The organism is Streptomyces sp. NRRL S-118 (assembly GCF_000716335.1).
GTDB lineage: Bacteria > Actinomycetota > Actinomycetes > Streptomycetales > Streptomycetaceae > Streptomyces.
On sequence record NZ_JOBL01000099.1, the window covers coordinates 1 to 114444 of the forward strand.

Consider the following 114444-nt stretch of genomic DNA (forward strand, 5'->3'; position numbering starts at 1 on the left):
CATCCGGTCCGTACACCGGCTCGATGGGCAGTCCCGACTCCGACTCGCGCGCCATGTGCTGTGCCTTCCGATAGACCCTACTCGCAGGTACCGACCCTCGCGACGGACTGTAGCGGTGGGCGTGCGGCCGGTGGAGAGGCGCACGCTGGGACCTTCCTCACAGCATCCTCCGCGGTGCGCAACCAAGCACGCCCGTGATGCATCCCCTAGGGAGTCGAAGTCGATTCGGGGGGCTCTCCATGCACCGTACGTCCGTCATACGCAGAGTGGTGCCGGCCATGGCCGTCGTCGCGCTGGCCGCCACCGGCTGCACGGCCCAGGCCGTGGGCGCCGACGCGCCGTCCGCACCGCCGGCCACCACCGGGACCCCGTCGCCCGCGGCGGACGGCACGAAGCCCTCCGCGACGCCGTCGTCACGGCCGTCGCCGTCGGGGTCCCCGGCCGCCTCCGCCTCCCCGCGGAAGAAGGTGCTGATGGCCGAAGGCACCGAGAACGAGCAGGTCCGCGAGCTCCAGGCGCGACTGCGCCAGGCCGGCCACTTCCACCGCAGCCCCACCTCGTTCTACGGCTCGATGACCGCGAAGGCCGTCTCGTCCTTCCAGCGCAAGCAGAACCTGCCGGTCACCGGCACGGTCGACGAGGCCACCTGGCGATCGCTGGCCGGCGCCACGCGCACGCCGACCGCCGACGAGCTGCGCCCGCCGACCACCAACGAGCTGGACGCGCCGGACGCGCGCTGCATGACCGGACGGGTGCTCTGCATCAGCAAGGAGAGCCGGACCCTGGCGTGGATGATCGACGGCAAGGTCGTCTCGGCCATGGACGTGCGCTTCGGCTCGGTCAACACCCCGACGCGCGAGGGCATCTTCAAGGTCGACCGCAAGGAGCGGACCTGGAAGTCGACCCTGTACCACTCGGACATGCCGTACTCGATGTTCTTCAGCCGGGGCCAGGCGGTGCACTACTCCTCGGACTTCGCGGCGCGCGGCTACAACGGCGGCTCGCACGGCTGCGTCAACGTCCGGGACAGGGAGAAGCTCGCGGCGCTCTTCGACCAGGTGAAGGTCGGCGACAAGGTCGTCGTCCACTGGTAGGCGCTCGCCGGTGGAGAGAGGGCGCGGGCGGGACCGGGGGAACGTGCCCCGCCCGCGCCATATGCGCTGAGCCGTAGGTACGGGGGGAACCCCGGCTCTTGCAGCGCTGCCGATGACCAGTCGGCTCACTCAGTACTGCGTCACGGGGCCGAAAAACGTCACACCCTGCGGGAAGTTTTTTGCAGCGGCAGCAAAAGCGCAGGTCAGACGGCCTGTGCGGGCTGCGGGGCGGCGGTGTCGGCCGGGGCCTCGGCGGCGGCCGGGGCGGGAGTGACGGGCGCGACCGGGCTCCCGGGCCGGGGCATGGCGGCGGGCGAGACGTGCGTACGGCCCTTGCCGCCCTTGCCCCCGCCCGTGCCGCCCTTGCCGGCGCCCGGGTCGGTCCTGCCGGTGCCCGTGCCGCCCTTGCCGCCGGTGCCGCCCGGCTTGCTGCCGGTCTTGCTGCCGTCGGGGCCTCGGTCGCTGTCGTCCCCGGCACCGCCCGAGGCGTCGCCGTCCTCACCGCCGGAGCCGCCCGAACCACCGGAGCCGCCCGTACGGCCCGTACTGCCGCCGGAGAGCGTGCCCCCGCTGCGCGTACCGGCGCCGAGCAGCTTGTCGCAGAACGTGGTGACGGTGTCCCCCTTGGCCGACAGCTCCAGGTGGCGGCGCCCGTCGGTGCCGAGCCGGCCCTCGCGATGGTCGCGGCATGCCTGCACGGTACGGGTGTACCAGCTCCCGGTGCCGGATCCGGCGTCCGGGCCGCCGGTGCCGGAGTCACCGGTGCCGGTGCCGCCGGTTCCCCCGGAAACGTTGTCGTCGCCCTGCCCGGGGCCGCCCGGCACCGTCGCGCCCGGGGCCGACGGCGTGGGCGACACGGGGCCGGTGGGCGGCAGGCTCCCCGGGCCGGACGGTGCGTCGGGGCCGGCCGACCCCGTGCCGTCCGCAGGCTCTCCGGAGCGCAGCGGACCCGGCGTGGCGGCGGAGGACGACGCGGGCAGCGGCCGCCGGTCGTCGCCCAGGACGGGCAGGACGCCGGTGCTGGCGGCGACCGCCACACCGCCGGCGGCGAGCCCGGCGACCGACGCGGCAAGGCCCCAGCGGACGGGCCGCGCCCAGCGGCCGCGCAGCTGCTTGCGGGGCCGCCCGGACCGGAGCCGCACGGCCCCGAGGTCCGCGCCCGAGGACGCGGAGGAGGCGCCGGCGGCTCGCGCCTCCGAGGTCTCCCTGGCCTCACGGGCCGCACGGAAGGCGGCGAGCGCCGCCTCCTCCCCGGGCACCGGCGAGGTGGCCGGCAGCCCGGCCCGTACCGCTTCCAGCGCTTCGGTCAGTCTGCGGGCCTGTTCGCGCGCGCGAACGTCGACAGGGTCGACCGGTTCGCCACGCAGCAGTCGCTCCGCCGCATCCTGGTCGAGCCACTCGTCCCGCTCGTCGGCCATCACATGTCCTTCTGCGTCCGCGAGCGCCAATGCGTCACACCCGTTCGCGCCACGGAACCCCTGCGGGGCCCGGGTTGTGGCGGTACGGCACCCAGGGGTGCCCCGGGTTCTCCGGCGCCGGGCGGGGAGACTTCCGGACCCAGCAGCTCCGCGAGCCGCTTCAGTCCCCGGTGCGCCGCGGTGCGTACGGCGCCGGGGCGTTTGCCGAGCGTCTTCGCGGCGGTCTTGGCGTCCAGGCCGACGACGACGCGCAGGATGACGGCTTCGGCCTGGTCCTGGGGGAGCTGCGAGATCAGATCCATGGTGCGGCCGGTGGCCAGGGCTTCCATCGCCTCGACCGCGGTGTCGGACTCGGCCGGCTTGTCGGTGAGCTCCGTCTCGTCCCCGCCGACGGCGGGGCGCCTGCCCCGCATGCGGAGGTGGTCGAGCGCGCGGTTGCGGGCGATGCGTGCCGCCCAGCCGCGGAAGCGGTCGGCGTCCCCGCCGAACCGGTCGAGGTCGCGCGCTATCTGCAGCCAGGACTCGGACGCCACATCCTCCGCGTCCGCGTCACCGACCAGCGTGCGTATGTAGCCGAGCAACCGCGGATGCACGGCGCGGTACACAGTCCGGAAGGCGTCTTCGTCCCCGTCCTGTGCCGCGAGCACCGCGGCGGTCAGCTCCGCGTCGTCCCCCAGCACTCCCACAACCTGTTCGTCATCGCGGCTGGTCACCCTTGCCGCTCCGCCCAGCGCGCAGCAGCACGCTACGTGGTCCTGCGGCTTCACGTCCATGTCTTGTACAACTTGCAACGTTCCGCTGACGAACCGGGGTGTGACAGAAAACGCACGCGCGGCGCTGATAGGAGTACGGGGCCGTACCGCGGACCCGTGGACGGCGACCGGGGCCTCTCCTGTGGGGGGTGGCGGCCCCGGTCGTCCTCCTGAGATCACGGTCGTCCCTCCCCGCCGGCCGGCTGTCCGCCGGTGTCGTCGCGGCCGCTGTCGCCGCCCTTCCCGCCTCCGCCGTCCCGTCCGGCGCCTCCGGCGTCCTCCCCGGTCCTCCCGGTCGCGGCCCCGGTCCCGGTACCGCTGTCTCCCGTGCCGGTTCCGCCGTCCGCGCCGCCGTCCCCGGCCTTCCTGGCGGGCCTGGGCGGGGTGCCCTGGCCCCCGTCGTCCCCGGACCCGTCCCCGTCCCCGGCCCGTTCCCGGCGGGTGTCGCCGGGCCCCGGCTTCCCCGGCCTTGCGGTGGGTGCCGGCCCGGACGGCCGCCGCTCGCCCTCCGCGTGCGGAGTGCCGGGGGTCGTGTGCGCCGGGGTGGACGCCGGTGCCGTCCCGGGCACCGCGCCGCCGCCGTCACCACCGCCGAACGGCGAGTCGATCGCCCCGGTCTGCCCGGCCACCGCGACCCCGCCCAGCAGCACCGTCGCCGCCAGCCCCAGGGCGGTCGCCCGCGCCGACCGGCGGCGCCGCTGCTCGCGGCCGGGCCGCCAGTCGTCGCGCCGCCGGGTCCTGCGTCCCGCGTGCGCGCCCTCGTCGCGCGCCGCGCGGAAGGCGGCCAGCACGCGCTCCTCGCCTCGCGGGTCGACGGCGCCGTCGCCCCGCACGGCGGCCGCCAGCAGTGCCGCCGCCGGCCCGCGCGGTCCGTCCGTGTCCCGTCTCATGGTGTTGCTCCGCCCTGCGCCAGTCGCCCGGCGAGTTTCTTCAGACCTCGGTACGCGGCGGTGCGCACCGCTCCCTGCCGCTTGCCCAGGACCCGCGCGGTCGCGGGTCCGTCCAGCCCCACGACGACCCGCAGCAGCACCGCCTCGGCCTGCTCGCGCGGCAGCCCGCGGATCAGTTCGAGCGCCTGCCCGGTCGACAGGGACTCCAGCGCCGCGGCGGCCGTGTCCTGACCGCCGGGCACCTCCAGTACGTCCTGCTCGATGAGGGTGGTGGGCGGACTGCGCCTCTGCTTGCGCAGGTGATCCAGTGCCCGGTGCCGGGCGATGGTCGCCGTCCAGCCGCGGAAGCCGGCCCCGTCGCCCCGGAACCGCCCGAGGTCGCGGGCGATCTCCAGCCAGGCGTCGGCGGCCACGTCCTCGGCGTCGTCGCCGACGAGCCCGCGCACGTACCCGAGCAGCCCGGGATGGACCAGGCGGTACGCGCGCGCGAACGCCTGCTCGTCGCCCTGCTGGGCGCGCTCGACGGCAGCGCCGAGTTCCGCGTCGTACGCCCCCACACTTCCCTCTTCGTGCCGGTTGCTTCCCCCCTTCCTAGCTCTGCGTCCGGCCGCCCGGAAGTGTCACAGCGGCCACCCTGCGCCCTGCGCGGCCGTGCAGCAGCAGGTAGAACCGCTGCACGGATTCCTCGGGGCCGGCCTCGAAGCGGTTCGCCACCTTGCCCAGCGGGTTCCAGGCCCGCCCGTCGGGCATCCGGATGCCGACCGGCTGCCCGAACCAGGCGCGCTGCTCCTCGTCGAAGTCGATCCAGCGCGCCCCCGCGCGCCGCACGACGACTTCGCCGGTGTACGCGCCGAGCCCTCGCAGAATCGTTTCGACCCGTGCTCTGTCCGGCTGTTCGCGGCGCAGCCCGTCGACCACGAGGTCGACCAGCCGCAGACTGGCCACCGTGTAGTCGAGCGGCAGCCGGTTCCGCTCGGTGAGCGTCGCCACGAAGCGGGTCACCCAGGGGCGCAGGTCCCGCGCCTCGGGCAGTGTGCTGAAGTCCCCATCCATGTGAAACCAAGCGACGCGCGAGCCGGCAGTGTCACGCGGGACGGGCGTGGCGGTTGTCATAGCGCGACGTCCCGGATCCCGTACAACCCTGCGGCGGTCCGGGTGTCAGCCCCGCATGACGCCACCGGATCCGGCCGGACGAGGACCCGCTGGACCACATCGGGTTCGCACCGGCCGGCGCGGCGTCCGCCGCCGGCGCCGGGGACCGAGCCGCCCGCGACAGGCCGCCGACGACGGCGCCCGTGGGCTGCGGTCAGGCGCCGGCGCCCGGCCGGTCGTCGTCCCGTACGGGTTCCGCCCACGCGGCGTAGCCCAGCACCGGCGCGCCCTCCGCCAGGTCCAGACGGGCTCTGGGGCCGTAGTGGACGCGGTACGCCAGGCCCTCGACGGTGACGAGCCCGCACTCCGTACCGCCGTCGCGGGGCTCCCGGAAGCCGGTGCTCTCCGCCACCTCCCACCCGGCCGCGCGGGCGAGGTAGAGCCACTCCTGGTACGCCTCTTCGTTCCCGCCCGCGTCCGGCTCGGTGTCGCCGACCCTGGCGAGGATCTGCACCGGATCCACACGCCGCCCCGCAGTCATCGCCGACCTCCTTGCGCGCCGTCACCGACCGGTGGGGAGTCCCCCTACCAGCATGGCCCGGCGCGGCACCGTCACGCGCTGCGGGCGCGGCGGGAGACGACGGCCCGCAGGACCCGCCGCCCCTCGGCGGTGATGTCCCGGGTCAGCCGCAGGCCGCCCGCACCGCCGGCCGCCAGCACCTCCAGGATCCGGATCTGGCGGCGCAGTTCGCCGTCGACCAGGGGCCCGGCGCCGTCCGGATCACCCGCGCGGCAGCGCTCCGGGGTCCCCGAGGAGCCGGGCTCCAGCCGCTGGTGGAGCGCGAGCGCGGTGAGCGAGCAGGCGTCGGCCCACCGGGCGAGCGGTTCCCGCGCCCAGACCCGCGGCGCGTCGCCGAGCATCCTCCGGACGAGCGCCCCCTCGTCGTCCGCCGGCTCCCCGTCCCGTGCCACGGTGTCCTGCGCCTCGGCGAGCCGCCCGGCCCAGCCGTCCTCGCCGCGGGCGACCGCCGCCCACAGGGCGCGCAGGACCTCGTCGGCGGGCGCGGGGTCGAGGAGGGGCAGGCAGCGGTCGAGACAGGCCAGCGCGGAGGCGGCCAGTCCGCGTTCATCGGCGTGCTCGATCAGTTCCACCAGGCTCTGGCTCATGGGGGTCTCCCGTCGCGGACGCGCTCCTTCTCCCTTACTGCGCCGACCAGCGGGAATTCGTCACCCCGGTGTCCGGAGACATCACCTCGGCGACGGGCGCACACCTCGCCACGACTCCATGACCCCTGAGCCGCGGCGCGGGGCCCGCATGCCCCCCGGGCTCACGCCCCGGCCGGCACGGCCGGGGCCGGCCCCCTGAGGGCCTTGGCGTCCTGCATCGCCGTCAGACGGCGTACGAAGAGGGCGGCGAAGAGCGCGGCCACCATGTCGAGGACCGCCGCGACCATCAGCGCCACGCAGGCCGCCCGCACGGACGCGGGGTCCACACCGTCCAGGAACTTCCGGGTCACGGCGTCGTCGTACGCGGACCACGCCAGGTAGTCCGTCACCGAGGCCGCGAGCCACAGCAGCCACCACACCTTCACCACGGTGGGCCGCTCCCCCTTCCCGGCCCGGCGGTCGGGGTCGCGCCTGCTCGCGTGCCAGCTCTGGTGCGCGATCCGGCACGGGATGACGGCGTTGGCGACGGGTATGAACCACGCCCCGATCGCCCAGCCCGGCCCGCTGCCGAAGTGCTCGGGCGCGAAGACGCCCGCGTTCACGCGGACCCGGTGGAACCAGACGATGAAGACCACGGCTGTGGCGAGGAAGAGGCACGCCCCGAGGACGGCGACCGCGCTCGTCAGCGGATCGTCGGCCACATCGCTCCCGGACGCCGGCGCACCCTTCCGTTCCCGCTCGCCCATCAGGCGGTACAAGGAGTAGTGGCCGTAGATCATGGCGCAGTCGACGGCCGCCACCGCGGCGAGCAGCACGACCACCGCCTTGCTCAGGCCGACGGGTGAACGGAGCACGGACACGAGGACCCCCCGGGGTGACGGATCGCGGACGGCCCGTCCCACAGGCCGTCATGTACACGGCCAGGTTCGGCCGTCCGCGCACCGTACCCCAGGGGCCTCAGCCCAGCTTGCCCGCCAGGTTCCTGAACGCGTCCCAGGTCAGGGGCGGGCGGTCGGCGTCCCAGAGCTTCTGGGCCGTCGCGCGCAGCGGCATGCGGATGCCGGACGCCACCTGCTCCTGGGTCTGGGCGTTGGCGCGGTCGCACCACACCGCGAAGCTGCCGCCGAGGATCTGCCCCGAGTACCGCTGCGGGACCGGCGACGTGCCGCGGACGACGAGCGGCGTCCACTCCTGGTAGATGCGGCGCCCCGTGGGATACGTGAACCGGTTCGGCTCACCGAGCACGTAATAGAGGTACTCGTCGTTGTAGTTGATCAGCCGGCGGCCCTCGCGGAGGTACTCGACCGGCGGCCGCGCGCCGATCTCCCGGCCCGTCCAGTACGCCACGTCGATGTCCTTGGCGGGGGTGACCACACCGCCGCGGAAGAAGCCGTCGTTCCACGCGCGCATCCGCTTGCCGGTCGGCCGCACCACCGCCGCCCGGGCGTTGAGCCAGCCGGTGGCGAGGTCCTGCACCCGCGCCCGGGGGCCGTACGCGCGGCGCGCCGCCGCCGCCAGGCCCGGGTAGGTCGCCTCCGGGTCGCGCGACATCAGCGCCACGTACTCGTCGGCGCCCAGATGCCAGTACGCGCCCGGGAAGAGCGCCACGTACTCGCGCAGCAGGTCGTCGACGATCCGCGCGGCGGCCGGGTTCGCGATGTCGATCGCACCGCGCGGGGCGGAGCCGCCGGCGCTGCGCAGCTGGAGGCCGGGGTGCGCGGCGATCACCGCGCCCAGGTGCCCGGGCGAGTCGATCTCGGGGACGACCTGGATGTGGAGGCTGCGGGCCAGCGCCACGATGCGCCGCACCTCGGCCTTGGTGAGGTGCTCGCGCGCCACCACCTCGGGGTGCGAGGTGGACTCGATGCGGAAGGCCTGGTCGTCGGAGAAGTGCAGCCCCAGCTGGTTCAGCTTGAGGTCGGCCATCTCGCGCAGCCGTGCCTCGATCCACCCGGCGGTGAAGTGCTTGCGGGCGATGTCGACCATGAGTCCGCGCTGCGGCCGGGCCGGCCGGTCGCGGATCACCCCTTCGGGCACGATGCCGCCGGAACGCAGTGCCTGCTTCAGGGTCCGGGTGCCGTAGAAGACCCCCGCCTCGTCGGGCCCGGATATCCGTACCCGGCCGTCGCGGGCGACCAGGGTGTACGACTCGGCGCCGCCGCTCTGCCCGGTCCGCAGCGCCAGCTCGACGTCGCCGGGGCGGGCGGCGCTCTCCCCGCGGTAGCCGGCCTTGAGCTCGCGGGCCAGGAGACGGGCCTCGTCGGCCAGGACACCGCTGCCCTTGGCGAGGACGACCGCGCTGCCGGTGCCGGGCTTCCAGCCGGGGCCGCGTCCGGGTTCGTGCTCGCGTACGGAGGGGATGGTGCGCGGCTCGGAGGAGAGCGGGTAGCTCCGGGTCGGGGTGGGCGTCGGGGACGGGGCCCGGGGCTGCGTGGGGACGGTGGTGCCGGGCTGGGCCCGGGTCGCGCCCGCGGTGGCGGAACCGCGTCCGTCACCGTCCGTGCACCCCGACGCGGCGAGGGACAGCGCCACCACCGCGACCAGACCCGCTGTCGAACGCCTTGCATGCCGTATCACGCCGCTCACGCGACCACCTCCGTCGCATTTCCGTCCAGGACCTGTACTGAAACTCTCCCGTCCGGGTGAAGTTCCCGCATCTCACGAACAGCTCACGCTCACCCTGTGTAACCTTGTGTCGCTTCCCTCACAGGTTTCCCACACTTTCCCGCTGTCTGTTCGAGGAGCCCACGATGGCCGGCGAACCCACCGCAGGCGCCCCGGAACGACCGTCCGCCATACCCGGCACCCGCCTCCTGACGCACGTCCCCGGGGGGCCGGCCCCCGACGTACGCGGCGTGCGGGACGTCCGTCCCCGCGACCTGCGGCTGCGCGAGGCCCGCGCCCCGGAAGGGCGCACCCCCGCGGGGCTCGCCCGGTTCAACACCGCCCCGCGCGACGCGGCCGAGACCGCGCTGCTCGCCTGCTGCGGCAGCCGCCGCTGGGGACGCCGCATCGCCGCCCACCGCCCCTACCCCACGCTGGACGCCCTGCTCGCGGCCGCCGACGAAGCGGGCTACGACCTCTCCGCCGCCGACCTTGCCGAGGCGCTGGCCGACGAAGCCCCGCCCGTGCTGCCGCCCGGCACGCCCGCCGCCGCGCGCACCGCCCTGGAGGCCGCGCACGCGGCGTACCGGGGCCGCTTCGGACACGCCTTCGTGATCTGCCTCGACGGATACCGGCGCGAGGAGCACGTCGACCAGGTGCTGTCCGGGATCCGCTGCCGCCTGAACCACGAGCCGGACGAGGAGCGGGCGGTCTCCGCCGATGAACTGAGGCGCCTCGTCCGGGCGAGATTGTCCCGCCTCGTCATGGATTCCGGGCACCCGGATAGCCCATTCGTGCTCGTTTGATTGCCTGTTTGATCACACTGGCGTACCCCGGGCGAGCGAACCGACAAGTCGTCGCTACGATGACCAGGGCCGGTGGACCGTACCCGGCCGGGCCAGACCGACACTGAAGCCGGCCGGCCCCAATCCCGCTCCCGGAGGGTTTTTCCGTGCCGGCTGGAACGCTGTACCGCGGCCGGGAAGGCATGTGGTCGTGGGTGGCTCATCGAGTCACCGGCGTCCTCATCTTCTTCTTCCTGTTCGTACACGTACTGGACACCGCTCTCGTCCGCGTCTCGCCCGAGGCCTACGACGACGTCGTCGCCACGTACAAGACGCCGCTCGTCGCGCTGCTGGAGTACGGCCTCGTCGCGGCCATCCTCTTCCACGCGCTCAATGGTCTCCGTGTGATCGCCGTGGACTTCTGGTCCAAGGGACCCCGCTACCAGAAGCAGATGCTCTGGACCGTGATGGCCCTCTGGATCGTGCTGATGGCGGGCGCCATCTACCCCGTCCTCGGCCACGCCGCACGTGAACTGTTCGGGAGCTGACGCCAGACATGTCCACTGACACCACTTCCGCGGTCGGTCCCGTCGAGGGCGTGAGCCTCTACGACGTGGACAACCCCGCCCCGCTCATCGAACCGCCGCGCAAGCGGACCGCGAAGACCCCGAAGTCGACCCGCGGCAACTTCGAGATGGCCGCGTGGCTCTTCATGCGCCTGTCCGGCGTCGTCCTCGTCGTCCTGGTCATCGGCCACCTGCTGATCCAGCTCGTGCTGGACGGCGGCGTCTCCAAGATCGGCTTCGCCTTCGTGGCCGGCCGCTGGGCGTCCCCGTTCTGGCAGGTCTGGGACCTGCTGATGCTGTGGCTGGCCATGCTGCACGGCGCGAACGGCCTGCGTACCGTCATCAACGACTACGCCGAACGCCCGAACACGCGCCTGTGGCTCAAGGGCCTGCTGTACACCGCCACGGTGTTCACCATCCTTCTGGGCACGCTGGTGATCTTCACCTTCGACCCGAACATCCGCTAGGCACGGGGCTGAGGAAATCCGCATGAAGATCCACAAGTACGACACCGTCATCGTCGGCGCCGGCGGCGCGGGCATGCGCGCCGCCATCGAGGCGACGAAGCGCAGCCGTACCGCCGTGCTGACCAAGCTCTACCCCACCCGCTCCCACACGGGCGCCGCGCAGGGCGGCATGGCCGCCGCGCTGGCGAACGTGGAGGAGGACAACTGGGAGTGGCACACCTTCGACACGGTCAAGGGCGGTGACTACCTGGTCGACCAGGACGCCGCCGAGATCCTGGCGAAGGAGGCCATCGACGCCGTCCTCGACCTGGAGAAGATGGGCCTGCCGTTCAACCGGACCCCGGACGGCACCATCGACCAGCGCCGCTTCGGCGGCCACTCCCGCAACCACGGCGAGGCGCCGGTCCGCCGGTCCTGCTACGCCGCGGACCGCACCGGTCACATGATCCTCCAGACGCTGTACCAGAACTGCGTCAAGGAGGGCGTGGAGTTCTTCAACGAGTTCTACGTCCTGGACCAGCTGATCACCGAGGTCGACGGCGTCAAGAAGTCCGCCGGTGTGGTCGCCTACGAGCTGGCCACCGGCGAGATCCACGTCTTCCAGGCGAAGGCCGTGATCTACGCGTCCGGCGGCACCGGCAAGTTCTTCAAGGTGACCTCCAACGCGCACACCCTGACCGGTGACGGCCAGGCCGCCTGCTACCGGCGCGGTCTGCCGCTGGAGGACATGGAGTTCTTCCAGTTCCACCCGACGGGCATCTGGCGCATGGGCATCCTGCTCACGGAGGGCGCCCGCGGTGAGGGCGGCATCCTGCGCAACAAGGACGGCGAGCGCTTCATGGAGAAGTACGCGCCCGTCATGAAGGACCTGGCGTCGCGTGACGTCGTCTCGCGCTCCATCTACACGGAGATCCGCGAGGGCCGCGGCTGCGGCCCCGAGGGCGACCACGTCTACCTGGACCTGACCCACCTGCCGCCGGAGCAGCTGGACGCCAAGCTCCCGGACATCACCGAGTTCGCCCGTACGTACCTCGGCATCGAGCCGTACACGGACCCGATCCCGATCCAGCCGACCGCGCACTACGCCATGGGCGGCATCCCGACCAATGTCGAGGGTGAGGTCCTGGCGGACAACACCACCGTCGTGCCGGGCCTGTACGCCGCCGGCGAGGTGGCCTGCGTGTCGGTGCACGGCGCCAACCGCCTGGGCACCAACTCGCTGCTGGACATCAACGTCTTCGGCAAGCGCGCCGGTATCGCGGCCGCCGAGTACTCGGCGAAGGCCGACTACGTCGAGCTGCCCGAGAACCCGGCCTCCTTCGTCCAGGAGCAGGTCGAGCGCCTGCGCAACTCCACCGGCAGCGAGCGGGTCTCCGTGCTGCGCAAGGAGCTGCAGGAGACGATGGACGCCAACGTGATGGTGTTCCGCACCGAGCAGACGATCAAGACGGCGGTCGAGAAGATCGCGGAGCTGCGCGAGCGGTACAAGAACGTCGCCATCCAGGACAAGGGCAAGCGGTTCAACACGGACCTGCTGGAAGCCATCGAGCTGGGCAACCTGCTCGACCTCGCCGAGGTCATGGCCGTCTCCGCCCTGGCCCGCAAGGAGTCCCGCGGCGGTCACTACCGCGAGGACTACCCCAACCGCGACGACGTCAACTTCATGCGCCACACCATGGCGTACCGCGAGGTCGGCGACGACGGCACCGAGACCGTCCGCCTCGACTACAAGCCGGTCGTCCAGACCCGCTACCAGCCGATGGAGCGTAAGTACTGATGGCTACCCCCGTCATGGACAAGGCCGAGGCGGTGGCCAAGGCCGCCTCGCCGTACATCACGGTCACCTTCCGGATCCGCCGCTTCAACCCCGAGGTCTCCGACGAGGCCCAGTGGCAGGACTTCCGGATCGAGATCGACCCGAAGGAGCGCGTGCTCGACGGTCTCCACAAGATCAAGTGGGACCTCGACGGCTCGCTCACCTTCCGGCGCTCCTGCGCGCACGGCATCTGCGGCTCCGACGCGATGCGGATCAACGGCAAGAACAGGCTCGCCTGCAAGACGCTGATCAAGGACATCAACCCGGAGAAGCCCATCACGATCGAGGCCATCAAGGGCCTGACCGTCCTCAAGGACCTGGTCGTGGACATGGAGCCGTTCTTCCAGGCGTACCGCGACGTGATGCCCTTCCTCATCACCAAGGGCAACGAGCCGACGCGTGAGCGGATCCAGTCCGCGGAGGACCGCGAGCGGTTCGACGACACCACCAAGTGCATCCTGTGCGCCGCGTGCACGTCGTCCTGCCCGGTGTTCTGGAACGACGGCCAGTACTTCGGTCCGGCCGCCATCGTCAACGCGCACCGCTTCATCTTCGACTCGCGCGACGAGGCCGGGGAGCAGCGGCTGGAGATCCTCAACGACAAGGACGGCGTGTGGCGCTGCCGCACCACGTTCAACTGCACGGAGGCGTGCCCGCGCGGCATCGAGATCACCAAGGCGATCCAGGAAGTGAAGCGCGCGCTGATCACGCGTCGCTACTGATCGTCCGACACGCTCCGGGGAAGGCCCGTTTCTGTACGCTCAGCCGTACAGGAACGGGCCTTCGCCGATGCCGGCAGGCGGCAACCGAGGACGGGTGGAGATGAGCGAGCCGAATCCGTACGCGGACGGGGAGTACACGTGGGGTCCGCCGCCTCCGGGGACCGGGTACGGCTTCCCGGGGAACGGGTACGGGCAGCCGGGCGCCGGGTACGGGCAGCCGGGCGCGGTGCCGGGTCACGGCCAGCCGCAGCGGTTCCCGGTCGTGCCGGCGGGGGGTGCCCCGGGGGTCCCACTGCTCTCCCTGGGTGACATCACCGTGTTGTCGGACTCCATCGTGACGCCGGCCGGTCCCCTGCCGCTCAAGGGTGCGGTGTGGAACGCCACCGACATGTCGCGCACGGAGGAGAGGATCCCGCAGCACGCGATCGTGCTGGCGGTCGTCTTCGCGGTCTTCTGCCTGCTGGGCCTGCTGTTCCTGCTGATGAAGGAGCGTCACACCGTCGGCTTCATCCAGGTGACGGTGACCAGCGGCGGCCGCCACCACTCCACGCTGATCCCGGCCACGGGGCCCGAGTCCTTCCACGTGGTGATGGGGCAGATCAACTACGCGCGGTCGCTGAGCCTGTGACGGCGTCCTTCGTACCGGTGGTTTGGCCGAACTCCGCATAGACCGATTAGGTGCCTCGGGCATGTAGTGGAGATCGGCGATTCCCTTCGCGGACCGATCCCCAGCTTGCGAGGCCACCATGACGGAAGCCGTCGCGTTCCCCCAGGACCGCGCCTGCCCCTACCATCCCCCCACCGGCTACGAGCCGCTGCGCGAGCAGCGGCCGCTCTCCCGCGTCACGCTGTACGACGGCCGCTCGGCATGGGTCGTCACCGGACACGCCGTCGCCCGGCAGCTCCTGACCGACCAGAGGCTGTCCACCGACTTCACCCATGAGGCTTTCCCCTTCCCCTCCCAGCGGTTCGCCACCGTGCGCCAGCGCCGCAAGCCCGCCCTGCTCGGCTACGACGACCCGGAGCACAACGTCCAGCGGCGGATGCTGATCCCGAGCTTCTCCCTCAAGCGCACGGTCGACCTGCGGCCGCGCATCCAGCAGACCGTGGATGAACTGCTCGACGCGATGGTCGAGCAGGGGCCGCCGGCCGAACTGGTCTCCGCGTTCGCGCTGCCGGTGCCGTCCATAGTGATCTGCGAGCTCCTCGGCGTGCCGTACGCGGACCACGACTTCTTCGAGGCGCAGTCGCGCCGGATCCTGCGGGGCCCGACGGGCGAGGACGCCGACGACGCCCGCCGCCAGCTGGAGGGCTACCTCGGCGATCTGGTCGACCGGAAACGCGACAAGCCCGGGACGGGCGTGCTCGACGACCTGGTCGCCCAGCAGCTCGCGCAGGGGCACCTGGACCGGGACGGACTGGTGCAGCTCGCCACCGTCCTGCTCGTCGCCGGCCACGAGACCACGGCGAACATGATCTCGCTGGGCACCTTCACGCTGCTCCGGCACCCGGAGCGGCTGGCAGAACTGAAGGCCGATCCGTCGCTGATGCCGGCCGCCGTGGAGGAGCTGCTGCGGTTCCTGTCGATCGCGGACGGGATGCTGCGCCTGGCGACGGACGACATCGAGATCGCGGGCGTCACCATCCGGGCGAACGAGGGCGTGGTCTTCTCGACCTCCGTCATCAACCGGGACACGGCCGCGTACGCCGAACCGGACACGCTCGACTGGCACCGCCCGGCCCGGCACCACGTGGCGTTCGGGTTCGGCATCCACCAGTGCCTGGGGCAGAACCTGGCCCGGGCGGAGATGGAGATCGCGCTGCGGACGCTGTTCGGGCGGCTGCCGGGGCTGCGGCTGGCGGTTCCGGCCGAGGAGATCCCCTTCAAGCCGGGCGACACGATCCAGGGGATGCTGGAACTCCCCGTGACGTGGTGAGTTGATGTCCGGTATGCGAATCTCCATCGACCATGACGTCTGCATCGGTGCGGGGCAGTGCGCCCTGACGGCGCCGGGCGTCTTCACCCAGGACGACGACGGCTTCGGGGCGCTGGTGCCCGGACGGGAGGACGGCGGCGGCGAGCCGCTGGTACGGGAGGCCGCGCGCGGCTGTCCGGTGCGGGCGATCGAAGTCGCCGACTGACGGAGCGCGCCCGCCGGGGCGGTCCGGGACCTCGGTCCCGGACCGCCCTTTCGCATGCCGTCGCGGACACCCACCCCGACTTGAACGCGTTCAGACAGAGGTCTAGAGTCATGACCAACAGCTTTTGAACGCGTTCAAGGGAGGGTGGGGCATGGACCTCACTGTCATCGCGTATGTCGTCTACCTGCTGATCAGCGTGGCGCTCACGGTCTGGGTAGCCCGCACGCTGAGCCGGAACGGACGGATCTTCCTCGCCGACGTACTGCACGGCAACGAGAAGCTCGCCGAGGCCGTCAACCACCTGCTGGTGGTCGGCTTCTACCTGGTCAACTTCGGCTTCGTCGCCCTGTACCTGAGCCAGGACGAGGCCGTGCGCGACGCCCGGCAGCTCTTCGAGGCGCTGTCGGTGAAGCTCGGGGTCGTCCTGCTCGTGCTGGGTGCGATGCACCTGGCCAACGTCTACGTGCTCAACAAGATCCGGCGGCGCGGGACCATGGAGCGCGAGCAGGTGCCGCCGGTGCCGCCGCAGGGGTGGACCGGCCAGGGCGGCAACGGCCCCTGGGCCGCGCCCGTGCGGGGGGCGTGAGCGAGCCATGGGCACCCCGGGGGTGCGAACGCCCGTGAAGCGGCTGACCGTGCTGTACGACGCGCAGTGCCCGCTCTGCGTCCACCTGCGGCACTGGCTGCTGCGCCAGCCCCAGCTGGTCCCGCTGGACCTGGTGCCCGCGGGCTCGGAGGAGGCCCGGCGCAGGTTCCCCGGGCTGGACCACCGGGCGACGCTGGAGGAGATCACCGTCATCGGTGACGCCGGCCAGATCTACCGCTCCACCGCGGCCTGGATCGTCTGCCTGTGGGCGCTCGCCGAGCACCGGCCCAAGGCCCACTGGCTCGCCACCCCGGCCGGCCTGCCGTTCGCCCGGGTCACGGTCCTCGCGGCCGCCAAGTGGCGGGCGGCGACGGGAACGGGGGCACCGGACCCGGGCTGCCGGGACGGCGGGTGCGAGGTACCGGCCGGGACGCCCCGAACGCCCGGCTAGGCTCGGACACCGTGACGGAAGAGAAGGACCAGAGGGACGAGACCGACGTGACGGCAAGGACGCCGAGGAAGGCGAAGGCGGCCGGGGCGGCCGGGACCGCGCCGGCCGCCGGGGGCGCGAAGGGCTCCAAGGCCCCCCGCAGCGAGCAGACCCGCACCCTCATCCTCGAGACCGCGCTCCGGCTGTTCCAGGAGCGCGGCTTCGACCGGACGACGATGCGCGCCATCGCCCAGGAGGCGGGCGTCTCCGTCGGCAACGCGTACTACTACTTCTCTTCCAAGGAACACCTCGTCCAGGGCTTCTACGACCGGCTGGCCGCCGAGCACGAGGTGGCCGTGCAGCCGGTCCTCACCGGCGACAAGGACCTCGCCGTCCGCATCCGCGACTCCCTGCTGACCTGGCTGGACGTCGCGGAGCCGTACCACCGCTTCGCGACCCAGTTCTTCAAGAACGCCGCCGACCCCGAGAGCCCGCTCAGCCCCTTCTCGGCGGAGTCCGTCGCCGCGCGCGAGGCCGCGATCTCGATCCACCGGCGGGTCCTGTCCGGCTCGGACACCAGGACCGCGCCGGAACTGGCCGACATGCTGCCCCATCTGATGTGGCTGATGCAGATGGGCCTGGTGCTGTTCTGGGTGTACGACCGGACGGAGGGCACCGAGCGCAGCCGCCGCCTCGTCGAGCGCACCGCCCCCATCGCCGCGCGCGCCATCGCCCTCTCCCGCTTCCGGGTGCTGCGGCCGATGGTGCGCCAGGTGCACGAGGTCCTGGAGGAGTTCCTCCCCGGCCGCCTCTGAGGGTCGCCTCCCCGTGCCCTGTGCGCTCTACGCGCTCTTCGCCGCGAGCTCGACGACCGTGATGTCCGAGGGCGCGCCCACCCGGACGGGCGGGCCCCAGGCGCCGGCTCCGCGCGACACGTAGAGCTGGGTGTCCCCGTACCGCTCCAGACCGGCGACGGTGGGGTTGGCGAGGTCGGCGAGGAAGTTCCCGGGCCAGAGCTGTCCGCCGTGGGTGTGGCCGGACAGCTGGAGGTCCACCCCGTGGCGAACGGCGTCGTGGATGACGACCGGCTGGTGGGCGAGGAGCACGGCGGCCCGGGTGCGGTCCCGGTCCCCGAGGGCGGCGGCGAAGTCGGGGCCGTCGCCGTGGGCGGCGCCCGCGACGTCGTTGACCCCGGCGAGATCGAAGCCGGACAGCTCGACCCGCTCGTTGGGCAGCGGGCGCAGGCCCAGCTCGCGGACATGGTCCACCCACTGCTCGGCGCCGGAGAAGTACTCGTGGTTGCCGGTGACGAAGAAGGCGCCGTCGCGGGCGCGCAGCCGGGCCAGCGGCTCGGCGGCCGGGCCCAGGTCCTCGACGCTGCCGTCGACCATGTCCCCGACGACCGCGACGAGGTCGGGCTGGGTGGCGTTGATCGTGTCGACGATCCGCTGCGTGTGGGCGCGTCCGAGGATGGGGCCGAGGTGGATGTCGCTCACCACCGCGATGCGGTAGCCGTGGACGCGCCGTCCCAGCTTGGCGAGCGGCACCGTCACCCGCTTGACGCGCGGGCCGCGCAGGACGCCGTACGTGCCGTACCCGACGGTGGCGAGGGCGGCACCGGCCGCCGCGCCGCCGACGACCCGCGCGACGAAGAGCCGTCTGCCGAGCTCCCCGCCCCGCTCCCCCGGCACCGGAGCCGGACCGGCGGTCGGCGCCGCAGCGTCGGCCCCGTCGGCCGGAGCGGCAGCGGCGTGGCCCGCGGGCGGCGCCGGAGCCGCGGGCGCGGGCGGCACGGTCGCCGGGTGCGGCTCCTCCACGGCGGCCCGGTCCCGCGGCGGCGCGGCCACCGGGGTCCCGGCGGCGGCGCGCCGCTCCAGCCGGCGCAGCAGCAGCGGGCGTACGGCCTCCCCCACCAGCAGCGCCAGCACCACGTACAGCAGCACCGCCAGCCACAGGAACCCCGGCCAGGCCAGCGCGCTCTGGAGCCAGAAGGGCGCGCCCGCCCGGCCCGCGGTCAGCGCGCCCAGCGAGAGCAGCGGCAGCACGACGGCGGCCGCCGTGCCCGCCCGTCGCGCCGGGCTTCCGGGCACGGTCACATCGCGCACCAGGCGCCGCCACACGTACCGGTGGACGACGCCCAGCAGCCCGAGGACCAGGACGAGCAGCAGCAGGACGAGCACGGCAAACCCCCTATGCGTCGCGTGAGCCGCGCCGCACCGCGCGCACGCCACGCAACCCGATGACCCCGACGACCGTCCCCAGAACAAAGGACGTCAGGGCGAGCAACAGATGGACCCAGAAGTACGCCGTCGGGTCACCCGCGTCGTCGAAGGCGAGACCGCTCGCGTCGTTCCAGAGATTCTTGATGAAAGTGACCCAGATGACCCAGCTCCACACCCCGAAGGCGAGCAGGAACCAGGAGGCGGAGCGGCTGAGCTTCATGGAGCAAGTATCACCGCCGTCGGCGGCGTGTCGTGCCCCGGGTCGGGTGTGGGTGGTGACACCAAACATGGGCGGTCCCTGTACGTTCTCGATCGTGTCTGCTCTGAAAAAGACCGCATTGACGGTCACAGCCGCCGCGCTGCTGCCTGCCCTCACCGCCGCCCCCGCGTCCGCGGCCCCGAAGGACGACACGCAGCCGAAACCGCCCGCCCTGATGTCCACGGTCGGCGGCAAGGCACTCGGACGGCCCGGCACCCAGGTGAACCTGGCGCCCGGTGTGCCGGTCCTGCCGAAGGAGGTGACGGGCCGCTCGTGGATCGTCGCGGACGCCGAGACCGGGGACGTGCTGGCCTCGCACAACGCGCACTGGCGGCTGCCGCCGGCCTCCACCCTGAAGATGCTCTTCGCGGACACGCTGCTGCCCAGGCTCCCCCGGACGCAGACCCACCTGGTCACCCAGAAGGACCTGGCGAAGGTCGGGGAGGGCTCCAGTCTGGTCGGGGTGAAGGAGAAGCAGAGCTACACCGTCCACGACCTGTGGCTGGGCGTCTTCCTGCGCTCCGGCAACGACGCCGTGCACGTACTGTCCGAGATCAACGGCGGCATCAAGAAGACCGTCAAGGAGATGAACGACCGGGCCGACGAGCTGCAGGCGCTGGACACCCACGTCGTCTCGCCCGACGGCTACGACGCCGAGGGCCAGGTCTCCTCCGCGTACGACCTCACGCTCATCGCCCGCAGCGGCATGCAGAACAAGGACTTCCGGGAATACTGCTCGACGCCCCGGGCCAAGTTCCCCGGCGAGCTGAAGCCCGGCAAGAAGCGCGAGGTGTTCGAGATCCAGAACACCAACCGGCTGCTGACCGGTGACTACGGCATCACACCGTACAAGGGCATCGCGGGCGTGAAGAACGGCAGTACGACGCACGCCGGTGCGACCTTCACGGGTGTCGCCGAACGCAACGGCAAGGTGCTCCTGGTGACGGTGATGAACCCGTCGGCGAAGGAGAGCCACGCCGTCTACAAGGAGGCCGCGCGGCTGCTGGACTGGGGCTTCTCCGCGGCGGGGAAGGTCCGGCCGGTCGGTGAGCTGGTGCCGCCGAAGTCCGCGCGCACGGGCACGGACACGACGAAGCAGATCGAGACGGGCAACGGCGAGGCGACCAAGGCGCCCGTCGCCGCCTCGCAGGCCGGCGGCGGCGACGGCGTGGGGATCGCGCTGGCGGTGGCCGGCGGGGTGCTGGTGCTGCTGGCGGGCGCGGTGTACCTGGTCAACCGGCGCTGGCCGCTGCCCGATCTGGTACGCCGCCGCCGTCCGGGGCCGGAGGACGCCTAGAGCTCGTCGCCGTCCACGCGGCGCAGAACAGCAGCAGCTTGGCGGTGAAGTTGATCCACAGCAGCAGCGCGACCGGCACGCCGAAGGCGCCGTACATCGACTTCGTCGCCACGCTGCTCATGTAGCCGCCGAGCAGCAGCTTCAGCGCCTCGAAGCCGACCGCGCCGATCAGCCCCGCGACGACGAGGCGGCGGCGCGGCGGCTGGACGCCCGGCAGCAGCGACAGCAGGTACAGCAGGATCAGGAAGTCGGCGAGGACGGCGACCGCGAGGGCGCCGGTCTGCAGGAGCACCCCACCGGCGCCGGTCCCGTGGATGCCGAGCCGCTCGGCGGTCCAGCCGACGGCGGTGGAGCCGAGGGCCGAGGCGGCGAGCGAGGCCAGCCCGGTCAGGCCGAGGCCGCCGAGGACGACGGCGTCCTTGCCCTTGCGGACGAAGGGGTTCTCCTCCTCGGTGTCGTCGCAGCTCCAGACGGCGCGCAGGCAGTCGCGCATGGAGCCGACCCAGTTGATGCCGGTGAACAGCAGGACGGCGCCGGCGACCAGCCCGACCGTGCCGGCGTTGGCGATCAGGGAGTCGAGGTCGAGCTGGTCGGAGATGCCGGGCACCTGCTCGGCCAGGCGCTGCTCGATGCTGCGCAGTTGCGCGTCGCTGAGGAGCGCGGCGCCGACGGCGGCGGCGACGGCGATCAGCGGGAAGAGCGCGACGAAGCTCGTGAAGGTGATCGCGGCGGCCAGCCGCGTCCAGTGGACGTGGTCGAGGGTCTCGTACGAACGCCAGGCGTGCGTGCGCATCAGCCGCGCGGCCCAGGGGCCGATGAGGGGGAGCTTGGTCAGCCAGTCCATGGGGCCCGTCTACCCCCTGGCGGCGAAGACCAGGGTCCTCGTCCCCCAGAAACGCAGGCAGGTGGCGAGGACCATGCCGACGCCCAGCCCGGAGACGGTGTCCGCGAGCGGGGACGTGAGCCCGAGGCCGTAGTGCGACACACCGAGGCAGGCCGCCTGGACGGCGGCGCCGGCGAGGTTCACGCCGAAGAAGACCCCGTATTCGCGCAGGCGGACGCGCCGGCGGCGGTAGGTGCCGAGGGCGTTGCCGAGGTAGGCGACGGTGCAGCCGGCGAGGAAGGACAGGCCCTTGGCGGGAAGCGGGTCGAGACCCGGTCTCAGGAGCAGGAACAGGGCGAGGTCCGCGGCGTACGCGACACCTCCCACGCCCAGGAAGCCCAGGAGTTCGCGCTTCCTCACAGGCCGGCGACCGCCATCCCGTACATCGCCGTCCACACGGCCCCGATGACCGCGAGGGGCCGGTCGCGCAGCACCACGTCCTCGGGGGCGCCCGCGGCGCCGCGGTCGGCGAAGACGGCGTAGCGCAGGACGGCGAGGATGAAGGCGATCATGGAGAGCTGCCGCCAGGTGCCGGTGTGCTCCAGGGCCCAGAGGCAGTAGCCGAGGACGGCGACGCCGGCGGCGAGCTGCCAGACGAAGCGGAGGTAGCCGGTCGTGTACTCGGTCAGCAGAAGGCGGGTCTCGCCCTTGCGGCCCGCCATCTGCACGGCCTCCGAGTAGCGCTTGGCGGAGACCATGAAGAGCGCGCCGAAGCCGGTGGTGATGAGGAACCAGCGGGAGAGCGGGATGCCGAGCGCCACTCCGCCGATCATCGCGCGCATCACGAAACCGGTCGTGACCACCGCGAGGTCGACGACGAGGACGTGCTTGAGGCGCAGGCAGTACGCCAGTTGCATGGCGAGGTACGCGGCGAGGAGCGCGGCCGTCATGGGCGTGCACAGCACGGCGCCCGCCACGACCGCGCCGGACGCCAGGACGGCCCCCGTCCCGTACGCGACCGGCACCGGCACCTCGCCGGCGGCGACGGGCCGGCGGCACTTGACCGGGTGCGCGCGGTCGGCGTCGGCGTCGCGGGCGTCGTTGATCAGGTAGACGGCCGAGGCGGCGGCCGTGAACAGCAGGAACACGACACCGAGCTGGAGCGCCGTGTGCCGCGACACGAGTTCCCCGGCGGCGGCCGGCGCGGCGACCACGAGCACGTTCTTGACCCACTGCCGCGGACGGGCGGCCCGCAGCACCCCGAAGCCCACGCCCCGCCCCGCCCCGCGCGGCGGGGCCTCCACCACCGCGACCCCGCGCTCACCCACGTGACCACACCCCGGGGGCCCGGCCGCGCAGGAGCGGGCGGGCGGGAACGTCACGCATCGCCCATCGCGCGCCGGTCGTCGCCGTCGCCGCGCCCAGCAGCGCGCCGGCGACGACGTCCGTCGGGTAGTGGACACCCACCACCAGACGGGAGACGCACATCGCGGCCGCCACGGGAGCGGCCAGCCGGCGGGCACCGGGGCTCAGGGCGCCGAAGAGCAGGGCCGCGGCGGTCGCCGAGGTGGCGTGGGAGCTGGGGAAGGAGTGGCGCCCCGCGGTCCGCACGAGCGCGGCGCCGCCGTCCGGCCGGGGCCGGCGCACCAGCCGCTTCACCCCCATGCTCACCGCGTGCGCCGCACCGGTCAGCGCGGTGGCCCGCAGCCACGCCCGGCGCCGCTCCCGGTCGGCCGCGGCGCCCGCGAGGCCCGCCACGAGCCAGAGCGCGCCGTGCTCGCCGCTCAACGACAGCGCCCGCGCGGCCGCCGCCGTCGCCGGACTGCGGTGTCCGCAGTCGCGTGCGGCGGCCAGCAGGCGGTGGTCGACGTGTCGCATCCGCCACCCCTTCCCTCGACGCACCTCCGGGTGCGTCCACCGACCGCGACTCTCGCCCGCCGCCCGCCGTGCCGCACGGCAATCTTTCATGACACTCGTTTAATCACCCATTTCGGCGAGTCAGCCCAGAAAACCGCCAAAGGCGACTTTTACGGCTATACCGTCACCCCCATGCCCACCGAGCCCCTCACCGGCTGGGGCCGCACCGCCCCCACCGTCGCCCGTGTCGTCCGCCCCCGCACCCACGAGGAGGCGGCCGCCGCCGTCCGGGCCTGCGGCGCCCGCGGGAGCATCGCCCGCGGCCTCGGCCGGGCCTACGGCGACGCGGCGCAGAACGCCGGCGGCGCCGTCCTCGACATGACCGCCCTCGACCGCATCCGCTCCGTCGACGCCGAGGCGGGCGTCGTGGTCTGCGACGCCGGCGTCAGCCTGCACCGCCTGATGGAGGTCCTGCTCCCGCTGGGCTGGTTCGTCCCGGTCACCCCCGGCACCCGGTACGTCACCGTCGGCGGAGCCGTCGCCGCCGACATCCACGGCAAGAACCACCACGTCTCCGGTTCCTTCAGCCGCCACGTCCGCGGCCTGGAACTCCTCACCGCCGACGGCACGGTCCGCACCGTCCCGCCCGGCACCGACCTCTTCGACGCCACCGCGGGCGGCATGGGCCTCACCGGCGTGATCCTCTCCGCCACGGTCCGGCTCCTGCCCGTCGAGACGTCCCTGATGTCCGTCGACACCGAACGCGCCCGCGACCTCGACGACCTGATGGCGCGTCTGACCGCCACCGACCACCGCTACCGCTACTCCGTCGCCTGGATCGACCTGCTCGCGCGCGGCGCCGCGACCGGCCGCGCCGTCCTCACCCGCGGCGACCACGCCCCGTACGACGCCCTCCCGGCCGCCGCCCGGCGCCGTCCGCCGGGCTTCCGCACCGGCCGGCTGCCCCCGGCTCCCGGCCTCGTACCGGACGGCCTGCTCAACCGCTCCACCGTCCGCGCCTTCAACGAGCTCTGGTACCGCAAGGCCCCCCGCCGCCGCAGCACCGGCCGCCTGCAGCGGATCCCGGCGTTCTTCCACCCCCTGGACGGCGTCCCGCACTGGAACCGCGTCTACGGCCGCGCCGGCTTCGTCCAGTACCAGTTCGTCGTCCCGTACGGGCAGGAGGACGCGCTGCGCCGCGTCGTGCGGCGCATCTCGCGACGCGGCTGCCCCTCCTTCCTCGCCGTGCTCAAGCGCTTCGGCGCGGCCGACCCGGGCTGGCTGTCGTTCCCCATGCCGGGCTGGACGCTGGCGCTGGACATCCCGGCCGGGCTGCCGGGCCTCGGGCCCTTCCTGGACGAGCTCGACGACGAGGTGGCGGCGGCGGGCGGCCGGGTCTACCTCGCCAAGGACTCCCGGCTCCGCCCGGACACCCTGCGGACCATGTACCCCCGCCTCCCCGACTTCCTGGCCCTGCGCGCGCAGCTGGACCCGCGCGCGGTCTTCACCTCGGACCTCGCCCGCCGCCTCGCGTTGTAGGAGCACACCGTCATGAAGGACGCCTTCGGCAGCCCGCAGTCCCTCCTCGTCCTGGGCGGCACGTCCGCCATCGGGCTGGCCACCGCCCGCCGCCTGATCGCCCGCCGCACCCGTACGGTGTGGCTCGCCGGGCGCCCCTCGCCCGCCCTGGACGCGGCCGCCGCGTCCCTGCGGGAGCTCGGCGCCGACGCCCGCACCGTGGCGTTCGACGCGCTCGACACCGCCGCGCACGAGGAGGTCCTCGGCAAGGTGTTCGCCGAGGGCGACCTCGACATGGTGCTGCTGGCGTTCGGCGTGCTGGGCGACCAGGTCCACGACGAAGCCACCCCGCCCGCCGCCGTCCAGGTCGCCCGGACGAACTACACCGGGGCCGTCTCGGCGGGCCTGACCTGCGCGAACGCACTGCGCGCGCAGGGCCACGGCTCCCTGGTGGTGCTGTCCTCCGTGGCCGCCGAGCGGGCCCGTCGCGCCAATTTCGTGTATGGCTCCAGCAAGGCCGGGCTCGACGCCTTCGCCCAGGGCCTGGGTGACGCCCTGCACGGCACGGGCGTGCACGTCATGGTGGTCAGGCCCGGCTTCGTCCGGACGAGGATGACGGCGGGACGCGAGGAGCCTCCGCTCGCCACGACCCCCGAGGCCGTGGCGCACGCGATCGAGCACGGCCTGCGGCGCCGGTCGGAGACCATCTGGGTGCCGGGCGCCCTGCGTCCGGTGATGTCCGTCCTGCGGCACCTGCCGCGCCCGCTGTTCCGCCGCCTGCCGCTGTGACGCCCCGCGGCGCGGCGGGCCCGTGCGCGCCCGGCGGCCTACGTGCGCGTGGCGGCCGGCTCGTCCACCGGTGAGCCCTGCGCGGGCACCCCCTTGGACGTCCGGCCGGCGCCGAACTCGTACTCGTACAGCTCGCGCCACACACCGTCCGAGCCCTGCTCGTAGAGCGCGAAGGAGCCGACCGTCCACGCCGCCTCGAAGCCGGCGAGTTCCTCGTACGCCCGGTCCATCGCCTCGTCGGGGATGCCGTGCGCCACCGTCACGTGCGGGTGGTACGGGAAGGCCAGCTCGCGCGCCAATGGACCGGAGGCGTCACGGACCTGCCGCTGCAGCCAGGAGCACGCCGACGCACCCTCCACGACCTGGACGAACACGACCGGCGACAGCGGCCGGAACGTGCCCGTGCCGCTCAGCCGCATCGGGAACGAGCGGCCGGCCGCCGCGACGGCCGCCAGGTGCGCGCGGACCGCGGGCAGCCGCCCCGCGTCGACCACGGTCGGCGGCAGGAGGGTGACGTGCGTGGGGATGCCGTGCGCGGCGGGATCCCCGAAGCCCGCGCGCCGCTCCTGGAGCAGGCTGCCGTAGGGCTCCGGGACCGCGATCGAAACGCCGAGCGTTACGGTCCCCACGTCGTTCTCCGTTCTCCTCGGTACGGTCGTCCGTCCGGTCGGTGCCGTCGCGGCGCGACCGGTGCGCCGCCAGTGTGGCGGGTGCACCCGCCCCATGACCAGAGTGGTCCGGACTCAGTGCTTGGCGGGCAGGAAGCCCACCTTCTCGTACGTCCGCGCGAGTGTCTCGCCGGCGACGGTGCGCGCCTTCTCAGCGCCCTTGGCCAGGATCGAGTCCAGCGTCTCGGGGTCGTCCAAGTATTCCTGGGTGCGGGTCCGGAACGGGGTGACGAAGTCCACCATCACCTCGGCGAGGTCCGTCTTCAGCGCCCCGTACATCTTGCCCTCGTAGGCCCGCTCCAGGTCGGGGACGGAGGTGCCCGTGAGGGTCGACATGATCGTCAGCAGATTGCTGACGCCCGGCTTGTTCTCCAGGTCGAAGCGGATCACGGTGTCGGTGTCCGTGACCGCGCTCTTGACCTTCTTCGCGGTGGTCTTCGGTTCGTCCAACAGGTTGATCAGGCCCTTCGGCGTGGACGCCGACTTGCTCATCTTCACCGTCGGGTCCTGCAGGTCGTAGATCTTCGCCGTTTCCTTCAGGATGTACGGCGCCGGGACGGTGAACGTCTCACCGAAGCGGGCGTTGAACCGCTCGGCGAGGTCCCGGGTGAGCTCGATGTGCTGGCGCTGGTCCTCGCCGACCGGCACCTCGTGCGCCTGGTAGAGCAGGATGTCGGCGACCTGGAGGATCGGGTACGTGAACAGGCCGACGGTGGCGCGGTCGGCGCCCTGCTTGGCGGCCTTGTCCTTGAACTGCGTCATGCGGCTCGCCTCGCCGAAGCCGGTCAGGCAGTTCATGACCCAGCCGAGCTGGGCGTGCTCGGGGACGTGGCTCTGGACGAAGAGCGTGCAGCGCTCGGGATCGAGGCCCGCCGCGAGGAGCTGGGCGGCGGCGAGCCGGGTGTTGGCGCGCAGCTCGGCCGGGTCCTGCGGGACGGTGATCGCGTGCAGGTCGACGACCATGTAGAAGGCGTCGTGGGTCTCCTGGAGCGCCACCCACTGACGGACCGCACCGAGGTAGTTGCCGAGGTGGAACGAGCCTGCGGTGGGCTGGATTCCGGAGAGCACACGAGGACGATCAAAGGCCATGTTCCTCATTCTCTCAGGTGCGGCCGACAGCTCGGGAACGCGTCCGGCGGAGGGGGGAACCGCGGGACGCGCCGGGGATGCGGAGGCCGTACGCGGAGCTGGTCCGCGCCTTCCGGGCCGGTCGCGCCGCGGGCGGCCGCGGGGCCGTCCGGGCGGGTGCGGAGGCGGAGGACGGGGTGCGGCAGGCCCCCTTCGGGGCGTACCGCCCGCCGGGGCGGTTCCGGGACGGGGGGGCGTTCCTGCCGTGGCTGCCGCGGATCGTGCTCGATGAGACGAGGAACACAGTGCGTTCGGCGGTCCGGCAGCGGGCCGCGGCCGGGAGGCGGGAGCCGCTGATTCCGGAGTCGGCCGGCCCGGAAGGGCCGGCCGTCGCGGCGGGGCGGCCGTCGCGGTGGAGCAGCGCGCGCAGCGAGCCGGCGGGCGCCGGTACCGGCGCCCTCACCCTGCGCCCGAAGTCCCCGTGCCGGGCCTCGCCGGGGAGGCCGGCACGGGAGTCCCGGCATGGGTGCGGCTGGACCGGGAGGCCGCCGGGCCCCGCCCGGGAGCCCGCCGCCGGGGTGGCTAGACCGGGAGGCCGGGGGCCCCGCCCGGGAGCCCGCCGCCGGGGTGGCTAGACCGGGAGGCCGGGGGCCCCGCCCGGGAGCCCGCCGCCGGGGTGGCTAGACCGGGAGGCCGGGGGCCCCGCCCGGGAGCCCGCCGCCGGGGTGGCTAGACCGGGAGGCCGGGGGCCGGGTGGGCGGCCATCAGGTCGGCGACCTCGGCGCGGATCTTGGCCAGGGTGTCCTCGTCGCCCGTGCGCGCCGCGGTGACGCCCCGGTCGATCCACTCGGCGACGGCCGCCATGTGGTCCGTGCCGAGGCCGCGCGAGGTCAGGGAGGGGGTGCCGATGCGGATGCCGGAGGGGTCGAAGGGCTTGCGCGGGTCGTACGGGACGGTGTTGTAGTTGACGACGATCCCGGCCCGGTCGAGGGCCTTCGCGGCGACCTTGCCCGGGACGTCCTTCGGGGTGAGGTCCATCAGGATCAGGTGGTTGTCCGTCCCGCCGGACACGAGGTCGAAGCCGCGGGCGAGCAGCTCGGCGGCGAGGGCCCTGGCGTTGGCGACGACCGCGTGGGCGTAGTCGCGGAAGGCCGGCTGGGCGGCCTCGTGGAGGGCGACGGCGATGGCGGCCGTCGTCTGGTTGTGGGGACCGCCCTGGAGGCCCGGGAAGACCGCCTTGTCGATGGCCTTGGCGTGCTCCTCGCGCGACATCAGCATCGCGCCCCGCGGCCCGCGCAGCGTCTTGTGCGTGGTCGTGGAGACCACGTCCACGTGCGGTACGGGTGAGGGGTGGGCGCCGCCGGCGACGAGCCCCGCGATGTGCGCGATGTCGGCGACCAGCACGGAGCCGGCCTCCCGGGCGATCTCCGCGAAGGCGGCGAAGTCGATGGTCCGCGGCAGGGCGGTGCCACCACAGAAGATGATCTTCGGCCGCTCCCTGAGGGCGAGGTCGCGGACCTGGTCGAAGTCGATGAGGCCCGTGTCCTGGCGTACGCCGTACTGGACGCCGCGGAACCACGTGCCGGTGGCGGAGACGCCCCAGCCGTGGGTGAGGTGACCGCCCATCGGGAGGGCCATGCCCATCACGGTGTCACCGGGCTCGGCGAAGGCCAGGTAGACGGCGAGGTTCGCCGGGGAACCGGAGTACGGCTGCACATTGGCGTGGTCGGCGCCGAACAGGGCCCTGGCCCGGCCGGTGGCGAGCAGCTCGACCCGGTCGATGTTCTGCTGGCCCTCGTAGTAGCGGCGCCCGGCGTAGCCCTCGCTGTACTTGTTCTGCAGGACGGTGCCGGAGGCTTCCAGCACGGCGCCGGAGACGTAGTTCTCGCTGGGGATCAGGCGCAGGGTCTCGGCCTGCAGCCGCTCCTCGGCACCGACGAGCGCGGCGAGTTCGGGATCGGCCGCGGAGAGGGCCGGGTGGTGCTGGGGAAGGGAAAGGTCGGTCATGGCGTCCTCCAGGGGGGCCGGCAGCAGTCACGATCGACGAGGTCCCCAGGCGGGCGGCACCTCGCGCGGTCTGCCGCGCACGGCTCCCCCGGGGTCGCTTCCCCGTACGCCAGTCGCCGTGCGTAGGGCCACCTTAACGGTCGGGTCGATCGAAGGTTTCCCCGTCCGCATGGCGAGCGACGATAGATACGGGTGCACCCCCGGCCCACGGCCGCAGGACGAACGGAGACCCCGTGTCGAGAACGCAAGAGGCGATCGCTTCCGCGGAAGCGCGCAGTGCGCACAACTACCACCCGTTGCCCGTCGTCGTCGCCACCGCGGAGGGCGCGTGGATGACGGATGTCGAGGGGCGCCGCTACCTCGACATGCTCGCCGGATACTCCGCGCTCAATTTCGGGCACGGCAACCGGCGGCTGATCGAGGCCGCCAAGGCCCAGCTGGAGCGGGTGACGCTGACCTCCCGCGCCTTCTACCACGACCGGTTCGCGGACTTCTGCGCGCAGCTGGCCGACCTGTGCGGCATGGAGATGGTGCTGCCGATGAACACGGGCGCGGAGGCGGTGGAGACCGCCGTGAAGACCGCCCGCAAGTGGGGCTACCGCGTCAAGGGCGTCCCGGACGGCATGGCGAAGATCGTCGTGGCGGCGGACAACTTCCACGGCCGGACGACCACGATCGTCAGCTTCTCGACCGACCCGGAGGCGCGCGCCGACTACGGGCCGTACACGCCGGGCTTCGAGATCGTGCCGTACGGGGACGCGGCCGCCCTCGAGGAGGCGATGACGGAGAACACCGTGGCCGTGCTGCTGGAGCCGATCCAGGGCGAGGCCGGGGTGCTGGTGCCGCCACCGGGCTACCTCGCCCGGGTCCGGGAGCTGACCCGGGAGCGGAACGTGCTGTTCGTCGCGGACGAGATCCAGTCGGGCCTGGGCCGCACCGGGCGGACGTTCGCGTGCGAGCACGAGGGCGTGGTGCCGGACATGTACGTGCTCGGCAAGGCGCTGGGCGGCGGTGTGGTCCCGGTGTCGGCGGTGGTGTCGAGCGAGGCGGTCCTCGGGGTGTACCGGCCGGGTGAGCACGGCTCGACGTTCGGCGGGAACCCGCTGGCCTGCGCGGTGGCGCTGGAGGTGATCGCGATGCTGCGCACCGGCGAGTACCAGCAGCGGGCGGCCGAGCTGGGCGACCACCTCCACCACGAGCTGGGGCTGCTGGCCGGCGGCGGCGCGGTGGAGGCGGTCCGCGGGCGCGGCCTGTGGGCGGGCGTCGACATCGTGCCGGCCCTGGGCACCGGCCGGCAGATCTCGGAGCGGCTGATGGAGCGCGGGGTCCTGGTGAAGGACACCCACGGGTCGACGATCCGGATCGCCCCTCCGCTGGTGATCGGCAAGGAGGACCTGGACTGGGGGCTGGAGCAGCTGCGCGCCGTGCTGGGGGACCGCGTCAGAGGATGACGTGGGGCAGGAAGCGGGCGTACTCGTCCGTGACCGGCCCCGAGGACTCGCGGATGCCGAGCCCCGCCGCCTCGCCCTCGACGACCCACGCGCCGAGCACGACGCGGTTGCCGTCGAAGTCGGGCAGCGGGGCCAGCTCCTGGTAGCAGCAGCGTTCCTCGCGCGGCGCGGGGTCCGCGCCCGGCTCGTGGAGGGTGACCCCGGCGCCCTCCCGGCCGAGGAGCGGCTTGGCGACCCAGCCGGGGCCGGAGGGGGCGGCCAGCTCGCGCGGCCCGTCCAGATAGGCCGGCAGCAGGTTCGGGTGGCCGGGGTACAGCTCCCACAGGATCGCCAGGAGTGCCTTGTTGGACAGGAGCATCTTCCAGGCGGGCTCGATCCAGCAGGTGGTGCCGGTGCCGCCGCCGTTGTCGAGGGTGTCCAGGACGTGCGGGGCGAAGGGGTCCGTGGTCAGCCACTCCCACGGGTAGAGCTTGAAGCAGCTGCGGATGAAGCGCAGCCGGTCGTCGACGAAGCGGCCGGAGAGCCGGTCCCAGCCGATCTGCTCGACCGACAGCGCCTCGGTGGCGAGTCCGGCCTGCTCCGCGGTCTCCCGCAGGTAGGCGACGGTCATCAGGTCCTCGCCGAGCTCGTCGCCGTCGGAGTGGACGAAGTGCACCGGGCCCGGCGGCAGGAGCGCGGCCTGCCGCTCCCACGCGGCGACGAGCCGCTCGTGGAGGGAGTTCCACTGGTCGGCACCGGGGAACCGTTCCTCCATCCAGAACCACTGCGGGCTGGCGGCCTCCACCAGGGAGGTGGGCGTGTCGGCGTTGTACTCCAGCATCCTGGCCGGGCCCGTACCGTCGTAGCGCAGGTCGAAGCGCCCGTAGACGGAGGGCAGTTCGGCGCGGCGGCGCCACGACTCGGCCACCAGTCCGGCGAGGCGGGGGTCGGTGATGCCGAGGTCGGCGAACCGGTCCCGTTCCACGATGTGGGCGGCCGCCGCGAGGCACATGGCGTGCAGTTCCTCGACGACCTCCTCCAGCGCCTCCACCTCGGGCAGCGAGAAGACGTAGTAGGCGCTCTCGTCCCAGTAGGGGCGCAAGGAGCCGTCGGGGTACCGGGTGAGGGGGTAGACGAGCCCCTGCTCCTCCACGGTCCGCTGCCATCCGGGGCGCGGCTCGATGGTGTGACGCTTCATGGCCGTTCCGCCGCCCGGCTCAGCCGCCGCCGGAGCCGGAGCAGCCGAAGCCGCCGCGCTCGACGGCCGACTTGTCGAAGCTGCCGCCGGAGACCTTGCCGTCGCTGACGCTGCCGCCGTAGTAGTACTGGCCGCGGGCGGTGCCGCTGCTCCCGCTGCCGCTGTCGCACTCGTAGCTGGGGAGCTTGTCGCGCGTGACCGGGTCGACGCAGCGCTTGTCCGGCTCCGAGCCGCAGGACGTGATCGTCGCCGCGAGCACCCCCATGCCGCCGAGCACGACCGTGCTCGACCTCAGCCTGCGCATCCGCCCACCTTCCGTCGCTCTCCCGGTCCCTCGCGGACCACGGACCGCACAGACTAAAGGGCCGCCCGGGCCGGTGGTGAGGCCGGTCCGCCAACCCGCCCCCGCCACTGCCGCTTTGCGCCCCTTCGGGCCACTATGGAAGGACGCGGCACAGGGCGTCCAGCGCGCCCGCCCAGGCGCTGTCGGTCGGCGTCCCGTAGCCGACGACGAGCCCGTCGTGCCCGCGCGCGGCGTCCGGGTGGCGGAAGCGGTCCAGGCCCTGGAGGGCGAGGCCCTGCCAGGCGGCGGCCTGGATGACCGACTGCTCGGTGCCGGGCGGGAGTTCGAGCACGGCGTGCAGCCCGGCGGCGATGCCGCTGACCCGGATGTGCGGGGCCCGCTCGGCGAGCGCCGCCACGAGCTGGTCGCGCCGTCTGCGGTACCGCAGCCGCATGCCGCGGACGTGACGGTCGTACGCCCCCGAGGCGATGAACTCGGCGAGCGTGAGCTGGTCCAGGGCGCTGGAGACCCAGTCGGTGTCGCCCTTGGCGGCCAGTACCTCCCCCACCAGGGACTCGGGCAGCACCATCCACGCCAGGCGCAGACCGGGGGTGAGGGACTTGCTCGCCGTCCCGAGGTGGACCACGCGGTCCGGGTCGAGGCCCTGCAGCGCCCCCACCGGCTGCCGGTCGTAGCGGAACTCGCCGTCGTAGTCGTCCTCCAGGATCAGTCCGCCCGTGCGCCGCGCCCAGTCGACGGCGGCGGCGCGCCGCTCGGGAGGCAGCGCGCCGCCCAGCGGGAACTGGTGGGCGGGCGTGATCAGCACGGCGCCTTCACGGTCGAGCGCGGCGGTGCGGGTGCCCTGGTCGTCCAGGGGCAGCGCGGGGGTGCGCAGCCCCGCTTCGAGGAGCAGGTTCCAGTGGACGTCGAGGCCGTACGACTCGACGGCGACGTCCCGGACGCGGCGGGCCCGCAGCACCTTGCCCAGCAGCATCAGCCCGTGCACGAAGCCGGAGCAGACCACGATCCGGCCGGGGTCGGCGTGGACGCCGCGCGCCCGGGCGAGGTAGTCGGCGAGGACCGTGCGCAGTTCGACGCGGCCGCGCGGGTCGCCGTACCCGAACGCCTCGTGCGGGGCGGCCGTCAGCGCCCGGCGGGCCGCCTTGAGCCACTCGCCGCGGGGGAACGAACCGAGATCGGGGGTGCCGGGGTGCAGGCTGTGCGTGGGGGTGACGGGCCGCCGCGGGCGCGCGGCCGGGAGGGCGGCGCCCGCGCGGGCGGGGCTCGCGCCGCGGGCCGCGGAGCCGACGCGGGCCGGGGCGGCGGCGCGGGCCGGGGGCACCCCGGGCGGTGCGGGCGGCCTGCGCGGCACCGCCCGGCGGGCGACGCGCGTGCCGGAGCCCTGGCGGGCCGTCAGCCAGCCCTCGGCGACGAGCTCCGCGTACGCATCGGCGACGGTGTTGCGCGCGATGCCCAGGTCGGCGGCGAGCGAACGGGACGAGGGCAGCCGTGCGCCGGGGGCGAGCCGCCCCGTGCGCACGGCCTCGCGCAGCGCCTCCATGAGACCGGCGCGCAGCCGGGGGCCGCGGATCTCCAGATGCAGGTCCGTGCCGGAAGTGGCCCACGAATCCGTCATGGAAATGGACCATACCCCTGCGCCACCCGCCCCGTACGGTCGACGTCATGACGACGAACGCCACCACCACGGCCCCGGACACGGCCCCGGACACGGCCCCGCAGAAGCAGTCCCCCGCCCACCCGCGGTACGCACCGGAGCAACCGCCGCGGCTCGCCTGGGCGACGCACGCCCCCGAGGTCTACAAGGCCATGGTCAAACTGGACGCGGCGGCCCGGAAGGGCCTGGACCCGGTCCTGCTCGAACTGGTCAAGATCCGCGCCTCGCAGATCAACCACTGCGCCTTCTGCCTGGACATGCACACCAAGGACGCGCTGGCGGCCGGCGAGTCGGTGGAGCGGATCGTCCAGCTCGGCGCGTGGGAGGAGTCGCGGCACTTCTACACCGAGAAGGAGCTGGCGGCGCTCGAACTGACCGAGGCCGTGACGGTGCTGACGGACGGTTTCGTACCCGACGAGGTGTACGAGAAGGCGGCGCGGCACTTCGAGGAGGCCGAACTGGCCCAGCTGCTGGCCGCGATCACGGTCATCAACGCCTGGAACCGCTTCGGCGTGACCACCCGCCTGGCCCCGGGCCACTACACGCCCGGCCAGTTCAAGCACTGAGAGCCGGCTTCCGCCGATCCCGGGGGGTCGGCCCGCCCGCCGTCCCGGATCCGCCGCCCCGGGAAGCCGCCGCCCGGGAACTCCGCCGCCCCGGGAAGCCGCCGCCCGGGAACCTGTCCACGCCCGAGACCCGTCGATCGCCCGTGAGGCCCCGCATGACGCCGCCACCACGCCCCCCGTCCCCCGTCGCCGCCTTCCGTGCCCTGCACCACGGCCGCGCGCCCGGCGACCCCCTCGTCCTGCCGGGACCATGGGACGCGGCGAGCGCCCGGGCCTTCGAGGCGGCCGGCTTCCCGGCCCTGGCGACGCCGAGCGCGGGGGTCTCGGCCTCGCTCGGGTACGAGGACGGCGCGACGCCCCCGGCCGAGATGTTCGCCGCCGTCGCCCGGATCGTCCGGTCCGTGTCCGTGCCGGTCTCGGCGGATGTGGAGAGCGGCTACGGACTGCCCGCGAAGGAGCTGGTGGCGCGCGTCCTGGAGACCGGCGCCGTGGGCGTGAACCTGGAGGACACCGAGGCGGGTGCGCTCAGGGACCCCCGGCACCACGCCGACCGGCTCGCGGAGGTACGGGCGGAAGCGGGCGGCGCGCTGTTCGTCAACGCCCGCGTGGACTCGTACCTGCACGGGGTCACGGACGTGTCCGAGGTGATCGACCGCTGCCGCCGGTACGTCGAGGCGGGCGCCGACTGCGTCTACCCGATCGGCATCCCGCCGGAGCACCTTCCGCCGCTGCGCGCCGTGATCGCCGCTCCGGTCAACGCGGTGTCGCCGCCCGGGGCGCCGGACGTGGCGGAACTCGGCCGCCTCGGCGCGACCCGCGTCACCTTCGGCCCGGGGCTGCTGCACCGCACCCTGGCGGAGCTGCGGACCGTCGCGGGCGAGCTGCGCGGACCGGGCCCGGAGTCCCGATAACCGCTGGGCAGGCGACACGCGCGTGTTCCATCCTGGGATGCCGTGTCCCCGCCCCCGAAGGGAGCTCGCCGTGCCCACCGAACGCATCGGCCCGCCATTGGTCGGTGACGAACGCACCATGCTGCGCGCCTTCCTGGACTACCACCGCGCGACCCTCGCGATGAAGTGCGACGGCCTGACCGACGAGGACCTGCGCCGCCGGTCCATGCCGCCGTCGGAGCTCTCCCTCCTCGGCCTGGTCCGCCACATGGCCGAGGTCGAACGGGCGTGGTTCCGGCGCACGATCGACGGCGAGGAGGACCTGCCCCTCGTCTGGTCGCCGGACGGGGACTACCAGACGGCGTACGACGCGGCGGACTCGACGCGTTCGGAGGCGTTCGCCGCCTGGGAGGCGGAGGTCGAGCACTCCCGCCGCATCGAGCGGGAGGCCGCCTCCCTCGACGTCACCGGACACAATGCCCGCTGGGACATCGACGTCTCGCTGCGCCACGTGATGCTGCACCTGATCCACGAGTACGCCCGCCACAACGGCCACGCCGACTTCCTCCGCGAGGGCATCGACGGCACGGTCGGCGCGTAGGGCCACCGCCCTGCAACCGAAGGCGCCACCGGAGGCCGGGAGGCGGGGAGGGCCGGGCGGGCAGCGGAGGCCGGGGCGGGGAGCCGGACACGTGAATGCACCATTTGTCCGATTACCCTGTTTCTGTGGACATCTATCCGGTACGCACCGGGGCCGAACGGGGTGGACAGCCGCCCGCTGCCGGGGTGCGTGCGGAGATCCTCGCCTCCTGGGAGCGTTCGCAGTCCCTCGGCATCGACAGCGAGGGACCCGCGCCGCTCCCCGTCGAGAGCGATCTGGACCCGGACTCGCGGTTGCTCAGGGCCGCCGCGCCCGTCCTGGAGCGGCTGTGGCGCCGGTTCGCCGGCCTGCCCGTCACCGTGACGCTGGCCGACTCCCGGGCGAACATCGTTGACCGGCGCGGCGACACGATGGGTCTTGAGCTGATGGACGCCGCCTCGCTGGTGCCGGGCGCCAACGTCGACGAGCGGTTCATGGGCACCAGCAGCGTCAGCATGGTGCTGAGCACCCGGGCGCCCTTCGTGGTCGTCGGCCACGAGCACTTCCTGCACAACCTCAAGGCCCTGACCTGCATGGCCGCTCCGGTACGCGATCCCGTGGGCGGCACCGTGCAGGGCGCGGTCAACCTCTCCGTCCCCGAGGAGCTGGCCGAGCCGGGCATGGCCCTGCTGCTCCAGGACGCCACCGAGCGGATCGCGGACCGCCTGCTGGAGCTCAGCACGGCCAGGGAGCGCAGTCTGGTGCACTCCTTCCTCCAGGACCGCGACCGCGGCGCGCACGCCCGGATCGACCTGCACTCCGGCGAGCTCGCCGGCCCCGGCGCGGCCGCTCCCCCGCTGGCCCGCCAGGAGCGGCGGGCGCTGCTGGAGGCCGCCGTCCAGCTGATCTCCTCGACGGAGGAGGCGTTCGCCGAGGTCACCCTGGCGGGGGGCCGGGTGGCCGCCCTGCGCCGCAGGCAGCTGCGCCACGGCGACGCGGAGGGCGCGGCGGTCGAGGTCACCTTCCCGGACGTGCGGCACTCCGCCCCGGTGGGGACGGCCGCGCCCGGTACCGCGGCGTCCGGCGCCGCCGCGTCCGGCGCCGCCGCGTCCGGTGCGTCCCACGCCGCACCGGGCAGCGCGGCCGCCGGTTCCGCCGCCACGGCGACCGCACCCGACGGGCGCCAGGTGCCGCTGCTGCATCCGCCCGGGCCCGCCGGGCCGCCGCGGGAGGAGCCCCCCGGCCCTCCGGTCCCCGCGACGACGAACGCCCCGGTCCCGCCCCTCACGGAGCGGCCGGAGACCGAGGCCGCGGCGACCCCCGCGACCGGTCCGGGCGAGCCGGGCAGCCGCCCGGACGCCTGGCTCCTGCTGGTGGGCGAACCGGGCGTGGGCCGTCTGGCCGCCGAGGCCCGCGCGCGGCTGTCCCTCCTGAACGAGGCCGGCGTGCGCATCGGCACCACGCTGGACATGCGGCGCACGGCCGAGGAGCTGGCCGCGATCGCGGTACCGCGCTTCGCCGACCTGGTCGTGGTGGACCTGGTCGAGGGGGTGCTCGCGGGGGAGGAGCCGCCGCCGGGCCCGCCGGCCCCCGGCACGACACTGCGCCGGACCGCCACCGCCGGAACCGGAACCGCCAGAACCGGAACCACGACCGCGCCCACGGCCACGGCCACGACCGCCCACGGAACGATCGGACCCACCGAATCCGCCGGGTCCGCCGGGGCCGGAACCGGGGCCGGAGCCGGAGCCACCACCGAACCCGCCGGGGACTCCCCCGCCTCCTCCGCCCGCGGCCCCGGCGAGCCCGTGAGCTACCCGCCCGGCACGCCCCAGGCCCGCTGCCTCGCCACCGGACGTCCCGTCGCGGACTCCGTCGCGACCGCGGCCCTCGCACCGGCGCACTCCGCGGGCGGCGCCCACCCGGTCGGGCTGCTGGGCGAGGGCGTGCACGCGTATCTGGCCGCACCGCTCTGCGCCCGGGGCGCCGTCCTCGGGCTGGCGGGGTTCTACCGCCGCGGCGAGGACCGGCCGTACGAGGAGGACGACCTCACCCTCGCGGCCGAGCTCGCGGCCCGTGCCGCGATGAGCGTGGAGAACGCCCGCCGCTTCGGCCGCGAACGCAACGCCTCCCTCACCCTCCAGCGCAGCCTCCTGCCGCGGGAGCTGCCCCGGCTGACCGGGGTGGACCTGGCCTCCCGCTACCTGCCCGCCGGCGAGGGCGCCGGGGTCGGGGTGGGCGGGGACTGGTTCGACGCGATCCCGCTGTCGGGCCTGCGGGTGGCACTGGTCGTCGGGGACGTGGCCGGGCACGGTCTCCAGGCGGCCGCCACCATGGGCCGGCTGCGGACCGCGGTGCGCACCCTGGCCGGCCTGGACCTGCTGCCGGAGGAGGTTCTCGCCCACCTGGACGACCTGGTCGGCCGGGCGCCCGAGGTCACCGGTGACACCCTGCCCGGCACTCCCCCGGACGCCACCGCGCCCGGCGTCCCGCCCGACGACATGGACGTGGACCCGGCCACGGCGGCGACCTGCCTGTACGCGGTGTACGACCCGGTTTCCGGCTGCTGCACGGCCGCGCGCGCCGGGCACCCGCCGCCCGCGGTGGTGGCCCCGGAAGGCACGGCGCGGCTGATCGACCTGCCCGCCGGACCACCGCTGGGTCTCGGCGGCCTGCAGCCGTACGAATCGGCCACCGTGGAGCTGGAGCCGGGCAGCCTGCTCGCGCTCTACACCGACGGCCTGCTGAAGGAGGACCGCGGCTACGGGATCTCCGACACGCGGCTGGATCAGCTGATGGCCGCGCTCGGCGCGTGCGGGGACGGTTCACCGGCCGGACGCCGTGACGGCTCGCCGGCCGGGCGCGGGGACGCCGCCGCGCCGCTGGAGCCGATCTGCGACCGGATCACCGGCACCCTGCTCCCGGACGGCCCGCGGGACGACGTGGCCCTGCTGCTGGCCCGCGTGCACGCGCTGCCCGGGGACCGCGTCGCGGCCTGGGAGCTCCCCGCCGAACCGTCCGTCGTCGCCACGGCGAGGTCGCTGGTGCGGCGGCAGCTGGAGGAGTGGGACCTGGAGCACCTGGAGTTCACCACCGGGCTGGTGGTCAGCGAGCTGGTCACCAACGCCGTGCGCTACGGCGGCCGGGGCCCGGTGTCGCTGCGGCTGCTGCGGAACGGATCGCTGATCTGCGAGGTGTCCGACCACAGCAACTCCTCGCCCCGCATCCGGCGCGCCGCCACGACCGAGGAGGGCGGGCGCGGCCTGTTCCTGGTCGCGCAGTTCACCAGGACCTGGGGCGCCCGCTACATGCAGCAGGGCAAGACCGTGTGGGCGGAGCAGGTGGCGCACGCCGGGCGCCGCACGCCGGAGGCGGACGAGGATGCGCTGCTGGACATGTTCGACGACCTGGGCTGAGCCGGCCGGCGTCCGCGCGGGGTGCCCCGCGGCGCACCGCCCGCCGGCATGCGACCGCCGCCGCGCGGGCGTAACGTCCCTGTATGGGTGAGGTGTGGGCGTGAGGCGACGCAGGAGCACGGCCCGGGGAACCGGTGCCGGGGCCGCCGGACCGCGCGGGGAGTCCGACGGTGACCGGCGTTGACCCACCGTCGCAGGACGCCGCCCTGGACGCGGCGCTCGGTGAGACGATGCGCCGCACCGGGGCGTCCATCGGTGCCTTCTACCTGCTGGACCGGGAGCACCAGCTCCTCCGTCTCGTCGTGGTGGGCGGGGTGCCCGCCGACCTCGTCACGCCGTGGTCGCGGATCCCGCTGGCCTCCCCCGCGCCCGTGACCGACGCCGTGCGCGGCAACCGGCTGGTCTGGGTCGGCGACCAGGCGGAGATGGCCCGGGCCTATCCGCGCTCCGCGGTGGCGCTGCCCTACCGGATCGCGCTGGCCGCCGTACCGGTCGACGGCGAGCGCCGCTGGGGCTCCCTGCTGCTGATGTGGCCCGGCAGCCATCCGCCGCGGGCCACCCGGCGCGAGCGCGGCAACATCATGTCCAGCAGCCGGCGGCTGGGCCGGGTGCTGGACGACGCGGCGCGCGGGGGCCACCCGGTGACGGCGCCGGACGAGCCGCGCGTGCTGCCCGGCCCCGCCGTCCGCGTGCCGAGCACGCCGCAACCCGCCCTCGCAGCCGCTGACTTCGCCGAGCGGCTGCCGGAGGGGTGCTGCGCGCTGGACCTGGAGGGCCGCATCACCTTCGTCAGCTCGCGGGGCGCCGGCCTCCTCGGCCGCGGCGCCGACGCGCTGCTGGGCCTGCTGCCCTGGCAGGCGCTGCCCTGGCTCGACGACCCGGTGTACGAGGACCGCTACCGCGCGGCGGTCATCAGCCGCCAGCCGGTTGCGTTCACCGCCTGTCGGCCGCCCGACCGGTGGCTGGACTTCCGGCTCTACCCCGACGCGAGCGGCATCAGCGTCCGCATCACCCCCTCGAACGCCGGGCCGGCGCGCGCCCAGGACGACCGGTCCCCCATCACCGGCGAGCCGCGGCCGACCGCACCGACCCGGGCGGGCCAGCTCTACCAGATGATGCACCTGGCGGCCGCGCTCACCGAGGCCGTGGGCGTGCAGGACGTGGTGGACCTGGTCGCCGACCAGATCATGCCGGCCTTCGGCGCCCACGGGCTGGTGCTGTCCAGCGCCGAGTCGGGCCGCCTGCGCATCACCGGTTCGCGCGGTTACCCGGCCCACGTCATCGAACGCCTCGACGGGCTGCCGGTGAACACCCGGTTCACCCCCGCGGGGCAGGCGCTGACCACAGGGGTGCCGTCCTTCTTCAGCCATCCCCAGGAGATGGCGCGGATCTACCCGGAGGCCCCGCTCGTCAGCGGCAAGCAGGCGTGGGCGTTCCTGCCCCTGGTCATCTCCGGCCGCCCGGTGGGCATCTGCGTCCTCACGTACGACCGCCCGCGCGCCTTCCCCGCCGAGGAGCGCGCCGTCCTCACCTCACTGGCGGGTCTCATCGCGCAGGCGCTGGACCGGGCGCGGCTGTACGACGCCAAGCACCAGCTCGCCCACGGCCTCCAGGAAGCGCTGCTGCCGCACCGCCTCCCGACCGTCGACGGCCTGCGGGTCGCGGCGCGCTACCTGCCCGCCACGCTCGGCATGGACATCGGCGGCGACTTCTACGACCTGCTGCGGATCGACGCCACGACGGCCGCCGCCGTGATCGGTGACGTGCAGGGCCACAGCGTCGCGGCGGCCGCGCTGATGGGGCAGGTCCGGACCGCCGTCCACACGCACGCGACGGCGGGCGCGGCGCCCGGCGAGATCCTGGCCCGCACCAACCGCCTGCTCCTGGACCTCGATCCGGGCCTCTTCACCACCTGCCTGTACGCCCACCTCGACCTGCGCCGGGGCCGGGCGCGGCTGGTCAGCGCGGGCCACCCGCCGCCCCTGCTGCGCGGCTCCGACGGCCGGGCGCGGGCCCTGGACGTGCCGCCGGGCCCCGCGCTGGGCATCGTCCCCGACGCGTCGTACCCCGTGACGGAGGTCCCGCTGCCACCGGGCACGCTGCTCGCCCTGTACACCGACGGTCTGGTGGAAACCGCCGGGTCGGACATCGAGGAGGCCATCGCGGAGCTCGCCGCGCGCCTCACCGACGCCGGCGACGAGGACCTCGACCGGCTCATGGACACGGTCCTCGGCCGTGCGGGGCCCGCGGACCAGCGCACCGACGACATCGCGCTGATGCTGCTGCGGGCGACCGGGATGTGACGGAAGCGGAGGACGGGTCCGCGGGGCCGGGAACGCGCTGTCCGATTGCCGCCGGTGCCAGGAGGTGCGGGCCGCCGATGCTGACGGCATGAGCAGCCTGAACGTGAACAGCCCGAGCATGAACGGCCCGGCGGCAGCCACGACCGGCGCCGGGTACGAAGTCCGCGCCATCGAGCCCGCGGTCCTGCGGGAGTTGCGGGCGCGGGACGACGCCGGGGTCGCCCGGGAGGCCGTCGTCGACGCGGAGGGCGGGGCGCCGCTGCGCTGCTGCCTGCGGCACAGCGAGGCGGGCGAGCGGCTCCTGCTCGTCTCGTACGCGCCGCTGCGCCGCTGGGCGGCCGCGACGGGGGCCGACCCGGGAGCGTACGACGAGTGCGGACCCGTCTTCGTCCATGCCGAGGAGTGCGCCGGACCGGCCCCGGGCCCCGGCTACCCGGCCGCGATGCACGGCCCGCTGCGGGTGCTCCGCGCCTACGACGCGCGGGGGCACATCCTCGGTGGCACGCTCCTGGAGGTTCCCCGGGAGCGGGCCACCGAGGTGGACCGCGCGCTGCGCGAGGTGTTCGCCGACCCGGCGGTGGCGGTGGTGCACGTCAGGGCCGTGCTGTTCGGCTGCTTCATGGCCGAGGTGCGCCGCCGCTGAAGGCTGCCGGGGAGTGTCCCGGGGGGGCCTGGGGCACTCCCAGGACCTGTCCTGGGGCACTCTCCGGACCTGTGGCGGAAGTGGCCGGAGACGCCTGCCGGTTGTACGCCGGCACCCTCCGCGCGCACTCCCCGAGCCGCTGCCCCCGCGCGCCGCATCGGCACCCCGCCTCACATTCCGCCGGGCCGTCTCGTCGTACCCACAACGGAACGCGACGGAAGCAGACGGAGGTACACCGGCATGGAGCCCGTGAACGTCGCAGTCATCTACTACAGCACCAGCGGCAACGTGCACGCCCTGGCGCGAGCCGCCGTCGAGGGCGCCGAGAAGGCCGGCGCGTACGTCCGGCTCCGCAAGGTGGCCGAGACGGCCCCGCCCGAGGTGATCGACGCCCATCCGGCCTGGGCCCGGCATCACCGGGACACCGCCGATGTCACCGAGGCCGGGCACGGTGACCTGGAGTGGGCGGACGCCGTGCTGTTCGGCACCCCGACCCGCTTCGGCAACCCTGCCGCCCAGTTGCGGCAGTTCATCGACACCACAGGACCCCTGTGGTTCGAGGGCAAGCTCGCGGACAAGGTGTACTCGGCCTTCACCGCCTCCAACAGCGCCCACGGAGGCCAGGAATCGACCCTCCTGGCGCTCGGCAACACCTTCCACCACTGGGGCGGCGTCATCGTGCCCCCCGGCTACACCGACCCGATCCAGTTCACGTCGGGCAATCCCTACGGAACCTCACTCGTGGTCGGTGACAAGGAGCGTGGCGAGGTGAGCCTGGAGGCAGCCCGCCACCAGGCCCGCCGTGTCGTGGAGGTCGCCGCCGCGCTGAAGGCCGGCCGCGCCGCCTGATCCCGTCCCGCAGCACCCCACAACCGAAGGAGTACGCGATGACCACGCACGAGTCCGGGATCCGGGCGCTTCTGGCGAGCCGCGCCGACGCCCAGCAGACCAAGGACATCGACCGGCTCATGTCGTTCTACGCCCCCGACGCCGTCTACTACGACGTCGTCCCCCCGCTGCGGTTCACGGGAACCGACGAGATCCGGCGCAACTTCCTGCGCTGGTTCGACGGATACGTCGGCCCCATCAGCCTGGAGACGCACGACCTCACCCTCGCGACCAGCGGCGACACCGCGTTCGCGCACATGCTCCACCTGGACTCGGGAGAGCGCAAGGGCGGGCTCCAGGCCGCGATATGGGTACGGGAGAGTGTCTGCCTCCAGCGGTCGGACGGAAGGTGGACGATCACGCACGAGCACGTCTCGATCCCGGTCGACCCGGCGACCATGACGGTCTGGCTCCCGTCCGACAAGGACCAGCCCGCCTGACCCCCGGCGGATGACACCGCCTCTCATGCCGCCGGGAGCATGACGGTGCAGCGGTATCGATCCCGGACAGGACGTCCTGCGCGTCATGACGTCGAAGCACTCGCACGTGGAATCCACAGTGAGGGGAATTCACCATGGTCACCACCGGATCGGGATCCGCTGCCGCGCCTCGGGGGGAACGATGGAACGCACGCGGACGAGCGGTGCTCATGAGGTTCGCCGCGGCATCGCTCGCCGCGATCACCGCCGGGGTCTGGGCTGTTGACAGCGCCACTGCCGGAACTCCGGAGAAGGGGCGTGTCGAGGTTCTCGAACTCAAGGTCCGAAACGATCAGTACACGGCTGCCGATCTCGGCCCTGCGGGGCCGAGCCTGGGTGATATGGACGTGTACTCCGGCACTGCCCTGAAGGAGGGGAACAGCGTCGGACGTGGGGGCGGGTCCTGTCAGGTCATCCATATGAAGGGCGACGACATCACGTCGCAGTGCCTCATCACGATGGAGGTCGAGCAGGGTTCTCTGACGATGCAGTCGCTGTGGACGAAAGGAACTGCTTCTCTCGACATGGCCATCACCGGCGGTACGGGCGCTTATCGAAGCGCGCGGGGCATCGCCCGCTTCTGGGACATCGCGACGCCGAACGAGAGGGTGCGGCTCGAAATCCTGCGCTGAGAACGCGACGTCATGCCGGGCGCGAGGCGTGGCGGGCGGAGGCGTGGCGGGCGAGGACCGCCACGGCGCGCCTCGCCTCCGCCTCGCCGCGTTCGCACCGGCGGACGGCCCGGCTCGATGCCCCGCGACAACGCGGATCAAGCCGGGCCGGCCCCATCGGCCACCCGTCGGATCGCCACGTCCCACGGACCGGTCGGGCACCGGCCGCCCGACGCACCCGACGATGCCGGACCGTCACCGGCGGACGAACGACCTGCTCGTGTGGTACTCGCCGGAGAAGCCCGGCTTCTTCCCAGGGGGTGTCACCGGGGCAGCCACGCCCGCCACACCCGCTCGTTGGCCTTCACCCACTTCTCGGCGGCCTCCTCCGGTGAGAGCTTCTGCTCGGCGATCATCAGCGCCACGTCGTTCTGCGCCTCGGTCGTCCAGCGGAAGTTCTTCAGGAAGGCCGCCGCCTTCCCGCCCTTCTCCGCGAAGTCGGCGTTCAGGTACTTCTGCAGTGGCGTGTGCGGATAGGCGCAGGCGACCTTCTTCGGGTCGGCGTCGCAGCCCTCCTTGTACGCGGGCAGCTTCACCTCCGTCATCGGCACCTTCTCGAACAGCCACTGCGGCTTGTACCAGTACGTCAGGAAGGGCTTCTTCTCCTTGGCGAACTGCTTGATCTGGGTGATCTGCGCCGCCTCGGAACCGGCGAAGACGACCTGGTAGTCCAGGTCGAGGTTCTTCACCAGCGCCTTGTCGTTGGTGACGTACGACGGGGAGCCGTCCAGCAGCTGCCCCTTGCTGCCGCTCTCCGCCGTGCGGAGCCGGTCGGCGTACTTGTCGAGGTTCTTCCAGTCGGTGACGTCGGGGTGCGCCTCGGCGAAGTAGGTCGGGACGAACCAGCCGATGTGGCCCGTCACGCCGAGGTCGCCGCCGCGGGCGATCGTCTTCTTCTCCTCGACGTACCGCTGCTCCTCCTCCGGGTGCCCCCAGTCCTCCAGGAGCGCGTCCACGCGGCCCTGGCTGAGCGCGTCCCACGCGGGGACCTCGTCGATCTGGACGGTGTCGACGCGGTAGCCCAGCTCGTGTTCGAGCAGGTACCGGGCGACGGCGACGTTGGCCTGGGCGCCCACCCAGGACTGGACGGACAGGGTGACCGTCTTCGTGCCCTCGGCGGCGGCGTACGGGGACGCCTGTTCGGTCATGTCGGCCGCGCCGCAGCCGGTGAGGGTCAGCAGGGCGAGGGCCCCGGCGGCACGGACCGTCGTGCGGGTCCGCATGTCAGGTCTCCTTCCTGGTCGGCTGCGTCACCCGGTCGAGCATCAGGCCCAGGCAGACGATCGCGGCGCCCGCGACGAGTCCGGTGGCCAGGTCGCCCTGCGCGAGGCCGAAGACCACGTCGTACCCGAGCGCACCACCGCCCACCAGGCCGCCGATGATGACGACGGCGAGGACGAGGACGACCGCCTGGTTCACCGCGAGCAGCAGCGCCGGGCGGGCGAGCGGCAGCTGGACCTGCCGCAGCTGCTGCCAGCCCGAGGCCCCGAGGGAGCGCGCCGACTCCAGCGCCACCGGGTCGACGCCCCGCAGGCCCTGGGTCGTGATGCGGACGACGGCGGGCAGCGCGTACACCACGGCGGCGGCGACCGCCGGGGCGCGGCCCACGCCGAACAGCGCCACCACGGGGATCAGGTAGACGAACTGCGGCATGGTCTGGAAGACGTCCAGGACGGGCCGCAGCACCCGCTCCACCCGGGTGCTGCGGGCCGCCGCGATCGCGATGGCGAAGCCGAGCACCAGCGTGACCGCGACGGCGGCCAGCACCTGCGACAGGGTGTCGAGGGAGGCGTCCCACACGCCGAGGACACCGATGGCGGCCATCGCGGCGACGGCGGTCAGCGCCGTGCGCACCGTGCCGACCAGCAGCGCCAGGGCGCCGACGAGCAGCAGCAGCGCCCACCAGGGGAGGGCCTGGAGCCCGGCCCGTACGGGGTCGAGCACCCAGCCGGTGAAGTGCGCCGCCCAGTCGGCGGTGCCGCCGACGACGGGCACGCCCGAGTAGAGGTGGGCGGTCATCCAGTCGACGGCCCGGTTGACCGGCTCGGCGATGCCGATGTGCCACGCCTCGGGCCAGCTGAGCCCGCCGCTCAGGCGGCCGGTCACGGCGGCGGCGACCACGGCGGCCGCCCAGGCGAACCGGCCGCGGGCCGATCCGGTGCGCGACCGGGCGCCCGTCGCCGTGCGGTCCAGGACGATCGCGAGGAGCACGATCGGGATGCCGGCGGCCAGCGCCGCACCCACGTCGACCGAGGCGAGCGCCTGGTAGACGCGGTCACCGAGGCCGCCCGCGCCGATGACGGAGGCGATGACGGCCATCGACAGCGCCATCATGATCGACTGGTTGACACCGAGGAGGAGTTCCTTGCGGGCCAGCGGGATGCGGGCGGTCAGCAGCCGCTGCCGTCCGGTGGCACCGAGTGAGGCCGATGCCTCGAGCACACCGGGGTCCGCGCCGCGCAGGCCGAGCGCGGTGAGGCGGGCCATGGGCGGAGCGGCGTACACGACCGTGGCCAGGACCGCCGCGGGCACGCCGATGCCGAAGACCAGCACCACGGGCAGCAGATACGCGAAGGCGGGCAGCACCTGCATGGTGTCGAGCACCGGCCGCAGCGCCCGGTACGTGCGGTCGGAGAGCCCGGCCGCCAGGCCGAGCAGCGCGCCCAGGGCGACGGAGGCGGCGACCGCGACGACCATGAGGGCGAGGGTCTGCATGGTGGGGACCCACATGCCGAGCAGTCCGCACACGGCGAACGCGGCGACGGCGGTCAGCCCGAGGCGCCGTCCCGCGACGCGCCAGGCGAGGATGCCGGCGGCGGCGGTGACGCCGGCCCATCCGGCGGCGAGCAGCACCAGGTAGACGCCGCGCACCGAGAGCACGACGGCGTTGCTGATGTGCCCGAAGAAGTAGAGGAACAGCGGGTGGCTGTCGCGGTTGTCGATGATCCAGTCGCTGGCCGAGCCGAGCGGACCGGACAGGTCGGCGGAGAGGGCGGCGGGCCAGCTGCCGCCCCCGGCGAGGAGCAGGCCGGCGGGAACGAGGACGAGGAGGGCGCCCAGCGGCCAGTACCGGCGGGCGGCGGCGGGCAGCCGGGGCTGCACGGGAGCGGTGACGGCTGCGGTCATGCCGCCGCCTTCCCCGCGGCCGCGGTCTTTCCCGCGGCGGCCGCCTCCCCCGTGGGCGGCCGCACGCCGGCCACGACCGCCAGCAGGTCCTTGTGGTCCACGACGCCGACCCAGCGGCCGCCGTCGACGACGCGTACGGGCCCGCCGGTGCGGGCGACGGCCTCGATGGCCTCGGAGACGGTGGCGCCGGGGGCGACGGCCGGGCCGGAGTCGTCGACGCCGTCGCAGGGCGGCCGCATGGCGCTGCGGACCGTCATCACCTGCTCGCGCGGCACGTCGCGGACGAAGTCGCGGACGTAGTCGTCGGCGGGGGCGCCGACGATCTCCTCGGGGGTGCCGAGCTGCACGATCCGTCCGTCGCGCATGAGGGCGATGCGGTCGCCGAGGCGCAGCGCCTCGGTGAGGTCGTGGGTGATGAAGACCATCGTGCGTCCCTCCTCGCGGTGGAGGCGGACGACCTCTTCCTGCATGTCGCGCCGGATGAGCGGGTCGAGCGCGCTGAACGGCTCGTCGAACAGCAGCACTTCGGGGTCGACGGCGAGCGCCCGGGCGAGGCCCACGCGCTGCTGCTGGCCGCCGGAGAGCTGACCGGGGGTCCGGGCCTCCATGCCGTCGAGGCCGACCTTGGCGACCATCTCGGCGGCCCGGGCGCGGCGTTCGGTGCGGGGCACTCCCTGGATCTCCAGGCCGTACGCGACGTTGTCGAGGACCGAGCGGTGCGGCAGCAGTCCGAAGTGCTGGAAGACCATGGCGGCGCGGTGGCGGCGCAGGGCGCGCAGCCGGGTCTTGTCCATGGACAGGACGTCCTCGCCGTCGATGGCGACGGTGCCGGAGGTGGGCTCGATGAGCCGGGTCAGGCAGCGCACCAGGGTGGACTTGCCGGAGCCGGACAGGCCCATGACGACGAAGACCTCGCCCTTGCGCACGTCGAACGAGACGTCGCGGACGGCGGCCGTGCACCCGGTGCGCTCGCGCAGTTCGGCGGCGGGCAGCCCGGCCAGTTCGGGGGAGCCGGGCACGCGGCCGGCCTTGGGGCCGAAGACCTTCCACAGGCCCTTGACGGAGAAGACGGGTGTGGCGGGGGCGGTACTCATCGGGCGTCACCTCGCAGCAGGTCGGCGGCCTTCTCCCCGACCATCAGCACGCCGATCATCGGGTTCACGGCCGGGATGGTGGGGAAGACGGACGCGTCGGCGATCCGGATGCCGTCCATTCCCCGGACCTTCAGGTCGGGGGTGACGACGGCGAGTTCGTCGTCCGGGGCGCCGATGCGGCAGGTCCCGGCCGGGTGGTAGACGGTGTGGGCGGCCTTGCGGGCGTACTCGCTCAGCTCCTCGTCGCCGGTGACCTCGGGCCCTGGGCACACCTCGCGCTTGAGCCAGCTCGCCAGCGGCTCGGTCCTCGCGATCTCGCGGGCGATGCGGATGCCGTCGACGAGCGTCCGGCCGTCGTAGTCGTCCTCGTCCGTGAAGTAGCGGAAGTCGAGGGCGGGCTTGACCCCGGGGTCGGCGCTGGTCAGGTAGAGGCGGCCGCGGCTGCGCGGCTTGGGGATGTTCGGCGTCATGGACACGCCGTGCGCGGGGCGCTCGTAGCCCAGCCGCTCGGGGTTGTCGGTGAACGGGACCTGGTAGAAGTGGAACATCAGGTCGGGGCCCGGCGACTGCGGGTCGCGGCGGACGAAGAGCCCGGCGTCGCTGTCCATCGCGGAGTTCTCGGGGATCGGCCCGTGCGTCTCCCAGACGATGACGGACTCGGGGTGGTCGAGCAGGTTCTCGCCGACGCCCGGCAGATCGTGCGCGACGGGGATGCCCAGCTCCTCGAGGTCCCGGCGGGGACCGATGCCGGAGTGCAGCAGCAGCCGGGGCGTGTCCACGGCGCCCGCGCAGACGACGACTTCGCGGCGGGCGGTGACGAGCCGCTCCTCGCCGTCCTTGGTGCGGACGTGGACGCCGCGCGCCGTGGTGCCCTCCAGCTCCAGCCGGTACGCCCAGGTCTCCAGCATCAGGTGGAGGTTGGGGCGCCGGTCCATGACCGGGTGGAGGTAGGCGACGGAGGCGGACGAGCGCTTGTTGTCCTCGGGGTGGTAGGCGAGGTCGAAGAAGCCGGCGCCCTCGTGGAACGGCTTCTTGTTGAAGCCCTCGACGCGCGGGACGCCGAGCGCAGCCAGGGCGGCGTCGACGAAGTCGCGGGCGATGGCGTTCCGGTCCTTCTCGTCGACCGGCACGATGTTGTTGAGGAGCTTGTCGTAGTACGGGTCCATGGCGGCCGCGTTCCAGCCCACGGCCCCGCGCTCCTCCCACTCGTCCCAGTCGGACGGCAGCGGCTTGAAGGAGATCAGGGTGTTGTGCGACGAGCAGCCGCCGAGGACCCGGGCGCGGCTGTGCCGGATGTGGGAGTTGCCGCGCGGCTGCTCGGTGGTGGGGTAGTCGTAGTCGAGGTCGCCGCCGAGCAGGCCCATCCAGCGGCGCAGGGTCAGCACGTCGGGGCGGTCGAGGTCGCTGGGGCCGCCCTCGATGACGGCGACGGTGACGTCCGGGTCGGCGGTGAGGCGGTGGGCGATGACGGAACCGGCGGTTCCGCCACCGATGACGACGTAGTCGTAGACGGTGTTCTCGCTCATGGTGTGTTTCCCCTGGTCCTTCTCAGCCCGCGAACCAGCGCACGGGACGCGGGGCCAGGTTCTGGTAGACGTGCTTGGTCTCGCGGTACTCGGCGAGCCCGGAGGGGCCCAGTTCGCGGCCGATGCCGCTCTTGCCGAAGCCGCCCCACTCCGCCTGCGGCAGGTAGGGGTGGAAGTCGTTGATCCAGACGGTGCCGTGGCGCAGCCGGCCCGCGACGCGCCGCGCCCGTCCGGGGTCGGCGGTCCAGACGCCGCCGGCCAGGCCGTACTCGGTGTCGTTGGCGAGGGCGACGGCCTCGTCCTCGGTGCGGAACGTCTCGACGGTGAGGACCGGTCCGAAGACCTCTTCGCGGACGACGCGCATGGCGCGGTGGCAGTGGTCCAGGACGGTCGGGCGGTAGAAGTAGCCGGGGCCGTCGGGGCGTTCGCCGCCGGCGCGCAGGACCGCGCCTTCGGCGAGGGCGGAGGCGACGTACTCCTCGGTGCGGGCGAGCTGCTGCGCGGAGACGAGGGGGCCGCACTCGATGCCGTCGTCGGTGCCGCGGCCGATGCGGATCCGCTCGGCGCGGCGGGCCAGTTCGGCGACGAAGCGCTCGCGCACCGGCTCCTCGACGATGAGGCGGGAGCCGGCCGAGCAGACCTGGCCGCTGTGGATGAACGCGGCGTTGAGCGCCTGGTCGACGGCGGTGTCGAAGCCCTCGTCGGTCGCGCAGGCGTCGGCGAAGACGACGTTGGGGTTCTTGCCGCCCAGTTCCAGGGCGACCTTCTTGACGGTGTCGGCGGCGGCGCGCATCACCTTCGTGCCGCTGACCAGTCCGCCGGTGAAGGAGACGAGGTCGACGTCCGCGTGCTCGGCCAGCCGGGCGCCGACGGGGTCGCCGGGGCCGGTGACGAGGTTGGCCACGCCGGGGGGCAGGCCCGCCTCGGTGAGCAGCTCGATGAGCACGACCGTGGTGAGCGGGGTGATCTCGCTCGGTTTGAGCACGAAGGTGTTGCCCGCCGCCAGCGCGGGGGCCACCTTCCAACTGGCCTGGAGCAGGGGGTAGTTCCACGGCGTGATGAGGGCGCAGACCCCGACGGGTTCGTGCACGACGACGCTGTGCACGTCGGGCGAGCCCGCGTCGACCACCCGGCCGCCGCCCTCGCCCACGACGAGGTCGGCGAAGTAGCGGAAGGCGTCGGTCACGCAGTCGACGTCGACGCGGCCCTCCTCGAGGGTCTTCCCGGCGTCGCGGCTCTCCAGCAGGCCGATCTTCTCGCGGTCGCGCTGGAGCAGGGCGGCGACGCGGCGCAGCAGCGCGGCCCGTTCGGCGACGGGGGTGCGCGGCCAGGCGCCCTGCCCCCCGTCGAAGGCTGCGCGGGCGGCGGCGACGGCGGCGTCCGCGTCCTCGGCACCGCCCTCCGCCACGACCGCGAGGGTCGTGGCGTCGACGGGGTCGAGGATGTCTCGCGTGGCCCCGGAGACGGCGCTGCGCCACTCTCCGCCCACGTGGATGGTCTGTTGTTCCGCCACGGTCGCGTTCTGCCTTCCGTTCGCGTGTCTGATCCGGTCGTTCGTCACCGAGGTGGTCGGCGACCGGGGACCCTGCCCTGGCGGGCGGAAAGCATGCGCGAAAGTGTGTTTGCTCACTCCGCACCGGGGTAGCGGAGTGCTCGCACTGCGTCAGCGCCGGCGGCGTCAGCCGGCGTGGGCGACCTCGTCGGGGGCGTCGTCCTGGACCCGGAGACAGGCCACCCATGCCGGCAGCATCCAGTGCGCGACCAGCAGCGCGAACAGGGCCGGGAACAGCAACGCGCCGTCGAAGCGGACGCCGCCGAGCCAGGCGGCGAGCCCCGTCCCGGCCGCGCCGGCGAACAGCGCCCCGAGGCTGATCCGGTGGGCGATGGCCCGGACCCGGTCGCGCTCGTGGAGCTGGCGCTCGTCCAGCATCCGGTCGCGCAGCTCCAGCAGCCCGCGGGTGGCACCGTTGATGACCCCCATGGCGACGCACCAGGGCAGGACCAGCGCCAGCAGGGCGAACGGCATCCACAGCGGGCCGAGGTGGACGCTGCCGAGCCAGAGCGCCACCGAGGCGGCGGTGAGCGCGATGTGCGCGGCCACCCAGGCGCGGCGGCGGGCGGCGGTGCGGCTCAGGGCCTGCATCTCGCGCCGGTTCATGATCGCGTACATCCGCCGGTCGTGGCGCGTCGCGGTGGTGGTGGTCACTGCTTCCTCCCGTTGTCCCCGTACATCTCCGTGGTGAGCGGCCGGAACGGCTCCAGTGAGAACAGCGCCTCCACCGGCAGCCCGAAGTAACGGGCCGCTTTCAACGCCAGGTCGAGGCTGGGGTTGTACTGCCCCCGCTCGATGTAGCCGATGGTCTGGTAGTGGACACCCAGGGCGTCGGCGAGTGCCTGACGCGACACCTTTCGTTCCGCCCTCACCACGGCCAGCCTGTTGTGTACCTGCTCGCTCATGTATAAGAAGTACTACATCTCATAGTGCTTTCGCAATGATCCGAATGGATGACCGGTGCGGGCTTCGTTCCCCGCCGGGGCCTGCGGGCCGACCTAGGGTGCGAGCATGCGCAGCAGCGACGACCGCGTCTACCTCGCCCCCGTCGACCACCTGCGGGCCGTCGCCGCTGTGCTCGTGGTCCTCTACCACGGCTGCCAGCTGCTGAGCGCGCGCATCGAGGGCGGGCCGCGCTTCGTCCCGGCGACGGACTGGCTGTACTCGGCCAACCCGGCCGCGACACTGGTCTTCGAGGGACACACGGGCGTCGCCCTGTTCATGGTCCTGTCCGGGTTCATCCTCACCGTCGGCGCGCACGGCCGGCCCGTCCGCTACGGCCGCTTCCTCACCAACCGGCTGCTGCGGATCTACCCGCTGTACCTGGTGGTGGCGGTCCTCGGCATGGCGACGCACGTCTCCCTGCCGGGCTTCCCGGACCTGCTGCGGGTGCTGACGTTCACGACGCCGAGCCTGCCGTACGACGGGGTGTTCTGGACGCTCTGCGTCGAAATGCAGTTCTACCTGGTCTTCCCGCTGCTCCACCGGCTCCTGACGGAGCGTGGGCCCGGCAGCCTGCTCCGGCTGCTGGCCGCCGTGTCCCTGTTGCGGGCGCTGGTGTGGCTGAGCAGTCCCGCGCCCGGGCCGCACACGGCGGCGCTCCACCTGAGTCTGGCCGGGCGCATCGACCAGTTCCTGCTGGGGATGCTGGCGGCGTGGGTGTACGTGCACCACCGGGAGCGGCTGCGCGCGGTCCGGTGGGCGGCCCCGGCCGCGGTCTGCCCGGCGCTCGCGGCGCTCTGGGCCTTCAACCAGCTCCACGGGTTCGTCTCCGACAGCCCTCTGAAGCTGGTGTGGAGCGGTACGGAGGGGGCCGTGTGGGCGCTGGTGGTGGTCGCGTACGCGGCGGCCGGGCCGAGCGGCACCGGCGGCCGGGTCTCCCGCGCGCTGGCCCGGCTCGGGGAGGTCAGCTTCTCGGTGTACCTGACGCACTTCCTGGTGCTGACGCTGCTGTGCGAGCGCGCGCACCTCCACGACCGGGTCCCCGGCGTGCTGCCCGCGGTGGGGGGCGCGTTCCTCGTCACGGTGGTGGTGGCCCTGCCCGTGACCCTCGCGGTCTCCTTCGTGACGTACCACGCCATCGAACTGCCGTTCCTGCGGCTCCGCCGCCCCTACCTCACCGCCCCGGCCACGGCGGACACACCACGCCCCCGGCAGCACGAGGGCCACCGGGGGCGGTGAAGGACGGGCGCGTCAGGCTCAGATGAGGCCGAGACCGCGGACCGCGTCGCGCTCCTCGACGAGCTCCTGCACGGAGGCGTCGATGCGGGTGCGCGAGAACTCGTTGACGTCGAGGCCCTGGACGATCTCGTACGTGCCGTTCGAGCAGGTGACCGGGAAGGAGGAGATCAGGCCCTCCGGGACGCCGTACGAGCCGTCGGACGGGATGGCCATGGAGGTCCAGTCGCCCTCGGCGGTGCCGTTGACCCACGTGTGGACGTGGTCGATGGCGGCGTTGGCGGCGGAGGCGGCGGAGGACGCGCCACGGGCCTCGATGATCGCGGCGCCGCGCTTGGCGACGGTCGGGATGAACTCGTCGGCCAGCCACGCCTGGTCGTTCACGACCTCCGCGGCGTTCTTGCCGGCGATCTCCGCGTGGAAGATGTCCGGGTACTGGGTGGCGGAGTGGTTGCCCCAGATCGTCAGCCGCTTGATGTCGGAGACCTGGGCGCCGGTCTTCTTCGCCAGCTGCGACAGCGCGCGGTTGTGGTCCAGGCGGGTCATCGCGGTGAAGCGCTCGGCCGGTACGTCCGGCGCGGCGGCCTGCGCGATGAGCGCGTTGGTGTTGGCCGGGTTGCCGACGACGAGGACCTTGATGTCGTCCGCCGCGTGGTCGTTGATGGCCTTGCCCTGCGGCTTGAAGATGCCGCCGTTGGCCTCCAGCAGGTCGCCGCGCTCCATGCCCTTCGTGCGGGGGCGGGCGCCGACGAGGAGCGCGACGTTGGCGCCGTCGAAGGCGACGTTCGCGTCATCGGTGATCTCGATGCCGCGCAGCAGCGGGAACGCGCAGTCGTCGAGCTCCATCGCGGTGCCCTCGGCGGCCTTGAGGCCCTGCGGGATCTCCAGGAGGCGGAGCTTGACCGGCACGTCCGCGCCGAGCAGGTGGCCGGAGGCGATGCGGAAGAGCAGCGCGTAACCGATCTGGCCGGCCGCGCCGGTCACGGTGACATTCACGGGAGTGCGGGTCATGGCGATCTCCGTAAGACAGCTGGCGGTGGGGGTCCCTGCCCCTGGTGCTGGACATCCCCTCGATGATCGATCGGTGTCTCGACGTGAAGAGATATCCAGCGGTCAGGCTATCCGACCCGGGCCCCCCTGAACCCCCGCCCCCTTGTGTCGCGGCTCACTGATTCGGCCGTGCGCGGGCGGCCGCCCGGCCCCCGCTCGCGGCTCAACCGGTGGTGGTGCAGCCCTCGGTGCCGCTCGTGAGCGTGGCGCACGCCTTGGCGGCGTCCGCGTCGGCCGCCGCGACCATCGGCGTGTACGCGTCCTTGTCGATCTTCACGGCGCCCTTCTGCGTGGCACCGGCGGACGTTATGCGCACCGTGTCACCCGGCGTGGCCTGCGTGATGCGGGCCCAGGCGGCCCCGCACGTCTTGCTGTAGCGGACCTCCACCTTCGCCGTGCCGACCGCCGCGGAGGACACGGTCGTGGCGTACTGGCCGCCGCAGCCCATGGTTTCCGGGTCCTGGCCGGTGCAGTCGGTGCCGGTGCACTTGACGCCCGCGGGCAGCGGGTCCGGGGAACCGGTGCTGGGCGGGGCGGTCGGCGACTGGGCCACGGTCCTGCCGTCCCCGTCCCCGTCGCCGTCCCCGCCGAGGTCCATGAGCAGGACGGCCGCCGCTATCACCAGCAGCGCGCCGACGACGCCCGCCAGGAACACCGTGGTCCTGCGCTTTCCGCCACCCCGGCCCGCGGGTACGGACGCGGGTGCCGCCGGCCCGGAGGCGCCCCCGCCGTGGCGGGCGGCACCGCGGGGCGCGGGGCCGTTGGGCCCGCCGTCGGGCGGTATGACGGAGGGCGTGGCGGCGCTGCGGCCGCCGCCGCGTCCGGCACCGGGCGCGCCCGCCCCACGGGACGAGCCGTCCGCGCCGGGCCCCGCGTCGCCGCCGAACTCGCCGAGCGCGGCGCGGGCCTGCGAGATGCGTATGGCCTCCATCGTCATGTCGTGACGCATCTCGGCGCGGCTCCAGGCGCGCTCCGCGAGCTCCCACATGGTGGTGAGGTGGACCGGGTTCGTCCCGGTCACCTCGGCCAGCGCGACGATCGCGCCCTTGGGCGCGAGGAGGCGCCCGTTGAGGTAGCGCTCCCACGAGGTCTTGCTGTAACCGGTACGGTCCGCCACCGCGGCGATGCTCAGTCCGCTGCGGTCGACCAGTCGGCGCAGCTGGCTCGCGAACTCCTTGACCTGCGGATCGAGCTCGTCCGGTAGCGCCTTCCAACGAGGCATGGCCTCCCCCTCTGTTCCCCCGTAGTACGTGCCTGATGTGCTCCCCCGCGCTGCGTGCCCCCTTGCCGCCCCCCGGGTGTCACCGGGAGGGATGCGCGTGGCCAGGATGTCAGTTCCTCGGGCGGGGGCGCACGGGTGGGACCGGACAGCGGCGGCGTGCCCCCACACGCCGGACCGTCGCGATCGCCGCCCCAGTTTCGCATCCGTTGCGGGTCGCTCACACCATGCCGGAATGGTCACCTCCGCGCTACAGGGGACGGACATCACTTGATCCCCGTTGGCGCGTCCATGACTCTTTACGCAGGTGACGGCGCCCGTCCTCCTCGGGGGAGGGGACGGTCGCCGTCACCGTTCGCCCGCCCGTGGGGTCAGCGGGACGCCATCTTCTTCTGCAGCCCTGTGTCGAGCGTCTCCAGGAACTGCTCGGTGGTGAGCGACGGCTGGTCCGCGGAGACCAGCCGGGCCAGGTCCGCGGTCATCTGGCCGCCCTCGACGGTCTCGGCGCAGACCTCCTCCAGCGCCCGGGTGAACGCGGTGACCTCCGGCGTGCCGTCCAGCGCCGCCCGGTGCGCCAGCGCACGGGTCCAGGCGTGGACGGAGGCGACGGGGTTGGTGGAGGTCGCCCTGCCCTGCTGGTGGCGGCGGTAGTGGCGGGTGACGGTGCCGTGCGCCGGCCGGGCGGCGAGGGTGCGGCCGTCGGCGGACACGAGGACCGAGGTCGCCGGACCGGCCGGGCCGAACCCCTGTACGACGGCGTCGGCGCGGAGGTCACCGCCGTCGTTCCGGCACACCCAGAGGAAGCCCCCCTCGCCCCGCAGCGCCGCGGCGACCAGTTCCTCGGCGGGGCGGTGCTCGCAGGTCAGTCCCGCCGCGCCGAAGTCCGCCGCGAACTCCGCGTCGAAGACCTCCAGGAACAGGTCCCTGAACCGGCCGTCGTACTTCGTGAGGGCCGTGTCGTCCGTGGTGAGGCGCACCGGGTGGCGGCGGGCGAGGGCGTAGCGGAACGACGCACGCGCGAAGTCGCGGACCGAGGCGTCGGAGCGGCACCGCGCGGAGGCGGCTCCCGGCCCTTCGAACGCGCACACCTCCAGCTCCACCGGGTCGCCGCCGCCGGCCACCGGCGTGAACGTCAGGGTGAGCGTGCCGGGACCGGGGACCCTGAGGTCGGTGGCGCGCCGCTGGTCGCCGGCCGCGGGGCGGCCGACGACGACCGGTCCCGGCCGGCCGCGGCCCTGACCGGGCAGGCCGCCCAGGACGACCGGCTCGTGGAACACGCCGCCGCCGATGGCCTCGCGGAGCGTGGCGTGGGGCGGGCGGTACCTCGCCCGGAGGCCGAATTCGGCGACCCGGGCCTCGTCCGGGGTGATCGTGGGGCACACCACCCCGGCGCCGTGCCTCCTGACGGCCTGCGCGGCGTCGGCAGTCACCTGGTCGCGGGTGGCGTCGCGGTGCTGGATGCCGAGGTCGAAGTACTCCAGCTCGACGTCCAGGTACGGCAGGACGAGCTGCTCCTTGATGAACCGCCAGACGATGCGGGCCATCTCGTCGCCGTCGAGTTCGACGACGGGGTTGGCCACCTTGATCTTGACCATGGGGCGAACGTCCCTCTCACGCGTAGGACCGGTCGGTCACCCCATGTGTGCACGCACGGCGCGCGCCTCTAACGCACCGCGAACCGGACGGCCTTCTCCAGGAACGGGATCTCCAGCCACGGGGCGGGCTGCGTCATCAGCGCCAGCAGCACGATCGCGCCGCCGAGCAGGCCGTACGTGACCATGTCGGTGAACCGCGACCGTACGGCGAGCATCCCGACGGACGGCACGGTACGGCGCAGTGCGGCGCCCGTGAGGAGGGCGGCGCCGATGAGGAGGGTGCCGATCCGCGAGGCCTGCGGGAAGGGGTCGAGGCCGACGACCACCAGGCCGAGCGTGGCGATCCCGAGGACCGTCAGCAGGGGCCACTGGCGTGCGGGAGCCGGGGCGTCCCCCGGCGCGGCCCGCCCGCCGCCTTCCGGCCGCGCGGTCCCCCGCGTCACGGTCGGCGGCCGCCTCGTCGTGCGGGACGCGGAGGCTCGGCCTTCGTCCTCGCCGCCGGCCCCGGCGGCGGCCGGGGTCGCGGGCGCGGACGCGGGCCCATCGGTGGTCCCACCAGCCCCGGGGACCTCATCGGCCCCGTCGGCCGCATCGGCCTCAGGTGCCCCGGTGGAACCGGGAGCCCCGGCGGTCCCGGCAGCCCCGGTGGTCACGGGAGCCCCGCCGCTCCCGGAAGACGCGGCGGTCCCGGGAGCCCCATCCGCCCCCTCAGCAGCATCGGCCGCACGAGATGCGGCGGTCCCGGAAGACCGGGAGGTCCCCGAGGCCCCTGCGGCCTCCGAGGTCTTGTCCGCGGGAGCCGGGGCGGCCGGGGCCGGCGGGGTCCCCGGTGCGGCGCCGGGCGCCGAGGGGGAGGCCTGCTCGGTCGCGCCGGCCGCGTCCGCGGCCGCCGCCGCGGGGTCGTCGTTCGCCCGTACGCCCATGGGGATCGTCCTCTTCCGGTTCGTTCGGTGGCTCAGCCGGCGGTGGAGCCCGCGGCCGCGGCCCGCTCCGCCGCCTCGACGACGTTGACCAGCAGCTGCGCGCGGGTCATCGGACCGACGCCGCCCGGGTTGGGGGCGCGCCACCCGGCGACCTCGTCGACGCCCGGGTGGACGTCACCGAGGATCTTGCCGTCGGCGTTCCGGCTGACGCCGACGTCCAGGACGGCGGCGCCCGGCTTGATGTCCTCGGGCTTGATCAGGTGCGGCACGCCCGCCGCGGCCACGACGATGTCCGCACGCCGCAGGTGCGCGGCCAGGTCACGCGTACCGGTGTGGCACTGGGTGACCGTCGCGTTCTCGGACTTGCGGGTGAGCAGCAGCGGCATCGGGCGGCCGATGGTGGTGCCGCGGCCGACGACCACGACCTCCGCGCCGCTGATCTCGACGCCGTGCGCGCGCAGCAGCGTGATGATGCCGTTGGGCGTGCACGGCAGCGGGGCGGGCTCGTTGAGCACGAGGCGCCCGAGGTTCATGGGGTGCAGCCCGTCCGCGTCCTTGGCCGGGTCCATCAGCTCCAGGATGCGGTTCTCGTCGATGCCCTTGGGCAGCGGCAGCTGCACGATGTACCCCGTGCAGGACGGGTCCTCGTTCAGCTCGCGGACGACCGCCTCGATCTCCTGCTGCGTGGCGGTGGCGGGCAGTTCCCGCTGGATGGAGGCGATGCCGACCTGGGCGCAGTCGCGGTGCTTGCCCGCGACGTACTTCTGGCTCCCCGGATCGTCACCGACCAGGATGGTGCCGAGGCCGGGGGTGATGCCCCGCTCCTTCAGGGCCGCCACGCGGGCGGTCAGGTCGGACTTGATCGCGGCTGCGGTGGCCTTGCCATCGAGAATCTGGGCGGTCATGTGCCCATCCTCGCGGATGAACCCGCCCGTGTTCCAATTCGCCCGCGCCTGGAGGAACAGCAGGTTGCACTTGCACAACACCTGTGGAATCCGACTGGACAAAAAGTCGACGATACGACGACGATGAGCGGCGCAGTGCCGCGGGCAGTGCCGGGGGGCAAAACCGCTCAATACATGTGAAGTTCCTCCGCTCGGACCGCGTCGTCCCCGCATCATCAACGGAGGAACCCCAGCCATGAGTTTCGGCGACCCGAACAACCCGTATGGGCAGCCCCAGGGCCAGCCCCAGCAGCCCGGCTACGGCTACCCGCAGCAGGGCCAGCCCCAGCAGCCCGGTTACGGCTACCCGGCCGCCCCGCCCCCGCCGGCGTACGGCGGCGGTTACCCGGGTGGCGCGCCGATGTCGATGCCGGGCCTGATGCAGACGTCCCGCGTGCTGCTCTTCATCGTCGCGGGCCTGCAGATCATCGGCGGCATCATCGCCGCGATCGCCATCGCGGCCGCGCAGGACGTCGCCAACTCGGCGGGCGTCGGCGAGGAGACCGGTGTCCTCGCCGGTCTCGGCTTCTTCATCGTCCTGATCCTGCTCGGCTTCGCCGTGTGGGCCATCATCCTGGGCGCCAAGTTCTCCAAGGGCGGCAACGGCGTCCGCGTGGCGACCATCGTCTACGCCGCGCTGTTCATCCTGCTGAGCCTGGGCAACTTCGCCGGCGGCACCGCCAGCTCGGCGGTCGGCGGCATCATCGGTCTCGCCATCGGCGGCATCATCCTCGCCTCCATGGTCAACAGCAGCGCCACCGCCTGGTTCAACCGCCCGCGTTACTGAGCGGCGACGCGCGGAATCTCCCGCGCACCACGTACGAAGGCCGCGGCCCCACCGCTCAACAGCGGTGGGGCCGCGGCCTTCGGCGTACCGGGCGCGTCAGTGGAAGAAGTGGCGCGTGCCCGTGAAGTACATCGTCACGCCGGCGTTCCTCGCCGCCTCGACGACCTGCTCGTCACGGACCGAACCGCCGGGCTGCACCACGGCCTTGACGCCCGCGGCGGTGAGGATCTCCAGACCGTCGGGGAACGGGAAGAACGCGTCCGACGCGGCGTAGGCGCCGCGCGCCCGCTCCTCGCCGGCCCGCTCCACCGCCAGCTTGGCGCTGTCGACACGGTTGACCTGGCCCATGCCGACGCCGACGCTCGCGCCGTCCTTGGCGAGCAGGATCGCGTTGGACTTGACGGCGCGGCAGGCGCGCCAGGCGAACGCCAGCTCGGCCAGCTCGGCCGGGGAGAGGGCCTCGCCGGTGGCGAGGGTCCAGTTCGCCGGGTCGTCGCCGTCGGCCTGGAGGCGGTCGGTGACCTGGAGCAGGGCGCCGCCGTCGACGGGCTTCACCTCGACGGGGGCGGCGGGGGCGCCGGGGGCGCGCAGCACGCGGATGTTCTTCTTGCGGGCCAGGATCTCGACGGCGCCGTCCTCGTAGTCCGGCGCGACGATCACCTCGGTGAAGATCTCGGCGACCTGCTCGGCCATCGCGACCGACACCGGCCGGTTGACGGCGATGACACCGCCGAACGCGGACAGCGGGTCGCAGGCGTGCGCCTTGCGGTGCGCCTCGGCCACGTCCGCGCCGATCGCGATGCCGCACGGGTTGGCGTGCTTGATGATCGCGACGCAGGGCTCGGAGTGGTCGTACGCGGCCCGGCGCGCGGCGTCGGTGTCCGTGTAGTTGTTGTACGACATCTCCTTGCCGTGCAGCTGCTCCGCCTCGGCGAGGCCGCCCGTGCCGTCGACGTACAGCGCGGCGCCCTGGTGCGGGTTCTCGCCGTAGCGCAGGACGTTCTTGCGGCTGTACGTGGCACCGAGGAAGTCCGGGAAGCCGCTGTCGTCGGCCGCGGCGTAGTCGTCGGCGAACCAGGAGGCGACGGCGACGTCGTACGCGGCGGTGTGCTGGAACGCCTCGGCGGCGAGGCGCTTGCGGGCGGTCAGGTCGAAGCCGCCCGACCTGACGGCCTCCAGGACGTCCCCGTACCGCGCGGGAGAGGTGACGACCGCGACGGAGGGGTGGTTCTTGGCGGCGGCGCGGACCATGGACGGGCCGCCGATGTCGATCTGCTCGACGCACTCGTCGGCGGTGGCGCCGGAGGCGACGGTCTCCCGGAACGGGTACAGGTTCACCACGACCAGCTCGAACGGCTCCACGCCCAGCTCGGCGAGCTGCGCGCGGTGCGCGTCCAGGCGCAGGTCGGCGAGGATTCCGGCGTGCACGCGCGGGTGCAGGGTCTTGACGCGGCCGTCCAGGCACTCGGGGAAGCCGGTGAGCTCCTCGACCTTGGTGACCGGGACCCCGGCCGCGGCGATCCTGGCGGCGGTGGAGCCGGTGGAGACCAGCTCGACGCCGTTCTCGTGCAGCCCGCGGGCGAGCTCCTCCAGCCCCGTCTTGTCGTAGACACTGATCAACGCGCGACGGATGGGCTTATTCACCGACATGAACCTTTCGTCCCTCAATGCGGTAGCCGTGCCGGGCCAGGCGCCCCACGACCTCGACGAGCAGCTTGCGCTCGACTTCCTTGATGCGCTCGTGGAGGGCGGCTTCGCCCTCCTCCGTGTCCTCCTCCACCACCTCGACCACGCCCTGGGCGATGATCGGGCCGGTGTCGACGCCGTCGTCGACGAAGTGGACGGTGCATCCGGTGACCTTCACACCGTGCGCGAGCGCGTCGCGCACCCCGTGAGCACCGGGAAAACTGGGCAGGAGCGCGGGGTGGGTGTTGACGATCCGCCCGCCGTACCGGCCCAGGAACTCCTTGCCGAGGATCTTCATGAACCCGGCGGACACGACGAGGTCCGGCTCGTACGCGGCCGTCGCCTCGGTCAGCGCGTGGTCCCACTCGTCGCGGGTGGCGTAGTCCTTGACCCGGCACACGAAGGTGGGAAGCCCGGCGCGCTCGGCCCGCTCCAGGCCGGCGATGCCGTCGCGGTCGGCTCCGACGGCGACGACCTCCGCTCCGTATGCCCGGGGGTCGTCACCGATGGCATCGAGCAGGGCTTGCAGATTCGTCCCCGACCCGGAGACCAGGACGACGAGGCGGGCGGCAGCCACGGGGGTAACTCCTTGTTTGTGTGGTCCTACGAATGAATCGCGCCCCTCGACACGGGGAACCCTACGAACGAGCCGACCGTCAGCAACGATACCGGCACACCAGGCCGCCCCCACGGGACGGGGGCGGAGGCGGGCGGTAGCGTCTGGGGAGGGAGCCGTCCGCCGACGGACGGATACGACGACACGAGACCCACGGGGTACGGAGACACGGACGCACGGACGTGCGGACGTGCGGCCGTACGGACGGGGGTCTGAGGGGAAGACGTTCACCAGATGCCGGACCGCCGACGCCAGTCCACGCAGTCCACGGACGAGAACAATCCGTTCGCGCCGCCGCCCGAGGGCCGGCCGGACCAGCCGTGGCAGCCGCGCCGCGCCGAGAACGACGGCGCCGACGGCGACGACCAGGGCGCCGACGACGCCGGGGGCCGCGACCGCCCGGAGCGGCCGGCCTGGGGCAGCCAGTGGAGCCCGCGGCAGCCGGGCCGTTCCTCCGGCGGCTTCGGCGCCCGCCCCAACAGCGACCAGCAGGGCGGCGCGAGCGGCGGCCAGCAGGGCCCCGCCCTGCGCTGGGACCCGACGGACCCGGCCCAGCGGCGCGCCCGCTACGCGCTGCTGTCGGGCATGTGGGGCTTCTTCTTCGCTATCTTCGACTTCCCCGAGATCGCCCTGCTCCTGGGTGCTCTGGCCCTGTACTGGGGCATCAGCTCGCTGCGCGCCAAGCCCGGCACCGCCGCCGGGCGGGGCGGTACGGCGGCCGCCCCGGCCGCCACCACCCCGGGATCCGGCCCGGCGCCGTCAGCGGCACCGGCCGCCGGCGGCAGCCGTCCGCAGCGCACGGCCGCGGTGAGCGGTCTGGTCACCGCGGTCCTGGCCCTGACGATCGTGGCGGTGACCTTCACGGTCCAGCTCGCCTACCGCGACTACTACGCGTGCGTGGACGACGCCCTGACCAGGACGGGCCAGGTCTCCTGCAACGAGCTGCTCCCCGCGCCGCTGCGCGGCGTCTTCGGCGTCAAGGAGTAGCCCGGCGCGGCCCGCGCGTCACCGTTTCCTCGTCACGGGGATCCGTCACCGTTCCCGTCACCGGGACACGTCACCGGGTTCCGGCGCCGGGCCGTCGGTTCCGGCGGCCGCATCGGCACGGTCCTCTCCGGTGCCGTCCGCCTCTCGGGGGGTGCCTTCCGGAGTGCCCTCGGTGGCGTCGTCGGTTGCGCCTCCGGTGACGTCCTGGGCGGGGACGGACGCCTCCGGCGGACCGGCGTGGTGGGACACGGAACCGGGAGCGCCGGCCTCCGGAGCGGGCGCGGTGCCCGGCGGAGAGGCGGGCGGAGTGGCGGGCGCTGCGCAGCCGTCACCCTCCCTCACCTCCGTCAGCTCCGTCACCTCCGTCACCGTCAGGAAGTCGTCCTCCCAGGCCGCCGGCAGCAGACCGTACGGCTCGGGGGACCGATCCGCGTCGGGGGTCCGCGCCGCATCGCCCGGCCCGGAGGGAGCGAGCGGTTCACGCGGGCCCGGAGGAACCGGGATGCCCGGCACCTGCGGAACGGGCGGGAGACCGGGCGGGACGCGATCCTCCGCCGCCGCGTCCGGCGCGGGACCGGGCGACCGCAGGCGCCACCAGCGGAGCATCAGCGCGCCCGGGACGCCCACCACCGCGGTCCACCCCAGCGCGGCGGCGCCCACCCGCCACCACACGGGACCGAACTCCGCCAGCCGCCCGGATCCCAGCGGCCCCCCGGCAGCCGCGGCCAGCGCCGCCGCGCCCGCCGCGCAGAGCACCGCCGCGGCCGACGCCGTCACCATCGTCTCCCGTACGCCCCGCACCGCTGCCGCCCGCCCGGTGAACCAGGCGGCCGCCGCCCCCGCCAGCACCGGCACCACCACCGCCGCCCAGTGCGGCCAGCTCCCGCGCCCGGCCGCCGGCAGCGCGGCGAGCAGCGGGAAGACGGGTACGGCCGGGTCGCCCACCACCGCGAGCGGTGTGGCCACCGCGCCGGTGCCGAGCGCGAAGCCGGGGCCGAGCCCGTACGCCGCGCCCCACACCGCCGCGTTCGGCAGCAGTGCGAGGGCCAGCAGCAGCACCGCGATCCGTCCGGCCCAGGCGTCGGACAGGCTCAGGAACGCCTGCTGCGCCGCGCCCGCGTGCCACACCAGCGACACCGCCACCAGCAGCGCTCCCCCGCCGACCAGCGTCACGATGGCGGCCGCCGCGGCGCGTACCGCCACACGCGCCCGGGACCGGGCGAGCTCCACGCGGAGCCGCTCCGGCACCCACCCGGGCAGGGGCCCCGCCGGGCACCCGTTCGCCGTCCAGGCGCCGGCGGCCGCCGAGAGCGCGACGACGGCCGGGAGGTGCAGCGCGGCACTGAGGAGGTCGGGAGCGAGCGGCCCGCCGAGCGCGTAGCAAGCGGCTCCCGCGCCGACGGCCGTGTACCCGGCGATCACTCCGCACACCGTGCTCCCCGCGGCACCGCTCGTCCCGTCGCGGGAGGTCCGGTACGCCAGCCAGGCCGGAAGGGCGAGCAGCAGCATCGGGACGACGCCGACCGGCACCGGCGCCGCGGCGGGCGAGGGCCCGGCCCGCAGGAGCTCCGTGCCGTGGGCGAGGAGCCACACGCCGGCGGCGACGTGCAGCACTCCCTCCGGCCCCCGGTCCGGGTACGGGGAACTGATCCACATCACCATCACCAGGACGGTGACGGAACCGAGCCCGAGGCCCGCGGCGAGCGCACCCCGCAGACAGCAGGCGGTCGTGCGGGACAGGGCGGTCACGGCAGTCGCGCGAGTCACGACGCCATGCTGCCAACGACACGCGCTTTCTCTGCGTAACCGCCGATTGACCGCTGTGTCGCTCAATATACGTTTATGTACTTTTTCGTCGAGTGCAGTGTGTGTGCCGCCGCGGGGGTCCGCCCATGACCCAGAGCACCAGCACCCGCTCCGCGCCGCCGCTCCCGTCCCCCAAGGAGCGGCGACGACTGCGTGAGGCGAGATCCATGAGCGAGAGCCAGGTCGCCGAGGTGCTCGGGGTCACCCGGGCGACCGTGCGCTTGTGGGAGACGGGGCGAGCGGCCCCGCGGGGCCGAAAGCGCGAGGCGTACCTGAAGCTGCTGAAGGCGCACGAAGCCGCCGCGTCGCCGTCGCGTCCGACGCACAAGTCCCCGGCGAAGGCCAAGGCCCGGCCGAAGGCCAAGGCCCGGCCGGCCGCGACCGCCACCCCTGACACCTCCGCACCCCAGGAGCCGGAACGGGAGGAGCCGCGGGAGGAACGTGGACAGGAGCGGCCTCCGGAGCCGGAGCAGTCACCGGAGCCGGAGCAGGAGCAGTCCCGGGGGCCGGAGCAGCCGCCGAAGCCGGAGGCGGAAGAGGCCGAGCACCCGGCGCCGTCCGAGGCGCAGGAACAGGCGGACACCGAGGAACTGGTGGAGGGGGAGGCACCGGAACAGACGGACACGGAGGACCCGGCCCAGGCGGAAACACAGGAACAGACGGGCACCGAGGACCCGGACGAGGAACCGGCGCAGGAACAGACATCGGCCGAGGAACCGGCGCGGGAGGATCCGGCGCAGGAGGCGGAGCGCGCGGAGCCGGCCGCGTCGCACTCCGTACCGCAGGCCCGGAAGGCCGCGCGGCCCGGGACGCCCGCCGACGCGTTCGACGCGCTGTACGGCCGCGCCGCCCCGGTCCTCGTCCAGCAGGCGTTCCTGCTGACCGGCCGGCGCCGGCTCGCCCGCGAGGCCGTCGAGCACGCCTTCCACCACGCCTGGGAGCGGTGGCCCCGGGTCGCCGTCGACCCGGACCCGGCGGGCTGGGTGCGGGCGGCGGCCCACGCGTACGCCCTGTCCCCGTGGCACCGGGTCCGCCCCGCGCACCGGCACCCCGACCCCCCGACGACGGACCGCGCCGCCCGGGAGCTGCGTGGTGCCGTACTGGACCTGCCGCCGCCGTACCGCCGCGCCCTGCTGCTCTACGACGGCCTCGGCTTCGACCTGCCGGACACGGCCGCCGAGCTGGAGGCGAGCACCCCGGCCGCCGCGTACCGCGTCCTGCACGCCCGCGCCGCCGTCGCGGAGCGGATCCCGGAGCTGAGCGATCCCGCGGCTCTCCACGAGCGGCTGGCCGGGTTGCTCGCCCATGGCCCGACGATGGTGCTGGCGACGGCCCGTACCGTCCGCACGCGCAGCGAGCGCCGCGCCAGGGGCCGGACCCGCACGGCCTTCGGGCTCACCGCGGTCATCATCGGCGCGACCGCGTTCACGCTGACCACCGCGCCGACCCGGTACGAGCCACCGCTGGCGCCGGGCGTGGCGATCCGCGGCGTACCGGTCCTCAGCGGGCCGCAGCGGCTGACCCCGCAGGACGAGCACCTCCGGGACGCGCTGCGGGCCAGGCCCTTCACCGGCCCGCCGCGCCTTCTGCCGGACACCCGCTGAGACGTGGACGTACACGGGCGGAGGACGCGGACACGCCGAAGGGCCCGCCCCCGGACTATCCGGAAGCGGGCCCTTCGGTGCTGCTCAGGCGGCCGGCCGGTTCGGCCGTCCATCCGGTTCAGCCGTTCAGCCGTTCAACTGGTTCAGCCCGCGAGGATCGCGCGCGCCAGCTTGGCCGTCTCGGTCGGCGTCTTGCCGACCTTGACGCCTGCGGCCTCGAGGGCCTCCTTCTTCGCCTGCGCGGTGCCGGACGAACCGGACACGATCGCACCGGCGTGGCCCATCGTCTTGCCCTCGGGGGCGGTGAAGCCCGCGACGTAGCCGACGACCGGCTTGGTGACGTTGGCCTTGATGAAGTCGGCCGCCCGCTCCTCCGCGTCGCCGCCGATCTCACCGATCATCACGATCAGCTCGGTGTCGGGGTCGGCCTCGAAGGCCGCGAGCGCGTCGATGTGGGTGGTGCCGATGACCGGGTCGCCACCGATGCCGACGGCGGACGAGAAGCCGATGTCGCGCAGCTCGTACATCATCTGGTAGGTCAGCGTGCCGGACTTCGACACCAGACCGATCTTGCCGGGCTTGGTGATGTCGCCCGGGATGATGCCGGCGTTGGACTGGCCCGGCGTGATCAGGCCGGGGCAGTTCGGGCCGATGATGCGGGTCTTGTTGCCCTTGGACTTCGCGTACGCCCAGAAGGCGGCGGAGTCGTGGACCGCGATGCCCTCGGTGATGACGACGGCCAGAGGGATCTCGGCGTCGATGGCCTCGACCACGGCGGCCTTGGCGAAGGCCGGCGGCACGAAGAGGACGGAGACGTTGGCGCCCGTCTTCTCCATGGCCTCGGCGACCGTGCCGAAGACGGGGATCTCGTGGCCGTCGATGTCGACGGTGGTGCCGGCCTTGCGCGGGTTGACGCCACCGACGATGTTGGTGCCGTCACCGAGCATGAGCTTGGTGTGCTTCATGCCCGTGGCACCGGTCATGCCCTGGACGATGACCTTGCTGTCCTTGTCGAGGAAGATAGCCATGGTGTGTCTGTGACCTCGTCCCTTTACTTCGCAGCCGCGAGCTCGGCGGCCTTGTCGGCCGCGCCGTCCATGGTGTCCACGCGCTGCACCAGCGGGTGGTTGGCGTCCGACAGGATCTTGCGACCCAGCTCCGCGTTGTTGCCGTCGAGGCGCACGACCAGCGGCTTGGTGACCTCTTCGCCCCGCGAGGACAGCAGGTTCAGGGCCTGGACGATGCCGTTGGCGACCTCGTCACAGGCGGTGATGCCACCGAAGACGTTGACGAAGACGGACTTGACGTCGGGGTCCCCGAGGATGATCTCGAGGCCGTTCGCCATGACCTCGGCGGAGGCGCCACCGCCGATGTCGAGGAAGTTGGCGGGCTTCACGCCGCCGTGGGCCTCACCGGCGTACGCGACGACGTCGAGGGTCGACATGACCAGACCCGCGCCGTTGCCGATGATGCCGACCTGGCCGTCGAGCTTGACGTAGTTGAGGCCCTTGGCCTTGGCGGCAGCCTCGAGCGGGTTGGCTGCGGCCTTGTCCTCGAGCGCCTCGTGCTCCGGCTGGCGGAAGTCGGCGTTGGCGTCCAGGGACACCTTGCCGTCGAGGGCGATGATGTCACCGGAGGCGACCTTGGCCAGCGGGTTGACCTCGACGAGGAGGGCGTCCTCGGCGACGAAGGTCTTCCACAGGGTCACGAGGACCTCGGCGACCTTCTCGGCCACGTCGGCCGGGAACTGCGCCTGGGCGACGATCTCGCGGGCCTTCTCGATCGAGACGCCGTCGTTGGCGTCGACCGGGACCTTCGCCAGCTTCTCGGGCGTCGTCGCGGCGACTTCCTCGATGTCCATGCCGCCCGCGACCGAGGCCATGGCCAGGAAGGTGCGGTTGGTGCGGTCGAGGAGGTAGGAGACGTAGTACTCCTCGACGATCTCCGGAGCGGTCTCGGCGATCATCACCTTGTGGACCGTGTGGCCCTTGATGTCCATCCCGAGGATGTCCGTCGCGCGGGCGACGGCCTCGTCCGGCGTGGCGGCCAGCTTGACGCCACCGGCCTTGCCGCGGCCGCCGACCTTCACCTGCGCCTTGACGACCGACTTGCCGCCAAGACGCTCAGTGGCCTCGCGCGCCGCCTCAGGCGTGTCGATGACTTCACCGGCCAGCACCGGTACACCGTGCTTGGCGAAGAGGTCCCTCGCCTGGTACTCGAACAGGTCCACGCGCGTCCGTCCCTTTTCTGGTGATCGCGGTTCGTTGTCTGCGTGGGCGTGCCGCGCGCCCGACTGACGGGCGGAGGGCAACGTGACTGCGCTGTCACAGGGGAGGCGTACACGGTGTCCGTGGACGCGGCATGTCCGTCTCGCAGGTTATCCCCGTGGGACCGAGGTCCCTAAATCACAGATCACACCCAAGCGGTGATACCTGTCACAGACAAGGACCTCCGACGGGCGGCCCCACCTGCTGTGAGACCGCCCGTTGCTACGGATTTCGTACGTCTTTCGTACGTACCGGATCAGCCGCCGTAGGGGAGGTAGTCCGGGGTCACCGATCCGGCCGTGCCCTGGAGCCCGGTCACGGCGTTCGCGGAGAGCGGCTGGACGTCGGCGGTCACGTGCGAGACGACGGCCTGGCCGAACGACTGCACGTCACCGGTGACGCCCTGCGCGAACGGCTGGACCTCGCCCGTCACGCCGTACGCCAGCCCCGTGGCGCTGCCCCCGACGCCCTGGGCGACGGGTTCGACCTGGTCGGCGACGGCCTGGACGACCGGCCGCACGGAGCCGGTGACGCCGTCCGCGAACGGCCGGACCTCACCGGTCACGCCAGACGCGAGCGGCTGGACGTCCGAGACCACACCGCCCGCGAAGGGCTGCACGTCGGAGACGACGCCCTGGGCGAGGGAGCCGGCGTCGCCGACGGCCTGGCCCGCGACCGGGAGCACGCCGGCGACGGCCCGGGCGGCGACGGGCGGCAGCACGTCCTGGGCGACGCCGTCCAGGATCGGGGTGGCGGTACCGGCCGGGTCGTCCTTCAGTTCGTGGGCGAAGGAGTCCAGTGGACCGAAGAGGTAGTCGATCTCCGCGGTGGCGGTGTGCGCCGCGCCCTCGACGGCCGGGGCGGCGACGCCCTGGACGTGCTGCACGTCGGCACGGGCGTCCTGCGCCACGTCCTGGACGGTGCCGCGGGCCGTGCTCTGCACCGGGGAGGTGGCGGCGGTCGCGGCGGACGCGTCGGAGACGACGTCCTGGCGGACGGCGCCGGCCGTGTCCTCGACCGTGCCGGCCGTGTCCTCGGCGGCGTCGACCACCTTGTCGGGCGTCGACAGCGGGACGGAGACGGACACCTCGCTCGCGTTGGCGGCCGCGGTGCCGATGGCCCACATACCGGTGGCGGTGGCGGCGACGGCTATGGAGCGGCGGATGTTCTTGTTCATGGGTGTGTCGATTCCTTCGAATTCCGTGGGCACGTGGCGCGGCCGGCGCACGTGCGTGGTGACGGCGGGCAGACCTGTCCCGCCCCCGCGCGGCAGGTCCGGGGCGAGGGGAAGGTCTGCCCTAACCGGGGAATTCGAGGACGTCGTGGGGCCGGTCGCGGAGGGGCGCCGCGGTCGCGGGCAGCCCGGCGCCGCGTACGGGGCCGGGGTGCGGAACCGACGCCGCCGTCACGGCGTGCTGGTCGGCCGCCCGTGGCGAACCGCCGTCGCCGGCGCAGCCGGGTGTCCGACCTCCGGCGCCGCCCCACGGGGCGGGCACCACGGGTGTGGGGGCGGAAAGCGCCGGGGCCCGCTCGCCCCGCGTACGGACGGAGCCGGAGCCACCGTCACCGGCGTACGGCCGCACCGCGGCGGCGCTCGTACGGGCCGGAGCGGACCGGTGCGCATCCGCCTGCGGGGCGGCTGCGGCCCGCGGGTCCGTGCCGGCACCTGCCGCCTCGGCCGGTGCGTCGGCACCGGCGACGGCGGACGCTCCGGGAAGCACGGGCAGCAACCCGGGGGGCGTGGGGTGCCCGGCCGGGTCCGGTACGGCTCCGGCGACTCCCTGGAGCAGACCCCCCACGACATCGCCGGCACCGGATACGACGGCACCGGTCACGGCAGCGGAGACGGTGGTGACTGTTCCGGTGACCGGCGGGAGCACCCGCCCGGCGGCCGGCCGCACGACGGACTCGGCCACCGGCCCGGTGACGGGCCCGGCGGACTGGACCGACTGAGCCGACTCGGCCGACCTGACCGGCTGGACCGGCTGGACCGGCTGGACCCACTCGGCCGACCGGGCCGACTCACGCACCGTCTGTGCGGCGTGAGCGGCGGTACCGCCGGCTGACTCGCGTGTGTCACGCGCCGCTTCGGGTGCCGTGTGCCGCGTCTCCTGGACCTGCCGGTCCTGAAGCTGCTCGCGGGTGACCGCCGGCTCGGGGCTCTCCGCCGCGTACGCCCGGCCTCCGCAGAGGAAGCCCAGCGCCAGCAGGCCGCCGAGGAACAGCGCGATGCCCAGGGCCCGCGCGGCGGCCGTGCGGTGCGCGGCCACCGGTACCAGGTGTCGCCGCGCACGCCGCCGGGCCGCTCCGCGCACCGTGCGCGGGGCGGCAGCCGGCAAGGCAGCCAATGCTGCTGCGACGGCGGTCACGGTGTTCGGGGCCTCCCAGGTCGCGGAGTCGTCGTTCGAATCCGCGTACGGCGCGACGATGCTTGCACGAGCCTCGGGGGGTGACGCAAGTCCTGCGTTACTGATGGGTCACCATGTCCGGTATGGGCAGTGGGCGTTTCTCGATGGCGGCTGCCATGACCTCCGGGAAGTGGTCGGGCGTGCAGGCGAACGCGGGCGCGCCCAGCGCGGCGAGCGCGGCCGCGTGCTCGCGGTCGTACGCCGGCGCCCCTTCGTCGGACAGCGCGAGCAGGGCGACGAACTGCACTCCTGACGCTTTCATCGCCGCCACGCGCTTGAGCATCTCGTCGCGGATCCCGCCCTCGTAGAGGTCGCTGATCAGGACGACGACGGTGTCGGCGGGGCGGGTGATCCGCGACTGGCAGTAGGCCAGCGCCCTGTTGATGTCGGTGCCGCCGCCGAGCTGGGTGCCGAAGAGGACGTCGACCGGGTCGTCGAGTTGGTCGGTGAGGTCGACGACGGCGGTGTCGAAGACGACGAGCCGCGTCGCGATCGACCGCATGGACGCCAGCACCGCGCCGAACACCGAGGCGTACACGACCGACGCCGCCATCGAACCGGACTGGTCGATGCACAGGACGACGTCCTTCGTCACGGACTGCGAGGCCCGTCCGTATCCGACCAGCCGCTCCGGCACCACGGTGCCGTACTCCGGGAGGTAGTTGCTCAGGTTCGCCCGGATCGTACGGTTCCAATCGATGTCCCGGTGGCGCGGCCGGCTGACGCGCGCGCTGCGGTCCAGCGCGCCGGTCAGCGTGGCGCGGGTCCGGGTGGCGAGCCGCTTCTCCAGGTCCTCGACGACCTTGCGGACGACGGCACGGGCCGTCTCCTTCGTCGTCTCGGGCATCGCCTTGGTGAGCGACAGCAGCGTGCCGACGAGGTGGACGTCGGCCTCGACGGCTTCCAGCATCTCCGGTTCCAGCAGCAGGGCGGACAAGCCGAGCCGGTCGATCGCGTCACGCTGCATGACCTGGACGACGGAGCTCGGGAAGTACGTGCGGATGTCACCGAGCCAGCGCGCGACGGACGGTGCCGACGCACCGAGTCCCGCCGAACGGTCCCGTCCGGCGCGGTCCTGGCCGCCGCCCTCGCCGTACAGGGCGCCCAGCGCGCCGTCCATGGCGGCGTCCGTCCCGGTGAGCGTGCGGCCGGTGCCGTCGGCCGCTCCGCCGCCGAGCACCAGCCGCCAGCGCCGCAGCCGCTCGTCCTCACGGTCGCTCATCGTCCCGCCCCCACCCGCTCGTCGTTCTCCACGCCGTCCCCGCCATTCCCGGCGTCCCCGCCGTTCGCGCCATCTCCGCCGTCCCCGGCTTCCGGGTCGCCCGTGCCGAGCAGCAGCCGTACGAGCGGCACCACCGCGTCCGCCCGCGCCTCGTCCAGCCCCGGGCCGAATCCGGGCGCGCCCGGCTGGACGGTGCCTCCCCCCGTCGGGGCACCGGCCGCCGGGCCGCGCCGCACCAGCTCGCCCAGGGTGCGCCGGACTCCCGGTTCGTACGTCCCGAACGTCCGTCGCAGCAGCGGCAGGACGTCGGTGAACGCGTCCGCCGGGACTCCGGTCAGCCAGGCGTCGACCAGGCCGAGCAGCCGCTCGTCGTGGACGAGAAGCATGCCGCCGCCGGAAGAGCCGGAGGCGCCCGGGCCGCCGCCGACGAACCCTTCGATCCAGGCGGCCGCCTCGCCCGGCGGCGTCCCGGGCGAGAGGGCGAGCCCCATCAGCCGGGCGGCCTCGTCCTCGGCGAGCCGCCCGTCGTCCAGCAGCAGGCGGGCGGCCCGCCCGCGGATCACACCCGGGACGCTGTCCCGGCCGGTGAGCGCGCGCAGGACGGCGCTCCAGCGGGCGGTCACCTCGTCGCCGTCCGGGAGGAGCCGGATCGCGGTGTGGACGCCGTCGAGGTGACCGCGCATCCCGGCGGCGCCGTCCGCGTCGAGGCCGGTGCACGCGGGCGGCAGGCCGACGCATATGCGCAGGGCGAGCCCGGTGGCGACCCCGGCGAGCGCGGCCGTGTCGGTGGACCGCACGTCGCCGTACCGCAGGGAGCGGGCCAGCGCGGGCAGCGCCTGGGCGAGGTGACGCACGTCCGCGTCGAGCGCGGCCCGGTCGGCGAGGGCCCGCATCACCACGGGCAGCGCGTCGGGCAGCGCGGCCAGCAGGCACCGCTCGGCGAGGGCGGTGACCTCCGCGAGGGCGGTCGCCGACACCGCCTCGGTCTCCGCCTTGGCGGTGGCGGCGGCGAGGACCGTGGTGCCCCACACGCCGGCCTCGGCGACCCGCACGTGCAGCTCCGGCTGCCAGCGCAGCCGCCAGCTCTCCCGGAACGTGCCCGTGCTGCCGCGGCCGGTCACCGGCTCGCCCCAGGCGACACCCAGCAGCCGGAGCCGGTGCAGCAGCCGGCTGCGCTCCGCGTCCGTCTCCTTGCGCAGGTCGAGGTCGAGTTCCCGCTCCAGCGCCTCCGGCCTGAGGCGCAGCGTGCGCTGGAGCCGGGTCAGGTCGCGCTGCAGGGGCACGGCGGGCGCGGTGTCCGGCACCTCGCCGAGCGCGTCGCCGACGATCAGGCGGTCCCTGATGAGGTCGAGCGGCACCTCGGAGCCGTCGCACATCACCGCCCGCACGGCGTCCATCGTCTCGGTGAGCCCGGCGACCGGACGGCCGCGCAGCGCGGCGAGCGTCCCGGCGAGCCGTACGGCCTCGATGACATGGGCGGAGGAGACGATCCGGTCCTCCTCGCGCAGCAGGCCGGCGATCCTCGTCAGCCAGCGCTCGACGGGCCGGTCCGGCGCGCTGAACAGGTGCCCGTACCAGCCGGGTGAGTCGATGCCCGCGCCGTACCCGCTGTGGCGTGCGAGCCGCCTGTGCGTCCAGGGCACCCAGGTGATCTCGGTCTTCACCTTGGGCAGGCCCTTCAGGAGGGCCCGGTCCGCGGTGGCGGTGGTCCTCGCGGCCAGCGCGGGCACGTGCCAGGCGCCGCACACCACGGCCACGCCGTCGCCGTACGTCTTGCGGGCGGCGCGCAGCTGGAGCCGCATGTACGCCTCGCGGATCAGGTCGCGGGGATGGCCGCCGTGCCCGTACGCCTCGCGCAGCGCCGTCATGGCCTCGGCGAGGCCGGTGAACACCGCGACGGGGTCACCGTCCCGGCCGCCGTCCGGGGGGCCGTGGCGTGCGGAGACCGGGCCGCGGTGCTCGACGACGTCCTCCCACCAGCGCTCCGGGTCGTCGTACCCGGCGGTCTCGGCGAGCACCGCCAGGGGGTCGACCCGTACGCCGTCGGCCTCCTCCTCGTCGCCGTCCCCCCAGGTGGGGTCGGCCGCCATGGCCAGCGAGTGCGTGGCGGGCAGGTCGATGAAGCGGACGGGCACGCCGTGGTCGAGCGCCCAGCGGACGGCGACCCACTCCGGCGAGAAGTCGGCCAGGGGCCAGAAAGCCGCCCGGCCGGGGTCGTCCACGGCGTGTGCGAGCAGGGCGACGGGCGGCCGCATGTGCTCGTCAGCGGCGAGCGGGAGCAGCGCGTCGCCCTCGGGCGGGCCTTCGACCAGTACGGCCGGGGGCTTCGCCGCGTCCAGCGCGGCCTTGACCGCGCGGGCCGATCCCGGCCCGTGGTGCCGCACGCCGAGCAGCAGTGCTTCCCCGGCGGGCGTCCGTCCCGCCCGCGTCACGCCGAGACCTCCCTGCACGCGCGGTAGAAGTCCTTCCATCCGTCCCGCTCGCGGACGACCGTCTCCAGGTACTCCTGCCAGATGACGTGGTCCGCCGCCGGGTCGCGGACGACGGCGCCGAGGATCCCGGCGGCCACGTCGCCGGGGCGCAGCACGCCGTCGCCGAAGTGGGCCGCGAGTGCGAGGCCGTTGGTGACGACGGAGATGGCCTCGGCCGTGGACAGTGTCCCGGAAGGGGACTTGAGCTTGGTGCGGCCGTCGGCGGTGACGCCGTCGCGCAGCTCGCGGAAGACGGTGACGACCCGCCGGATCTCGTCGATACCCTCCGGTGCGGCGGGCAGGTCGAGGGAGCGGCCCATCTGGTCGACGCGCCGCGAGACGATGTCGACCTCGGCCTCGGGGGTCGCGGGCAGCGGCAGGACGACGGTGTTGAAGCGGCGGCGCAGGGCGCTGGACAGGTCGTTGACGCCGCGGTCGCGGTCGTTCGCCGTGGCGATCAGGTTGAAGCCCCGTACCGCCTGGACCTCCTGTCCCAGTTCCGGGATGGGCAGCGTCTTCTCGGACAGGATCGTGATGAGCGTGTCCTGCACGTCGGCGGGGATGCGGGTGAGCTCCTCCACGCGGGCGGTCATGCCGTCGGCCATGGCGCGCATCACCGGGCTGGGCACCAGCGCGTCGCGGCTCGGACCGTGGGCGAGCAGCCGGGCGTAGTTCCACCCGTAGCGGATGGCTTCCTCGGGGGTGCCGGCGGTGCCCTGCACGAGCAGGGTGGAGTCCCCGCTGACGGCCGCGGCGAGGTGCTCGGAGACCCAGGTCTTCGCGGTGCCGGGCACGCCGAGGAGGAGCAGGGCGCGGTCGGTGGCGAGGGTGGTGACGGCGACTTCGACGATGCGGCGCGGTCCCACGTACTTCGGTGTGATGACGGTGCCGTCGGGCAGGGTGCCGCCGAGCAGATAGGTGGCGACGGCCCAGGGCGAGAGCCGCCAGCGGGCCGGGCGGGGCCGGTCGTCCGCCGCTGCGAGCGCCGCGAGTTCGTCCGCGAACGCGTCCTCTGCGTGCGGCCGCAGGGCCTCGCCACCGGTCTCCCCGAGCTGGCCCGTGCGGCTCCCCCCGCTGGTGGCCGCGGCGCCGTGGGCGCCCTGCGCCGGGGTGTTCGCGATGGCTTCGGTCGTTTCGGGCACGGTCATGGATCCCCCTCCGGATCGTGTGCGACCGGGTGTGGGATCCACCGTGCACCATGCCACTGACAATCGACCGTTTCCGCAGGTGGAGGGCGGAAACGGCCGATCGGGGGAGCGTCAGCCGGCCATCGGTGAGAGCGCGTTGCAGCCGGCCGCCGCGGCGACGCCCTTGCCCGACTTCTCGTCGAGGACCTTGCCCTTGTGCGTGATCTTGCAGGAGACCTCGGAGCCGTTGACGTCGACGGCCACCGGCATGACGAGCGGGGCCTCGATACCGCGCAGCTTCACCGTCTTCTTCCACGGCAGCGCCGGCTTCTGCACCGATTCCAGCTTCGGGTTGGTGGCGTCACCGCCGCCGGCGTTGTACTCGATGGAGTCGATGCCCTTGCCGTCGACCTCGTACGTGACCTCGTACTCCTCGTTCACGGCCTTGTCGACCTGCTTCGTCGCCTCGTCGGCGACACCGGAGCAGGCGCCGAGAGCGAGCGCGAGCCCGCCGGCGATGACCGTCGAGACGACGGAGCGGCTGATGCGGTTCATGGGTACCCCCCGGGGCGAGTTGACTGACATGCGCAGGCAACAGTAAAAGGGGGGCAAAGTCAACTGGCTTATGGCGCAACGACATTGCAGGTCAGGGCCGATTGTCAGTGGTGGGTCCTACCGTCGTGAGCATGAATCAGCAGGGGGTGCGCTGGACGGCGGAACAGGTGCTGGCCCTGGCTCCTGACGACGCCTCGCGCAAAGCGGGCAGCAGACTCGGCGCGGCCGGGCCGTGGTCGGAGGCGGGCAGCGGCGGCGGGGGCGCCGTGTGGGGTCTGTGCAAGGGCAGCGGGAGCAGGCCGTACCGGACGGTCGTCGACACCACCGGCCCGGCGTTCCATTGCAGTTGTCCGAGCCGCAAGTTTCCGTGCAAGCACGCGCTGGGGCTGCTGCTGCTCTGGTCGTCGGACGAGCGGGCCGTGCCGGACACCGCCGGCGCCGACGTGCCGCAGTGGGCCGAGGAGTGGCTCGCGGGGCGCCGTGCCCGCGCCGCGGGCGGCGCAGAAGGGGACGCCGCCGGAGGCCCGGCCGCCAGGGCCGTGGACCCCGAGGCGGCGCGGCGCCGGGCCGCCCGGCGTGCCGCGCGCATCACCGCGGGGGCGCAGGAGCTGGAGCAGCGGCTGGCGGACCTGCTGCGCGGCGGGCTCGCCTCCGCCGACCGGTCGGGATACGGGCTGTGGGAGGAGACCGCGGCCCGGATGGTCGACGCGCAGGCGCCCGGACTGGCCGGGCGGGCCAGGGAGCTGGGCGCGATACCCGGATCGGGTCCGGGCTGGCCCGTGCGGCTGCTGGAGGAGTGCGCGCTGACGCACCTGCTCGGCCGGGCCTGGCTCGGCATCGAGCGTCTGCCGGCGCCGCTCGCGGCGACCGTCCGCACCCGCGTCGGGCTCACCGCGCCCGCCGGCGGCCCGGCGGTACGCGACCGCTGGACGGTCCTCGCCCAGTACGACACGTGGGACGGCAAACTGACCACGCGCCGCATCTGGCTGTACGGGCAGGGCAGCGGGCGCACGGCGCTGTTGCTGTCCTTCGGGGCCGCGGGCCGGGCGCCGCAGCTGGCCCTGCCCGTGGGCGTCGTCGTCGACGCCGAGGTCACACCGCACGCGGGCGCCGGGCAGCTGCGGGCGGAGCTCGGCGAGCAGTTCTCCGCGCCCGTCCCGGCCGCCGGCCCGCCGCCGGGCGGCACGGCCGCCGACGCCCTCGCCGCGTACGGGCACGCGCTGCGGGAGGACCCGTGGCTGGAGTCCTGGCCGGTCACGCTCTCCGACGTCGTACCGGTGCCGTCGGGGGACGGCGGCTGGCAACTGGCCGATGCCCGCGGAGCCGGTGCGGAGGGGGCCGCCCTGCCGGTCGCCGCCGCAGCGCTCGGCCGGGCCGGCCTGTGGCGGCTGGTCGCCCTGTCCGGCGGCGGCCCGGTCACCGTCTTCGGCGAATGCGGGCACCGCGGCTTCACACCGCTCGCCGCGTGGGCCCCGGACGCGCCCGAGACCGTCGCGCTGACCTGACGTACGGAGGACGCCATGACCACCACCACATCCTGGGACGACCTCGTCACCTGCGCGCTGCTCGGCACCGAGCGGCGCGCGCCGGGCGCCGACGTCATGGCCGCCGCGGACGGCAAGGACGCGTCCGAGGCGCTGCTGGACGCCGCCGCGCTGCACACGGTGCGGCGCAGGGCGGGCCTCCTCCCGGCACCCGCCGTGCCCGCCGCCGCGCGGCCCGAGCCGGCCCCGCACGATCCTCGGCCGCCCGTACCGGAAGCGGCCCGGCGCCGGCTCGCCCAGCTCCTCGCCGACCGGTCCGGCCCTTCGCAGGGCGGCGGCCGGCGCGGCGCCGCGCCCGACCTCACCGAACTGCTGCCGCAGTGGCTCGCGGCGGCGAACGAGCGCGGGTACCGGGCGCCGGCGTCCCTGCTGCCCGCCCTGCTCGACACCGCCCGGGCCCGCACCGACCTCCGGCCGCAGGCGCTGGCTTTCGCCGGGCCGCGCGGGCTGTGGCTGGCCCGGCTCAACCCGGAGTGGAGATTCGCCCTGCGCGGCGCCTCCGCCGGTGCCGCGCTGCCCGCGCCCGAGGACGCCGAGGCCGTGCGGCGACTGTGGGACGAGGGGCTGTTCGCCGAACGGGTCGCCCTGCTGGGGGCGGTACGCGCCCACGACCCTCAGGCCGCGCTCACCCTGCTGTCCTCGACCTGGCCGACCGAGCGGGCCGAGGACCGGCTGATGTTCCTCGACTCCCTGCGCACCGGTCTCTCCGACGGCGACGAGGCGTTCCTGGAGCAGGCCCTCACCGACCGCAGCCGCAACGTCCGCGCCACGGCGGCCGAGCTGCTGTCCGCGCTGCCGCGGTCGGCACTCGCGGGCCGCATGGCCAACCGGGCCGCGTCCTGCATCAGCCTCGACCGCACCGGGCCCGCCGCCATGATCTCCGTCGAGGCGCCGCACGAATGCGACGCGGGCATGCAGCGCGACGGCGTCGTGCCCCACCCGCCCGCCGGCCGCGGCGAGAGGTCGTGGTGGCTGGGCCAGCTGATGGAGGCCGCACCGCTGCGCGTATGGCCGGCGCGGCTCGGCGGGCGCACGCCCGACGAGATCATCGCGCTGCCCGTCGCCGACGACTGGCGCGACGAGCTGCACGCCGCGTGGTGCCGCGCCGCGGTCCGGCAGCGCGACGCGGCCTGGTCCCGCGCGCTGCTGGGCCCGCCGGCCACGCCCCCGGCATCGCTGGCCGAGCGGTCGCAGTTGCTGTCCACCCTCACCGCGGACGAACGGGCCGCGTGGGTCGCCGACTTCATCGCCGCGCACGGCCTGTCGGAGGCGTTCCAGCTCCTCGGCGTCTGCGCGGTGCCCTGGGCGGAGCCGCTGGGCCGCGCGGTGGTCGACGCGCTGGACATCGCCCGCGACGCCGGCAGCTACCCGTGGAGCTTCAGCGGCGTGATGGGCCTCGCGGAACGGTGCCTCCACCCGGACGAGGCGACCCGCCTCGAAGTCCTGACGGCCATACCGGACGAACCCGAGGGCGCGTCTCCCGGCGCGGGCGGCTACTGGTCGGAAGCCTTCCAGCGCCTGGTCGCCACGCTCCGCTTCCGCGCCACGATGCACGCGGAACTGGCTTCGTGAGCCTGCCCGCCCCACCAGGGGAGGGCGACGGTGGAGGGCGACGGCAGCGGAGCGTGGGGGTGTGGTCGCCCATGGAACGACCGACCTCGCGCGAAGCGCGGGGACCGAGAGTCCGACCGCCCCCACCGAAGCCGCCGGCACCCGCCCCGCGCCCACCGGAGCGAAGCCCCGGCCCGGCCGCCGGGGGCGGCGCCGCAGAGGAAGAACCGGACCGGACAACCCGGGGCCGGAAGATGCCGTGCCGAAAGGAGGCGCTGCGGAACGTGCAGGACTGCACAGCACCCGCCACCGGACGCCATCGGGCTGGAAGGAACCGGAGCCGCACGCCGCACGCGCCGGTACGGACCCGGAGTCGCCCCGCGGCGGAAGCGCACGGCATCCGGACCGGACGGCACCGGCGCCGGACAGCCATCACGACCCGGCACCACCCGACGGCACCACGAACCGGACGGCACCACGAACCGGACGGCACCACGAACCGGACGGCACCACGAACCGGACGGCACCACGAAACCGGACGGCACCGGAGCCGGAGGGTCCGGAGCCCGAAGGCCCCGGGGGCGGTCACACGTCGCTGGCGACCCGGACGTTGGCGTTGACCCAGTCGACGATCGACGCCGTCGTCGCGCCCGGCGTGAAGATCTCCGCCACACCCTTCTCCTTCAGCGGCGCGATGTCCGCGTCCGGAATGATCCCGCCGCCGAAGACCTTGATGTCCTCCGCGTCCCGCTCCTTGAGGAGCTCCAGGACCTTCGCGAAGAGCGTGTTGTGCGCGCCCGAGAGGATCGACAGGCCGATCGCGTCCGCGTCCTCCTGGATCGCCGTGTCCACGATCTGCTCCGGCGTCTGGTGCAGGCCGGTGTAGATGACCTCCATACCGGCGTCACGCAGCGCCCGCGCGATCACCTTGGCCCCGCGATCGTGGCCGTCGAGACCCGGCTTGGCCACCACCACGCGGATCGGACCGGTCACACCCATCACTGCCTCCACATGCGTCCCCCGTACCTGATCCCGGGGAGGTGAACGAACGTTATCGACAGCATCCCGCACGCTGCCGTTTCACGGTGCAGAGCGAGGGGGAAATCACACGTGGGACATGTTCGCCGCGTGTCGCGCCCGCCCGGAGCGGCCCCTCGGCCGTCGGCGGGGCGGTCGCGAGGGGAGCCGCACCGCATCGCCGCACCACATCGCTGCGCCACGCCGCCGCACCACGCCGCCGTACCGCCCCCGTGCCGCGGGGCCGCCGCGGCACGGCGCCGGGGCAGGGCGCCCCACGAGGGCATACGGGGGACCGAGCCGTGCCTCGCGTGCCGGTTCGGGAGGTCGAACTCGGCCATGAGGCTCATCGCGCTGTTCAAGGCCACCGCCCTGGAGCTGGCCGTCCTCGCCTGTCATCTGGTCCTCTACCCCACCGGTATCGCCCCGGAACGGCGTCCCGGCCCGGCCGGGAGGCGCGCCACCGGGCGGCCGCCCGTGGTGCTGCTGCACGGGTTCATCGACAACCGCTCCGTGTTCGTCCTGCTGCGCCGCTCGCTCGCCCGGCACGGCCGGAAGCACCTGGAGTCGCTCAACTACTCCCCCCTCACCTGCGATCTCCGCGTCGCCGCGGAGCTGCTCGGCCGGCACGTCGAGGACATCTGCGCCCGCACCGGGCACCACGAGGTGGACGTCGTGGGGCACAGCCTGGGCGGTCTCATCGCCCGGTACTACGTGCAGCGGCTGGGCGGCGACCGGCGCGTACGGATCCTGGTCACGCTGGGCACACCGCACGCCGGCACCACCGTCGCCCCGCTCGCCGGTGCGCATCCCCTGGTGCGCCAGATGCGTCCGGGATCGACCGTCCTGCGGGAGTTGAGCGAGCCCGCACCGCGGTGCCGTACGCGCTTCGTCAGTTTCTGGAGCGACCTCGACCGGATCATGGTCCCCGTCGAGACGGCGCGCCTGGATCATCCCGACCTGATCGTGCAGAACATCCGGGTCACCGGCATCGGCCACCTCGCGCTGCCCGTCCACCCCGCGGTCGCGGCCGAGGTGCGCCAGGTGCTCGAGTCCGACGAGCCGACCGCCGGAACGGTGGATTCCGTGTCCGTGGCGTGACCTCGCCACCCCTTCTATCGAACGGATTTCGAACGTACGGCCAAGGCTCTGTGTGCACTCCGCCGAAAGGCGGCTGAATGCCCGTTTCCCGCAAGCCCAAACTTCCCGGAAGATTGTCGCTTGCGCGTACCGCCGGGTACAGTCGCGCCCACGCTTTCCCCTCTGGGTCCCCCTTCCGGAACCGTGCCCAGACCTGGTCCTGCTGCCGAGGCGAGAGAGAAGTTGGTGAACGACCAGCACCCCCACGCCGGGTACGTCGGAGACGACGCCCTCACCACGGGCAGCTACAGCACTGGCAGTTACACCACGGGCACGTACGACACCGGCAGTTACGAGACCGGCAGCTTCGCGACCGACCCGCTCTTCGGCACCCTCCCCGGGACCGAGACCTGCAACGGCGGGTACCAGACCGGGTATCAGACCGGCTACCAGACCGGATACCAGACCGGCTACGCCCACCACAGCGGCCAGTACGACAGCACGCAGTGGACCGGCGAGACGACCGGATACGTCGAGTACTCCGAGCACACCGGCCAGTGGGACGCGAGCGTCTGGAACGGCAACAGCCAAGCGCAGTACGACACCGGCGCGTACGACGCGACCGCCTGGCACTACGCCCCCACCGAGACCTACGTCCCGGAGCAGTACGACTACGCGGCCACCGCGGACGCGTCGGGAGTGGAGTCCCTGCCGGACGAACCCGAGCCGCTGGTCACGCCGGAGCTTCAGGAGTCGCTGGAGCCGGCCGTCGAGCCGGGGCCGGAGGCCGAGCTCGAGCCGGAGCCGGAGCCGGAGTTCGCAGCGCAGCACGAAGCCATGACGGTGACCGCCCCCGTGGTGGCCGCCCCGCGCCCCGCCCGCCGCGCCGGATCGGGCGGCAGCCGCGGCCGGCGCCGTACCCCCGCGAAGCGTTCCGCGCTCCTCACCGTCGCGGTGCCGTCCGCCTGCGTGATGGGCGTCGCCGGAATCGCGGCCGCCTCGGTCAGCGGTCTCACCGAGGAGGCGAAGCCCGAGGCCAAGCCGGTCACCGCCGCCGACACCGCCTCGGTCCAGACGGTCGCCGCGAACAGCGCCCTGGACACCCAGCTCGCCGCGCTCAGCGCCGACGCCCGTGACTTCGGCGACCGCGCCAGCCGCACCCAGGAACGCATCGACCTCAAGGCCCGCCAGGAGGCGGAGCGCAAGAAGCGCGAGGAGGAGGCCGCACGCCGGGAGGCGCTGCGCCCCAAGTTCGCGCTGCCCGTCCAACTGCACCAGCTCAGCGCGCAGTACGGGCAGGCCGGCGTCAACTGGATGTCGCTGCACACCGGTATCGACTTCCCCGTGCAGTACGGCACGCCGGTGATGGCCGCCACCGACGGCACCGTCCGCACCCAGTGGAACAGCGCCTACGGCAACATGGCGATCGTGACCGCCAAGGACGGCACCGAGACCTGGTACTGCCACCTCAGCAGCACCAAGTTCCGCTCCGGCGAGGTCAAGGCCGGTGAGGTCATCGCGTACTCCGGCAACTCCGGCAACTCCACCGGTCCGCACCTCCACTTCGAGGTCCGGCCGGGCGGCGGCTCCGCCATCGACCCGCTCCCGTGGCTGCGCAGCCACGGCCTCGACCCGACGAGCTGACGGACACCGGGGTTCCCGTCCCGGGAACCGCCCCCGGCCGGGAGACCGTTCCGCCGGGGAAACCGCCCCGCCCAGGAGACCACCCCCGCCCCGCCCGGAAGCCTCCCCCGCCCGGTCAACCGCCCGCACGGAAACCTCCCCCGCCCGGGGGACCGTCCCCGCACGGTCACCGTCCCGCGCGGGAACCGGGCGAGGCCGCCCGGGTCAGGGCCCCCCGGGGCCGGGCTACAGCTTCTCGACCGGCGCGTACCGCAGCAGCAGGCGCTTGGGCTTGTCGTCCCCGAAGTCGATCGTCGCCTGGGCGTCCGCGCCCGCGCCCGTCACGGCCATGACGGTCCCGAGCCCGAACTGGTCGTGCGTCACCCGGTCCCCGACCGCCAGCGAGATCACCGGCTTGTCCGTCGTACGCCGCGTGGCGAAGCCCGACGGGCCGGAACGGGACCGGGAGGACGAGAGCGAGGAGGTGATCCCGGCGGCCGGACCGCTCGCCGGCTTCGCCATCGCGCCGGTGCGCTTCCACTCCAGGTGCTGGGCGGGAATCTCCTCCAGGAACCGCGAGGGCGGGTTGTAGGAGGGCTGCCCCCACGCGCTGCGCATGGACGACCGGGTGAGGTAGAGCCGCTCGCGGGCGCGCGTGATGCCCACGTACGCCAGGCGCCGCTCCTCCTCCAGCTCCTTGGTCTGGCCGAGGGCACGCATGTGCGGGAAGACGCCGTCCTCCATGCCGGTGAGGAACACCACGGGGAACTCCAGGCCCTTGGCGGTGTGCAGCGTCATCAGCGTGATGACGCCGGAGCCCTCCTCGTCCTCGTCCGGGATCTGGTCGGAGTCGGCGACCAGCGCGACCTGCTCCAGGAACTCCGCCAGGGTGCCGGGCTCCTCGCCGCGCTCCTGCTCGAACTCCAGCGCCACGGCGGCGAGCTCCTGCAGGTTCTCGATGCGGGTCTCGTCCTGGGGGTCCGTGGAGGCCTGGAGCTCGGCGAGGTATCCGGTGCGCTCGAGCACCGCCTCGAGGACCACGGCCGGTCCGGCGCCGGACTCGGCGATCGTCCGCAGCTCGTCCAGGAGCGTGTTGAACCGCTTCACGGCGTTGGCCGAGCGCGCCGCCATGCCGTAGGCCTCGTCGACGCGCCGCAGCGCCTGCGGGAAGGTGATCTTCTCGCGGAGCGCCAGCGCTTCGACCATCGCCTCGGCGCGCTCACCGATACCGCGCTTGGGCACGTTGAGGATGCGGCGCAGCGGGACGCTGTCCTCCGGGTTGGCCAGCACGCGCAGGTAGGCCAGGACGTCCCGGACCTCCTTGCGCTCGTAGAAGCGGACGCCTCCGACGACCTTGTAGGGCAGTCCGACCCGGATGAAGATCTCTTCGAAGACACGGGACTGGGCGTTCGTGCGGTAGAAGACGGCGACGTCACCGGCCTTGGCCTCGCCCGCGTCCGTCAGCCGGTCGATCTCGTCGGCGACGAACTGTGCCTCGTCGTGCTCGGTGTCCGCGACGTACCCGGTGATGCGCGAGCCGGCGCCGGCGTTCGTCCACAGGTTCTTGGGGCGGCGGCTCTCGTTGCGCTCGATCACCGCGTTCGCGGCGGAGAGGATCGTCTGGGTGGAGCGGTAGTTCTGCTCCAGCAGGATCGTGGTGGCGTCCGGGTAATCCTCCTCGAACTGGAGGATGTTGCGGATGGTCGCGCCGCGGAAGGCGTAGATCGACTGGTCGGCGTCACCGACGACGCACAGCTCCGCCGGGCCGAGGTCCTCGTACCCGGTGCCCACCAGCTCGCGCACGAGCGTGTACTGGGCGTGGTTGGTGTCCTGGTACTCGTCGACGAGGACGTGCCGGAAGCGGCGGCGGTAGTGCTCGGCGACGTCCGGGAACGCCTGGAGCAGGTGGACCGTCGTCATGATGATGTCGTCGAAGTCCAGGGCGTTGGCCTCGCGCAGCCGCGCCTGGTACATCCGGTACGCCTCGGCGAGGGTCTTCTCGAACCCGTCGGCCGCCTGGTCGGCGAAGGTCTCCTCGTCGATCAGCTCGTTCTTCAGGTTGGAGATCTTGGCGCTGAACGACTTCGGCGGGAACTTCTTCGGGTCCAGGTCCAGGTCGCGGCAGACCAGCGCCATCAGCCGCTTGGAGTCGGCGGCGTCGTAGATCGAGAAGGACGACGTGAAGCCGAGCCGCTTGGACTCGCGGCGCAGGATGCGGACGCACGCGCTGTGGAAGGTCATCACCCACATGGCGTTGGCGCGCGGTCCGACGAGCTGCTCGACGCGCTCCTTCATCTCGCCGGCGGCCTTGTTGGTGAAGGTGATCGCCAGTATCTGGCCCGGGTGGACGTTCCGCGTGGCCAGCAGATGGGCGATGCGGTGGGTCAGCACCCTGGTCTTGCCGGACCCGGCACCGGCGACGATGAGCAGCGGTGAGCCGGTGTGGACGACGGCCGCGCGCTGCTGGTCGTTCAGCCCCTCCAGCAGCGCTGCGGGATCGACGACGGTGCGCGGCGCGCCGTCGCGGTGGTACGCGTCACGGGCCGGGGGCACGTCGAAGCGATCCCCGAAGAGGTCGTGCGGAACCTCCTCCGGGGCCGGTCGGTGGTCCTCGGAGTCCTCCGGGGGCGGCGGCTCCTCCGAGGTGTGGTTCCGGAGGTCCGCCAGGAAGCTGTCGTCAAAGAGGCTGCTCATCGCCTATCGAGTCTAGGCGGCCCCACTGACAGCCGTGGCCGAACGGCCTCCGTCACCTTCGGTTACCATTACCGGACAGTAGCCGCAAGGTCACGAAAATGTATCCGACATATCGAACATCATCCTTCACAGCACCGCCACAGGTTGGCTAGCGTGCCTGCCCAAGCGGACCGTCCCCTCATCGGCGAACCACGCCGATCGGCCGCCCACGCCGCATCCGCCCTCCCCGCCATGGGAGTTCGGAACCGGGAACCCACTCTGCACCGTGGGGTGAATCGGCCGTATCAGCGGACCGTAGGGCACCTTCCGTTCGCCCGAACCCGCCGGCTGACCCGGTAGGCGGTCCACGGAAGGAGATGCCGGCCTTGGCGTCGCATCGCAAGCCGCGCAGCCGCACCACCCGCACGTTCGGTACGAGCTCCCCCGCCGTCGGGGTCACGACGGCCGCCATCGCCTCGGTCACCACCCTGCTGTCCGCGCAGTCCGCCGGCGCCGCGCCGGGCCGCCCGTCGGTCGAAGAGGTGGAGAGGAAGGTCGACGACCTCTACCGGCAGGCCGGTACCGCGACGCAGCAGTACAACAAGGCCCAGGAGGCCGGCGAGCAGCAGCGCACGGGTGAGGACGTGCTCGACGAGGCCGCGAAGCGTACGCGGGCGCTGAACGAGTCCCGCCGCGTGCTGGGCGCCTACGCGGCGGCGCAGTCCCGCTCGGGCGGTGCCGGCCCGTCCGCGGCCCTGCTCCTCACGGACGCCCCGCAGCCGTTCGCCGACCGGGCGCGGCTGACGGGGCGCACCGCCGAGCAGCGGCGCGAGCAGGTCACCGAGCTCCGGACGCAGCAGGCCGACGCGGCCGGACAGCGGGCCGAGACGAACGAGCGGCGAGCAGCGGCCACCGGGCAGCCGGCCGAGACGACAAGGAGCCCGGAGGCGCTCCCCGACTCCCAGGCGTCGCTGCAGGCCGGCAAGGAGGCGGTGCAGCGGAAGCTGGCCGAGGCGCGCGCCCTGCTGGCGCGGCTGACGGCCGAGGAGCGCGCGCGCCTGGAGCGGGGGCGCGGGGCGGACGCCCGGCACCCGGCCGAGGGGAAGGCGTGCGCCGCGGTGGAAGCGGCCCGCGAGCACCAGGAGCAGGAGCACCAGGAGCACCAGGACCCGCGGCCGGCTCAGGGGGAGCCGGGCTGGACCGGCGGCGCCGGTGCGGCCGACAGCGGCTACACCGCCAAGGCGGACAAGGTGCTGGCCTTCGCCCGCGCCCAGATCGGCAAGCCGTACGTCTGGGGCGCCACGGGCCCCAGCTCGTACGACTGCTCCGGGCTGACCCAGGCCGCGTGGAAGGCGGCGGGCGTCGATCTCCCGCGCACCACCTGGGAGCAGGTCGAGGCCGGCACGCCCGTCGCCTTGGAGGACCTGCGCCCCGGCGACCTGGTGTTCTTCTACGACGACATCAGCCACGTGGGCATCTACCTGGGCGACGGCATGATGATCCACGCGCCCGAGCCCGGGGCGAACGTCCGCGAGGAGTCGATCTACTACCTGCCGGTCCACGGCAGTGTGCGCCCGGCCTGAGCCGTCCCGCTCCCGAGCCCCGGCCCCCGACCGGAGCTTGCCCGGCCCCGGGGGCCCGGCCACGGCTGCCCGGGCGGCGGGGGCTCAGGTCCAGCGGCGGGGGCTCAGGTCCAGAGCGTCGCGATGAAGGTGTTGGCGACCGTCAGCCCGCCGACGGCCCCGAACAGCCCCTTCTCCACCCGCTCCTCGTCCCGCTTGACGTAGACCAGGCCCAGGATGACGACCAGGATCGCCAGCTTCACGCCGATCTTGATGTTGTTCACGGTCTGGTCGTCCGCCTGGTTCAGCCCCACCAGTGCCACGCCGGTGATCAGCATGGTCAGCGCGCCGTGCAGCATGGCGGGCGTGAAGCGCGCCGTACCCGCGCCCATGGCCTTCATCTGGGTCAGGAAGCCGCCCAGGAGGGAGGCGATGCCGATGATGTGCAGCGCGACGAAGACATTGATGAGTACGTCCATGGGCCGGAGCCTAACCGCGGCCATAGCACGCGCTTCCGGTCAGGGTTGCCTCATTCGTCGCATCGGTCACGGCTGATACGGAATAAGGGATTCCAGGCGCAGTGCCCTCCCCGCTTCCCGACCCGGAACTCTCACCTGCGGCCAATAACGGTCACTCTCCCCCACCCCCGTGACGCCCGGGATTAGCGTCCTCCCCCAGGTGGCCGGCTCTCCCCACCGCCGTCTCCCTACTCCCGGGCGGCAGCCGGCCACCCCGCCGACGTACCGACGGGAAGGGACCGCCCCCGTGGCAGCGCACCGCAGACCGAGACAGCGCCCGCCGAGCGGATCGGCGGCCGGCCGCACCGCCGTCATCCTGGCGCTCACCGGGGCGGCCACCGCCACCGCCTTCGAGGGCGCCGGGCACGCCGATCCCCGCCTCACCCCCGCTCAGGTCAAGGCTCGGGTGGACCGGCTCTACCAGGAGGCCGAGGAGGCCACCGAGCGGTACAACGGCGCGAAGGAGAAGGCCGACGAGGCCCGCGCCTCCCTCGACACCCTGCGCGACGAGGCCGCCCGCCGCACCGAGCGCCTCAACGCCGCCCGCAACGGCCTGGGGTCGATCGCCACCGCCCAGTACCGCGACGGCGGACTCGGTCTCGGACCGGTCCTCCAGCTCGCCCTCTCCGCCGACCCGGACAGGTACCTCGACAGCGCCGCCTTCGCCCGGCTGGCCGGCGACCGCCAGGCCGACGCGGTCGCCGCGGTCCGCCACGAGCTGACCGGGATCGCGCAGGTACGGGCCGAGTCCGGAGGGCACCTGCGGGAACTGGAGGCCCGCCGGGCGGAGCTGAGCCGCCACAAGTCCACGATCCGGGGCAAGCTCACCGCCGCCGAGAAGCTCCTCGCCCGGCTCACCGCGGCCGAGCGCGCCCGGTACGCCGACGGCGTCGGCGCGGAGGCCGGGGCCGGCGACCGGACCGGGGAACGCGCCACGCGCGACACCGCCCCGCGCGGCCCCGTCCGGGCGCCGAACGCACGCGCCGCTCAGGCGGTCTCGTACGCGTACGGCGCTCTCGGCAAGCCGTACGTGTGGGGGGCGACCGGGCCGTCGGCCTACGACTGCTCGGGCCTGACCCAGGCCGCCTGGCGCTCCGCCGGGGTCTCCCTGCCGCGCACCACGTACACCCAGATCAACGCCGGGCAGCGCATCCCCCGCTCCGCACTCGCTCCTGGTGACCTGGTGTTCTTCTACTCCGGCATCAGCCACGTCGGCCTCTACATCGGCGGCGGCAGGATGATCCACGCCCCTCGGCCCGGCGCGCCCGTACGGATCGCCCCGATCGACGAGATGCCCTGGGCCGGGGCGACCCGGTTCGCGTAGCCGCCGGACGCTCGTCACCGCGCGGCTGCACACGGCCGCAGCCACAACCGCGCCCGGCGGCCGCAGCCACAGCCCGGTCCGAGCCCGGCGGCCGCGACCGCAGCCCGGTCCGGTCCGGCGCCGCTACCGGCGCGTGCGGGAGGAGGCCGGCACCTCACCGGCGTGACCACCCACGAGGTGCCCTCCGGCGCCGGCCCCGAAGTCCTCGTCGCCGCCTGTGCCGCCGCCCCCGCCGGTGTACGGGCCGTTGTCCGCCGGGGCCTCGCGCATCCGCATCGTCAGCCACTCGAAGACGGACGGCACCTCCCGTACCCAGGTGCTCGTACGGTGGCCGCCCGATACCTGGCGCACGTCGATCCGGGTCGGCGGCCGGGAGACGCCCCTCAGGTCCAGGCCCTGCTGGTACCCGTCGCGCCCGTCCCCGGTGAACAGCATGGTGACCGGCGGCGGCACCGGCGCCGCCTTGAGCATGTTGAGCGGGTTGTGGTCGTGCCGCAGCCGCGGGTCCCTGCCGGTGAGCGACGACGCCTCGGCGCCCGGGTCGTTGTAGCCGGACATGCTGATCGCGTAGCCGTACCGGTCCGGGTGCGCGACCGTCAGCTTCGCGGCGCAATGCGCGCCCGCCGAGAAGCCGGCGACGGCCCACCCGTCGGGCGTGTCGACCGCGCGGAAGGTGTCGATGACCATCTTGCGCACATCGACGCTCAGCCACGACTCCGCGTTGACCTTGCCGGGGATGTTGGCGCAGCCGGTGTCGGTGTCGCCGAGCAGCGTGGACCGCGGGGAGACCAGGATGAAGGGGGCGACCTTGCCCTCCCGCATGAGCGGCTCCAGCTGCTCGCTCGCGTGCAGGCTTCCGAACCAGGACTTCGGTGAGCCGGGGAAGCCGGAGAGCAGCTCGACGACCGGGAACTTCCTGTCCCGGTAGGCCGGGTCGTGGTACTGCGGCGGCAGCCACACGTACACCTCCGCCTCCACCCCGGAGATCCGGCCCTTCAGGGTGGTGCGCTGCACGCCGCTGCCCAGGGCGGGGTCGTCCACGGCCTCGAAGGGCTGGCGGACCTTCGGCAGGTCGGCGACGCGCCGGCCGCCCGTGCCGTCGGGGCCGAGGTCGATCGCGGAGTCGACGTGGTCGGTGGTGCCGAACAGGTCACCCCAGCTGTCGTACAGGGTGTTGGTGTTGTTCACCGCGACGAACACCACCAGGATCGCCGTGAACTGGGCGAACGCCACCATGCCCAGCCGGGCCGCGCCGCGCACGACGGCCGGGCCCCGCAGGCGGGTCCACAGGGCCAGCGGCAGGAGCACGGCGACCACGGCCAGGACGATCGCGGTCACGAAGAAGGGCGTACCCGTCAGGCTCATCACGGACAGTAGGAGGGGCCCGGGGCCGCGCGGGTTGCCACGGTTATGTACCGGTTACCTCACATAGGCCCCGGCTGCCCCTCAGGGCACCCGGGCCCCGGGAACACCGTCGGACGCGCGGCGGTGCCCCCGGGACGGCGTCAGACGAGGCGGCGGGCCGTCGCCCAGCGGGTCAGCTCGTGCCGGTTGGACAGCTGGAGCTTCCTGAGTACCGCCGAGACGTGCGACTCCACCGTCTTCACCGAGATGAACAGCTGCTTGGCGATCTCCTTGTACGCGTAACCACGTGCGATCAGCCGCAGGACCTCGCGCTCCCGCTGGGTGAGCCGGTCCAGGTCCTCGTCGACGGGCGGTGCGTCCGTCGAGGCGAAGGCGTCCAGCACGAAACCCGCCAGCCGCGGTGAGAACACCGCGTCACCCTCCTGGACACGGAAGATCGAGTCGACCAGATCGGTCCCGGTGATCGTCTTGGTGACGTATCCCCGGGCGCCGCCCCGGATGACGCCGATGACGTCCTCGGCCGCGTCCGAGACGGACAGCGCCAGGAAACGGACCGGGCGCTCGGTGTCCGCCATCAGCGGCGCGCAGCGGCGCAGCACCTCGACGCCACCGCCGCCCGGGAGGTGGACGTCGAGGAGGACGACCTCGGGGCGGGTCGCGGTGATCACGCCGACGGCCTGGTCGACGTCGGCCGCCTCCCCGACCACCTCGACCCCGGTCGTCTCGGTCCGGCCGATCTCGGCCTGGACCCCGGTGCGGAACATCCGGTGGTCATCGACGAGCACCACCCGTACCCGCCGCCCGCTGTCCACCGCAGCCGTCGTCTCCTCGGTCATGCGTCCGCCCTCTCCATCTCGAGCTCCACTTCGGTGCCGTCCCCGGGCACCGACCGCAGCCGCGCGGTGCCGCCGTTTCGCTGCATCCGGCCGATGATCGATTCTCGTACGCCCATCCGGTCCCCGGGCACCGCGTCCAGGTCGAAACCCGGCCCTCTGTCCCGTACGGACACGAAGACCGTACGGCCCTCGACCTCCGCGTACACCTGTACGGCCCCACCCGCGCCACCGTACTTGGCGGCGTTGACCATCGCCTCGCGCGCGGCCTGCAGTTGCGCGGTCAGCTTCTCGTCCAGCGGGCAGTCGCCGACGACCACCACCTCCAGGGGCACGCCGTGCTTGTCCTCCACTTCGGCGGCGGTCCGCTTCACGGCCTCGGCGAGCGTCTCCGGCTCCTCCTCCTCGTCCTTGCCGGTGCCCTCCGGCTTGTACAGCCAGTTGCGCAGCTCCCGCTCCTGCGCGCGGGCGAGGCGGCGGACCTGGCCCGGGTCGTCGGCGTTGCGCTGGATCAGGGTGAGGGTGTGCAGGACGGAGTCGTGGACGTGCGCGGCGACCTCGGCGCGCTCCTGGGCGCGGATGCGCATCGTGCGCTCCTCGGAGAGGTCCTGCGACATCCGCACCAGCCAGGGCCCGGCGAGCAGGGCTATGCCGGCCAGGACGGCTATCGCGGCGGTGAGCGCGGTGCCCAGCTGGGCGGCCGAGCCGCGCACCACCATGAAGACGGTCAGGCCCATGCCGACGAGCGCGACGCCGGCCACCCCGCGCGCCAGCTGGAACAGGCGCTTGCTGCGGCCGGACTCCGTCCAGCGGGCCCGGCGGGCATTGTCCGCCTGGCGCCACACCAGGACCACGCCGACACCGACGAGCAGGATGGGCCAGACGTAGCGGTTGGCGTCGCCGCCCAGATCGACGTTGCTGACGAAGACGGCGGCGCCGATCATCAGCGCGATGAGGGCGACGGTCTGCCCCTTGTCCGGCTTGCGGAGCCGGCGGCGGCCGTCGGCGGTGGTCTCGAAGACCGAGCGCGGCTCGGCGGTCCGGCCGCCGACGCCGAGCGGGACGACGATCCAGAAGACGGCGTACAGCAGCACGCCGAGGCCGTCGGCCAGGAACAGCGCGAAGAAGACCAGCCGCACCCAGATGACGGGCAGCCCGAGGTGGCCGGCGAGCCCGCGTGCGACACCGCCGAGCATCCGCCCGTCGGCGCTGCGGTACAGCTTGCGCAGGGGCGGTTCGTCGGTCTCGGGCGGGCGGACGCGGGCGGCGACTGGCATGGTCCGATCGTCACACGCCGCCGGGCGCCCGGACATCAGGGTCGGCCCCCTACTCGCCCCTGAGACCCCGCGGACGGGACGGACAACCGGACCCCGGCCAGCCGCGGACGCGGTCGCGGCCGCAGTCGCGGGGAGGGCGTCCCGCGATGGCCGGGGAGGACGTTTCGCAGGTGCCGCGGAGGACGGTCGCCGGTGGCGCGGCGACATCGGACCGCCGGTGCGAGGAACGCGGCATCAGCCAGGCGGAGCCGGAAACACCGGCACCGGGCCAGGCGGTGTGGGGGAAGGATCAGGGAACGGCCAGGGTCATCCCGGGTGCCACCCGGGCGCGCCGGCCGCCACCATGGACGCATGACGAGCACGCCGCCCGCTCCGCCCGCCTCCGAGGAGGCCCGGCGGACACCCGCCGCCCATCCTCCGCTGCGCCGCTCACCGCGGCACAAGCTGGTGGCCGGGGTGTGCGGCGGGCTCGGACGCCACTTCGACCTGGATCCGGTGATCTTCAGGGTCGTGATCGGCGTGCTGGCCGTGACCGGTGGTCTGGGTCTGGTCTTCTACGGCTTCGCCTGGCTGGTGATCACGTCGGAGGGCGAGGAGGAGAACGAGGCGCGGAGGCTGCTCTCGGGCCGGGTGGAGGGGGCGTCGCTCACCGCGGTGCTGATGGCCCTGGTCGGCTGCGGGCTGTTCCTGTCCATGCTGGGCAGCAGCGGCACGATCTCCTTCGCGCTGCTGGTGGTGATAGCCGTGAGCGGCGCGTCCGTGTGGTCGCAGCGGCGCAGGCTCGCCGTCGACGCCGAGGTGCCGCTGGACCCGGCGGCGGCGCACGCGGCCGCCGAGGCACCGCCGGAGACGCAGGCGCCGCCGCCCCCGGCGGCCCCGTCGTGGTGGCGGGACCCGATCATCAAGGACGGTACGACCGGGCCGGTCGCGCTCGGTTACCTGTGGGGGCCCGAGGACGCGGTGGGCGTGGAGGACGCGCTGCTCGGGCGCCGTGGCAGGGGCGCCCGGGCGCCGGTACCGCCCGCCGCCCGCGGCCCGCGCTCCCTCGGCGGGCCGGTCCTGCTGCTGGCCCTGCTGGCGGGCGCGCTCGGGACGAGCCTGCCGTGGGGGACGCAACCGCTCGGTACGTGTCTGCAGACGGGGCTCGCCTGCGCATTGGGGGTATTCGGGCTCGGCCTGGCGGTGAGCTCCTTCCTCGGCCGGACCGGCCTGGGCACGATCTTCATGACGGTGATCACGGCGGTGCTGCTGGCGGGCGCGTCGCTGATACCCCGGCAGATCGGCACGGAGTGGGTGCGTGCCGAGTGGCGGCCGGCCACCGTCGCGGATGTGCGGCCGCGGTACGAACTGGGCACCGGGGTGGGCACGCTGGACCTGTCCCGGCTGGCCGTGCCGCCCCGGCAGTCCGTGCGCACGGCCGCCGAGATGGGCGCCGGGCAGCTCAAGGTGGTGGTACCGGCGGACGTGACGGTGCGGGTGCGTGCCGAAGTGGCGCTCGGCGACGTGCGGCTGCCCACCGACCCGGCGGGCGACATCGACATCGCTCCGGGCCGGGAGACGACGCGTACGATCGCGCCTCCCCGGGGCACGACCCCGGCGGGCACGCTGGAGTTGACCCTCGACATGGCACTCGGACACGTGGAGGTCACCCGTGCTGCTTCATGAGTTCCGTCCGGGCCGGCTGGTGGCGGGCGCGACCGCCATGACCATCGCCGTGCTGTACGCCGGTGACGCCGCGGGGTCCTGGCGGACGCCGTGGTACGCCGTGGTGCCGCTGCTCTGCGGCGGGCTGTGGCTGGCGGCGACGGCGACCTGGGTCGCCTACCGGATGCGGCGGCGGCGCGCGGCGAGGGCCGCGTCGACGGAGAGCACGGACGCCCCGGCGAGCACCAGCGGCAGCCACGCCATGAGGTAGGCGAGGTCGTTGCCGTAGTAGTACGGGTCGGACTGCCAGCTCACGGTCAGCCACAGGCTCAGCGAGATGAACGCGCCGCCGGCCGCGGCGAGCCGCGCGAACAGCCCGGCGAGGGTGCCGAGGCCCACGGCCAGCTCACCGAAGGCGATCGCCTGCCCGAACGCCTCGGGGTTCTTGAGGGCCAGGTCGACGAGCCACGGCACGGCGGAGGAGTCGCGCACGGAGCGCATGAGCTCGCCCACCGATCCCGTGCCGGACGCCGCCATGAAGCGCTCGTCGGTCAGCTTGTCGAGCCCGGCGTAGACGAACGTGACGCCGAGGAAGATCCGCAACGGGAGCAGGGCGTAGCGCGAGGCGGTCGCCCGCAGGCCGCCCCGCGGCTCGTCGCCGACGGTCCCGTGGCCCGCCCTCGGCCGGTACGTGTGCCCACCCATCGTCCGCCTCCGCCCATGGCTCCGAGGGAACGATTGTCGCTCCCCGGCCGCACCCGGGGATACGCAGGCGCGTCCGATCGCGTTCAACCCGATCGCGTCGATCCGATCGCGCTCAACCCGAACGCGTCGGTCGGCGCGTCGGAACACGAGCGGCCCCCGGGCCGGCCGGCGCACGGCCGCGACCGGGTCGGGCCAGGTCGCGGCCGTGCGGTCAGTCCATCGGCCCCGGGGACCGCGGCACGAGCTCCCACGCCCGCCGCACGGCTGCCGCGACATCCGGAACATCCATGCCGAGGTCCTTCAGCCGCGCGGCGACGGTGGTGACGTCGGTGCGCAGGCGGTGCGCGGCGACGAGCAGATGCTCCAGTCCGACGGTTTCGTCGAGCGGCAGCACGTCGCCGTGGACGGCGGCGTTCTCCTGGAGCAGGAGCATGTCCCGCTCCCTCGGGTGCTCGTCGGGATACACGGCGTCCTGCAGCGTCAGCCCGGCGGCGCGCATCCGGTCGGCCGTATCGAGCACGGTGCTGTTGCTCTGGTTCGCGGTGGTCCATACGTGCGCCGCGGGAACGAGGCCGTTCTCCAGGACGTCCTCCACCCACGCGTCCCGGCCGCTCAGCCGGAGGAGAAGGGCGTCCTCGGCGACGGCGGAGAAGACGGTGTCCCTGCCGAAAACCTCGCAGCCCAGCTCCAGCAGCCGGTTCCTGACCGCGCCGACGGACATCCCCATCTCCCTGGCCTTTTCCACGACGTGCTGCGTGGACACGGGCAGGTCCGGCGGCAGCCATCTCCGCCGCCTGTCGTAACTGTGGCTCAGCAGGCAGAGATCCTCGTCGGCCGGAGCCTCCCACGTGCCACCGGGCGGCTCCGGTACGTGCAGACCCCGCACGCGCAGCCGCTCGGCCGTTTCCTCCATGGTCCAGCCCTTGTCCGCGGACACACAGAGCAGGTGGGCGAGGGGCACCACGGGCCCGGTGTCCCCCGGTCCGTACGGGATCCACGGCACCGAGAGCCGCATCTCCTCCTGGAGTCCGAACCACTCGGGCTCCGGACCGGGAACGGGGTCGACCGTCATGCCGAGCTCGACCAGCAGGGCGCGGGCCTTGACCACCGTGGTGCCGAGGCGCGCGGCGCAGACGGCGACATGGGCGAGCGGGACGGAGCGCCGCGGATCGAGTCCCCGGCGGCTCCGGCCTTCACCGACCGTCACCTGTGTCAGGAGCACCTGGTCGTCGTTGCGGAGCGTGGCGGGGAGGACCTGATCGGGCACCTGGACGGACAACGACCGCAGCCGGTCCCTGACCTCGCTCAGCGACGCGTCCGTCTGGGCTGCCAGCACGTGCAGGTCGAGAAGCGTCACCGGAAGGTTGAGGTCGAGGGGGGAGCCGTCGTACAGCGGAAGCGTGAGCAGCTCGGCATGGTCCGGCACCGGACCCTCGTCCGGCATCCCGGGCACCTCGTAACCATGTGCCTGGAGGAGGAGTGCCGCCTCCCGGGGGGTGCTGGAGTTGAGCCTTGCCAGCCGGTGGACGAAGGGCAGTCCGGCCGCGCGGCGGCCGTTCCGCTCGTCCGGCAACGGACTGGGCCACCTTCCCGATGCGGCCGAGACGTCGTCGGGCCCGGGAAGCTCCCCCTGCGCCTCGAACACCGCCCGGACGTCCGGAATGCTCATTCCGGTCTCCTTGGCGGCGGCGACGATGTGCGCCGCCCGGTCGGAACTCCGCCCGGAGACGTGCACCCATGGCGGGGTGCCGTTCAGCTGGCGGCTCAGGAGCCGCCGCAGGGTGATCGCCTCAGCGCTTTCCGGGGCCCGCAGCGCCTCGCACGGGCGGACGTCCAGACCAAGGTCCTCCAGCAGGTCCAGGATCTCGGCGGGCGACAGCTCGGTGCCGTCGAGCGCCTTCAGGACGTGCCGTGCGCTGACCCGCTCACCGGGGGCGAGGTAGGGGAACCGGCCGTCGGCGTCCGTGCTCAGGACGATACGAAGGGAGGTCAGCGGCACATCCGTGACCGGCAGCCGGTGGCGCGGGGGCCAGCCCAGCTCGTCGAGCCGGGCGATGACCCACTCGTACGCCTCGTGCAGTTCTTCGGCGTAGTCGAGCAGTGCCCCGGGCAGGGGCTCACGGTCCCAGGTCACACCGCCGGGGCCGCTGTCGAACCCGAGGACGACGCTGTCCGACGGCAGCGCCGGCCGCAGCACCGCCGTGGTGAGGTCCGGCGGGCAGAGCTCCTCGCCCAGCGCGGCGCGCACGTCGTCGGCGAAGTGTGCGACGAGCCGCCAGAGCAGGATGTGCTCCGGCATCGTCGGGCTCCACGTCGCCTCGTACGTGCGGCCTGATCGCGAGGTGAAACCGCGGAGCCAGCTGTTCCGGAGCTCACGGTCCCCCGCGAAGTAGCCCGTCCGGGCCATGTCGATGACAGCGCCGTCCAGCTCCCGTTGCGCCCGGCGCGCGATGAGCCCCTCCACCACGGCATCCGCCAGCCTGGGAGCCGTCCGCGTGATGTCTCCCAGCCACCGCTCGGTGCACACCTCGCTCTCCGCGAGCCGGTTCGCCGACTGCTTCCTGCGCAGGAGGGCGAAGACGGTGCTCGTGACGTCGTCGACGACGCGGCGGCGGTCCACGGACAAGCGGGGTGCGCGCGGGTCCCCCTCGCCTTTGATGGCCTTCCCCTTGAGGTTGATCACCGCACCGCGCACGTCCATCTTCTCGGCGACGCGCCGCTCCCCGGTGCGGCGGTCGGTGGTGAACCAGCAGCCGTCGACGGCGATGCCGTCCACGAGCAGCGCTCCGCCCTCCTCGCACCAGAAGACCTCAGCCTTGTCGTCGGCGACGACGGCGCCGCCGGCGGAGAGGGCGGGGTGGGGACCGGTGTTGAGCCGGCTGCGGTACTCGCCCGGGAGCCAGGTGTCCTCGTCCGCGGGTCCGTTCACCGGCCGGTACCAGGCCTCCGTGTGGAACTCCGCGACGCCCAGGACCGAGCGCAGCACCTGCACGCAGGACAGGTCCGTGGCGTCCTCCCTGAGCCACCAGCGCACCCGCGTTCCGCAGGGGTCGTCGCAGAAGGCGGTCTCCTCCTCGCTGGTGGTCACCTGGAAGAGGTGGTCGGGGCCGGCGATCGCGACCTTGAGCAGGGGCCCCTCGTCACGCCGGGAGTCGGACTTCCGGGTGGTGATCTCCACTTCGTCGGCGAGCATGAAGTAGCTGAGCACGCCGATCCCGAAGCGGCTGTTCTCCTGGAACGGGATGCCCAGGTCCTCCCAGATCTGCCGCTCCTCCTGGAACGACGGGAGATCGGCCAGCCGGACGCCGCCCTGGGCGAACGCCTGCAGCAGTTCGACGCGCCCCATGCCCGAGCCGTTGTCGACGCACTCCAGGTACATCCGGTTGCCTTCGACGCCCTGGGAGACGGTGATGCGCCCCGCCCAGGTCCGCTCGTAGCCCCGCTCCATGGCCAGGCGTTCCTGCCGCGCCCACCGGACGCGGCACGCGTCCATGGCGTTCTGGTACAGCTCCCGCAGGGCGAAATGCCGCTCCTGGTACAGCTGCTCCCCCACCAGCAGTTCGCGCACCTTGGTCCCGTCGAGCTCGAACCGCCGCACGACCGGCAGGAACCTGGGCCGGCCCGACTCGGGGTCCTGCACCGGCCGCACCTCGACGTCCGACGCGCGCAGCGGCAGGCCGGACAGCTGCCGCCGGTCGAGGTCGCCGCACAGCAGCCGGTCCAGAGTCGTCACGTGCTCCTGGAAGGCGGCCATCAGCGCGGGGTAGTCGCAGGCGGCCCGCAGCCGCACGATCCCGCCCGAGGCGTCCCCGGCGGACGGGATGATCCATTCCGCCTCGCCGACCGCCCGGCGGACGTGGGCGAGGCCGATCCGGTCGGTGCCGCCGATGTGCTCGACGAGCACCACCGGCAGTTCGTCGGTGTCCAGCGCCATGATCTGCGCGGCGCACAGCAGCGGCCCCACGACCTCCAGGCGAACCTCCGGGTCCGTGCCGTCCGACGCGCTCCCGAGCAGGTCGGTCAGCACCTCGCCGCCGTGCTGCATCACCTGGAACAGCCGGCCCATCCGCTGGCTGGTGCACAGCTCGGTCAGTTCGTCGGTGCTCCGCAGCATGCGCCGCATGAAGGTGGAGCACTCGCTCGTGTGCCGGTGGAAGTCCCCCGGCCTGGCGTGGGTCCGGTGGGTGACCCACGCCGTGACGACGTCCCGGTCCCGCCTGCGCCGCCGCGCGTCGACGGTGGTGTCGGTCTGCCGCCGCAGTCGCGGGTACGAGGACCACTCGTCGGCCAGGTCCCGGTCGGCGCGCGACACCAGCTTGACCCGGAAGCCGTGGTACAGCGCGGGGGCCAGCGCGAGCAGCGCCGCCTCGGCCGCCGAGAAGCGCACCTCCCGCGGCAGGGCGCGGATCAGCTCCGACAGCCGGCTCGCCGCCCGCTGGTCGGCCTCCCAGTCGAGCCACGGGTCGTCCTGCACCCGGGGCGGGACCTGTTCCAGCCAGGTGCGGAGGTTGCCGATCACGGTCAGCACCTCGTCGCGGTACGCCTCGGCCTCGGCCCGGTCGTCCACCCGGCGCCACGCCTCGTGGTCGCGTATCCGCTGCTCGCGCACGCGGTGCGGCTGCTCGCGGACGGGCAGCAGCGGGAAGAGCCGGCCGCAGGATCCCTCGCCGAGGGCGGGCCGCTGCGGCGGCAGGGGGTGGGGCTGCCGGGCGCCGATGTCGGCCATCGCGTCGGCCAGCCGCCCGGTGAGGGCCTCGCCGCGGAGGTCCCCACGGGCATCGGCCAGCACCTCCCGCAGCGCCTGGGTGAAGAGGCTGTAGCGGCCCCCCGGGGCGCCTTCGGTCCCGCCGACGGCGGCCTGTTCCGCCGGTTCGCAGGCCATCAGGAAGCCGAGCTTGTCGGTGCCGCGCGGGGCGTCGTACAGCGGCCCGCCGGCGGCGCTGTCGAGCGGGTCCCTGTCGCGGCAGGCGTCGACGACGAAGAGGACCTTCTCGGCTCGGCCGGCGTTGACCGGGTCGCCCCAGCCGTCGTCCAGGTCGACGTTGGTCTGCTTCAGCGTCTTGATCCCGCCCGCCGACGAGGGGACCGAGTCCGCTCCGGCGAACCAGTGCTTGCCGCCGTACTCGAACCCGTGGCCGCTGAGGTAGACGACGAGGTGCTCACCACGCCGGCCGCTGTCGATGAAGGACTCGATGCGCCGGATCAGTTCGGCGGACGTGGGATCGTCGCAGCCGCTGTCCGGATCGATCTCGTACCCCTGGTCGGCGAGGGCCTCGGCCACCTGCGCGTACTCGTCGCGGAGGTAGGCGAGGCCCGGCCAGTTCTCGTAGGCGGGGACGAAGAGCAGGAGTGCGCGGTGGGCCCCCATCCCGGCTCAGCCGGCCGTGCGGCTGTCGGGCGCCTGGAACACCAGGGTGATGGCTCCCTTGCCCTGCACCTCGCTGGTGCCGATGAGCTGGAAGCCGCCCTTGGCGGACACCTCGAAGGAGACCTGCACCTCGCGCAGCGGGAACGCCGAGCCGGGCTCGGCGACCCGCTCGAAGATCTCGCGCAGCGCGGCGACGTTCCTCTCCACGCTCTCCCGGAACCGCTCCGTGGCCACGGACACGGCGGCGACGTCACGCACCCCGCGCCGGCCCTTGAAGACGACCTCGGCCGAGGAGTCGACGCCCTCGCCGTCGACGAGGATCTCCAGCTCACGCGCCGGCCGCACCGGCTTCCTGTCGTCACCGCTGTACACCGTCATGCCGTGCCCACGTTCCCTTCGTCGACGTCATCGTCCCGACCCTGGCGATCGTACGGAGACCGGCCCAACTTCCGCCGGAAAAACGGAGGTTGTCATGCCGTCACATCGATGACCATCCGGTTGGTCACCGCTCCGGACGCGGTGACGACCTGGACGTCGGTCCAGCCCGGCGCCACCTCCCGCGGGACGGTGATCAGCGGCGCCAGCAGCCCGCCGTGCGCCCGGTGCAGGTGGGCGGCCCCGGTCAGCAGGACGCCCATGACCGCCGCGGCGGCGGCAGCGGTGACGCGGGCCGCCGTCCAGCCCGCGTCACCGGTCCATGCGGCCGCCGCCTGCCCCAGGACCATCAGCGCGACGGCGCCCCACACCGCGTACGCGTGCGGCGGCGGACGGAGTGCAGCCATGCCTCGCGCAGCGCGGGCACCCGTTCGGTCACCACCTGCGCGGAGCGGGTCAGCTCGTCGGACACCCAGCGCCGCGACGCGCCGTCCGGTATGCCCCGGCCCGCGGCGAGCTCGTCGCGCCGGGCTCCGAAGGCGGCCACCGCCCGCCGGTGCTCCTCGCGTGCCTCGTGCGTGCAGCAGCCGCACCGCCTCGCCTCGCGCACCGCCATGCGGGCCCCTTCCCATGTCTCGACACCCGACAAGGAAAAGGAATTCTTTCGTACGAACGATCGCGCACACACCTCTCGCCGGAGTGAAAGGCGGCCCCGCGAATTGACCCGGGACATTGACGCCCGCCGCGCGCGGCGGCGCCGCGACTCGTCGCCGGACCCGGTATCAGTCGAGGCTCGTGGGCGCGCCGGTCCGCCGCCACAGCGGCTGGAAACTCACCCACGCCGCCAGGTCGCTCCCGAGCTGCTCGCGCGTCGCCACCGCGTCCCGGTGCGCGATCGGCACCGTCCTCCCCGCCGCCCGCGCGGCCAGCTGCACCTGGGCGCACCGCTCCATCGAGATGAACCACCAGGCCGCCGCGTCGACCGAGTCGCCGACCGTCAGCAGCCCGTGGTTGCGCAGGATCACCGCCTTGCACCCGCCGAGCGCGGCGGCGATCCGCCGCGCCTCCCCCGTGTCCACGGCAACACCCGTGTACGCGTCGTACAGCACGTGGTCCTCGTAGAAGGCGCACGCCTCCTGCGTGAGGGGCTCGAGCAGCTCGCCGAGCGCGGCCAGCGCCCGCCCGTACGGCGAGTGCGCGTGCGCGACGGCGACCAGGTCGGGCCGGGCCCGGTGGACCTCGGCGTGCACCGCGAAGGCGGCCTGGTTGACGCGCTCGCCGCCCTCGACCACCTGACCGTCGCCGTTGACGAGGACCAGGTCCCGGCCGGTGAGCCCGGCGAGCGGCGCCCCGAAGGGGTTGACCCAGAAGCAGTCGGGCAGCTCGGGGTCGCGCGCCGTGATGTGCCCGGAGACGCCGTCCTCGTACCCGAACCGCGCGAAGATCCGCAGCGCTCCCGCCAGCCGTTCCTTGCGGTGGGCCCGTTCGCCGGCGGCCGACTCGTGGCGGGGCGGCAGCGGGAAGGGGAGCCGCTCGACCGGTACGGGTGCGACCGGCCGCGGAGCGACCGGTGCGGGTCCCGTCGGTGCGGGTCCCGTCGGTGCGGGTCCCGTCGGTGCGGGGGGTACGGCTGTCGGCTCCGGGGGCTCGGCCATGGCGGGACGTTACCGCCGGTCACCGCCACTGGCCAGACATACGACGAAGCCGCCGTCCCCGCTCGGGGGACGACGGCTTCAGGTCCGGGAGGGGATCACTCCCACTCGATGGTGCCCGGCGGCTTGCTGGTGACGTCCAGCACCACGCGGTTGACGTCCCGCACCTCGTTGGTGATGCGCGTCGAGATCCGCGCCAGCACGTCGTAGGGCATGCGCGTCCAGTCCGCCGTCATCGCGTCCTCGGACGAGACGGGGCGCAGGACGATCGGGTGGCCGTAGGTCCGCCCGTCACCCTGGACGCCCACGCTGCGCACATCGGCGAGCAGGACGACCGGGCACTGCCAGATGTCGCGGTCGAGACCGGCTGCGGTGAGCTCCTCGCGGGCGATCGCGTCGGCCTCGCGCAGCAGGTCCAGGCGCTCCTTGGTGACCTCGCCGACGATCCGGATACCGAGACCCGGGCCGGGGAACGGCTGCCGCTGGACGATCTCCTCCGGCAGGCCCAGCTCCGCGCCGACCATCCGGACCTCGTCCTTGAACAGCTTGCGCAGCGGCTCGATCAGCTTGAACTCGAGGTCCTCGGGGAGCCCACCCACGTTGTGGTGGGACTTGATGTTGGCGGTGCCGGTGCCGCCGCCCGACTCGACCACGTCCGGGTAGAGCGTGCCCTGGACGAGGAACTCCACGGGGTGGTCGTGCGGCGCCTCGGCCACGATCTCGGCCTGAGCCTGCTCGAAGACCCGGATGAACTCCCGGCCGATGATCTTGCGCTTCTCCTCGGGGTCGGAGACCCCGGCGAGCGCCTTCAGGAACCGCTCCTGCGCGTCGACGACCTTGAGCTGGACGCCGGTCGCCGCCACGAAGTCCTTCTCGACCTGCTCGGTCTCGCCCTTGCGCATCAGGCCGTGGTCGACGTACACGCAGGTCAGCTGGGAGCCGATGGCCTTCTGGACGAGGGCCGCCGCGACAGCGGAGTCGACACCGCCGGACAGGCCGCAGATGGCGCGCTTCTCGCCGACCTGCGCGCGGATCGCCTCGATCTGCTCCTCGATGACGTTGCCGGTGGTCCAGTCGGGACGCAGGCCGGCGCCGCGGTAGAGGAAGTGCTCCAGGATCTGCTGGCCGTGCGTGGAGTGCATCACCTCGGGGTGGTACTGCACGCCGTACAGCTTCTTCTCGTCGTTCTCGAAGGCCGCGACCGGCACGACGTCCGTGGACGCGGTGACGGTGAAGCCCTCGGGCGCGGCGGAGCAGGCGTCGCCGTGCGACATCCACACCGGCTGCTCGGCCGGGGTGCCCTCGAAGAGGGTCGAGGAGGTCTTGGAGACGTGCAGCGGAGTACGGCCGTACTCGCGCGCACCGGTGTTGTCGACGGTGCCGCCGAGGGCCGTGGCCATCAGCTGGAAGCCGTAGCACATGCCGAAGACGGGGACGCCGGCCTCGAAGATCTCGCGGTCGAGCTGCGGCGCGCCCTCCTCGTACACGGAGGACGGGCCGCCGGAGAGGATGATCGCCTTCGGGTTCTTGGCCAGCATCTCGGCCACCGGCATGGTGGACGGGACGATCTCGCTGTAGACCCGGGCCTCACGGACGCGACGGGCGATGAGCTGGGCGTACTGCGCGCCGAAGTCGACGACCAGTACGGCGTCGGGCGCGGCAGCGGGATTCGCTGATGACACTACGGCGGCCTTCCGGCGGAGGAGGGGTCTGTATGTCGATTCTACCGGCGTGGCCGGCGCACCCTTCGTCTCACCATCCGAACCCGCACCGGCCCCGCCCGGCGGATGGTCCATACTGGCCGCATGCACAAGCTCCCGACCTTCGCGTTTACCTATGGCACCGGCCCGTCCGGCTGCCATGGTCGTGCTGCTTGAGCATCTGACAAGCGACTTCCCAGGCGCCCCGGGCCGACAAGGTCCGGGGCGCCTGTCGTTTCCCGGCCCGCGTCACCGCCCGGGGCACCGCCCACCCAGCGAGGAGCCCCCGCCATGACCGCAGTCCACACCGACAAGACCGGCGCCCGCACCGACGAGGCGGCCGAGGTGATCACCGGCGCGCGTGAGCGCATCGACGCGCTCGACGACCGGATCATCGGCCTGATCCAGGAACGGATGGCCGTCTCGGCCGTCATCCAGGAGGCCCGTATCTCCTCCGGCGGCCGCCGCGTGAACCTCGCGCGCGAGATGGAGGTGCTGGCGCACTACCGGTCGGCGCTGGGCAAGCCGGGCACCTCGCTGGCGATGACGATGCTGGAGCTGTGCCGGGGCCGGATCTGAGTTCGGGCGCGCTCTCACCCGTACGGCGCGTGACCGCACCGCACCGGGCTTCGTTGGATCGGTTGTCCGTGTCAGCCAGGGGCGGGCCGAAGAAACCACGCGTGGCTCCGCTGGAGCGTGTGGCACACCCCTCGGGTGTGTCGTGGGACCTCGCTCCAGCGTGCGTGACCGGACGGCAGGGGACAGCAGCCCGGTCACCCGAAAAAGCGGTCGGCTCCGGGGACGCCCGGAGCCGACCGCATCCGGCCGGACGGTCCCCCGTCCCGTCCGCACCCCACATCTCCACACCGGCTCACCGAGCGGCGCCCCTCCTCCCCCTCCGCGCCGCCACTCCCGGCACCGGCGCCGCCCCTGACGCCGCTGCCGACGACCAAGGGCCCCGCGGTACGGGACTACCGCGGGGCCCTTGCGCGTCGCTCGCCACTGTCCAGAGTGGGCCGATCGACCCGACCAACCTCAGCCGTCCCTTCACCATGCTCAATGTCCCCACTGCACTGCCACGAGATGCCTGAGGCCTTCCGCTCTCGTTGCTGCTGCTCGCGGTGAAGCTTCAACGAGCAGAGGAAACGGGCGGGCAGGGCGATGCGGCGCTCGGAGGCCCGCGTCTTGGTGGGCAGCGTGGTGAGCCCGCCTGCGCTGGTGCGTTGGAGTGTGCGGCGGATGGCGGCGGTGCCCGCGTCGAGGTCGAGGTCTTCCCAGCGCAGGCCGAGGAGTTCACCCTTGCGGAGTCCGGTGCGGAGGGCGACTTCGTACAGCCGGTCGGCGCGGGCTGCTTCGAGGAACTGGCGGGCTTCGCGGCTGCGGTGAGCGGACGGAAACGCAGTCCACCGACGCCGCTGCAACAACCAGCCACACCCGCGTGACGCAGGCCACATAAAGATTCTGTCAGCTCCCGTACAACCGTTCCCACCCGCCACAGGTCATGCATGCGGAACCAACGGCCCCGCCTGTGACCCCACCACGGGAGACGGCCCCCCACGCTCCGTGCCGCTGGATGCGGTACGCCAGACCATGAGGTCTTGAATGAAGCTTCGCCGCGCCATGGCGGTCGCCGCCGCGACCGCCGTCATCGCTCCTGCCGCCTTCCTGGCGGCTCCGGCCGCGTACGCGACGGAAGGCACCACCAGCACGACCTCCTCCGGCACCACCGAGGGCCAGGGCTCCACGACGCCGGACACGACGACGCCCGACACGACGACTCCGGACACGCCGGAGACCTCGGACGACACGAAGCCCGCCGAGGGCACCGACCCGGCGGACGACGCCGAGCCGGCGGCCGAGGGCGACAAGCCGGCCGACGACACGAAGCCCGCGGAGGGCGACAAGCCCGCCGACGAGAAGCCGGCCACGGACGACAAGCCGGCGGCCGAGAAGCCCGCCGAGGACGCGGAGCCCGGCAACGAGGAGATGCCGCCCTACTGCGAGGAGCTCGACGAGAGCTTCCAGGAGGCGGCCCTCGAGGCCGAGATCTCTGGGCTCCCCGGCAAGATCGTCGCCGGCAGCGGCTGGGAGGAGTTCACCCTCACCGTCTCCAACAAGGGGAAGGTCGACCTCAAGGAGGTCGTTCTCTACGCCGAGATCGAGAACTACGAGCTCGATCCGTCCAAGTTCCTCAGCCCGTACGTCGACCTCCAGTTCCGCCTCCCGGACACCGGCGAGTGGGTCACCATCGGTGACAAGGAGCTGGCCGGCGACTACTTCTGGAGCGTCGAGACCATGAAGTCGAACGACTTCGTGAAGGCCGACCTGCGTGTCAGCATCGACAAGAACGCTCCGGCCGGTGACAGCTACAGCTTCGGTTCCGGTGCTTACCTGGGCGACGTCAAGGGCCAGGAGTGCATCGCCGAGACCGGCACCGAGATGGACTTCACCGTGCTGAAGCCGGGCTCCAGCAACCCTGACCCGGGCGAGGCGAAGCCGGGCGAGGGCAAGCCGGAGGGGAAGCCCGGCCCGGACACCAAGCCGCAGGGTGAGGCCAAGCCGCTGCCCGTCACCGGCAACCTCGCCGAGACCGGATCGTCCTCGATGCTGCCGACCATCGGCCTCGCCGGTGGCATCGCCATCGTCGCCGGTGCCGGTGTCGTCTTCGCGCTGAAGCGCCGCAACGGCGGCTCCGCCGCGTAAGCGGTACCACGGACACGGGAGGCGCTGCGCTCGGAGGGGGGTGCAGCGCCTCTCGCATGTGCGGTCACGGCTTGGGCGGGACCGCCGGGATGCCGAGGAACGGGAGCTTCAGGGCCCCGAAGGCTTCCGCCGGGACCGCCGGGGACTTGGGCTCGACCGGGGCCAGGCGTTCGTACGCGACGCCCTGCGCCGGGCGGGGGTCCTCCTCGCCCTTGTTGGGCCAGAACGACATGGCCCGCTCCGCCTGCGCCGTGATGGTCAGGGACGGGTTCACCCCGAGGTTCGCGGAGGCGGCCGCGCCGTCGACGACCGAGATCCCCGGGTGGCCGTAGAGGCGGTGGTACGGGTCGATGACGCCGTCCTCCGCGGACGCGCCGATCACACAGCCGCCCAGGAAGTGCGCGGTGAGCGGGGTGCCCATGAGCTCGCCGACGTTCGAGCCGGCGAAGCCGTTGATCTCCTCGGCCAGCAGGGACGCGGCGCGCGTGCCCTCGGGGATCTGCTTCGGGTTGGGAGCGCCGTGGCCCTGGCGGGCGGTGAGCAGGCCCTTCCCCAGGCCGTCCCGCTTGCGGTACGTGGTCAGCGAGTTGTCCAGCGACTGCATGACCAGCCCGATGATGGTCCGTTCCGACCAGCGCCGGTTGGACAGCGAGCGCATCGTCAGCAACGGGTGGCGGGCCACGTTGCCCAGCCAGGCCCGCACCCGCCGCTCCGCGTACGGCACCTGGAGGATGGACAGCGAGCCCATCGCGTTGGAGCCCTTGCCGTAGCGGACCGGCTCGATGTGGGTGTTGGCGTCCGGGTGGATCGACGAGGTGATGGCCACGCCCTGCGTGAAGTCCACCCGGCGGTGGCCGTGGCGCTTGCGGTAGCGGCGATCGGTGGTCTGCGAGCCGACCAGGGCCTCGGAGTTGGTACGGGTGAGCTCGCCGAGGCGGGAGGAGACCCGCGGCAGCTTCCCCTCGTCCTTCATCCGGTGCAGCAAGGTCTGCGTGCCGTACGTGCCCGCGGCGACGACCACGTACCGGGCCCGCAGCGTCCGCGGCGCGGACTTGCGGCGGCGGTGCGTGGGGACGGTCGAGACGGCGTAGCCCCGGCCGGAGGGTGCTTCCGTGATGGCGGTGACCGTGGTCATGGGGTGGATGACGGCCCCGGCCTTCTCGGCGAGGTAGAGGTAGTTCTCGGTGAGGTTGTTCTTCGCGCCGTGCCGGCACCCCGTCATGCACTCGCCGCACTCGGTGCAGGCGCGGCGGGACGGGCCCGCGCCGCCGAAGTAGGGGTCCTCGACCTGCTGCCCCGGCTTGGCCTTCGCCGTGCCGTCGGCGTCCTTGCCGTCGCCGAAGAAGACCCCGACGGGCGCCAGGTGGAAGGTGTCGCCGACGCCCATCGCCTCGGCGGCGGCCTTCAGGTGCACGTCGGAGGGGGTCATGGTCGGGTTGAGCCGTACGCCGAGCATGCGCTTGGCCTGGTCGTAGTACGGGGCCAGCTCCGCCTGCCAGTCGGTGATGGACGCCCACTGCTTGTCCTGGAAGAACGGCGCGGGCGGTACGTAGAGGGTGTTGGCGTAGTTGAGGGAGCCGCCGCCGACCCCGGCGCCCGCCAGCACCATCACGTTGCCGAGCAGGTGCACGCGCTGCAGCCCGTACAGGCCGAGAGCCGGGGCCCACAGGTAGTTGCGCAGGTCCCAGGAGTTCTTGGGGAGCGTCCGGGAGGTGAAGCGGCGGCCGGCTTCCAGGACGCCGACGCGGTAGCCCTTCTCGGTCAGGCGCAGGGCCGAGACCGAGCCGCCGAAACCGGAGCCGATGACGACGACGTCGTAGTCGTACTCGTGGTCGTCGTCACCGGGGACGTGGCCGGCGACGTGCGTGGCGTCGTCGGTGTCGGTCGGTTTTTGGGCAGGGGGGACCTGGGACATGGACTCTCCTCGTACCAAAAGGTGCTGAAACGGGCGGTCGCCGGGGGCGTGCGGCGGCTCCGGGCTCCTGGCGGCGCCCCTAGCGGAAGCGGAGCGCCTTCATCAGCCGCAGGCTGCGGCTCATGAACTCCGCGTACTTCTCGTCGTCCATGCCGAACGAGGGCGCGAGCGGCATCAGCCGCTGCTGCGCCACCGTCTGGGCCTCGGTGTACTTGAGGATGCCCTCGGAGCCGTGCCGGCGGCCGAGCCCGGAGTCCTTCATGCCGCCCATGGGCGACTGGACGCTGCCGTACGCCGGGGCGTACCCCTCGTTGATGTTGACCGTGCCGGTGCGCAGCTTCGCGGCGATCTCGTGGCCGCGGCGGCCGTCCTTCGTCCAGACGCTGGCGTTGAGGCCGTACGCGGTGGCGTTGGCGCGCTCCACGACCTCGTCCTCGTCCCTGAAGCGGTAGAGGGAGACGACCGGGCCGAAGGTCTCCTCGGCGCACACCGCCATCGGCTCCTGGACACCCTCCAGGATGGTCGGCTCGTAGAACAGCGGGCCGATGTCGGGACGGGCGACGCCGCCCGCGACGACCGTGGCGCCCTTGGCGACGGCCTCCTCGACGTGCCGGGTGACGGTCTCCAGCTGCCGCTCACCGACCAGGCAGCCCATGTCGGCGCCGTACGCGAGGGAGTTGCCGAGCCGCATCGCCTTCGTACGGGCGGCGAAGCGCTCCACGAAGTCGTCCGCGATCGACTCGTGCACGTACAGCCGCTCGATGGAGATGCAGAGCTGTCCGGCGGAGGAGAAGCAGGCGCGGACGGCGCCCGCGGCGGCCTTCTCCACGTCCGCGTCGTGGAGGACCAGCATGGCGTTCTTGCCGCCCAGTTCGAGGGAGACGCCGACCAGCCGGGCGGCGGCGCCCTGGGCGACCTCGCGGCCGGTGCGGGTGGAGCCGGTGAAGGAGACGTAGTCGGCGTGCTTGACGACCTCGGGGCCGACGACCGGGCCCTCGCCGAGGACGACCTGGAAGACCTCCGCCGGGAGTCCGGCCTCCACGAGGAGGTCGCGGGCCCACAGAGCGGTGAGCGCGGTCTCGGTGTCGGGCTTCATGACGACCGCGTTGCCGGAGACGAAGGCGGGCAGCGCGTCGCCGACGGACAGCTCCAGCGGGTAGTTCCAGGGCGCTATCTGGCCGACGACCCCGCGCGGCTGGCGCAGCTCGGTCACCTTGGTGAGCGTCGGCACGACACCGGTGTGGCGCTTCGGCTTCAGGTACGCGGCGGCGCGGCGGCCGTAGTGGCGGGCGGCGACGGCGACGGCCTGGACCTCCTCGTGGGCGTGCAGCCTCGCCTTGCCCGTCTCCAGCTGGATCAGGTCGAGCACCTCGGCCTGCCGCTCCAGCACCAGGTCGTGGAAGCGCAGCAGGACGGCGGCGCGGGCGCGCACCGGCATCGCGGCCCATACGGGCTGGGCGGCACGGGCCCGCGCGAACGCCTCGGCGACGTCCTCGGGCGTGGACTCCGGCAGCTCCGCCAGCTGCTTGCCGGTGAACGGCGAGTGGTTCGCGGTCCGGCCGGAGCCGACGACTCCTCGGGTGAGCTGGGCGACCACCTCGGGCGTGACCACGTCGGCGGCGGTGCGCGCACCGGCCGGGGCGGGCGCCACCGGGTTCGTACCGATCGGCTTCGCACCGTCCGGCTTCGTACCTGCGGGGGCAGCGGGGGCGGTCTGCGCGTTCGTCGTGGAGCCTGCCGTGGAGTCCGTCGTGTCGGTCATGGGGGCGAGGGTATTCGGAATGACACCCGCGCGGTACCCGCCGGTAACAGCTTTTCACCGACCACTCACACCACGCCAGTGAACGCTGGCAAATAAGCCCTGATCAGGGCTGCCGCACCCGGAACGAGTCCAGCACGGTGTCGAAATGGCGCTTGAGCTCATCGAGGCGCGCGAGCGGCGCCGAGACCCACACGCTGTACGTCCGGCCGCCCTCGTCCCAGCAGATGTCGTACGTGCGCCGGGGGCCGCCCTGCGCTCCCCGGGCGGCAGGGAAGCCGTCCCAGGTGAACTCGCGCAGCGCGGCGGGCAGACCGTTGTACGTGGTGGGGGTGACCTTCGCCGCGCGGTAACCGGGGTTGTCGACCGGGCCGTCGGCATGGGAGCGGCGCATGGCCGCGAGCGGGCCGCCCGTGACGGGCTGCCCGATGCGGACACCGATCCGCACCGCCCGGTCGGGCGACATGTAGTAGACGCGCTTGCCGTCGGTGCTGCGGAGGTACCCCTCGGGGACGATCAGCGAGAAGCCGCCCGGGTCCACGACGGCTCGGTACCCGGCGGGAACCGGCGTGGACCGGGTCGGGGCGGGGGCCGGGGCCGGATTCCGGGTCGGCGAAGGGGCGGGGGCGGGGGCGGCGGAGGACGTGGGTCTCTCCTGGGGGGAGGCGGTGACCGTCGTCACGGGCGGCACGGCGTGGCTGCCGCCGCGGTTGTTCACGAGGTCCTCGCGCACGAGGAGCAGGGCCGCCCCGCCGGCCCCGGCAAGGGCGGCGGCGAGCACGACGGCGGCGATGACGGGAGTGCGTGCCGGGCTCCGCGCCGGCTGCGTACGGGTCCGGGTGGTGGGGGACGTGGCGGCAACGGCGGCCGTGGCCGCGGTCGTTCCTGCCGCGACTCCCGCGGTGGCGGCCCTCACGGCGGCCACCGTCGCGGCGTCGGCCGCGGCCGCGGCGGCCCCTGGGCCTGGTCCGGGTCCGGGTCCGGGTCCGGAAGAGGATGCGGTCGGCGCCGGCGCGGTGGGCTCGGTCGGGTCGCGGGGGTCGGCGGGGGCGGACGGTACGGACGGGGGTGCCGGTGCCTGCGGCGTGGCCCGGGTGGACGGCGCGTACGGAGCGGACGGAGCGGACGGATGTGATGGGCCGGCCGGTGACGACGGGTCCGACGGGGTGGCCAGGGCAGTCGGGTCCGGAGGGGCGGACGGGTCCGGAGGGGCGGACGGAGTGGGCGCGGCGGATGACGGCGGCGGGGCGGGGGCGGCCGGTGACGCGTACGGGCCGTCAGAGGCCGGGCCGGCCGCGGTCGCGGCGTCGTCGTCGTACGGCGCACGAGGTCCGTACGGCCCGTACGGCTGGTACGGCCCGTACGGTTCGTACGACTCGTAGGGCTCGTACGTTTCGGAGGAATCAGGGGGCTCGTGCGCCCGCGACGACTCGGAGGCCCCGTACGGCTCCTGTCGCTGCGAGCGCCGGGACGGCCAGGGGAGCGAGGAACGCGCGGAGCGCCCGGACCTCTCGGGCCGCTCGGGGTCCGGGGGGCGCCGCGATGGCGGGAAGTGCTGGGACTCCTGCTGCTCCTGGGATGACGGATGGTCCTGGGACCGCTGATGCTCCTGCCCGGCGTCCTGGGACGGCTGCCGGCCCCGCGGCGACGACTCCTCCGGCTCGGAGGCGGCTCTGGGCGCGCGGTTCCACCGGTACCGCTGGCCCCCGCGATCCCTGCGGCCGGCCCGGCCGGCACGACCGGCGCGCTCGGAACGGTCGGCGCGCTCGGAACGGTCGGGGCGGTCGGCGTCGGGGCGGTGCCCGGGGTCCGGCCGGTACAGCGGGGTCGTCCCCGTGACGACGTACGCCTCCAGCAGCCGCTCCGCCTCCGCCGCGCGCATCCTGCGCTCCGGGTCGCGCTCCAGCAGCGCCCGTACGACGGGGAGCAGCGGTCCGGCCGCCGCCGGTGTCCTGACGTCCTCCTCGACGACCGCGTGCAGCACGCCGCCCAGCGAGTCCCGGTGGAACGGCGACTGGCCCGTCAGCGCCGCGCACAGCAGCGCGCCCAGCGACCACAGGTCCGTCTCCGGCCCCGCCTGCGCGCCCTGCATGCGCTCGGGGGCGGTGTACTCGGGGGAGCCGACGAACATCCCCGCCTCGGTGAGCGTCGTCGCACCTGCCAACTGTGCGATGCCGAAGTCGGTGAGGACGACCCGCCCGGTGCCGTCCTCCAGCAGGACGTTGGCCGGCTTGAGGTCCCGGTGCAGCACCCCCAGGGCGTGCGCGGCGCGCAGCGCGCCCAGCAGGGCGAGTCCGATGCGCGCCGCCTCCGTCGCGTCGACCGGGCCCCGGAGCGCCAGCAGTTCGGCGAGGGAGACGCCCTCGACCAGCTCCATCACGATGTAGGGGGTGCCGTCCTCCTCGACCACGTCGTGGACGCAGATGACGTTCGGGTGGTGCACGCGGGCGACGGCACGTGCCTCACGCAGCGAGGAGTGCGGGGCGGTGCCGGCGTCGACGTGGATCTCCTTGACGGCGACGCGGCGGCCGAGCAACTCGTCGAACGCCCGCCAGACGGTTCCCATGCCGCCGCGGCCGAGCCGGGATTCGAGCCGGTAACGACCGGCGATCCGCCGCTGCTGTCCCAGTCCGGACACGGCACATCCCCTCTGCTTGCGCCGAGGTCACTCCTCGGCGGGACGCCAGCCGCGCAGCACGGTGTCGAACTGCTTCCGAGTGGTCGTCCAGTCCTCGGCCGGAGACGACATGTACAGCGCGTACTCGGTTCCGTCGTCCGTGTAGTACACCTGGTCGATCGCGTGCCGCTTCCCCGGATGGTCCTTGGTCTCCACCCAGGTGAACTCCCACAGACAGGATTCCAGTTGATCACGGAACGTGTTCGCTTGCAGCTGCTTCCGTGCATACTGGGGCAGCCGTTTCTTGAGCCCTTTCTCGATGTCGAGCATGTGCAGGCACGGGGTTTCGAAGTCCGGTGCCGGATCCTTGCTGATCCGGATGCGGTGGCGGCCGTTGTCGGGGGTGTAGTCGATCTGGTTGCCGTCCAGGCGGCGCTTCCACCCGCGCGGCACGAAAAGGCTGAAACCCTCCGGATCCTTGACGCGTTCCCAGCCGTCCGGCACGGACGTGGCCACCGAAGGATCACCGGTCGAGGTCCGGCCCGACGGGTCGCCCGCGAGCGTGCCGTCGCCGCCGTACAGCGTCACGACGAACCCCGCGGCGCTGCCGACGACGGCGGCGAGCGTCACGACGAGAGCGGCCATGCGCCACCGGGGCACGCTCCCCGCGTCCTTGCCCGTCGCGGTCGCGGCGGGAGCGGCGCCTGAGGCCGGAGAGGCCCCGTGGGCGTGTGCGTCGTCCGCGGCAGCCGCGCCCGCGCGAGCATGGCCCCCGTCGGCGGAGCTGCCGCGAGCGGCGGCCCTGCCGGAGCCGGAGGGCCCGCCCGCGTCACCG

Annotated in this window: 98 protein-coding genes, 2 pseudogenes and 1 riboswitch (1 of these 101 only partly in view); of the genes and pseudogenes, 38 read left to right on the plus strand and 62 right to left on the minus strand. The window is 73.4% G+C overall.

The genetic code is table 11. The features are described from left to right. The first annotated feature begins 239 nt into the window (after positions 1–239). The gene (locus IH00_RS0100005; RefSeq protein ID WP_234334710.1) at positions 240–1094 is read left to right on the plus strand and encodes a L,D-transpeptidase family protein; all 855 of its coding nucleotides are present in this window, start codon (positions 240–242) and stop codon (positions 1092–1094) included. A 203-nt stretch (positions 1095–1297) separates the two neighbouring features. Here the strand turns inward: IH00_RS0100005 and IH00_RS0100010 are convergent, their stop codons facing one another. The 9 genes from IH00_RS0100010 to IH00_RS0100050 all read right to left on the minus strand — a co-directional run bounded on the left by IH00_RS0100010 (position 1298) and on the right by IH00_RS0100050 (position 8999). Next, positions 1298–2512, minus strand: a complete 1215-nt coding sequence (locus IH00_RS0100010; protein WP_031068072.1) for a hypothetical protein — start codon at positions 2510–2512, stop codon at positions 1298–1300. Beyond that, entirely contained in the window at positions 2512–3192 is a 681-nt protein-coding gene (locus tag IH00_RS0100015) for an RNA polymerase sigma factor (RefSeq protein WP_031068075.1), read from the minus strand. The genes IH00_RS0100010 and IH00_RS0100015 overlap by 1 nt, the downstream gene beginning before the upstream one ends. Positions 3193–3440: 248 nt before the next feature. Beyond that, complete coding sequence (locus IH00_RS0100020) at positions 3441–4154, minus strand: hypothetical protein (protein WP_052411083.1); 714 nt, start codon at positions 4152–4154, stop codon at positions 3441–3443. Beyond that, positions 4151–4711, minus strand: coding sequence for an RNA polymerase sigma factor (locus IH00_RS0100025; RefSeq protein WP_031068080.1), 561 nt, complete (start codon positions 4709–4711; stop codon positions 4151–4153). The genes IH00_RS0100020 and IH00_RS0100025 overlap by 4 nt, the downstream gene beginning before the upstream one ends. Positions 4712–4745: 34 nt before the next feature. Further along, positions 4746–5207 (minus strand): hypothetical protein, encoded by a 462-nt coding sequence (locus IH00_RS0100030; RefSeq protein ID WP_031068081.1) that lies wholly within the window; start codon positions 5205–5207, stop codon positions 4746–4748. Positions 5208–5460: 253 nt separating this feature from the next. Continuing rightward, positions 5461–5787: a hypothetical protein gene (locus IH00_RS0100035; RefSeq protein ID WP_158827587.1), complete on the minus strand. Its 327-nt coding sequence runs from the start codon at positions 5785–5787 to the stop codon at positions 5461–5463. A 71-nt stretch (positions 5788–5858) separates the two neighbouring features. Next, complete coding sequence (locus tag IH00_RS41525) at positions 5859–6413, minus strand: hypothetical protein (protein WP_031068085.1); 555 nt, start codon at positions 6411–6413, stop codon at positions 5859–5861. A 161-nt stretch (positions 6414–6574) separates the two neighbouring features. Next, complete coding sequence (locus IH00_RS0100045; RefSeq protein ID WP_158827589.1) at positions 6575–7267, minus strand: DUF4328 domain-containing protein; 693 nt, start codon at positions 7265–7267, stop codon at positions 6575–6577. Between the two features lie 103 nt (positions 7268–7370). Next, the gene (locus tag IH00_RS0100050; protein ID WP_420710841.1) at positions 7371–8999 is read right to left on the minus strand and encodes a beta-N-acetylhexosaminidase; all 1629 of its coding nucleotides are present in this window, start codon (positions 8997–8999) and stop codon (positions 7371–7373) included. A 164-nt stretch (positions 9000–9163) separates the two neighbouring features. Between IH00_RS0100050 and IH00_RS0100055 the strand changes: the two genes are divergently transcribed. The 11 genes from IH00_RS0100055 (at position 9164) to IH00_RS0100105 (ending at position 17346) form a co-directional block, all read left to right on the plus strand. Next, the gene (locus IH00_RS0100055) at positions 9164–9823 is read left to right on the plus strand and encodes a 2-oxo-4-hydroxy-4-carboxy-5-ureidoimidazoline decarboxylase (protein ID WP_078887469.1); all 660 of its coding nucleotides are present in this window, start codon (positions 9164–9166) and stop codon (positions 9821–9823) included. A 146-nt stretch (positions 9824–9969) separates the two neighbouring features. After that, positions 9970–10350, plus strand: a complete 381-nt coding sequence (gene sdhC / locus IH00_RS0100060) for a succinate dehydrogenase, cytochrome b556 subunit (protein ID WP_031068093.1) — start codon at positions 9970–9972, stop codon at positions 10348–10350. An 8-nt stretch (positions 10351–10358) separates the two neighbouring features. Next, positions 10359–10835: a succinate dehydrogenase hydrophobic membrane anchor subunit gene (locus IH00_RS0100065; protein ID WP_031068095.1), complete on the plus strand. Its 477-nt coding sequence runs from the start codon at positions 10359–10361 to the stop codon at positions 10833–10835. A gap of 22 nt (positions 10836–10857) precedes the next feature. Then, positions 10858–12612, plus strand: coding sequence for a succinate dehydrogenase flavoprotein subunit (gene sdhA / locus IH00_RS0100070; protein WP_031068097.1), 1755 nt, complete (start codon positions 10858–10860; stop codon positions 12610–12612). Next, positions 12612–13373 carry a succinate dehydrogenase iron-sulfur subunit gene (locus tag IH00_RS0100075; RefSeq protein WP_031068099.1) on the plus strand — a complete coding sequence of 254 codons (762 nt, stop codon included), beginning with the start codon at positions 12612–12614 and terminating at the stop codon, positions 13371–13373. Before sdhA ends, IH00_RS0100075 begins: the two co-directional genes overlap by 1 nt. Positions 13374–13473: 100 nt before the next feature. Continuing rightward, positions 13474–14001, plus strand: a complete 528-nt coding sequence (locus tag IH00_RS0100080; protein WP_031068101.1) for a hypothetical protein — start codon at positions 13474–13476, stop codon at positions 13999–14001. 118 nt (positions 14002–14119) lie between these two features. Further along, complete coding sequence (locus tag IH00_RS0100085; protein WP_031068103.1) at positions 14120–15310, plus strand: cytochrome P450; 1191 nt, start codon at positions 14120–14122, stop codon at positions 15308–15310. Positions 15311–15323: 13 nt separating this feature from the next. Then, a complete protein-coding gene (locus tag IH00_RS0100090; protein ID WP_031068106.1) occupies positions 15324–15515 on the plus strand; it encodes a ferredoxin in 192 nt (63 codons plus the stop codon). A 151-nt stretch (positions 15516–15666) separates the two neighbouring features. Continuing rightward, entirely contained in the window at positions 15667–16101 is a 435-nt protein-coding gene (locus IH00_RS0100095) for a hypothetical protein (RefSeq protein WP_031068108.1), read from the plus strand. Between the two features lie 7 nt (positions 16102–16108). Continuing rightward, positions 16109–16552, plus strand: a complete 444-nt coding sequence (locus IH00_RS0100100) for a thiol-disulfide oxidoreductase DCC family protein (protein WP_031068110.1) — start codon at positions 16109–16111, stop codon at positions 16550–16552. A gap of 161 nt (positions 16553–16713) precedes the next feature. After that, positions 16714–17346, plus strand: coding sequence for a TetR/AcrR family transcriptional regulator (locus IH00_RS0100105; RefSeq protein ID WP_234334716.1), 633 nt, complete (start codon positions 16714–16716; stop codon positions 17344–17346). A gap of 27 nt (positions 17347–17373) precedes the next feature. Here the strand turns inward: IH00_RS0100105 and IH00_RS0100110 are convergent, their stop codons facing one another. Both IH00_RS0100110 and IH00_RS43715 read right to left on the minus strand, forming a co-directional pair. Beyond that, a complete protein-coding gene (locus IH00_RS0100110; protein WP_031068114.1) occupies positions 17374–18711 on the minus strand; it encodes a metallophosphoesterase in 1338 nt (445 codons plus the stop codon). Positions 18712–18721: 10 nt separating this feature from the next. After that, entirely contained in the window at positions 18722–18973 is a 252-nt protein-coding gene (locus IH00_RS43715; RefSeq protein ID WP_031068116.1) for an SCO4848 family membrane protein, read from the minus strand. A 94-nt stretch (positions 18974–19067) separates the two neighbouring features. Here IH00_RS43715 and IH00_RS0100120 point away from each other — a divergent pair, with 94 nt between their 5' ends. Continuing rightward, a complete protein-coding gene (locus IH00_RS0100120; RefSeq protein ID WP_324615762.1) occupies positions 19068–20309 on the plus strand; it encodes a D-alanyl-D-alanine carboxypeptidase family protein in 1242 nt (413 codons plus the stop codon). Here the strand turns inward: IH00_RS0100120 and IH00_RS0100125 are convergent. The 4 genes and pseudogenes from IH00_RS0100125 to IH00_RS0100140 all read right to left on the minus strand — a co-directional run bounded on the left by IH00_RS0100125 (position 20245) and on the right by IH00_RS0100140 (position 23010). Further along, on the minus strand, positions 20245–21153 hold the full coding sequence (locus tag IH00_RS0100125; protein WP_031068122.1) for a YihY/virulence factor BrkB family protein: 909 nt from the start codon (positions 21151–21153) through the stop codon (positions 20245–20247). The two genes, IH00_RS0100120 and IH00_RS0100125, sit on opposite strands and share 65 nt — an antisense overlap. Beyond that, a pseudogene (locus IH00_RS0100130) lies at positions 21141–21588 on the minus strand (GtrA family protein). Before IH00_RS0100130 ends, IH00_RS0100125 begins: the two are co-directional and overlap by 13 nt. Continuing rightward, the gene (locus tag IH00_RS0100135; RefSeq protein WP_031068126.1) at positions 21549–22460 is read right to left on the minus strand and encodes a decaprenyl-phosphate phosphoribosyltransferase; all 912 of its coding nucleotides are present in this window, start codon (positions 22458–22460) and stop codon (positions 21549–21551) included. The pseudogene IH00_RS0100130 and the gene IH00_RS0100135 overlap by 40 nt, the downstream one beginning before the upstream one ends. Continuing rightward, positions 22453–23010 (minus strand): phosphatase PAP2 family protein, encoded by a 558-nt coding sequence (locus tag IH00_RS0100140; RefSeq protein ID WP_052411086.1) that lies wholly within the window; start codon positions 23008–23010, stop codon positions 22453–22455. Before IH00_RS0100140 ends, IH00_RS0100135 begins: the two co-directional genes overlap by 8 nt. A gap of 171 nt (positions 23011–23181) precedes the next feature. On the opposite strand from IH00_RS0100140, the gene IH00_RS0100145 reads away from it, so the two are divergent. Together IH00_RS0100145 and IH00_RS0100150 are read left to right on the plus strand one after the other, a co-directional pair. Further along, positions 23182–24528 carry a decaprenylphosphoryl-beta-D-ribose oxidase gene (locus tag IH00_RS0100145; RefSeq protein WP_031068130.1) on the plus strand — a complete coding sequence of 449 codons (1347 nt, stop codon included), beginning with the start codon at positions 23182–23184 and terminating at the stop codon, positions 24526–24528. A 12-nt stretch (positions 24529–24540) separates the two neighbouring features. Further along, complete coding sequence (locus IH00_RS0100150) at positions 24541–25296, plus strand: decaprenylphospho-beta-D-erythro-pentofuranosid-2-ulose 2-reductase (RefSeq protein WP_031068132.1); 756 nt, start codon at positions 24541–24543, stop codon at positions 25294–25296. Between the two features lie 38 nt (positions 25297–25334). Here IH00_RS0100150 and IH00_RS0100155 read toward each other — a convergent pair whose 3' ends face one another. From IH00_RS0100155 to glyA, 3 genes are all read right to left on the minus strand, one after another. Beyond that, a complete protein-coding gene (locus IH00_RS0100155) occupies positions 25335–25925 on the minus strand; it encodes a 2'-5' RNA ligase family protein (RefSeq protein ID WP_031068134.1) in 591 nt (196 codons plus the stop codon). Positions 25926–26039: 114 nt separating this feature from the next. Then, complete coding sequence (gene trpS, locus IH00_RS0100160) at positions 26040–27053, minus strand: tryptophan--tRNA ligase (protein WP_031068136.1); 1014 nt, start codon at positions 27051–27053, stop codon at positions 26040–26042. A 708-nt stretch (positions 27054–27761) separates the two neighbouring features. After that, on the minus strand, positions 27762–29039 hold the full coding sequence (glyA, locus tag IH00_RS0100170) for a serine hydroxymethyltransferase (RefSeq protein WP_031068141.1): 1278 nt from the start codon (positions 29037–29039) through the stop codon (positions 27762–27764). A 233-nt stretch (positions 29040–29272) separates the two neighbouring features. Between glyA and rocD the strand changes: the two genes are divergently transcribed. Further along, positions 29273–30490, plus strand: a complete 1218-nt coding sequence (gene rocD / locus IH00_RS0100175; protein ID WP_031068143.1) for an ornithine--oxo-acid transaminase — start codon at positions 29273–29275, stop codon at positions 30488–30490. On the opposite strand, the gene IH00_RS0100180 is transcribed toward rocD, so the two are convergent. The 3 genes from IH00_RS0100180 to IH00_RS0100190 all read right to left on the minus strand — a co-directional run bounded on the left by IH00_RS0100180 (position 30480) and on the right by IH00_RS0100190 (position 33586). Next, positions 30480–31667 carry a glutathionylspermidine synthase family protein gene (locus IH00_RS0100180; RefSeq protein ID WP_031068145.1) on the minus strand — a complete coding sequence of 396 codons (1188 nt, stop codon included), beginning with the start codon at positions 31665–31667 and terminating at the stop codon, positions 30480–30482. The two genes, rocD and IH00_RS0100180, sit on opposite strands and share 11 nt — an antisense overlap. Before the next feature lie 19 nt (positions 31668–31686). Further along, the gene (locus tag IH00_RS0100185) at positions 31687–31971 is read right to left on the minus strand and encodes a hypothetical protein (RefSeq protein ID WP_031068147.1); all 285 of its coding nucleotides are present in this window, start codon (positions 31969–31971) and stop codon (positions 31687–31689) included. A 133-nt stretch (positions 31972–32104) separates the two neighbouring features. Continuing rightward, positions 32105–33586, minus strand: coding sequence for a MocR-like pyridoxine biosynthesis transcription factor PdxR (locus tag IH00_RS0100190; protein ID WP_031068149.1), 1482 nt, complete (start codon positions 33584–33586; stop codon positions 32105–32107). Positions 33587–33633: 47 nt separating this feature from the next. Here IH00_RS0100190 and IH00_RS0100195 point away from each other — a divergent pair, with 47 nt between their 5' ends. The 9 genes from IH00_RS0100195 (at position 33634) to IH00_RS0100240 (ending at position 44022) form a co-directional block, all read left to right on the plus strand. After that, positions 33634–34191 (plus strand): carboxymuconolactone decarboxylase family protein, encoded by a 558-nt coding sequence (locus IH00_RS0100195; protein WP_031068151.1) that lies wholly within the window; start codon positions 33634–33636, stop codon positions 34189–34191. 155 nt (positions 34192–34346) lie between these two features. After that, complete coding sequence (locus tag IH00_RS0100200; protein ID WP_031068153.1) at positions 34347–35102, plus strand: isocitrate lyase/PEP mutase family protein; 756 nt, start codon at positions 34347–34349, stop codon at positions 35100–35102. Positions 35103–35139: 37 nt separating this feature from the next. Then, positions 35140–35682: a DinB family protein gene (locus IH00_RS0100205; protein WP_199819663.1), complete on the plus strand. Its 543-nt coding sequence runs from the start codon at positions 35140–35142 to the stop codon at positions 35680–35682. 125 nt (positions 35683–35807) lie between these two features. After that, positions 35808–39077, plus strand: a complete 3270-nt coding sequence (locus tag IH00_RS36785) for a SpoIIE family protein phosphatase (protein WP_039945908.1) — start codon at positions 35808–35810, stop codon at positions 39075–39077. 170 nt (positions 39078–39247) lie between these two features. Further along, complete coding sequence (locus IH00_RS0100220) at positions 39248–41380, plus strand: SpoIIE family protein phosphatase (protein WP_031068156.1); 2133 nt, start codon at positions 39248–39250, stop codon at positions 41378–41380. 118 nt (positions 41381–41498) lie between these two features. Then, on the plus strand, positions 41499–42023 hold the full coding sequence (locus IH00_RS0100225) for a DUF1203 domain-containing protein (RefSeq protein WP_031068159.1): 525 nt from the start codon (positions 41499–41501) through the stop codon (positions 42021–42023). 240 nt (positions 42024–42263) lie between these two features. After that, positions 42264–42872 carry an NAD(P)H:quinone oxidoreductase gene (wrbA, locus tag IH00_RS0100230; protein ID WP_031068161.1) on the plus strand — a complete coding sequence of 203 codons (609 nt, stop codon included), beginning with the start codon at positions 42264–42266 and terminating at the stop codon, positions 42870–42872. Between the two features lie 38 nt (positions 42873–42910). After that, positions 42911–43351 carry a YybH family protein gene (locus IH00_RS0100235; RefSeq protein WP_031068163.1) on the plus strand — a complete coding sequence of 147 codons (441 nt, stop codon included), beginning with the start codon at positions 42911–42913 and terminating at the stop codon, positions 43349–43351. Between the two features lie 209 nt (positions 43352–43560). Continuing rightward, a complete protein-coding gene (locus tag IH00_RS0100240) occupies positions 43561–44022 on the plus strand; it encodes an allene oxide cyclase barrel-like domain-containing protein (protein WP_031068166.1) in 462 nt (153 codons plus the stop codon). Between the two features lie 302 nt (positions 44023–44324). Here IH00_RS0100240 and IH00_RS0100245 read toward each other — a convergent pair whose 3' ends face one another. The 7 genes from IH00_RS0100245 to IH00_RS0100275 form a co-directional block, all read right to left on the minus strand. Beyond that, positions 44325–45284: an ABC transporter substrate-binding protein gene (locus IH00_RS0100245; RefSeq protein ID WP_031068168.1), complete on the minus strand. Its 960-nt coding sequence runs from the start codon at positions 45282–45284 to the stop codon at positions 44325–44327. A gap of 1 nt (position 45285) precedes the next feature. Further along, on the minus strand, positions 45286–47187 hold the full coding sequence (locus IH00_RS0100250; RefSeq protein ID WP_031068170.1) for an ABC transporter permease subunit: 1902 nt from the start codon (positions 47185–47187) through the stop codon (positions 45286–45288). Then, a complete protein-coding gene (locus tag IH00_RS0100255; RefSeq protein ID WP_052411088.1) occupies positions 47184–48281 on the minus strand; it encodes a quaternary amine ABC transporter ATP-binding protein in 1098 nt (365 codons plus the stop codon). Before IH00_RS0100255 ends, IH00_RS0100250 begins: the two co-directional genes overlap by 4 nt. Further along, positions 48278–49807 carry a GMC family oxidoreductase gene (locus IH00_RS0100260; RefSeq protein ID WP_031068174.1) on the minus strand — a complete coding sequence of 510 codons (1530 nt, stop codon included), beginning with the start codon at positions 49805–49807 and terminating at the stop codon, positions 48278–48280. The genes IH00_RS0100255 and IH00_RS0100260 overlap by 4 nt, the downstream gene beginning before the upstream one ends. Positions 49808–49829: 22 nt before the next feature. Continuing rightward, positions 49830–51320 carry an aldehyde dehydrogenase family protein gene (locus IH00_RS0100265; RefSeq protein ID WP_031068175.1) on the minus strand — a complete coding sequence of 497 codons (1491 nt, stop codon included), beginning with the start codon at positions 51318–51320 and terminating at the stop codon, positions 49830–49832. Between the two features lie 165 nt (positions 51321–51485). Beyond that, complete coding sequence (locus tag IH00_RS0100270) at positions 51486–52013, minus strand: hypothetical protein (protein WP_031068177.1); 528 nt, start codon at positions 52011–52013, stop codon at positions 51486–51488. Further along, positions 52010–52264, minus strand: coding sequence for a helix-turn-helix transcriptional regulator (locus IH00_RS0100275; RefSeq protein WP_031068179.1), 255 nt, complete (start codon positions 52262–52264; stop codon positions 52010–52012). Before IH00_RS0100275 ends, IH00_RS0100270 begins: the two co-directional genes overlap by 4 nt. A gap of 106 nt (positions 52265–52370) precedes the next feature. On the opposite strand from IH00_RS0100275, the gene IH00_RS0100280 reads away from it, so the two are divergent. Then, the gene (locus tag IH00_RS0100280; protein WP_031068182.1) at positions 52371–53540 is read left to right on the plus strand and encodes an acyltransferase family protein; all 1170 of its coding nucleotides are present in this window, start codon (positions 52371–52373) and stop codon (positions 53538–53540) included. A gap of 18 nt (positions 53541–53558) precedes the next feature. Here IH00_RS0100280 and IH00_RS0100285 read toward each other — a convergent pair whose 3' ends face one another. From IH00_RS0100285 to IH00_RS0100305, 5 genes are all read right to left on the minus strand, one after another. Beyond that, positions 53559–54548, minus strand: coding sequence for a malate dehydrogenase (locus IH00_RS0100285; RefSeq protein WP_031068183.1), 990 nt, complete (start codon positions 54546–54548; stop codon positions 53559–53561). Between the two features lie 202 nt (positions 54549–54750). Next, positions 54751–55809 carry an XRE family transcriptional regulator gene (locus IH00_RS0100290; RefSeq protein WP_031068186.1) on the minus strand — a complete coding sequence of 353 codons (1059 nt, stop codon included), beginning with the start codon at positions 55807–55809 and terminating at the stop codon, positions 54751–54753. 368 nt (positions 55810–56177) lie between these two features. Continuing rightward, positions 56178–57401 (minus strand): NADP-dependent isocitrate dehydrogenase, encoded by a 1224-nt coding sequence (locus IH00_RS0100295; RefSeq protein WP_031068188.1) that lies wholly within the window; start codon positions 57399–57401, stop codon positions 56178–56180. Between the two features lie 68 nt (positions 57402–57469). Then, entirely contained in the window at positions 57470–57844 is a 375-nt protein-coding gene (locus tag IH00_RS43725) for a DUF3017 domain-containing protein (RefSeq protein WP_234334712.1), read from the minus strand. A 512-nt stretch (positions 57845–58356) separates the two neighbouring features. Next, on the minus strand, positions 58357–59229 hold the full coding sequence (locus IH00_RS0100305; RefSeq protein ID WP_031068191.1) for a bifunctional methylenetetrahydrofolate dehydrogenase/methenyltetrahydrofolate cyclohydrolase: 873 nt from the start codon (positions 59227–59229) through the stop codon (positions 58357–58359). 235 nt (positions 59230–59464) lie between these two features. Here IH00_RS0100305 and IH00_RS0100310 point away from each other — a divergent pair, with 235 nt between their 5' ends. Continuing rightward, entirely contained in the window at positions 59465–60055 is a 591-nt protein-coding gene (locus IH00_RS0100310; RefSeq protein WP_031068192.1) for a hypothetical protein, read from the plus strand. 96 nt (positions 60056–60151) lie between these two features. Here the strand turns inward: IH00_RS0100310 and purH are convergent, their stop codons facing one another. Both purH and purN read right to left on the minus strand, forming a co-directional pair. Further along, positions 60152–61705 (minus strand): bifunctional phosphoribosylaminoimidazolecarboxamide formyltransferase/IMP cyclohydrolase, encoded by a 1554-nt coding sequence (gene purH, locus IH00_RS0100315; RefSeq protein ID WP_031068193.1) that lies wholly within the window; start codon positions 61703–61705, stop codon positions 60152–60154. Next, on the minus strand, positions 61692–62318 hold the full coding sequence (purN, locus tag IH00_RS0100320) for a phosphoribosylglycinamide formyltransferase (RefSeq protein ID WP_031068194.1): 627 nt from the start codon (positions 62316–62318) through the stop codon (positions 61692–61694). Before purN ends, purH begins: the two co-directional genes overlap by 14 nt. A 273-nt stretch (positions 62319–62591) precedes the next feature. Between purN and IH00_RS0100325 the strand changes: the two genes are divergently transcribed. Next, a complete protein-coding gene (locus tag IH00_RS0100325; RefSeq protein WP_031068195.1) occupies positions 62592–63344 on the plus strand; it encodes a hypothetical protein in 753 nt (250 codons plus the stop codon). 57 nt (positions 63345–63401) lie between these two features. Here the strand turns inward: IH00_RS0100325 and IH00_RS36795 are convergent, their stop codons facing one another. Then, a complete protein-coding gene (locus IH00_RS36795) occupies positions 63402–65111 on the minus strand; it encodes a cell division protein PerM (RefSeq protein ID WP_158827591.1) in 1710 nt (569 codons plus the stop codon). A 206-nt stretch (positions 65112–65317) separates the two neighbouring features. Here IH00_RS36795 and IH00_RS0100335 point away from each other — a divergent pair, with 206 nt between their 5' ends. Next, positions 65318–66754, plus strand: a complete 1437-nt coding sequence (locus IH00_RS0100335) for a DNA-directed RNA polymerase sigma-70 factor (RefSeq protein ID WP_234334713.1) — start codon at positions 65318–65320, stop codon at positions 66752–66754. Positions 66755–66897: 143 nt separating this feature from the next. On the opposite strand, the gene sucD is transcribed toward IH00_RS0100335, so the two are convergent. The 8 genes from sucD to IH00_RS0100375 form a co-directional block, all read right to left on the minus strand. Further along, positions 66898–67782, minus strand: coding sequence for a succinate--CoA ligase subunit alpha (sucD, locus tag IH00_RS0100340; protein ID WP_031068200.1), 885 nt, complete (start codon positions 67780–67782; stop codon positions 66898–66900). A gap of 23 nt (positions 67783–67805) precedes the next feature. Beyond that, the gene (gene sucC / locus IH00_RS0100345; RefSeq protein WP_031068202.1) at positions 67806–68984 is read right to left on the minus strand and encodes an ADP-forming succinate--CoA ligase subunit beta; all 1179 of its coding nucleotides are present in this window, start codon (positions 68982–68984) and stop codon (positions 67806–67808) included. A 293-nt stretch (positions 68985–69277) separates the two neighbouring features. Further along, positions 69278–70198, minus strand: coding sequence for a hypothetical protein (locus tag IH00_RS0100350; protein ID WP_031068204.1), 921 nt, complete (start codon positions 70196–70198; stop codon positions 69278–69280). Between the two features lie 121 nt (positions 70199–70319). Next, entirely contained in the window at positions 70320–71360 is a 1041-nt protein-coding gene (locus IH00_RS41530) for a hypothetical protein (RefSeq protein WP_158827593.1), read from the minus strand. A 127-nt stretch (positions 71361–71487) separates the two neighbouring features. Next, on the minus strand, positions 71488–72651 hold the full coding sequence (locus tag IH00_RS0100360; protein WP_031068207.1) for a VWA domain-containing protein: 1164 nt from the start codon (positions 72649–72651) through the stop codon (positions 71488–71490). Continuing rightward, entirely contained in the window at positions 72648–75122 is a 2475-nt protein-coding gene (locus IH00_RS0100365; RefSeq protein ID WP_234334714.1) for a DUF5682 family protein, read from the minus strand. Before IH00_RS0100365 ends, IH00_RS0100360 begins: the two co-directional genes overlap by 4 nt. Further along, on the minus strand, positions 75080–76270 hold the full coding sequence (locus IH00_RS0100370) for an ATP-binding protein (protein WP_031068212.1): 1191 nt from the start codon (positions 76268–76270) through the stop codon (positions 75080–75082). Before IH00_RS0100370 ends, IH00_RS0100365 begins: the two co-directional genes overlap by 43 nt. A gap of 111 nt (positions 76271–76381) precedes the next feature. Next, positions 76382–76804, minus strand: coding sequence for an MmpS family transport accessory protein (locus tag IH00_RS0100375; RefSeq protein WP_031068213.1), 423 nt, complete (start codon positions 76802–76804; stop codon positions 76382–76384). A gap of 131 nt (positions 76805–76935) precedes the next feature. On the opposite strand from IH00_RS0100375, the gene IH00_RS0100380 reads away from it, so the two are divergent. Both IH00_RS0100380 and IH00_RS0100385 read left to right on the plus strand, forming a co-directional pair. Continuing rightward, entirely contained in the window at positions 76936–78309 is a 1374-nt protein-coding gene (locus IH00_RS0100380) for an SWIM zinc finger family protein (protein ID WP_199819664.1), read from the plus strand. A gap of 15 nt (positions 78310–78324) precedes the next feature. Further along, positions 78325–79920, plus strand: coding sequence for a DUF5691 domain-containing protein (locus IH00_RS0100385; protein ID WP_031068216.1), 1596 nt, complete (start codon positions 78325–78327; stop codon positions 79918–79920). 564 nt (positions 79921–80484) lie between these two features. Here the strand turns inward: IH00_RS0100385 and IH00_RS0100390 are convergent. Then, on the minus strand, positions 80485–80898 hold the full coding sequence (locus tag IH00_RS0100390; RefSeq protein ID WP_031068218.1) for a coenzyme B12-dependent isobutyryl CoA mutase small subunit: 414 nt from the start codon (positions 80896–80898) through the stop codon (positions 80485–80487). A 357-nt stretch (positions 80899–81255) separates the two neighbouring features. On the opposite strand from IH00_RS0100390, the gene IH00_RS0100395 reads away from it, so the two are divergent. Then, a complete protein-coding gene (locus tag IH00_RS0100395; RefSeq protein ID WP_031068220.1) occupies positions 81256–82017 on the plus strand; it encodes an esterase/lipase family protein in 762 nt (253 codons plus the stop codon). Positions 82018–82242: 225 nt separating this feature from the next. Further along, complete coding sequence (locus IH00_RS0100400; RefSeq protein ID WP_031068222.1) at positions 82243–83640, plus strand: M23 family metallopeptidase; 1398 nt, start codon at positions 82243–82245, stop codon at positions 83638–83640. Positions 83641–83865: 225 nt separating this feature from the next. On the opposite strand, the gene pcrA is transcribed toward IH00_RS0100400, so the two are convergent. Next, positions 83866–86313: a DNA helicase PcrA gene (gene pcrA, locus IH00_RS0100405; protein ID WP_031068224.1), complete on the minus strand. Its 2448-nt coding sequence runs from the start codon at positions 86311–86313 to the stop codon at positions 83866–83868. Positions 86314–86521: 208 nt separating this feature from the next. Beyond that, positions 86522–86671: riboswitch (cyclic di-AMP (ydaO/yuaA leader) on the plus strand. Here pcrA and IH00_RS0100410 point away from each other — a divergent pair. Beyond that, positions 86670–87875 (plus strand): C40 family peptidase, encoded by a 1206-nt coding sequence (locus tag IH00_RS0100410; RefSeq protein ID WP_031068225.1) that lies wholly within the window; start codon positions 86670–86672, stop codon positions 87873–87875. Its footprint overlaps the riboswitch before it by 2 nt. A gap of 104 nt (positions 87876–87979) precedes the next feature. On the opposite strand, the gene IH00_RS0100415 is transcribed toward IH00_RS0100410, so the two are convergent. Next, a complete protein-coding gene (locus IH00_RS0100415) occupies positions 87980–88333 on the minus strand; it encodes a hypothetical protein (RefSeq protein WP_031068227.1) in 354 nt (117 codons plus the stop codon). A gap of 286 nt (positions 88334–88619) precedes the next feature. Here IH00_RS0100415 and IH00_RS0100420 point away from each other — a divergent pair, with 286 nt between their 5' ends. Next, on the plus strand, positions 88620–89696 hold the full coding sequence (locus IH00_RS0100420) for a C40 family peptidase (protein ID WP_031068228.1): 1077 nt from the start codon (positions 88620–88622) through the stop codon (positions 89694–89696). Between the two features lie 123 nt (positions 89697–89819). Here IH00_RS0100420 and IH00_RS0100425 read toward each other — a convergent pair whose 3' ends face one another. The 3 genes from IH00_RS0100425 to IH00_RS0100435 all read right to left on the minus strand — a co-directional run bounded on the left by IH00_RS0100425 (position 89820) and on the right by IH00_RS0100435 (position 93171). After that, on the minus strand, positions 89820–91061 hold the full coding sequence (locus tag IH00_RS0100425) for an alpha/beta hydrolase (protein WP_063835277.1): 1242 nt from the start codon (positions 91059–91061) through the stop codon (positions 89820–89822). A gap of 140 nt (positions 91062–91201) precedes the next feature. Next, complete coding sequence (locus IH00_RS0100430) at positions 91202–91897, minus strand: LuxR C-terminal-related transcriptional regulator (protein WP_031068234.1); 696 nt, start codon at positions 91895–91897, stop codon at positions 91202–91204. Beyond that, the gene (locus IH00_RS0100435) at positions 91894–93171 is read right to left on the minus strand and encodes an ATP-binding protein (RefSeq protein ID WP_031068236.1); all 1278 of its coding nucleotides are present in this window, start codon (positions 93169–93171) and stop codon (positions 91894–91896) included. The genes IH00_RS0100430 and IH00_RS0100435 overlap by 4 nt, the downstream gene beginning before the upstream one ends. Positions 93172–93522: 351 nt before the next feature. Between IH00_RS0100435 and IH00_RS0100440 the strand changes: the two genes are divergently transcribed. After that, on the plus strand, positions 93523–94836 hold the full coding sequence (locus IH00_RS0100440) for a PspC domain-containing protein (protein ID WP_031068238.1): 1314 nt from the start codon (positions 93523–93525) through the stop codon (positions 94834–94836). A gap of 156 nt (positions 94837–94992) precedes the next feature. Here the strand turns inward: IH00_RS0100440 and IH00_RS0100450 are convergent, their stop codons facing one another. The 7 genes from IH00_RS0100450 to guaA form a co-directional block, all read right to left on the minus strand. After that, positions 94993–95520 (minus strand): DoxX family protein, encoded by a 528-nt coding sequence (locus IH00_RS0100450; protein ID WP_031068242.1) that lies wholly within the window; start codon positions 95518–95520, stop codon positions 94993–94995. A 211-nt stretch (positions 95521–95731) separates the two neighbouring features. Next, complete coding sequence (locus IH00_RS0100455) at positions 95732–100888, minus strand: wHTH domain-containing protein (protein WP_031068244.1); 5157 nt, start codon at positions 100886–100888, stop codon at positions 95732–95734. A gap of 6 nt (positions 100889–100894) precedes the next feature. After that, entirely contained in the window at positions 100895–101266 is a 372-nt protein-coding gene (locus IH00_RS0100460) for a Pepco domain-containing protein (RefSeq protein ID WP_031068246.1), read from the minus strand. Positions 101267–101358: 92 nt separating this feature from the next. After that, positions 101359–101670, minus strand: a complete 312-nt coding sequence (locus tag IH00_RS38665; protein WP_158827595.1) for a hypothetical protein — start codon at positions 101668–101670, stop codon at positions 101359–101361. Then, on the minus strand, positions 101613–101879 hold the full coding sequence (locus IH00_RS38670) for a hypothetical protein (RefSeq protein ID WP_031068250.1): 267 nt from the start codon (positions 101877–101879) through the stop codon (positions 101613–101615). Before IH00_RS38670 ends, IH00_RS38665 begins: the two co-directional genes overlap by 58 nt. A gap of 166 nt (positions 101880–102045) precedes the next feature. Beyond that, entirely contained in the window at positions 102046–102918 is an 873-nt protein-coding gene (locus IH00_RS0100475; protein ID WP_078887473.1) for a class II aldolase/adducin family protein, read from the minus strand. A 95-nt stretch (positions 102919–103013) separates the two neighbouring features. Further along, the gene (gene guaA, locus IH00_RS0100480) at positions 103014–104597 is read right to left on the minus strand and encodes a glutamine-hydrolyzing GMP synthase (RefSeq protein WP_031068255.1); all 1584 of its coding nucleotides are present in this window, start codon (positions 104595–104597) and stop codon (positions 103014–103016) included. 309 nt (positions 104598–104906) lie between these two features. On the opposite strand from guaA, the gene IH00_RS0100485 reads away from it, so the two are divergent. Next, on the plus strand, positions 104907–105194 hold the full coding sequence (locus IH00_RS0100485) for a chorismate mutase (RefSeq protein ID WP_031068257.1): 288 nt from the start codon (positions 104907–104909) through the stop codon (positions 105192–105194). A gap of 479 nt (positions 105195–105673) precedes the next feature. Here IH00_RS0100485 and IH00_RS43735 read toward each other — a convergent pair. After that, a pseudogene (locus IH00_RS43735) lies at positions 105674–106014 on the minus strand (tyrosine-type recombinase/integrase); the annotation flags it as partial. Between the two features lie 203 nt (positions 106015–106217). Between IH00_RS43735 and IH00_RS0100495 the strand changes: the two are divergent. After that, positions 106218–107318, plus strand: coding sequence for an LPXTG cell wall anchor domain-containing protein (locus tag IH00_RS0100495; protein WP_031068261.1), 1101 nt, complete (start codon positions 106218–106220; stop codon positions 107316–107318). A gap of 64 nt (positions 107319–107382) precedes the next feature. On the opposite strand, the gene IH00_RS0100500 is transcribed toward IH00_RS0100495, so the two are convergent. The 4 genes from IH00_RS0100500 to IH00_RS0100525 all read right to left on the minus strand — a co-directional run. Further along, positions 107383–109233, minus strand: a complete 1851-nt coding sequence (locus tag IH00_RS0100500) for a GMC family oxidoreductase N-terminal domain-containing protein (protein ID WP_031068263.1) — start codon at positions 109231–109233, stop codon at positions 107383–107385. Positions 109234–109312: 79 nt separating this feature from the next. Then, the gene (locus IH00_RS0100505) at positions 109313–110995 is read right to left on the minus strand and encodes a succinic semialdehyde dehydrogenase (RefSeq protein WP_031068266.1); all 1683 of its coding nucleotides are present in this window, start codon (positions 110993–110995) and stop codon (positions 109313–109315) included. Between the two features lie 103 nt (positions 110996–111098). Beyond that, positions 111099–113630 (minus strand): serine/threonine-protein kinase, encoded by a 2532-nt coding sequence (locus IH00_RS39695; protein WP_420710842.1) that lies wholly within the window; start codon positions 113628–113630, stop codon positions 111099–111101. Between the two features lie 27 nt (positions 113631–113657). Beyond that, positions 113658–114444, minus strand: the final stretch of a protein-coding gene (locus IH00_RS0100525; RefSeq protein WP_031068268.1) for a serine/threonine-protein kinase. The gene runs 1118 nt beyond the window's last position; only the last 787 of its 1905 coding nucleotides appear in the window; its start codon lies beyond the right edge, outside the window; it ends in the stop codon at positions 113658–113660.

Bases quoted from the DNA above. Each gene is read 5' to 3' on its own strand.
- IH00_RS0100360 (WP_031068207.1), bottom strand. From the start codon at position 72,651: ATGAGCGACCGTGAGGACGAGCGGCTGCGGCGCTGGCGGCTGGTGCTC.
- IH00_RS0100250 (WP_031068170.1), bottom strand. From the start codon at position 47,187: ATGACCGCAGCCGTCACCGCTCCCGTGCAGCCCCGGCTGCCCGCCGCC.
- IH00_RS0100245 (WP_031068168.1), bottom strand. From the start codon at position 45,284: ATGCGGACCCGCACGACGGTCCGTGCCGCCGGGGCCCTCGCCCTGCTG.
- IH00_RS0100440 (WP_031068238.1), top strand. From the start codon at position 93,523: ATGACGAGCACGCCGCCCGCTCCGCCCGCCTCCGAGGAGGCCCGGCGG.
- sucD (WP_031068200.1), bottom strand. From the start codon at position 67,782: ATGGCTATCTTCCTCGACAAGGACAGCAAGGTCATCGTCCAGGGCATG.
- IH00_RS0100080 (WP_031068101.1), top strand. From the start codon at position 13,474: ATGAGCGAGCCGAATCCGTACGCGGACGGGGAGTACACGTGGGGTCCG.
- IH00_RS0100145 (WP_031068130.1), top strand. From the start codon at position 23,182: ATGCCCACCGAGCCCCTCACCGGCTGGGGCCGCACCGCCCCCACCGTC.
- IH00_RS0100255 (WP_052411088.1), bottom strand. From the start codon at position 48,281: ATGAGTACCGCCCCCGCCACACCCGTCTTCTCCGTCAAGGGCCTGTGG.
- IH00_RS0100235 (WP_031068163.1), top strand. From the start codon at position 42,911: ATGACCACGCACGAGTCCGGGATCCGGGCGCTTCTGGCGAGCCGCGCC.
- trpS (WP_031068136.1), bottom strand. From the start codon at position 27,053: ATGGCCTTTGATCGTCCTCGTGTGCTCTCCGGAATCCAGCCCACCGCA.
- IH00_RS0100200 (WP_031068153.1), top strand. From the start codon at position 34,347: ATGACGCCGCCACCACGCCCCCCGTCCCCCGTCGCCGCCTTCCGTGCC.
- IH00_RS0100010 (WP_031068072.1), bottom strand. From the start codon at position 2,512: ATGGCCGACGAGCGGGACGAGTGGCTCGACCAGGATGCGGCGGAGCGA.
- IH00_RS0100450 (WP_031068242.1), bottom strand. From the start codon at position 95,520: ATGGGTGGGCACACGTACCGGCCGAGGGCGGGCCACGGGACCGTCGGC.
- IH00_RS0100435 (WP_031068236.1), bottom strand. From the start codon at position 93,171: ATGCCAGTCGCCGCCCGCGTCCGCCCGCCCGAGACCGACGAACCGCCC.
- IH00_RS0100460 (WP_031068246.1), bottom strand. From the start codon at position 101,266: ATGACGGTGTACAGCGGTGACGACAGGAAGCCGGTGCGGCCGGCGCGT.
- IH00_RS38665 (WP_158827595.1), bottom strand. From the start codon at position 101,670: ATGGCTGCACTCCGTCCGCCGCCGCACGCGTACGCGGTGTGGGGCGCC.
- IH00_RS0100260 (WP_031068174.1), bottom strand. From the start codon at position 49,807: ATGAGCGAGAACACCGTCTACGACTACGTCGTCATCGGTGGCGGAACC.
- IH00_RS0100285 (WP_031068183.1), bottom strand. From the start codon at position 54,548: ATGACCCGCACTCCCGTGAATGTCACCGTGACCGGCGCGGCCGGCCAG.
- IH00_RS0100100 (WP_031068110.1), top strand. From the start codon at position 16,109: ATGGGCACCCCGGGGGTGCGAACGCCCGTGAAGCGGCTGACCGTGCTG.
- IH00_RS0100035 (WP_158827587.1), bottom strand. From the start codon at position 5,787: ATGACTGCGGGGCGGCGTGTGGATCCGGTGCAGATCCTCGCCAGGGTC.
- IH00_RS41525 (WP_031068085.1), bottom strand. From the start codon at position 6,413: ATGAGCCAGAGCCTGGTGGAACTGATCGAGCACGCCGATGAACGCGGA.
- IH00_RS0100385 (WP_031068216.1), top strand. From the start codon at position 78,325: ATGACCACCACCACATCCTGGGACGACCTCGTCACCTGCGCGCTGCTC.
- pcrA (WP_031068224.1), bottom strand. From the start codon at position 86,313: ATGAGCAGCCTCTTTGACGACAGCTTCCTGGCGGACCTCCGGAACCAC.
- IH00_RS0100475 (WP_078887473.1), bottom strand. From the start codon at position 102,918: ATGGCCGAGCCCCCGGAGCCGACAGCCGTACCCCCCGCACCGACGGGA.
- IH00_RS0100205 (WP_199819663.1), top strand. From the start codon at position 35,140: ATGCCGTGTCCCCGCCCCCGAAGGGAGCTCGCCGTGCCCACCGAACGC.
- IH00_RS0100005 (WP_234334710.1), top strand. From the start codon at position 240: ATGCACCGTACGTCCGTCATACGCAGAGTGGTGCCGGCCATGGCCGTC.
- IH00_RS0100505 (WP_031068266.1), bottom strand. From the start codon at position 110,995: ATGACCGACACGACGGACTCCACGGCAGGCTCCACGACGAACGCGCAG.
- IH00_RS0100290 (WP_031068186.1), bottom strand. From the start codon at position 55,809: ATGCCTCGTTGGAAGGCGCTACCGGACGAGCTCGATCCGCAGGTCAAG.
- IH00_RS0100195 (WP_031068151.1), top strand. From the start codon at position 33,634: ATGACGACGAACGCCACCACCACGGCCCCGGACACGGCCCCGGACACG.
- wrbA (WP_031068161.1), top strand. From the start codon at position 42,264: ATGGAGCCCGTGAACGTCGCAGTCATCTACTACAGCACCAGCGGCAAC.
- IH00_RS0100390 (WP_031068218.1), bottom strand. From the start codon at position 80,898: ATGGGTGTGACCGGTCCGATCCGCGTGGTGGTGGCCAAGCCGGGTCTC.
- IH00_RS0100370 (WP_031068212.1), bottom strand. From the start codon at position 76,270: ATGACCGTGCCCGAAACGACCGAAGCCATCGCGAACACCCCGGCGCAG.
- IH00_RS0100280 (WP_031068182.1), top strand. From the start codon at position 52,371: ATGCGCAGCAGCGACGACCGCGTCTACCTCGCCCCCGTCGACCACCTG.
- IH00_RS43715 (WP_031068116.1), bottom strand. From the start codon at position 18,973: ATGAAGCTCAGCCGCTCCGCCTCCTGGTTCCTGCTCGCCTTCGGGGTG.
- IH00_RS0100150 (WP_031068132.1), top strand. From the start codon at position 24,541: ATGAAGGACGCCTTCGGCAGCCCGCAGTCCCTCCTCGTCCTGGGCGGC.
- IH00_RS38670 (WP_031068250.1), bottom strand. From the start codon at position 101,879: ATGGCGGTGCGCGAGGCGAGGCGGTGCGGCTGCTGCACGCACGAGGCA.
- IH00_RS0100365 (WP_234334714.1), bottom strand. From the start codon at position 75,122: ATGGAAGGACTTCTACCGCGCGTGCAGGGAGGTCTCGGCGTGACGCGG.
- IH00_RS0100085 (WP_031068103.1), top strand. From the start codon at position 14,120: ATGACGGAAGCCGTCGCGTTCCCCCAGGACCGCGCCTGCCCCTACCAT.
- IH00_RS0100090 (WP_031068106.1), top strand. From the start codon at position 15,324: ATGCGAATCTCCATCGACCATGACGTCTGCATCGGTGCGGGGCAGTGC.
- IH00_RS0100225 (WP_031068159.1), top strand. From the start codon at position 41,499: ATGAACGGCCCGGCGGCAGCCACGACCGGCGCCGGGTACGAAGTCCGC.
- IH00_RS0100140 (WP_052411086.1), bottom strand. From the start codon at position 23,010: ATGCGACACGTCGACCACCGCCTGCTGGCCGCCGCACGCGACTGCGGA.
- IH00_RS0100375 (WP_031068213.1), bottom strand. From the start codon at position 76,804: ATGAACCGCATCAGCCGCTCCGTCGTCTCGACGGTCATCGCCGGCGGG.
- IH00_RS0100065 (WP_031068095.1), top strand. From the start codon at position 10,359: ATGTCCACTGACACCACTTCCGCGGTCGGTCCCGTCGAGGGCGTGAGC.
- glyA (WP_031068141.1), bottom strand. From the start codon at position 29,039: ATGACCGACCTTTCCCTTCCCCAGCACCACCCGGCCCTCTCCGCGGCC.
- IH00_RS0100485 (WP_031068257.1), top strand. From the start codon at position 104,907: ATGACCGCAGTCCACACCGACAAGACCGGCGCCCGCACCGACGAGGCG.
- IH00_RS0100020 (WP_052411083.1), bottom strand. From the start codon at position 4,154: ATGAGACGGGACACGGACGGACCGCGCGGGCCGGCGGCGGCACTGCTG.
- IH00_RS0100275 (WP_031068179.1), bottom strand. From the start codon at position 52,264: ATGAGCGAGCAGGTACACAACAGGCTGGCCGTGGTGAGGGCGGAACGA.
- IH00_RS0100455 (WP_031068244.1), bottom strand. From the start codon at position 100,888: ATGGGGGCCCACCGCGCACTCCTGCTCTTCGTCCCCGCCTACGAGAAC.
- IH00_RS0100380 (WP_199819664.1), top strand. From the start codon at position 76,936: ATGAATCAGCAGGGGGTGCGCTGGACGGCGGAACAGGTGCTGGCCCTG.
- IH00_RS0100185 (WP_031068147.1), bottom strand. From the start codon at position 31,971: ATGCGCAGGCTGAGGTCGAGCACGGTCGTGCTCGGCGGCATGGGGGTG.
- IH00_RS0100075 (WP_031068099.1), top strand. From the start codon at position 12,612: ATGGCTACCCCCGTCATGGACAAGGCCGAGGCGGTGGCCAAGGCCGCC.
- IH00_RS0100030 (WP_031068081.1), bottom strand. From the start codon at position 5,207: ATGGATGGGGACTTCAGCACACTGCCCGAGGCGCGGGACCTGCGCCCC.
- IH00_RS0100305 (WP_031068191.1), bottom strand. From the start codon at position 59,229: ATGACCGCCCAGATTCTCGATGGCAAGGCCACCGCAGCCGCGATCAAG.
- IH00_RS0100180 (WP_031068145.1), bottom strand. From the start codon at position 31,667: ATGAAGCGTCACACCATCGAGCCGCGCCCCGGATGGCAGCGGACCGTG.
- IH00_RS0100335 (WP_234334713.1), top strand. From the start codon at position 65,318: ATGAGCGAGAGCCAGGTCGCCGAGGTGCTCGGGGTCACCCGGGCGACC.
- IH00_RS0100430 (WP_031068234.1), bottom strand. From the start codon at position 91,897: ATGACCGAGGAGACGACGGCTGCGGTGGACAGCGGGCGGCGGGTACGG.
- IH00_RS0100415 (WP_031068227.1), bottom strand. From the start codon at position 88,333: ATGGACGTACTCATCAATGTCTTCGTCGCGCTGCACATCATCGGCATC.
- IH00_RS0100190 (WP_031068149.1), bottom strand. From the start codon at position 33,586: ATGACGGATTCGTGGGCCACTTCCGGCACGGACCTGCATCTGGAGATC.
- IH00_RS0100295 (WP_031068188.1), bottom strand. From the start codon at position 57,401: ATGGTCAAGATCAAGGTGGCCAACCCCGTCGTCGAACTCGACGGCGAC.
- IH00_RS0100325 (WP_031068195.1), top strand. From the start codon at position 62,592: ATGCCGGACCGCCGACGCCAGTCCACGCAGTCCACGGACGAGAACAAT.
- sdhA (WP_031068097.1), top strand. From the start codon at position 10,858: ATGAAGATCCACAAGTACGACACCGTCATCGTCGGCGCCGGCGGCGCG.
- purH (WP_031068193.1), bottom strand. From the start codon at position 61,705: ATGTCGGTGAATAAGCCCATCCGTCGCGCGTTGATCAGTGTCTACGAC.
- IH00_RS0100240 (WP_031068166.1), top strand. From the start codon at position 43,561: ATGAGGTTCGCCGCGGCATCGCTCGCCGCGATCACCGCCGGGGTCTGG.
- IH00_RS0100055 (WP_078887469.1), top strand. From the start codon at position 9,164: ATGGCCGGCGAACCCACCGCAGGCGCCCCGGAACGACCGTCCGCCATA.
- IH00_RS0100125 (WP_031068122.1), bottom strand. From the start codon at position 21,153: ATGGACTGGCTGACCAAGCTCCCCCTCATCGGCCCCTGGGCCGCGCGG.
- IH00_RS0100410 (WP_031068225.1), top strand. From the start codon at position 86,670: ATGCCGGCCTTGGCGTCGCATCGCAAGCCGCGCAGCCGCACCACCCGC.
- IH00_RS0100350 (WP_031068204.1), bottom strand. From the start codon at position 70,198: ATGAACAAGAACATCCGCCGCTCCATAGCCGTCGCCGCCACCGCCACC.
- IH00_RS0100425 (WP_063835277.1), bottom strand. From the start codon at position 91,061: ATGAGCCTGACGGGTACGCCCTTCTTCGTGACCGCGATCGTCCTGGCC.
- IH00_RS0100095 (WP_031068108.1), top strand. From the start codon at position 15,667: ATGGACCTCACTGTCATCGCGTATGTCGTCTACCTGCTGATCAGCGTG.
- IH00_RS0100395 (WP_031068220.1), top strand. From the start codon at position 81,256: ATGAGGCTCATCGCGCTGTTCAAGGCCACCGCCCTGGAGCTGGCCGTC.
- IH00_RS0100500 (WP_031068263.1), bottom strand. From the start codon at position 109,233: ATGTCCCAGGTCCCCCCTGCCCAAAAACCGACCGACACCGACGACGCC.
- IH00_RS0100495 (WP_031068261.1), top strand. From the start codon at position 106,218: ATGAAGCTTCGCCGCGCCATGGCGGTCGCCGCCGCGACCGCCGTCATC.
- IH00_RS0100310 (WP_031068192.1), top strand. From the start codon at position 59,465: ATGAGTTTCGGCGACCCGAACAACCCGTATGGGCAGCCCCAGGGCCAG.